The 115,343-nt window shown below is 54.2% G+C and carries 99 protein-coding genes, 6 tRNA genes and 1 pseudogene (1 of these 106 cut by a window edge); 56 read left to right on the top strand and 50 right to left on the bottom strand.

The window, feature by feature from the left end; translation table 11 throughout:
• Window positions 1-222: 222 nt before the first annotated feature.
• Both JGF26_RS08580 and JGF26_RS08575 read right to left on the bottom strand, forming a co-directional pair.
• Window positions 223-2,037, bottom strand: a complete 1,815-nt coding sequence (locus JGF26_RS08580; protein WP_134707670.1) for a hypothetical protein — start codon at window positions 2,035-2,037, stop codon at window positions 223-225.
• A 611-nt stretch (window positions 2,038-2,648) separates the two neighbouring features.
• A complete protein-coding gene (locus JGF26_RS08575) occupies window positions 2,649-2,990 on the bottom strand; it encodes a hypothetical protein (RefSeq protein ID WP_134707671.1) in 342 nt (113 codons plus the stop codon).
• A gap of 374 nt (window positions 2,991-3,364) precedes the next feature.
• Here JGF26_RS08575 and JGF26_RS08570 point away from each other — a divergent pair, with 374 nt between their 5' ends.
• The 3 genes from JGF26_RS08570 (at window position 3,365) to JGF26_RS08560 (ending at window position 5,519) form a co-directional block, all read left to right on the top strand.
• On the top strand, window positions 3,365-3,727 hold the full coding sequence (locus tag JGF26_RS08570) for a YcgJ family protein (RefSeq protein WP_323673943.1): 363 nt from the start codon (window positions 3,365-3,367) through the stop codon (window positions 3,725-3,727).
• A 218-nt stretch (window positions 3,728-3,945) separates the two neighbouring features.
• Window positions 3,946-5,142, top strand: a complete 1,197-nt coding sequence (locus JGF26_RS08565; protein ID WP_134707672.1) for an FAD/NAD(P)-binding oxidoreductase — start codon at window positions 3,946-3,948, stop codon at window positions 5,140-5,142.
• The gene (locus JGF26_RS08560) at window positions 5,142-5,519 is read left to right on the top strand and encodes a DUF1641 domain-containing protein (RefSeq protein ID WP_028016106.1); all 378 of its coding nucleotides are present in this window, start codon (window positions 5,142-5,144) and stop codon (window positions 5,517-5,519) included. Before JGF26_RS08565 ends, JGF26_RS08560 begins: the two co-directional genes overlap by 1 nt.
• 55 nt (window positions 5,520-5,574) lie before the next feature.
• Here the strand turns inward: JGF26_RS08560 and JGF26_RS08555 are convergent, their stop codons facing one another.
• Window positions 5,575-6,408 carry a MurR/RpiR family transcriptional regulator gene (locus JGF26_RS08555; protein ID WP_028016107.1) on the bottom strand — a complete coding sequence of 278 codons (834 nt, stop codon included), beginning with the start codon at window positions 6,406-6,408 and terminating at the stop codon, window positions 5,575-5,577.
• Between the two features lie 292 nt (window positions 6,409-6,700).
• Between JGF26_RS08555 and JGF26_RS08550 the strand changes: the two genes are divergently transcribed.
• The 10 genes from JGF26_RS08550 to iolB all read left to right on the top strand — a co-directional run bounded on the left by JGF26_RS08550 (window position 6,701) and on the right by iolB (window position 19,813).
• On the top strand, window positions 6,701-8,206 hold the full coding sequence (locus tag JGF26_RS08550) for a CoA-acylating methylmalonate-semialdehyde dehydrogenase (protein WP_028016108.1): 1,506 nt from the start codon (window positions 6,701-6,703) through the stop codon (window positions 8,204-8,206).
• An 11-nt stretch (window positions 8,207-8,217) separates the two neighbouring features.
• Window positions 8,218-10,143: a 3D-(3,5/4)-trihydroxycyclohexane-1,2-dione acylhydrolase (decyclizing) gene (iolD, locus tag JGF26_RS08545; RefSeq protein WP_134707673.1), complete on the top strand. Its 1,926-nt coding sequence runs from the start codon at window positions 8,218-8,220 to the stop codon at window positions 10,141-10,143.
• Window positions 10,144-10,431: 288 nt separating this feature from the next.
• Entirely contained in the window at window positions 10,432-11,418 is a 987-nt protein-coding gene (gene iolG, locus JGF26_RS08540; RefSeq protein ID WP_134707674.1) for an inositol 2-dehydrogenase, read from the top strand.
• Between the two features lie 31 nt (window positions 11,419-11,449).
• A complete protein-coding gene (locus JGF26_RS08535; RefSeq protein ID WP_134707675.1) occupies window positions 11,450-12,379 on the top strand; it encodes a sugar ABC transporter substrate-binding protein in 930 nt (309 codons plus the stop codon).
• Window positions 12,380-12,430: 51 nt separating this feature from the next.
• On the top strand, window positions 12,431-13,978 hold the full coding sequence (locus JGF26_RS08530) for a sugar ABC transporter ATP-binding protein (RefSeq protein ID WP_134707676.1): 1,548 nt from the start codon (window positions 12,431-12,433) through the stop codon (window positions 13,976-13,978).
• 11 nt (window positions 13,979-13,989) lie between these two features.
• Window positions 13,990-15,018 carry an ABC transporter permease gene (locus JGF26_RS08525; RefSeq protein ID WP_049005552.1) on the top strand — a complete coding sequence of 343 codons (1,029 nt, stop codon included), beginning with the start codon at window positions 13,990-13,992 and terminating at the stop codon, window positions 15,016-15,018.
• 8 nt (window positions 15,019-15,026) lie between these two features.
• Window positions 15,027-16,160: a Gfo/Idh/MocA family oxidoreductase gene (locus JGF26_RS08520; protein ID WP_134707677.1), complete on the top strand. Its 1,134-nt coding sequence runs from the start codon at window positions 15,027-15,029 to the stop codon at window positions 16,158-16,160.
• Window positions 16,161-16,172: 12 nt separating this feature from the next.
• Window positions 16,173-18,077, top strand: coding sequence for a 5-dehydro-2-deoxygluconokinase (gene iolC / locus JGF26_RS08515; RefSeq protein ID WP_134707678.1), 1,905 nt, complete (start codon window positions 16,173-16,175; stop codon window positions 18,075-18,077).
• A gap of 11 nt (window positions 18,078-18,088) precedes the next feature.
• Complete coding sequence (gene iolE / locus JGF26_RS08510; RefSeq protein ID WP_128348030.1) at window positions 18,089-18,979, top strand: myo-inosose-2 dehydratase; 891 nt, start codon at window positions 18,089-18,091, stop codon at window positions 18,977-18,979.
• Between the two features lie 9 nt (window positions 18,980-18,988).
• Window positions 18,989-19,813 (top strand): 5-deoxy-glucuronate isomerase, encoded by an 825-nt coding sequence (gene iolB, locus JGF26_RS08505; RefSeq protein ID WP_134707679.1) that lies wholly within the window; start codon window positions 18,989-18,991, stop codon window positions 19,811-19,813.
• A gap of 94 nt (window positions 19,814-19,907) precedes the next feature.
• On the opposite strand, the gene JGF26_RS08500 is transcribed toward iolB, so the two are convergent.
• The 3 genes from JGF26_RS08500 to JGF26_RS08490 form a co-directional block, all read right to left on the bottom strand.
• Window positions 19,908-20,651, bottom strand: coding sequence for an alpha/beta hydrolase (locus tag JGF26_RS08500; RefSeq protein ID WP_134707680.1), 744 nt, complete (start codon window positions 20,649-20,651; stop codon window positions 19,908-19,910).
• An 11-nt stretch (window positions 20,652-20,662) separates the two neighbouring features.
• A complete protein-coding gene (locus JGF26_RS08495) occupies window positions 20,663-20,914 on the bottom strand; it encodes a DUF6130 family protein (RefSeq protein ID WP_108090882.1) in 252 nt (83 codons plus the stop codon).
• A gap of 208 nt (window positions 20,915-21,122) precedes the next feature.
• A complete protein-coding gene (locus JGF26_RS08490) occupies window positions 21,123-21,311 on the bottom strand; it encodes a YfgG family protein (protein ID WP_028016118.1) in 189 nt (62 codons plus the stop codon).
• A gap of 352 nt (window positions 21,312-21,663) precedes the next feature.
• Between JGF26_RS08490 and JGF26_RS08485 the strand changes: the two genes are divergently transcribed.
• Window positions 21,664-23,904, top strand: a complete 2,241-nt coding sequence (locus JGF26_RS08485) for an EAL domain-containing protein (RefSeq protein ID WP_134707681.1) — start codon at window positions 21,664-21,666, stop codon at window positions 23,902-23,904.
• A gap of 4 nt (window positions 23,905-23,908) precedes the next feature.
• Here JGF26_RS08485 and ppx read toward each other — a convergent pair whose 3' ends face one another.
• The 4 genes from ppx to purM form a co-directional block, all read right to left on the bottom strand.
• The gene (gene ppx, locus JGF26_RS08480) at window positions 23,909-25,447 is read right to left on the bottom strand and encodes an exopolyphosphatase (RefSeq protein WP_128348026.1); all 1,539 of its coding nucleotides are present in this window, start codon (window positions 25,445-25,447) and stop codon (window positions 23,909-23,911) included.
• 3 nt (window positions 25,448-25,450) lie between these two features.
• Window positions 25,451-27,511 (bottom strand): polyphosphate kinase 1, encoded by a 2,061-nt coding sequence (gene ppk1, locus JGF26_RS08475; protein ID WP_028016121.1) that lies wholly within the window; start codon window positions 27,509-27,511, stop codon window positions 25,451-25,453.
• A 204-nt stretch (window positions 27,512-27,715) separates the two neighbouring features.
• Complete coding sequence (purN, locus tag JGF26_RS08470) at window positions 27,716-28,357, bottom strand: phosphoribosylglycinamide formyltransferase (RefSeq protein WP_114977540.1); 642 nt, start codon at window positions 28,355-28,357, stop codon at window positions 27,716-27,718.
• On the bottom strand, window positions 28,354-29,391 hold the full coding sequence (purM, locus tag JGF26_RS08465; RefSeq protein ID WP_028016123.1) for a phosphoribosylformylglycinamidine cyclo-ligase: 1,038 nt from the start codon (window positions 29,389-29,391) through the stop codon (window positions 28,354-28,356). The genes purN and purM overlap by 4 nt, the downstream gene beginning before the upstream one ends.
• Before the next feature lie 266 nt (window positions 29,392-29,657).
• Between purM and JGF26_RS08460 the strand changes: the two genes are divergently transcribed.
• The 4 genes from JGF26_RS08460 to JGF26_RS08445 all read left to right on the top strand — a co-directional run bounded on the left by JGF26_RS08460 (window position 29,658) and on the right by JGF26_RS08445 (window position 34,102).
• Entirely contained in the window at window positions 29,658-31,088 is a 1,431-nt protein-coding gene (locus tag JGF26_RS08460; protein ID WP_028016124.1) for a 6-phospho-beta-glucosidase, read from the top strand.
• A 217-nt stretch (window positions 31,089-31,305) separates the two neighbouring features.
• Window positions 31,306-31,932, top strand: a complete 627-nt coding sequence (gene upp / locus JGF26_RS08455; protein WP_008501641.1) for a uracil phosphoribosyltransferase — start codon at window positions 31,306-31,308, stop codon at window positions 31,930-31,932.
• 83 nt (window positions 31,933-32,015) lie between these two features.
• Window positions 32,016-33,305 (top strand): uracil permease, encoded by a 1,290-nt coding sequence (gene uraA, locus JGF26_RS08450; RefSeq protein WP_049007806.1) that lies wholly within the window; start codon window positions 32,016-32,018, stop codon window positions 33,303-33,305.
• A 95-nt stretch (window positions 33,306-33,400) separates the two neighbouring features.
• Window positions 33,401-34,102: a DnaA inactivator Hda gene (locus JGF26_RS08445; RefSeq protein WP_218064865.1), complete on the top strand. Its 702-nt coding sequence runs from the start codon at window positions 33,401-33,403 to the stop codon at window positions 34,100-34,102.
• A gap of 42 nt (window positions 34,103-34,144) precedes the next feature.
• On the opposite strand, the gene JGF26_RS08440 is transcribed toward JGF26_RS08445, so the two are convergent.
• From JGF26_RS08440 to celB, 3 genes are read right to left on the bottom strand one after another with little or no spacing between them, the layout of a single operon-like run.
• Window positions 34,145-35,569, bottom strand: a complete 1,425-nt coding sequence (locus JGF26_RS08440; protein WP_134707819.1) for a leucyl aminopeptidase family protein — start codon at window positions 35,567-35,569, stop codon at window positions 34,145-34,147.
• On the bottom strand, window positions 35,569-36,525 hold the full coding sequence (locus JGF26_RS08435; RefSeq protein ID WP_134707682.1) for a N(4)-(beta-N-acetylglucosaminyl)-L-asparaginase: 957 nt from the start codon (window positions 36,523-36,525) through the stop codon (window positions 35,569-35,571). The genes JGF26_RS08440 and JGF26_RS08435 overlap by 1 nt, the downstream gene beginning before the upstream one ends.
• Before the next feature lie 3 nt (window positions 36,526-36,528).
• Window positions 36,529-37,848 (bottom strand): PTS cellobiose transporter subunit IIC, encoded by a 1,320-nt coding sequence (gene celB, locus JGF26_RS08430; protein WP_028016129.1) that lies wholly within the window; start codon window positions 37,846-37,848, stop codon window positions 36,529-36,531.
• Window positions 37,849-37,995: 147 nt separating this feature from the next.
• Between celB and JGF26_RS08425 the strand changes: the two genes are divergently transcribed.
• The gene (locus JGF26_RS08425) at window positions 37,996-38,820 is read left to right on the top strand and encodes an XRE family transcriptional regulator (RefSeq protein ID WP_134707683.1); all 825 of its coding nucleotides are present in this window, start codon (window positions 37,996-37,998) and stop codon (window positions 38,818-38,820) included.
• On the opposite strand, the gene arsC is transcribed toward JGF26_RS08425, so the two are convergent.
• Window positions 38,817-39,173, bottom strand: coding sequence for an arsenate reductase (glutaredoxin) (arsC, locus tag JGF26_RS08420; protein WP_108090874.1), 357 nt, complete (start codon window positions 39,171-39,173; stop codon window positions 38,817-38,819). The genes JGF26_RS08425 and arsC overlap by 4 nt on opposite strands.
• 18 nt (window positions 39,174-39,191) lie before the next feature.
• On the bottom strand, window positions 39,192-40,655 hold the full coding sequence (gene bepA, locus JGF26_RS08415; protein WP_028016132.1) for a beta-barrel assembly-enhancing protease: 1,464 nt from the start codon (window positions 40,653-40,655) through the stop codon (window positions 39,192-39,194).
• A 221-nt stretch (window positions 40,656-40,876) separates the two neighbouring features.
• Here bepA and JGF26_RS08410 point away from each other — a divergent pair, with 221 nt between their 5' ends.
• Window positions 40,877-41,941, top strand: a complete 1,065-nt coding sequence (locus JGF26_RS08410; RefSeq protein ID WP_028016133.1) for an AI-2E family transporter — start codon at window positions 40,877-40,879, stop codon at window positions 41,939-41,941.
• Window positions 41,942-42,036: 95 nt separating this feature from the next.
• On the opposite strand, the gene bcp is transcribed toward JGF26_RS08410, so the two are convergent.
• The gene (gene bcp / locus JGF26_RS08405) at window positions 42,037-42,507 is read right to left on the bottom strand and encodes a thioredoxin-dependent thiol peroxidase (RefSeq protein WP_134707684.1); all 471 of its coding nucleotides are present in this window, start codon (window positions 42,505-42,507) and stop codon (window positions 42,037-42,039) included.
• A complete protein-coding gene (locus tag JGF26_RS08400) occupies window positions 42,507-43,076 on the bottom strand; it encodes a glycine cleavage system transcriptional repressor (protein WP_028016134.1) in 570 nt (189 codons plus the stop codon). Before JGF26_RS08400 ends, bcp begins: the two co-directional genes overlap by 1 nt.
• 145 nt (window positions 43,077-43,221) lie before the next feature.
• On the opposite strand from JGF26_RS08400, the gene dapA reads away from it, so the two are divergent.
• From dapA to ypfH, 6 genes are all read left to right on the top strand, one after another.
• Window positions 43,222-44,100, top strand: coding sequence for a 4-hydroxy-tetrahydrodipicolinate synthase (dapA, locus tag JGF26_RS08395; protein WP_049007810.1), 879 nt, complete (start codon window positions 43,222-43,224; stop codon window positions 44,098-44,100).
• 16 nt (window positions 44,101-44,116) lie between these two features.
• Window positions 44,117-45,151, top strand: a complete 1,035-nt coding sequence (bamC, locus tag JGF26_RS08390; RefSeq protein ID WP_028016136.1) for an outer membrane protein assembly factor BamC — start codon at window positions 44,117-44,119, stop codon at window positions 45,149-45,151.
• 109 nt (window positions 45,152-45,260) lie between these two features.
• On the top strand, window positions 45,261-45,974 hold the full coding sequence (gene purC / locus JGF26_RS08385; RefSeq protein ID WP_014071282.1) for a phosphoribosylaminoimidazolesuccinocarboxamide synthase: 714 nt from the start codon (window positions 45,261-45,263) through the stop codon (window positions 45,972-45,974).
• A gap of 120 nt (window positions 45,975-46,094) precedes the next feature.
• Window positions 46,095-46,964 carry a neutral zinc metallopeptidase gene (locus tag JGF26_RS08380; RefSeq protein ID WP_049007811.1) on the top strand — a complete coding sequence of 290 codons (870 nt, stop codon included), beginning with the start codon at window positions 46,095-46,097 and terminating at the stop codon, window positions 46,962-46,964.
• Window positions 46,964-48,910: a GNAT family N-acetyltransferase gene (locus JGF26_RS08375; protein ID WP_134707685.1), complete on the top strand. Its 1,947-nt coding sequence runs from the start codon at window positions 46,964-46,966 to the stop codon at window positions 48,908-48,910. The genes JGF26_RS08380 and JGF26_RS08375 overlap by 1 nt, the downstream gene beginning before the upstream one ends.
• Window positions 48,911-48,983: 73 nt before the next feature.
• Window positions 48,984-49,679 (top strand): esterase, encoded by a 696-nt coding sequence (gene ypfH / locus JGF26_RS08370; RefSeq protein ID WP_028016139.1) that lies wholly within the window; start codon window positions 48,984-48,986, stop codon window positions 49,677-49,679.
• A 38-nt stretch (window positions 49,680-49,717) separates the two neighbouring features.
• Here ypfH and JGF26_RS08365 read toward each other — a convergent pair whose 3' ends face one another.
• From JGF26_RS08365 to JGF26_RS08355, 3 genes are read right to left on the bottom strand one after another with little or no spacing between them, the layout of a single operon-like run.
• The gene (locus JGF26_RS08365; RefSeq protein ID WP_014171111.1) at window positions 49,718-49,915 is read right to left on the bottom strand and encodes a YpfN family protein; all 198 of its coding nucleotides are present in this window, start codon (window positions 49,913-49,915) and stop codon (window positions 49,718-49,720) included.
• A gap of 24 nt (window positions 49,916-49,939) precedes the next feature.
• Entirely contained in the window at window positions 49,940-51,067 is a 1,128-nt protein-coding gene (gene dapE / locus JGF26_RS08360; RefSeq protein WP_028016140.1) for a succinyl-diaminopimelate desuccinylase, read from the bottom strand.
• A gap of 10 nt (window positions 51,068-51,077) precedes the next feature.
• The gene (locus JGF26_RS08355) at window positions 51,078-51,428 is read right to left on the bottom strand and encodes an ArsC family reductase (protein ID WP_049007813.1); all 351 of its coding nucleotides are present in this window, start codon (window positions 51,426-51,428) and stop codon (window positions 51,078-51,080) included.
• Between the two features lie 387 nt (window positions 51,429-51,815).
• Here JGF26_RS08355 and ypfM point away from each other — a divergent pair, with 387 nt between their 5' ends.
• Window positions 51,816-51,875 (top strand): protein YpfM, encoded by a 60-nt coding sequence (gene ypfM / locus JGF26_RS08350; protein ID WP_015572204.1) that lies wholly within the window; start codon window positions 51,816-51,818, stop codon window positions 51,873-51,875.
• Window positions 51,876-51,984: 109 nt separating this feature from the next.
• Here the strand turns inward: ypfM and acrD are convergent, their stop codons facing one another.
• Both acrD and narQ read right to left on the bottom strand, forming a co-directional pair.
• Entirely contained in the window at window positions 51,985-55,098 is a 3,114-nt protein-coding gene (gene acrD / locus JGF26_RS08345; protein ID WP_049007814.1) for a multidrug efflux RND transporter permease AcrD, read from the bottom strand.
• A gap of 142 nt (window positions 55,099-55,240) precedes the next feature.
• Entirely contained in the window at window positions 55,241-56,935 is a 1,695-nt protein-coding gene (gene narQ / locus JGF26_RS08340; RefSeq protein WP_134707686.1) for a nitrate/nitrite two-component system sensor histidine kinase NarQ, read from the bottom strand.
• 152 nt (window positions 56,936-57,087) lie between these two features.
• On the opposite strand from narQ, the gene aegA reads away from it, so the two are divergent.
• From aegA to JGF26_RS08325, 3 genes are all read left to right on the top strand, one after another.
• Window positions 57,088-59,064, top strand: a complete 1,977-nt coding sequence (gene aegA / locus JGF26_RS08335) for a formate-dependent uric acid utilization protein AegA (RefSeq protein WP_134707687.1) — start codon at window positions 57,088-57,090, stop codon at window positions 59,062-59,064.
• A 65-nt stretch (window positions 59,065-59,129) separates the two neighbouring features.
• Window positions 59,130-59,723 carry a GDP-mannose pyrophosphatase NudK gene (gene nudK, locus JGF26_RS08330; RefSeq protein ID WP_028016145.1) on the top strand — a complete coding sequence of 198 codons (594 nt, stop codon included), beginning with the start codon at window positions 59,130-59,132 and terminating at the stop codon, window positions 59,721-59,723.
• Window positions 59,724-59,824: 101 nt separating this feature from the next.
• Entirely contained in the window at window positions 59,825-60,868 is a 1,044-nt protein-coding gene (locus JGF26_RS08325; RefSeq protein WP_028016146.1) for a DUF1176 domain-containing protein, read from the top strand.
• On the opposite strand, the pseudogene ygjK reads toward JGF26_RS08325, so the two are convergent.
• The 6 genes and pseudogenes from ygjK to ebgR form a co-directional block, all read right to left on the bottom strand.
• Window positions 60,865-63,210 (bottom strand): annotated as a pseudogene (gene ygjK / locus JGF26_RS08320) (alpha-glucosidase). The gene JGF26_RS08325 and the pseudogene ygjK overlap by 4 nt on opposite strands.
• Before the next feature lie 13 nt (window positions 63,211-63,223).
• A complete protein-coding gene (gene ygjJ, locus JGF26_RS08315) occupies window positions 63,224-64,282 on the bottom strand; it encodes a protein YgjJ (RefSeq protein ID WP_028016148.1) in 1,059 nt (352 codons plus the stop codon).
• 38 nt (window positions 64,283-64,320) lie between these two features.
• Window positions 64,321-65,757: an amino acid permease gene (locus tag JGF26_RS08310; protein ID WP_028016149.1), complete on the bottom strand. Its 1,437-nt coding sequence runs from the start codon at window positions 65,755-65,757 to the stop codon at window positions 64,321-64,323.
• 56 nt (window positions 65,758-65,813) lie between these two features.
• Window positions 65,814-66,263 carry a beta-galactosidase subunit beta gene (locus JGF26_RS08305; RefSeq protein ID WP_028016150.1) on the bottom strand — a complete coding sequence of 150 codons (450 nt, stop codon included), beginning with the start codon at window positions 66,261-66,263 and terminating at the stop codon, window positions 65,814-65,816.
• Window positions 66,260-69,343 carry a beta-galactosidase subunit alpha gene (gene ebgA / locus JGF26_RS08300; protein WP_134707688.1) on the bottom strand — a complete coding sequence of 1,028 codons (3,084 nt, stop codon included), beginning with the start codon at window positions 69,341-69,343 and terminating at the stop codon, window positions 66,260-66,262. The genes JGF26_RS08305 and ebgA overlap by 4 nt, the downstream gene beginning before the upstream one ends.
• A 146-nt stretch (window positions 69,344-69,489) precedes the next feature.
• Entirely contained in the window at window positions 69,490-70,473 is a 984-nt protein-coding gene (ebgR, locus tag JGF26_RS08295) for a transcriptional regulator EbgR (protein WP_049007821.1), read from the bottom strand.
• A gap of 137 nt (window positions 70,474-70,610) precedes the next feature.
• On the opposite strand from ebgR, the gene JGF26_RS08290 reads away from it, so the two are divergent.
• Window positions 70,611-70,943 carry a tRNA-binding protein gene (locus JGF26_RS08290; protein WP_028016153.1) on the top strand — a complete coding sequence of 111 codons (333 nt, stop codon included), beginning with the start codon at window positions 70,611-70,613 and terminating at the stop codon, window positions 70,941-70,943.
• A 90-nt stretch (window positions 70,944-71,033) separates the two neighbouring features.
• On the opposite strand, the gene tkt is transcribed toward JGF26_RS08290, so the two are convergent.
• Both tkt and tal read right to left on the bottom strand, forming a co-directional pair.
• Window positions 71,034-73,022 (bottom strand): transketolase, encoded by a 1,989-nt coding sequence (gene tkt / locus JGF26_RS08285; RefSeq protein WP_108090860.1) that lies wholly within the window; start codon window positions 73,020-73,022, stop codon window positions 71,034-71,036.
• Between the two features lie 19 nt (window positions 73,023-73,041).
• Complete coding sequence (tal, locus tag JGF26_RS08280) at window positions 73,042-73,992, bottom strand: transaldolase (RefSeq protein WP_028016155.1); 951 nt, start codon at window positions 73,990-73,992, stop codon at window positions 73,042-73,044.
• 289 nt (window positions 73,993-74,281) lie between these two features.
• On the opposite strand from tal, the gene maeB reads away from it, so the two are divergent.
• Window positions 74,282-76,561: an NADP-dependent oxaloacetate-decarboxylating malate dehydrogenase gene (gene maeB / locus JGF26_RS08275; protein ID WP_129324033.1), complete on the top strand. Its 2,280-nt coding sequence runs from the start codon at window positions 74,282-74,284 to the stop codon at window positions 76,559-76,561.
• A 47-nt stretch (window positions 76,562-76,608) separates the two neighbouring features.
• Here maeB and hemF read toward each other — a convergent pair whose 3' ends face one another.
• Together hemF and amiA are read right to left on the bottom strand one after the other, a co-directional pair.
• Entirely contained in the window at window positions 76,609-77,508 is a 900-nt protein-coding gene (gene hemF, locus JGF26_RS08270; RefSeq protein ID WP_134707689.1) for an oxygen-dependent coproporphyrinogen oxidase, read from the bottom strand.
• A complete protein-coding gene (gene amiA, locus JGF26_RS08265) occupies window positions 77,508-78,383 on the bottom strand; it encodes an N-acetylmuramoyl-L-alanine amidase AmiA (RefSeq protein WP_023308739.1) in 876 nt (291 codons plus the stop codon). The genes hemF and amiA overlap by 1 nt, the downstream gene beginning before the upstream one ends.
• Window positions 78,384-78,595: 212 nt before the next feature.
• Between amiA and JGF26_RS08260 the strand changes: the two genes are divergently transcribed.
• The 10 genes from JGF26_RS08260 to pdxK all read left to right on the top strand — a co-directional run bounded on the left by JGF26_RS08260 (window position 78,596) and on the right by pdxK (window position 86,941).
• Window positions 78,596-79,021 (top strand): GNAT family acetyltransferase, encoded by a 426-nt coding sequence (locus tag JGF26_RS08260; RefSeq protein ID WP_023308738.1) that lies wholly within the window; start codon window positions 78,596-78,598, stop codon window positions 79,019-79,021.
• A complete protein-coding gene (locus tag JGF26_RS08255) occupies window positions 79,008-79,457 on the top strand; it encodes a DUF2919 domain-containing protein (RefSeq protein WP_028016158.1) in 450 nt (149 codons plus the stop codon). Before JGF26_RS08260 ends, JGF26_RS08255 begins: the two co-directional genes overlap by 14 nt.
• Before the next feature lie 63 nt (window positions 79,458-79,520).
• On the top strand, window positions 79,521-80,096 hold the full coding sequence (locus JGF26_RS08250) for an RpoE-regulated lipoprotein (RefSeq protein ID WP_108090857.1): 576 nt from the start codon (window positions 79,521-79,523) through the stop codon (window positions 80,094-80,096).
• 92 nt (window positions 80,097-80,188) lie between these two features.
• Window positions 80,189-81,088 (top strand): Dyp-type peroxidase, encoded by a 900-nt coding sequence (locus tag JGF26_RS08245; RefSeq protein ID WP_028016160.1) that lies wholly within the window; start codon window positions 80,189-80,191, stop codon window positions 81,086-81,088.
• A 176-nt stretch (window positions 81,089-81,264) separates the two neighbouring features.
• The gene (locus JGF26_RS08240; RefSeq protein WP_134707690.1) at window positions 81,265-82,278 is read left to right on the top strand and encodes a sulfate ABC transporter substrate-binding protein; all 1,014 of its coding nucleotides are present in this window, start codon (window positions 81,265-81,267) and stop codon (window positions 82,276-82,278) included.
• On the top strand, window positions 82,278-83,111 hold the full coding sequence (gene cysT, locus JGF26_RS08235) for a sulfate/thiosulfate ABC transporter permease CysT (protein ID WP_028016162.1): 834 nt from the start codon (window positions 82,278-82,280) through the stop codon (window positions 83,109-83,111). The genes JGF26_RS08240 and cysT overlap by 1 nt, the downstream gene beginning before the upstream one ends.
• Complete coding sequence (gene cysW, locus JGF26_RS08230; RefSeq protein ID WP_028016163.1) at window positions 83,111-83,986, top strand: sulfate/thiosulfate ABC transporter permease CysW; 876 nt, start codon at window positions 83,111-83,113, stop codon at window positions 83,984-83,986. Before cysT ends, cysW begins: the two co-directional genes overlap by 1 nt.
• On the top strand, window positions 83,976-85,070 hold the full coding sequence (gene cysA / locus JGF26_RS08225) for a sulfate/thiosulfate ABC transporter ATP-binding protein CysA (protein WP_028016164.1): 1,095 nt from the start codon (window positions 83,976-83,978) through the stop codon (window positions 85,068-85,070). The genes cysW and cysA overlap by 11 nt, the downstream gene beginning before the upstream one ends.
• Window positions 85,071-85,187: 117 nt before the next feature.
• Window positions 85,188-86,099 carry a cysteine synthase CysM gene (gene cysM / locus JGF26_RS08220; protein ID WP_134707691.1) on the top strand — a complete coding sequence of 304 codons (912 nt, stop codon included), beginning with the start codon at window positions 85,188-85,190 and terminating at the stop codon, window positions 86,097-86,099.
• Between the two features lie 5 nt (window positions 86,100-86,104).
• Entirely contained in the window at window positions 86,105-86,941 is an 837-nt protein-coding gene (gene pdxK, locus JGF26_RS08215) for a pyridoxine/pyridoxal/pyridoxamine kinase (RefSeq protein WP_134707692.1), read from the top strand.
• Between the two features lie 44 nt (window positions 86,942-86,985).
• Here pdxK and crr read toward each other — a convergent pair whose 3' ends face one another.
• From crr to cysZ, 5 genes are all read right to left on the bottom strand, one after another.
• Window positions 86,986-87,495 carry a PTS glucose transporter subunit IIA gene (crr, locus tag JGF26_RS08210; protein ID WP_003861316.1) on the bottom strand — a complete coding sequence of 170 codons (510 nt, stop codon included), beginning with the start codon at window positions 87,493-87,495 and terminating at the stop codon, window positions 86,986-86,988.
• 40 nt (window positions 87,496-87,535) lie between these two features.
• Window positions 87,536-89,263, bottom strand: coding sequence for a phosphoenolpyruvate-protein phosphotransferase PtsI (gene ptsI, locus JGF26_RS08205; protein WP_028016167.1), 1,728 nt, complete (start codon window positions 89,261-89,263; stop codon window positions 87,536-87,538).
• 44 nt (window positions 89,264-89,307) lie between these two features.
• Window positions 89,308-89,565, bottom strand: a complete 258-nt coding sequence (gene ptsH / locus JGF26_RS08200; protein ID WP_000487600.1) for a phosphocarrier protein Hpr — start codon at window positions 89,563-89,565, stop codon at window positions 89,308-89,310.
• Between the two features lie 317 nt (window positions 89,566-89,882).
• Window positions 89,883-90,854 (bottom strand): cysteine synthase A, encoded by a 972-nt coding sequence (gene cysK, locus JGF26_RS08195; protein ID WP_014884739.1) that lies wholly within the window; start codon window positions 90,852-90,854, stop codon window positions 89,883-89,885.
• Window positions 90,855-91,017: 163 nt separating this feature from the next.
• Window positions 91,018-91,779, bottom strand: coding sequence for a sulfate transporter CysZ (cysZ, locus tag JGF26_RS08190; protein WP_134707693.1), 762 nt, complete (start codon window positions 91,777-91,779; stop codon window positions 91,018-91,020).
• A 230-nt stretch (window positions 91,780-92,009) separates the two neighbouring features.
• On the opposite strand from cysZ, the gene zipA reads away from it, so the two are divergent.
• From zipA to JGF26_RS08175, 3 genes are all read left to right on the top strand, one after another.
• Complete coding sequence (gene zipA / locus JGF26_RS08185; protein WP_028016169.1) at window positions 92,010-92,978, top strand: cell division protein ZipA; 969 nt, start codon at window positions 92,010-92,012, stop codon at window positions 92,976-92,978.
• Between the two features lie 69 nt (window positions 92,979-93,047).
• A complete protein-coding gene (gene ligA, locus JGF26_RS08180) occupies window positions 93,048-95,063 on the top strand; it encodes an NAD-dependent DNA ligase LigA (protein ID WP_108090853.1) in 2,016 nt (671 codons plus the stop codon).
• A 1-nt stretch (window position 95,064) separates the two neighbouring features.
• Window positions 95,065-95,280: a DUF3820 family protein gene (locus JGF26_RS08175; protein WP_003861328.1), complete on the top strand. Its 216-nt coding sequence runs from the start codon at window positions 95,065-95,067 to the stop codon at window positions 95,278-95,280.
• On the opposite strand, the gene JGF26_RS08170 is transcribed toward JGF26_RS08175, so the two are convergent.
• Complete coding sequence (locus tag JGF26_RS08170) at window positions 95,277-96,272, bottom strand: bile acid:sodium symporter family protein (protein ID WP_028016171.1); 996 nt, start codon at window positions 96,270-96,272, stop codon at window positions 95,277-95,279. The genes JGF26_RS08175 and JGF26_RS08170 overlap by 4 nt on opposite strands.
• 89 nt (window positions 96,273-96,361) lie before the next feature.
• On the opposite strand from JGF26_RS08170, the gene JGF26_RS08165 reads away from it, so the two are divergent.
• Complete coding sequence (locus JGF26_RS08165) at window positions 96,362-97,297, top strand: LysR family transcriptional regulator (protein ID WP_128348007.1); 936 nt, start codon at window positions 96,362-96,364, stop codon at window positions 97,295-97,297.
• Here JGF26_RS08165 and JGF26_RS08160 read toward each other — a convergent pair.
• Window positions 97,294-97,635, bottom strand: a complete 342-nt coding sequence (locus JGF26_RS08160) for a FlxA-like family protein (protein WP_134707694.1) — start codon at window positions 97,633-97,635, stop codon at window positions 97,294-97,296. The two genes, JGF26_RS08165 and JGF26_RS08160, sit on opposite strands and share 4 nt — an antisense overlap.
• A gap of 207 nt (window positions 97,636-97,842) precedes the next feature.
• On the opposite strand from JGF26_RS08160, the gene xapA reads away from it, so the two are divergent.
• The 3 genes from xapA to JGF26_RS08145 all read left to right on the top strand — a co-directional run bounded on the left by xapA (window position 97,843) and on the right by JGF26_RS08145 (window position 100,930).
• Window positions 97,843-98,667, top strand: coding sequence for a xanthosine phosphorylase (xapA, locus tag JGF26_RS08155; protein ID WP_134707695.1), 825 nt, complete (start codon window positions 97,843-97,845; stop codon window positions 98,665-98,667).
• Window positions 98,668-98,718: 51 nt separating this feature from the next.
• Window positions 98,719-99,975 carry a nucleoside permease gene (locus tag JGF26_RS08150; RefSeq protein ID WP_134707696.1) on the top strand — a complete coding sequence of 419 codons (1,257 nt, stop codon included), beginning with the start codon at window positions 98,719-98,721 and terminating at the stop codon, window positions 99,973-99,975.
• Between the two features lie 67 nt (window positions 99,976-100,042).
• Window positions 100,043-100,930, top strand: a complete 888-nt coding sequence (locus JGF26_RS08145; protein ID WP_028016176.1) for a LysR family transcriptional regulator — start codon at window positions 100,043-100,045, stop codon at window positions 100,928-100,930.
• Between the two features lie 43 nt (window positions 100,931-100,973).
• Here JGF26_RS08145 and JGF26_RS08140 read toward each other — a convergent pair.
• The 4 genes from JGF26_RS08140 to JGF26_RS08125 all read right to left on the bottom strand — a co-directional run bounded on the left by JGF26_RS08140 (window position 100,974) and on the right by JGF26_RS08125 (window position 101,352).
• Window positions 100,974-101,049: transfer RNA gene (locus tag JGF26_RS08140), tRNA-Lys, on the bottom strand.
• A gap of 4 nt (window positions 101,050-101,053) precedes the next feature.
• Window positions 101,054-101,129, bottom strand: a tRNA-Val gene (locus JGF26_RS08135).
• A gap of 29 nt (window positions 101,130-101,158) precedes the next feature.
• Window positions 101,159-101,234, bottom strand: a tRNA-Val gene (locus JGF26_RS08130).
• Window positions 101,235-101,276: 42 nt separating this feature from the next.
• Window positions 101,277-101,352, bottom strand: a tRNA-Val gene (locus JGF26_RS08125).
• Window positions 101,353-101,610: 258 nt separating this feature from the next.
• On the opposite strand from JGF26_RS08125, the gene gltX reads away from it, so the two are divergent.
• Entirely contained in the window at window positions 101,611-103,026 is a 1,416-nt protein-coding gene (gltX, locus tag JGF26_RS08120; protein WP_028016177.1) for a glutamate--tRNA ligase, read from the top strand.
• 44 nt (window positions 103,027-103,070) lie between these two features.
• Here gltX and JGF26_RS08115 read toward each other — a convergent pair whose 3' ends face one another.
• A complete protein-coding gene (locus tag JGF26_RS08115) occupies window positions 103,071-103,463 on the bottom strand; it encodes a YfeC-like transcriptional regulator (protein WP_128348003.1) in 393 nt (130 codons plus the stop codon).
• A 1-nt stretch (window position 103,464) separates the two neighbouring features.
• Window positions 103,465-103,827, bottom strand: a complete 363-nt coding sequence (locus JGF26_RS08110; RefSeq protein WP_028016179.1) for a YfeC-like transcriptional regulator — start codon at window positions 103,825-103,827, stop codon at window positions 103,465-103,467.
• Window positions 103,828-104,044: 217 nt separating this feature from the next.
• Between JGF26_RS08110 and JGF26_RS08105 the strand changes: the two genes are divergently transcribed.
• The 3 genes from JGF26_RS08105 (at window position 104,045) to JGF26_RS08095 (ending at window position 106,642) form a co-directional block, all read left to right on the top strand.
• A tRNA-Ala gene (locus tag JGF26_RS08105) sits at window positions 104,045-104,120 on the top strand.
• A 41-nt stretch (window positions 104,121-104,161) separates the two neighbouring features.
• A tRNA-Ala gene (locus tag JGF26_RS08100) sits at window positions 104,162-104,237 on the top strand.
• Window positions 104,238-104,452: 215 nt separating this feature from the next.
• Window positions 104,453-106,642: an EAL domain-containing protein gene (locus JGF26_RS08095; RefSeq protein WP_128348001.1), complete on the top strand. Its 2,190-nt coding sequence runs from the start codon at window positions 104,453-104,455 to the stop codon at window positions 106,640-106,642.
• A 45-nt stretch (window positions 106,643-106,687) separates the two neighbouring features.
• Here the strand turns inward: JGF26_RS08095 and nupC are convergent, their stop codons facing one another.
• A complete protein-coding gene (gene nupC / locus JGF26_RS08090; protein WP_028016181.1) occupies window positions 106,688-107,875 on the bottom strand; it encodes a nucleoside permease NupC in 1,188 nt (395 codons plus the stop codon).
• Between the two features lie 351 nt (window positions 107,876-108,226).
• Between nupC and JGF26_RS08085 the strand changes: the two genes are divergently transcribed.
• Window positions 108,227-109,465, top strand: a complete 1,239-nt coding sequence (locus JGF26_RS08085) for an Nramp family divalent metal transporter (RefSeq protein WP_128348000.1) — start codon at window positions 108,227-108,229, stop codon at window positions 109,463-109,465.
• Window positions 109,466-109,506: 41 nt separating this feature from the next.
• Here JGF26_RS08085 and JGF26_RS08080 read toward each other — a convergent pair whose 3' ends face one another.
• On the bottom strand, window positions 109,507-109,845 hold the full coding sequence (locus tag JGF26_RS08080) for a DUF2502 domain-containing protein (protein WP_028016183.1): 339 nt from the start codon (window positions 109,843-109,845) through the stop codon (window positions 109,507-109,509).
• A 127-nt stretch (window positions 109,846-109,972) separates the two neighbouring features.
• The gene (gene mgrA, locus JGF26_RS08075; protein WP_049007108.1) at window positions 109,973-110,971 is read right to left on the bottom strand and encodes an L-glyceraldehyde 3-phosphate reductase; all 999 of its coding nucleotides are present in this window, start codon (window positions 110,969-110,971) and stop codon (window positions 109,973-109,975) included.
• Window positions 110,972-111,155: 184 nt separating this feature from the next.
• Here mgrA and ipdC point away from each other — a divergent pair, with 184 nt between their 5' ends.
• Complete coding sequence (ipdC, locus tag JGF26_RS08070; RefSeq protein WP_134707697.1) at window positions 111,156-112,814, top strand: indolepyruvate decarboxylase; 1,659 nt, start codon at window positions 111,156-111,158, stop codon at window positions 112,812-112,814.
• Here the strand turns inward: ipdC and JGF26_RS08065 are convergent, their stop codons facing one another.
• Window positions 112,815-114,050, bottom strand: coding sequence for an ion channel protein (locus JGF26_RS08065; RefSeq protein WP_028016186.1), 1,236 nt, complete (start codon window positions 114,048-114,050; stop codon window positions 112,815-112,817).
• A 205-nt stretch (window positions 114,051-114,255) separates the two neighbouring features.
• Between JGF26_RS08065 and glk the strand changes: the two genes are divergently transcribed.
• Window positions 114,256-115,221, top strand: a complete 966-nt coding sequence (glk, locus tag JGF26_RS08060; RefSeq protein ID WP_028016187.1) for a glucokinase — start codon at window positions 114,256-114,258, stop codon at window positions 115,219-115,221.
• Window positions 115,222-115,253: 32 nt separating this feature from the next.
• Here glk and JGF26_RS08055 read toward each other — a convergent pair whose 3' ends face one another.
• Window positions 115,254-115,343, bottom strand: the final stretch of a protein-coding gene (locus tag JGF26_RS08055; RefSeq protein WP_134707698.1) for a LytTR family DNA-binding domain-containing protein. It continues 642 nt past the right edge of the window; the window shows 90 of its 732 coding nt (coding positions 643-732); its start codon lies off the right edge, out of view — the gene reads right to left on this strand; it ends in the stop codon at window positions 115,254-115,256.

The raw sequence follows: 115,343 nt of genomic DNA, 5'->3' as shown, positions 1-115,343 counted from the left end.
ACTTTGCGTTCAGTTTCATACCATTTTTATCAATGACTTGCTATTTATTGCGCGGGAAATTTCTAGTATAAATTAAGGAATTGTGAGGCGGAATAATGGATTTAGTAATTTGGCTAAAGTTAGACATGTTATAAGTGGGTGTGGTTTCACTTTAACTTAAATTCCTAAGTATTAAAGAAAGCAAGCTGGCTTATATAAACAGCCAGCCTTGGATAATTCAGTTCACTTCTTACATAAAATACTGGGTTTTACTCCGTACTCAATACATGCACTCAAAAATGTATTTATAAGCCAGATTAGCTGAACAGTATAAGGTTTGGCTGACTGATTTTCCTTGATGATTTCCAACTCATCGATTAATGTTTGTTTCCTTAAAAAAGGAGCGGCTAATATTAACTCCCTATTAGTTTTCGGACTTTCATTAATTTTGTCAAGAGCTAACTCAATGTCTTTCCTGGATGTGTCAATTGGTCTAACTCTACTAATCTGCGTTTGTAAATATTTTAAAGACCACTCATTATCATACTTATCAAGGTAGAGTTCTTTTGGTGAATGCAACCTACCAATATTTTTCAAAGCTTGACTTATAACTTCATGAAACTTACTGGCGCCATAACTCTCTTTTTTAATATATTTAGAATGAATAAACTTTATGGATGGATTTCCTGTTGTGATATCCAGCACAATGTGGTCGGCCCACTCATCATTCATATCGTCACAAATCACAATAACACCTTTATTTGAATAGATGTTTTCCACTCGTCTAAATAGCGATCTCACTGGAAATCTTTTAATATTTGCTGGATAAGATTGTTTATCATCTTTCTCTTTTTCCGATCTGATTGTTGAAAAATCAAAGCTATCATCAAAAACGGACAGGAAAATATTCAAATTATTTAACATTGTCTTATCTTCAAAACACGAACGACCATGATAGCAATATTGGGGGGAATCGAAGGTTATAGTGAATGGCTTAAAGTTGTTAATATATTTACTAAGCGACATTAACTGAGAACCATTTTCATTAATCATTATGCCATCGAGATATTTGGATACTATAGTAACAACTTTAGTATTGAATCTTAGACGACATTTGAATTTGATTCTTAAATTGGTTAGCGTTTCACCATCTAATAAATATGATGATTTAAATCCATTGAAAAATTTATCAAGTTCAACGGAACTTAACGTCACCGCTCCATGAGGCAGGTCTTTTGTTAGTGTCAAATTATGGGACGTACCACGTACCATATCATCCAATTCGCTAAGATCTATAAAAATAGCTTTTGGCTTGACTTTTTTTGCTAATAATTCACTCAAAGTAATTGGGGAAGAGAAACCTGCCATTAACTTACTTGACAATGAGGCTGTGTTGGATAATTCATTTACTGTGGCTATTGCCCATGAGCAGAAATTAAAAAAATCCACTTTTTTATCTTTGTATCCTATTCGTGAAGTATTTGGCGTCAAAGTAAATATATCATTTCCCGTCTTGACTCTAAATACCCTTGGAATTGAACGTCCAGTCGTGTTAGGAGAAAGAATGCCACTTAGATTTTTTGCTTCCACTGTTCTATTTCTTATCACTGCATCTGAAAGTGACATATTCCTCATGCTAATTTTTTCATACTCTGGATTCAGTCTTCCATTAAAGTTTGAAAATTTATCAAACTCAAAGTATTCTATGAACTTTTCTAACTCGCTTTCAATTGCATCAACATTTTTCTTCGATATTATTAAAAAATCCTGAACTTCCAAGATCATTAGATATGCATACTTGCTTTCTGAAATGCTAGTGCCTTGTAGAAATGAAGGCTCTTCCATAATTTTAAAGGATACCAAAGAGTAAGTTAAATTTTCATCGCCTACAACAGCTTCAGATTTAATTTTCTTTATAAGAAAGGCACCATCTTTTATCGAGGAGATGCTTCTAAAAAGATTTATTATTTTATTTCTTGATAAAGATTTCTTTAACTTAAAAAATTGTGCGTTTTTTGATAAAATTAAATCATTGATACTGAAAATATATTTAGTCACTTTGATGTCCTTATAATTAACATTTGAATGTTCAAGAAGAACTAGACAGCATCTCAGAGAAAACTAAAGGGGAAATAAAATAGTTTAGATTCAGAAAATCACATTAGCACATAAGACATTAAAAGTAATTATCTAAAATAATGTCAATTATTGACTCGCGCAGTATTTAACTGCAAAAATTTGATTTAGGTTGTTTTTTTTTTGCAAAGGCCAAGCCACTAGGCCCTAAATGCCGCTTCTGTTGCTTCTGTTGCTTCTGTTGCTTCTGTTGCTTCTGTTGCTTCTGTTGCTTCTGTTGCTTCTGTTGCTTCTGTTGCTTCTGTTGCTTCTGTTGCCTCTGTCGGTTCGGCGGAGCTTGCCGGCGTGCCGGTTAGCGCAATTGGCCTGACGACCCGGGACATTGGGGAGCAGAAATTTTAAGAAATCCGGAAAATTGACCGTTTTTTGAAATAAAAACGCCATTGTAACTTTCGTGTTTAGACATAGAAAAAATTTTTTAACAAAACATAGCAATGCGCCTTGTGCGGTGATCAAAATTGCGAACTTCCGCTTCTCGCTCAAAGCAGACCTGAGGACCAGCCAGCCTAACCTCTGCGAGCCAACAGTAGACATTATGCATTAGTTGACGGATCATACTCCCACTGCGATTCGTCACTGTAAATCGTACCATCATCATCCATTACTTGGGCATTAAGGTGTCTTGCAATCCGCAACATCTTTCTGTACAGGTATGTATCGGGCCATGTGGTATAAATATTACCTGCGCTCCAGTCAAGCCATGGTTCTTCGTACAAAGAGTGACCTGACCACAAGGCGTTGTAATCGCCGTTTATAATATATCTGCTTAATTCATTATCGTTATTAATGTAGCTAAGCCATTCATCAGCGGTTATCTGCGCATCCTCATTATCTGCCCAAAATTCAGCTCTCGTTATGTGCAATTCAACACCCATAGCATCTCCTTAACGCTGGTATAGACTTCACAAACTAACATAGTGGTTTATTAAAAACGAGGTGAGTAACACTGCAGAATCTATAGACTTGAACGATATGTCTGCTCTTCGCTCACACCGGACTCGCCCCGCCCCACAAGCCCACTCCGTGTAGAGCATAGTAGTTCAGCTCTTTAAAATCGCATGACTCACCTGAATAGGGCCCTTACAATTACCCCCAACCTGAACTTTCGACGACCGTTTAGGTCAACAAAAAACTAAACAGGGCATTTCCTGTTGAAACTCAGAACCTTCCAGTTTTTTTTCGCCCCTCATGATGGTTCCATCGTGCCCGGTACAAATCCGACACTCATTAACCAACGGAGGTTATCATCTTGAACAAGACAATACTCTCATGCTTTGTGGCCGCGCTGCTGGCTGTGTCCGCCATGTCCGCTCAGGCCAGGACCCCGGCCAAACTCCATTCGCCAGTGTCAGGCGTGCTCTGCGACCGATATGTATGCGCCAATGACAAGGGAATTTCCCGTGAGCTGACCGAGAAGTATCTCGGCAAGAAGGCTGCTGCAAACGAGGTGTTCACGTCGAGCGATGTCGATCTGACCGAATTCACCTTTGCTAACGGCATTTTCTGCGATGTGAAGGAACGGCTGTGTCGTGAAGATCGTTATTATGGCACCAACGGTCAGCGCTCCGGGGCGGTCTCTAAAAAGTACACAAAGCTGCTCTTTGGTGAATAACAATGATGCAAAAGAGACCACAGACAGAGGCTACGTTATAGGGATATAAATTATATTTTGCAGCGTATATTTTAGATGATGATATGCTTGCCGAAATTAAATATTTCATTAAGGATTGCATTGCGGAATATTGCTCTGTTACTACGCTTTAGCTGAGCGTAACAGTGAAGCGGTCTGGTTACGTGAATTCCCATTCACTACCATGAGCGAATAACGGAATGAAAAACCGCATAATGATTGTCGGTGGCGGCACGGGAGGGACGATTGTCGCCAACCTGCTGGCCAGGAAATTACGACGCGAAATTGCCGCCGGTCAGGTAGAACTGATGCTGATATCCGAATCACCGGTGCACTACTACAAACCCGCGTTTATGTACGTCGCGTTTAACCTCTTTCATCACCATGAGCTGGCCCGGCCGGAGCGGCAATTACTGAGTCCGGAAATTCAATTTATTACCGATAAAATAGAATCTTTCGATTTTAAACAACGTCGTTTATACAGCGCCAGTAAGAAATACTACGACTGGGACCTGCTGGTTATTGCTACTGGCTGTACACCTTTCCCACAAAAAATCCCTGGCCTTGCTGAAGTGGGCGATCATTTTTACCAATACGCGGCGGCCAGACAATTAGCCCATAAACTTGCCACCATTAAAAAGGGACGAATCTTTATCACCGTCTCTTTCCCGGAAACGCCGAATGTTCCCCACCAGTGCGGCATTGCCCCCATTGAAACCACGCTGATGGTTGACGACTATCTGCGCCAGCGTGGGGTGCGTAATCAGGTTGAGATTGTTTATACCTATCCGACCGTAGCGCAATTACTGCGAAACTGTCTGTTCCTGCAACGTCCGGTTGGGGAGGCGCTGGGGGATATTTTTGCTGCCAAAGGTATAAAGCACCAGCGCGGTTTTACCTTAAGTCATGTCGATCCTGACAGCAAAATCGCGTATTCCGCCGAGGGCGATTCGCAGAACTTCGACATCCTGATGGCCACGCCTCCTATCAGGGCGGTAGAAGCGGTGCGTAATACGGGGCTCAGTGAGATTCAGAATGGAGAAGGCTGGTTGCCGACGGATCACCAAACGCTGGGCGTCTACGGGTTAGAAGGCGTTTATGTGATCGGCGATACCGTCGATCTCCCTATCAGTAAAGCTGGCGGGTCGTGCCATAACCAGGCCCCGATCATTGTCGACAATATTGTGGCGGAACTGTATGGCAGACCACCCGGAAGCGGTAATCATTACGATGGCCGGGTTCAGGCCGTCGCGCAGATGGGGCTCTGGGCGGGGATGCCGCTGGTATATGACTATCGCAATGATGTGACGCCGGTGCCTGCGACAAAACTCGGTGGCATGCTGCGAAACGGTTTTAACCGTGGACTGTATTGGGGTGTCGTGAGGGGGATGTTCTGATGAGCGAACAGGAACAATTGCTGAAAAATCTTGCTCCGCTTATGGCCGGCAATCGCCTGAATAATCTTGTTGATTTGCTCGCCCTGGTGGCGGACCTGCTTGAAATGACCGATAACGCGATGGTCGAAAAACTGGCCGGCGTTTTTGAAGATGTTGTGACTGTCGGCTGGGAAGGCGGAACTGCGCTACGCATGGCATGGGGAGAGCAAATTAACCGGGAAGGGGATGTTTCGCTTCGGCAGGTGTTCTCGATGCTGAACGATCCAGATACCCGTCGCGGCATTATGCTTCTACTGCGCGTTCTGCAGATTACGGGGCAACGCCTGAGTGCTCTCTCATCCGTAGACTACCCGGAGTGTACTGAAATAAAGAACTGACCAAAATGCCGGGGGGCGGCTGTGCCGTTCCCGGCCGGCAAAAGGGCAATGCAGACTATTTGTCCCCACTTCCCAACCTGTACGCCAGCGCCACCACCAGCGACTGCACCAGGCACAGCGTTGCTGACTGGGAGCGGAACGCATCCACCTGTGCCTCTTTCACCACAAAACAGAGATCGCTGAACGTCGCCAGCGGGCTGATCTGGCTATCCGTAATCACAATCTGACGTGCGCCGACGCTGGCGGCGGTTTCGCTGACCATCACCGTCTCTTCCGCGTACGGCGAGAAGCTGATCGACACCACGATGTCTCGCGCCTTAATGCGGCTGATTTGCTCGCGCAGCATGCCACCCATCCCGTCGAGCAGAATCGGGCGGCACTCCAGGTGGCTCAGGGCATAGGTCAGATAGGCCGCGACGCTGAAGGAACGGCGTAAACCGGCGATGTAGATGGTGTCGGCATCGGCCAACAACTGCACGGCGCGCTCCAGCATTTCCGGTTCGGCGCGGGCGGCCAGTTGCTGTAACGCCTGCGCATTCGATCGAGCGAATTCCTGCAAAATATCAAGCGGCGTTTCCGGCACGGCCTCGCTCTCCATTTCGCGAAACAGCCGGGCGCGGTCGCTATAGCTGGCTGTCTCCTCCACCAGGTTCATGCGAAACAGCTGTTTCATCTCGTTGAAACCGGTGAAGTCAAAGGCATTGGCGAAGCGGATGAGCGTCGACGGCGGTACGTCGGCGCGCTCGGCAATGACAGCAACTGTATCAAAGGCCACGCTGTTGGTGTTATCAAGCACATAGCGGGAAACCTGCTGCAGCCTCTTGCTCAGGCTATCGTAGCGATCGCGGATTTGCTGCTGCAGTTCGTTCAGGCTGGTTGCTGTCGTCATGTTATCCCCCAAATACAGTCATATGATTCTAAACGCAAAACCGCGTCTTTTAAATGTCGGCCATCCATCTGGCAGCAAAAATGAAACAGAAGCTTCAGTCATTTCCTCGCCCGAAATTCCTTAATAGCTCAGGCTGAGTCAGTGATGTTGGCTGTTAACATAAAAATCCATCCTTGATCACAATAATCATCATTTATTTTATTTCAACTTAAAATGGAATATTTGTTTCATATATAGTGTTCAGTACACAACGTTCAGGTAACAGTCACGTATCAACAGCGAGAGGTTAAGGATGGAGACGGTAGCGAATTTTATTCACGGCGAATGTGTCACCGGTTCAGGCCAGCGCGTTCAGGCGATCTTCAACCCGGCCACTGGTGAACAAATCCGCCAGGTGGTGATGAGCACGGCACAGGAAACCGAACAGGCGATTGCCGCAGCACAGCAAGCGTTTCCCGCGTGGGCGCGTTTTGCTCCACTTAAGCGCGCACGTGTGATGTTCCGCTTCAAAGCGTTGCTTGAAGAGAATATGGAGCGTCTGGCCCGTATCATCAGTGAAGAACACGGTAAGGTCTTCTCAGACGCAGTTGGCGAACTGACCCGTGGCCTGGAAGTGGTGGAATTCGCCTGCGGCATCCCGCATCTGCAAAAAGGTGAACACTCTGCGAACGTCGGCACGGGCGTCGACAGCCACTCGCTGATGCAGCCGCTCGGGGTCTGCGCCGGGATCACGCCGTTTAACTTCCCGGCGATGGTACCCATGTGGATGTTCCCGATTGCGCTGGCGACAGGCAACACCTTCGTGCTGAAACCATCGGAAAAAGACCCTTCACTCGCGCTCGCGCTGGCGCAGCTGCTGAAAGAGGCCGGCCTGCCGGACGGCGTCTTCAACGTGGTGCAGGGCGATAAAGAGTCCGTTGATGTGCTCCTGACCGACCCACGCGTGCAGGCGGTGAGCTTTGTTGGCTCAACGCCGATTGCCGAATACATTTACCAGACCGCGTCCGCCCACGGTAAGCGTTGTCAGGCGCTCGGCGGCGCGAAAAACCACTGCATTTTAATGCCGGATGCCGACATGGATATGGCGACGAACGCCATCATGGGCGCGGCTTTTGGGGCGGCAGGGGAGCGCTGTATGGCGCTTTCCGTGGTGCTGGCCGTGGGCGATAAAACCGCCGATGATCTCTGCGCCCGGCTGGAAAAACAGATCGCCGCGCTGCGCGTCGGGCCGGGGCTGGACCAGAAGCCAGAAAACGAGATGGGGCCGCTGATCTCCGCCGCGCACCGCAGCAAGGTGCTGGGCTACATTGACAGTGGCGAAGCGCAGGGGGCGAACCTGCGCGTGGATGGGCGTGGCTTCAGCGTGAAGGGTCACGAGCAGGGCTATTTCGTTGGGCCGACGCTGTTCGATAACGTCACTCCGGAGATGACCATCTATAAGGAAGAAATTTTCGGTCCGGTGCTTTCTGTGGTGCGCGTAGCAGATTACGCCAGCGCGGTGGATCTGATTAACCGCCACGAATATGGTAATGGCTCGGCTATTTTCACCCGTGACGGTGGCTGCGCGCGCCGCTTCTGTGAAGAGGTGCAGGCGGGCATGGTGGGGGTCAACGTGCCGATCCCGGTACCAATGGCATTCCACAGCTTCGGCGGCTGGAAGCGTTCCATCTTTGGTGCGCTCAATGTTCACGGGAACGATGGCGTGCGTTTCTACACCCGAATGAAAACCATCACCGCGCGCTGGCCGGAAATGCAGCAGGAGACAGGCGCTGCGTTCTCCATGCCGACGCTGGGCTGACAGGGGGTTTTATGCAAACCGAACGTATGACCATGGCCCAGGCGCTGGTCAGATTCCTTAATCAACAATACGTTAGCGTTGATGGTAACGAAACGCCCTTTGTGGAGGGCGTGGCAACGATCTTTGGGCACGGTAACGTGCTCGGTATCGGCCAGGCGCTGGAGCAGGACCCCGGCCATCTGCAGGTGATGCAGGGCTGTAACGAGCAGGGGATTGCCCATATGGCGACGGGATTCGCCAAACAGCATCGCCGCCAGCGTATTTTTGCCGTCACCTCATCCGTTGGGCCTGGTGCTGCCAATATGGTGACGGCGGCCGCGACGGCCACGGCGAACCGTATTCCGCTCCTGCTGTTGCCGGGCGATATCTACGCCAGCCGTCAGCCGGACCCGGTGTTGCAGCAGATCGAGCAGTATCACGATCTCAGCATCAGTACCAACGACTGTTTCCGCCCGGTCTCCCGCTACTGGGACCGCATCAACCGTCCTGAACAGCTCATGAGCGCGATGTTAAGCGCGATGCGAACGCTTACTGACCCCGCAAATACAGGGGCAGTGACCATTTGCTTACCTCAGGATGTGCAGGGGGAAGCCTGGGATTACCCCCTGAGTTTCTTTGCGCGTCGTGTGCATCATATTGAACGCCGTCCACCTGACCCGCAGCGGCTGGCGCAGGCTCAGGCATTGATTGCCCGCAAGCGCCGTCCGCTGGTGGTATGCGGCGGCGGCGTACGTTATTCCGGCGCGCATGAGGCGTTTCGTGAATTTGTCGAGACGTTACAACTGCCGTTTGCCGAAACCCAGGCCGGAAAGGGGGCGCTGGTAAGTGACCACCCGCTTAATCTGGGGGGCGTCGGTGTGACGGGCGGAATGGCCGCCAACCAGCTTGCGCCGCAGGCTGACCTGGTGATTGGTATCGGCACGCGCCTGACCGATTTTACCACCGGCTCCAAGGCGCTCTTTTCCCATCCGGACGTCGAGTTCCTGCTGCTGAACGTGGCCGAGTTTGACGCCCTGAAGCTGGATGCCACCGCGCTGATTGCCGATGCCCAAACCGGGTTGACGGCCTTGACCCACGCGCTGAAAGATTATCGCAGCGGCTGGGGAGAGGCGATCGCTGAGGCGAAATCCGCCTGGCGCGACGAGTGCCGTCGCCTGTGGGATCGCCAGTGGCGTCCGGACGACGCGCCTGAAGTGGCAGGGCACCTTGATGCGCAGCTCATGGAATACGGTGAAATGCTCAACACCCGCCTGACCCAGACTCGGGTGCTTGGGCTGATCAACCAGCATGTTGAAGATAACGCCATCGTGGTGGGCGCGGCCGGTTCGCTGCCGGGGGATTTACAGCGCCTCTGGCAGGTCAAAACGCCGGACAGCTATCACCTGGAGTACGGCTACTCCTGCATGGGTTACGAGATTGCGGCAGCCATCGGCGCGAAGCTGGCAAAACCTCAGCAGCCGGTGTACGCCATGGTGGGTGATGGTTCGTACATGATGCTGCATTCAGAGCTGCAAACCGCCGTGCAGGAGGGCATAAAGGTCACCATTCTGCTGTTTGATAACGCGAGCTTCGGCTGCATTAACAACCTGCAGATGGGGCACGGAATGGGCAGCTTTGGCACGGAAAACCGCTACCGCAACCCGAAAACGGGTCGGCTTGACGGGCCACTGGTGAAGGTCGATTTTGCGCAAAACGCGGAAAGCTACGGCTGTCGTGCATGGCGGGTTCATGACGAGCAAAGCCTGCTGACGGCGCTGGAAGCCTCGCGCGCCCATCCGGGGCCGACGCTCCTCGACATCAAAGTGCTGCCGAAAACGATGACCCATGATTACGCGTCATGGTGGCGAACCGGCGACGCGCAGGTGGCTGAGTCGCCAGCGGTGCGCCAGGCCGCCGAGCAAACACAGGCTCAGGTGAAAAAAGCCCGTCAGTATTGAGTTTTCCTGCCGTAACGAAATTTTCATTTCATTTTTCTTTTCCCCTCACCCTGACCCTCTCCCAACGGGAGAGGGGACGGTACGGTGTGGTTTTCACTCCCTCGCTCCTTTGTAATGGAGGGGCATACCTTCCTTCATGTTGTGAGATTGATAACAAAATTTATCTCATACATCTCAAAAGTGTTAACCCGCACTCAAAAACATAATTTTCACTATTTATAAAAATGAAATAAATGTTTTATTTATAGTGTCGTTAGTTCACAGCATTCACCAACACCGGGAGCCGTTATGTTTAACATTGCTTTACTGGGCGCTGGCCGAATTGGCCAGGTACATGCAGCTAACATCGCCAGCCACAGTGCGACCACGCTCTGGTCCGTGGTTGACCCGAATCAGGAATTTGCCACCCGCCTCGCGACGCAGTATCAGGCCCGCCAGCAGAGCCTTGACGAAGCGATGACCGACCCTAACGTTCATGCCGTGCTGATCGCTTCCGCGACCGACACCCACGCGGATCTGATTGAAATGGCCGCCCGCCACGGCAAGGCCATCTTCTGTGAAAAGCCGGTACACCTTGACCTCTCTCGCGTGCGTGACTGCCTGAAAGTGGTCAAAGAGTACGACGTGCCGCTGTTCATCGGCTTTAACCGTCGCTTTGACCCGCAGTTCCGCCGTGTGAAAACCGACGTTCAGGCCGGGCGCATCGGCAAACCGGAATCACTGCTGATCATCTCCCGCGATCCCTCTCCGCCGCCTGCGGAGTACGTGCGCGTCTCCGGCGGCATGTTCCGCGATATGACCATTCACGACTTTGACATGGCGCGCTTCATCATGGGTGAAGAGCCGGTGTCGGTGTATGCCCAGGGCAGCAACCTGGTGGATCCGGCAATTGGCGAAGCGGGGGATATCGATACTGCATTTATCGTTCTGAAATATGCCTCCGGCGCGATGGCGACCATCGTCAACAGTCGCCGCTCTTCATACGGCTACGACCAGCGCCTTGAACTGCACGGTTCCGAAGGGCTGCTGTGCGCGGGCAACATTCTTGAAAACCAGGTGCAGCACTACGGCCAACAGGGCTGCACCAGCGCGCTGCCGGAACACTTCTTCCTGCAACGCTACAAATCCGCTTACGCCGCGGAATGGGAACACTTTGTTGCGGTACTGCGCGGCGAAGCGGTGCCTGATTGCAGCGGCGATGATGGTGAACGTGCGCTGTACCTTGCGGATAAAGCGCTGGAATCGCTGCGTAGCCAGCGCGAGATCGTCCTCTAAACACAACAACCCTACACAGAGAGACATAATAATGAAAAAACTGATCTTAGCCGCCCTCATCGCCATGACATCCGGGGCTGCCATCGCCGAAAACGAGCAAATTGTTTTCAGTACGCCAAACCTGGCCATGCCGTTTGAAGTTCACATGCAGCGCACCGCGGTGAAAGCCGCAAAAGAGATGGGCGTGAAGCTCCAGGTGCTGGACGGGCAGGGCAGCTCACCGAAGCAGGTGGCTGACCTGGAAAACGCCATCACCCGTGGTGCGCAGGGCTTTATCGTCTCCCCGAACGACGTGAACGCGGTCTCCAGTGCGGTGGATGAAATTCAGGATGCGAAGCTGCCGGTTGTGACGCTTGACCGCTCCGTCGACAGCCAGAAAAAAGTGCCGCACTTTGGCGCCAATAACTACAAGGGCGGCCAGGCGGTTGGCGACTTCGTCAAAACCAAATTCCCCAACGGCGCGGACATTATTCTGCTCACCGGTCAGCCAGGCTCTTCCTCCAACATTGAACGCACCAAAGGGATCCGCGACAGCCTGAAGGCGGGCGGGGATAAATACAAGATCGTCGCCGATCAGACCGGCAACTGGATGCGTTCGGAAGGGATGCGCATTGTCGAAAGCGTTCTGCCGTCGCTGCCGAAACGTCCGCAGGTGATCCTCTCCGCCAACGATGATATGGCGCTGGGGGCGATTGAAGCGCTGCAGAGCCAGGGGGTGAAGCCGGGCGAAATTCTGGTGACCGGCTTTGATGCGGTACCGGAAGCGCTGGCCCGCGTGCGCGACGGCTGGCTGGCGGTCACGGCGGATCAGCGCCCGGGCTTTGCGGTGACTACGGCGATGAGCCAGCTGGTGGCTAACGTACGTGAGAAAAAAGCCATCACCGGAGCGGACTATCCGCCGACGCTGATCACCAAAGAGAACCTGCAGCAGGCTGAGCGTATTGCTGAGGCCGGTAACTGATTTGTCCGGAGCCGCCGTACGGGCGGCTCCCCATAAATAAGGAGCAGGCTGATGTCGCAACCCTTACTGAAAGTAACCGACCTGGCAAAAAGCTTTTCCGGCGTATGGGCGCTGAGCAGCGCCCAGCTCACCGTCGGCACGGGTGAAATCCACGCTTTGCTGGGTGAGAACGGCGCCGGGAAATCCACGCTGTTGAAGGCACTCGCGGGCGCACAGCCGCAAACGCGCGGGGAGATCTGGTTCAACGGTGAAGTGCTGCCGGTGGACGACTCCCCGGTAGAACGGCAGAACAAGGGCATTATTACCATCTATCAGGAATTCAACCTGCTGCCCAACATGACCGTCGCGGAAAACATGTTTCTCGGACGCGAACCGCGCAAACGTAACCTGATCGTCGACGAAAAAGCGGTCAATCAGGAAGCGCAGGTGATTCTCGATTATCTGCAACTGAACGTCGCACCGACCACGCCCGTCGCCCGTCTGAGCGTGGCCCAGCAGCAGATGGTGGAGATCGCCCGGGCGCTGACCCTCAATGCCAGGCTGATCATCATGGATGAACCCTCCGCCGCGCTGAGTGACAGCGAGGTGGAAAGCCTGCACCGCGTGGTGCGGGAGCTTAAAAACCGTGGCGTGAGCATTATTTATGTCACTCACCGCCTGCATGAAGTTTTCCAGCTTTGCGATCGTTTCACCGTTTTCCAGGATGGCCGTTTCACCGGCACCGGCGCGGTAGCGGAGACCAACGTAGAGCAGTTGATCCGCCTGATGGTAGGGCGTGACGTGGCCTTTAACCGCCGCCCTGCCAGCGAAACCCATCATCAAGACAAACCTGTCCGTTTGTCGGTGAAGGGGTTAAGCCGGGAAAAACCGCCGCTGGATCCACACGGTATCGCTCTGCATGACATCAGTTTCCACGTCCACGCCGGGGAAGTCTTAGGGATTGCCGGGCTGGTGGGGGCAGGCCGTACCGAGGTGGCGCGCTGCCTGTTTGGCGCTGACGCCTTTACTTCGGGCAGCTTTGAGCTGGACGGCGTGCCGTACCAGCCGCGCGACCCGCTTTATGCCCTCGATCAGGGGGTGGCGCTGGTACCGGAAGACCGTAAGAAAGAGGGGGCGGTGCTGGGGCTGTCGATTCGCGACAACCTGTCGCTCTCCTGCCTCTCCTCGTTGCTGCAGTGGCGCTGGTTCGTGAATACCCGCAAAGAGGACGACCTGATTGAGTCCTACCGCCAGGCGCTGCAGATCAAAATGGTCAACAGCGCGCAGGAGGTGCGCAAGCTCTCTGGCGGCAACCAGCAGAAAGTGATCCTCGCGCGCTGCATGGCGCTCAACCCGCGGGTGCTGATTGTCGATGAGCCGACGCGTGGCATCGACGTCGGGACCAAATCGGAAGTGCACCAGGTGCTGTTTGATATGGCGAAAAAGGGCGTGGCGGTGATTGTGATCTCCTCCGATCTGCCTGAAGTGATGGCGGTGTCTGACCGGATCATCACGCTCAGTGAAGGCCGAGTGACTGGCGAGATCCACGGTGACGACGCTAACGAAGAACGGCTGATGACGATGATGGCCATCAACCACAACGCCCTGAACGCGGCATAACGGAGTTTCTCATGACGCAGATGATTTCTAAAACGCAGGCCCCGGTCAAACGCGCCGGACGCATCGATCCCATTGCCTTCTTCGAGCGCTTCGGGGTGCTGATTTTCATGATCCTGCTGCTGATCTTCTTCCAGTCGCAGAACAGCAACTTTTTCTCTGAACGCAATATTTTCAACATCCTGACCGAAGTCTCCATCTACGGAATCATGGCCGTGGGGATGACCTTTGTCATCCTGACTGCCGGGATTGACCTCTCCGTGGGCTCCATTCTGGCGGTGTGCGCCATGACCGCGGCCTACGTAATCAAGGGCGATAACTTCACCACCGTTGACCCGAACGCCTGGGGCGGCATGAGCTGGCTGATTGGGCTGGGGATCTGTCTGGCCATGGGCACGGCGATTGGTTTCCTGCACGGTCTGGGCGTCACCCGCCTGCGCCTGCCGCCGTTTATCGTTACCCTCGGCGGGATGACCATCTGGCGCGGTCTGACGCTGGTGATTAACGATGGCGCGCCGATCGCCGGTTTCGATCAGGGCTATCGCTGGTGGGGGCGCGGGGAGCTGCTCGGCATCTCCATTCCGATCTGGATCTTTGCCATCGTCGCCATCGGCGGTTATCTGGCGCTGCATAAAACCCGCTGGGGGCGCTTTGTCTACGCCATTGGTGGCAACCCGGAGGCGGCACGTCTGGCTGGGGTGAACGTGAAGCGCGTGCTGGTCAGCGTCTATGTGCTGATTGGCTGTCTGGCTGGGCTGGCGGGCTTCATCCTGAGCGCCCGTCTGGGGAGCGCTGAGGCGGTGGCCGGGATCTCCTTTGAGCTGCGCGTTATTGCTTCAGTAGTCATTGGCGGCACGTCGTTGATGGGCGGCTACGGACGCATCGGTGGCACGATTATCGGCTCCATCATCATGGGCATTCTGATTAACGGCCTGGTACTGATGAACGTCTCGGCCTACTACCAGCAAATTATCACCGGATTAATTATCGTTCTGGCGGTGGCATTCGACACCTATGCCAAGAGCCGTCGCGGCGCACTGTGAGGATCACGATGAAAGAGGTTCGTATTGGATTGATTGGCACCGGATATATCGGCAAGGCGCATGCCATTGCCTATGCCCAGGCCCCGACGGTGTTCAACCTGCGCGGCAAACTGGTGCGTGAGATGGTGGCGGAGGTGAACCCGACGCTGGCGGCAGAGCGCGCGCAGGCGTTTGGCTTCAATCGCTCAACCGGTGACTGGCGTGCGCTGGTGGCCGACCCGGCCATTGATGTGGTGGATATTTGCTCCCCCAACCATCTGCATAAAGAGATGGCGCTGGAGGCGATCCGTCACGGCAAGCATGTTTACTCGGAGAAGCCGCTGGCGCTGAATGCCCACGACGCGCGCGAGATGGTCGACGCCGCGAAGCGGGCAGGGGTGAAAACGCTGGTGGGGTTCAACTACATGAAAAACCCGACGGCTCAGCTGGCGAAAGAGATTATTGCGCGCGGCGAAATTGGAGAGGTGATCCACTTCTACGGCACCCACAACGAGGACTATATGGCCGACCCGCTTTCCCCCATTCACTGGCACTGTTTTAAAGAAACCGCCGGACTGGGCGCGCTGGGTGACCTGGCGGCGCATATCGTCAATATGGCCCAGTACCTGGTGGGGGAGATTGAGCAGGTCTGTGGTGATCTGAAAATCGTAGTGCCGGCGCGTCCGGCGAAGGCCGGATCGTCGGAAATGGTCGCCGTGGAAAATGAAGATCAGGCCCACGCGATGGTGCGCTTCGCGGGCGGGGCACAGGGCGTCATTGAAACTTCCCGCGTCGCCTGCGGCCGCAAGATGGGGCTTTCGTATGTGATCACCGGGACGAAAGGTGCCATCAGCTTCACCCAGGAGCGGATGGCGGAGCTGAAGCTTTATCTGCATGACGATCCGGTGAATCGTCAGGGGTTCCGCACGCTGCTGGTCGGCCCGGCACACCCGGACTACGGCGCGTTTTGCATGGGCGCAGGTCATGGTATCGGCTTTAACGATCAAAAAACGGTGGAAGTGCGTGACCTGGTAGACGGCATCGCCGCCGACGCGCCGATGTGGCCGGACTTCGAAGAGGGCTGGAAGGTCTCGCGCGTGCTGGACACCATCGCACTCTCACACCAGCAAGGCCGCTGGCTGAACGTGAATGACATTGTCTGAAGAGGGTTCAACGTGGAAAAGCAGTTTGATGTGATATGCATGGGCCGCGTGGCGGTAGACCTCTACAGCCAGCAGATTGGTGCCCGTCTGGAGGATGTGTCGAGCTTCGCCAAATATCTCGGCGGCTCGTCCGGCAACGTGGCGTACGGCACCGCGCGTCAGGGCCTACGCTCGTCAATGCTGGCGCGCGTCGGCGATGAGCATATGGGACGCTTCCTGCGGGAAGAGTTAAACCAGGTGGGCTGTGATACCAGCCATCTGATCACCGATAAAGACCGCCTCACGGCGCTGGTGCTGCTCGGCATTAAAGACCGGGACACCTTTCCTCTGATTTTTTATCGCGATAACTGCGCGGATATGGCGATTACCGCCAGCGATGTGGACGAAAGCTACATTGCCTCCGCACGGTGTCTTGCCATCACCGGGACTCACCTTTCTCACCCGCAGACCCGCGAGGCGGTGCTGACGGCGCTGAATTACGCCCGCCGTCACGGCGTGCGCACGGTGCTGGACATCGACTACCGTCCGGTGCTGTGGGGGCTAACCTCCTTAGGCGACGGCGAAACGCGTTTTATCGCCGCCGATCAGGTCACCCGCGAGCTGCAGGAAGTGCTGCACCTCTTCGACGTCATTGTCGGCACCGAAGAGGAGTTTCATATTGCCGGGGGCAGCACCGATACGTTGCAGGCGCTGGCGCAGGTGCGCCACGTCAGCAAGGCGACACTGGTGTGCAAGCGCGGCGCGCTGGGATGCTCGGTGTATACCGATGCCATTCCCCCTCGGCTGGACGACGGCCTGACGGTGACCGGCGTGCGCGTGGAGGTGCTGAACGTCCTCGGCGCGGGGGATGCGTTTATGTCCGGCCTGCTGCGCGGTTATCTGAACGACGAGGGCTGGGAGCAGGCGTGCCGCTACGCCAACGCCTGTGGGGCGCTGGTGGTCTCGCGGCACGGCTGTGCGCCGGCGATGCCGAGCAAAATCGAGCTGGATGATTATCTCTCGCGCGCCGCAATGGTGCCGCGCCCGGATCTCGATCCGCGTCTTAACCATCTCCACCGGGTCACTACCCGCCGTCGCGAATGGCCGGAGCTGTGCGTGATGGCGTTCGATCACCGCAGCCAGCTTGAGGATATGGCGCTGCAGTGCGGCGCGTCGCTCAAACGCATTCCGGCCCTGAAGCAGCTGATCCTGCAGGCCAGCCGCGAGGCGGCAAGCTCTGCCGGGCTGGAGGGGAAAGCCGGTCTGCTGTGCGATGGCACGTTTGGTCAGGATGCGCTGAACGCCATTACCGGCGAGGGGTGGTGGATTGGTCGTCCTATTGAGCTGCCGGGCTCGCGTCCGCTGGAGATGGAACACGGAAATATTGGTACCCAGCTTATCAGCTGGCCGCAGGAGCACGTAGTGAAGTGCCTGGTCTTTTTCCATCCGGAAGATGCCCACGGCCTACGTCTGGAGCAGGAGCAGAAAATCGCTGAGGTGTACCACGCCTGCTGTCAGTCCGGACATGAACTGCTGCTGGAGGTGATATTGCCCGCCAGCATGCCGCGCAGCGACGAGCTCTACCTGCGCGCCATTTCCCGTTTCTACAACCTGGGCATCTACCCCGACTGGTGGAAACTGCCGCCGCTCTCTGCCGGGGGCTGGACGGCGCTGAGCGAGATTATCGCGCGCCGGGACCCGCACTGTCGCGGCGTGGTAATCCTGGGTCTGGATGCTCCGGCAGAACAGCTGCGTGCCGACTTCAAAGCCGCATCGGGACAGGCGCTGGTAAAAGGCTTCGCCGTGGGACGCACGCTGTTTGGCGATGCCTCCCGCGCATGGCTGAAACACGATATTGACGATGCGCAGCTGGTGGCGCGCATTCGGGACAACTACCTGCAGCTTATCGCCTGGTGGCGCGAGCGCGGACACGCATAATGGAGACGACAATGAGTGTACAACTGGGCATCAACCCGCTGACGTGGACGAACGACGATCTGCCTTCACTGGGCGCAGAGACATCTCTGGAGACCTGCCTGAGCGAAGGGAAAGAGGCCGGATTCGCGGGGTTCGAACTGGGCAATAAATTCCCACGTGAAGCGCGCCTGCTCGGCCCCATCCTGCAGCGTCACGACCTGCAGCTGATCTCCGGCTGGTATTCCGGCCGCCTGCTGGAACGCAGCGTTGAAGACGAGATTGCTGCCGTGCAGTCCCACCTGACGCTGCTGCGCGAGCTGGGGGCGAAGGTGCTGGTTTTTGCGGAAGTGAGCGGCTGCATTCACGGCGAGCAGCAGACGCCGGTTCACCTGCGCCCGCGTTTCCCGCAGGAACGCTGGAAAGAGTATGGCGAGAAGCTCACCGAATTTGCCCGCTATACGCAGCAGCAGGGAGTACAGATTGCCTACCATCATCATATGGGCACGGTGATTGAGTCCGCTGAAGACGTGGACAACCTGATGATCCACACTGGCGATGCGGTGGGGTTACTGCTGGATACCGGCCACCTGACCTTTGCCGGAGCCGATCCGCTGGCTGTGGCGCAGCGCTGGGCGTCGCGCATCAACCACGTTCACTGCAAAGACGTGCGTGCCGACGTGCTGGCGGACGTCAAAAACCGCAAAACCAGCTTCCTCGATGCGGTGCTGAGCGGCGTGTTTACCGTGCCGGGCGACGGCTGCGTGAACTACCCGCCGATCATGCAACTGCTGAAAGCGCAGGACTATCACGGCTGGCTGGTGGTGGAGGCCGAGCAGGACCCGGCGATTGCCCATCCGCTGACCTACGCCCGTCTGGGGTATAACAACCTGAGCTGCCTGGCGCGCGACGCCGGGCTTATCTGAGGAGGTGCCATGTCACGTCTGTTATCACGCTGGCAACAGCCGAACGTTGAGGGACGGACTCAGTCCGTCACGCCGGAAAGCGCCGGTTGGGGGTATGTCGGCTTTGAGGCGTATGAGCTGCAGGAGGGGCAGACGCTGACGCTGCCCGCCGTCAGCGAAGAGCGCTGCCTGGTATTGGTGGCCGGGCGCGCTTCCATCAGCACGCCTTCAGCACTGTTTACTGACATCGGCGAGCGGATGAGCCCGTTCGAGCGCATCAAACCCTGGGCGGTGTACGTCACCTCACAGGAGACGGTGCAGGTGAAAGCGCTAACGAAAGTCGAGCTGGCGGTCTGCGCCGCGCCCGGCAAAGGGACGTACCCGACGCGGCTGATAGCCCCGCAGGATATTGACGGCGAAGCGCGTGGTAAGGGCCACAACCAGCGCTACGTGCATAACATCCTGCCGGAAAACAAACCCGCCGACAGCCTGCTGGTGGTGGAGGTCTGGACCAACGAAGGCTGTACCAGCTCGTACCCGAGCCATAAGCACGACACGGACAACCCGCCAGACGAAACCTATCTGGAGGAGACGTACTATCATCGTCTCAACCCGGAGCAGGGGTTTTGTATGCAGCGTGTCTATACTGACGACCGGTCGCTGGATGAGTGTATGGCGGTCTATAACCGTGATGTGGTCATGGTGCCGAAGGGCTATCACCCGGTGGCGACAATGGCCGGGTATGACAGCTACTACCTCAACGTGATGGCCGGGCCGGTGCGCAAATGGATGTTCACCTGGGAAGAGGACCACGCGTGGATTAATCGCGATTATCCCGCAGAGAGGGGGGACTGAGACGGCCTTTCTTGTCGGGTCGGGTGGCGCTGCGCTTACCCGACCTACGAAATCGTAGGCCCGTGCAAGCGTAGCGCCGCCGGGCGAATTTTTCTCAGTGCATCCGCCTTGCCTGCTCAATCGTCCGGGCGATAGCCTCCGGCTGGCTCACCATCGACACGTGGCTTGCCGTCACCTCGACGGTTTTCGCATGGATCGTCTTCGCCATCGCGCGCTCAAGAGCGGGGTTGATCATTCGGTCATTCTTGCTGACCACAAACCAGCTCGGTTTGTCATGCCACGCCGCGTGGGCAACCTTTTCACCAAACGCCTCGGCCTTAATTGGCCCCTGCGTGGCTGCAATCGTATCTTGAATGGCTGGCTTCACGTCAGGCGCGAAGTCCCTCCTGACGGCTTCTGTCGGCAGGTATAAATAGCCGTCCGCCGTTTTAGCAATGCCCGCGCTGCCCGGCGGGGCAGGATAGCTTCCTGCCAGATCCGCCGTCGACTGGCCGGAATCCGGCGCGAACGCCGCCACATACACCAGCGATTTAACCCGCGCATCGTTGCCTGCTTCGCTAATCACGGTGCCTCCCCAGGAGTGGCCCACCAGCACCACATTCCCGTGTGCACGGGCGATGGCTCGCTGCGTGGCCGCTACGTCATCTTTTAGCGATGTGAGCGGCAACTGGACGGCTATAACCTCGGTATGTTGTTTTTGCAAAAGAGTAATCACCTTATTCCAGCTGCTGCCGTCGGCAAACGCGCCGTGCACCAGCACCACGCTGGTTTTACTCTCCGCCAAAGCACTGGCCGAAATCGCCAGCAAACCCGCTGTCAGTAACGATAATGCTTTCATCTTCAGGCTCCTCAGAAATGGTGGACCGGCGCATGCGCTGGCACGGTGAATTCAAGAGTTTTATGGTCAAGAGGCTTATGCGTTGGGTCGGCCAGAATAATGGTCACCTTGTGTTTTCCAGCGGGCGGTTGTGGGTGTTCCAGCGGCGCAACGGCGGCGGGACCGTTAACGTCAGTGGCGCTGAGGTTGTCCAGAGGGGCGGCCTGGACATATGCGACGGATGCCAGGGCGAGTAGGGGGAAAAGTGTGTATCGACGAATCATCGGTGTCTCTCCTCATCGGTTCTGAATGACGACAGGGAAAGAAAACCATTTTTATGTATCAGAGATATTTGCCGGAGGCGGCGTTTTGTACCCGTTTGTCAGCGTGGCGCTGTGGATACAGTGCGATACAGTTTGCCGGGCTGCAGGATAAGATCCTCAGCAAAGGGATTGCAGGCATTATTCAAAGAGTGCAAAACCCTCCGGCGGCCTAGCGGTCAGCGGTGTCGACGGTCAGGCTGGATTGCTGTGACTGGGTTTTATCCTGATGGTGATACCAGGCGCCAATCGAAGAGTAAACGAAGCGGCCAAAGAAAAACAGGAAGCTGATTAACAGTATGATGCGGGTCATTCGGGTGTTAAATCGATGTCGTTTGCGCATACGCGTGGCCTGACTCACTGTGTTTTTCCTGGACATGCCCTTCTGGGCGATAAGGATATTAAGGCACAGCGGGAAGAGGGGGTCAATTCTGCAATGTGTAAATAACCGTCAGCAGTTACATTAATTAATGTTATTGAAAATAATTAATGCATTTACCATATTGATAATATGAAGGAAATTTTTGCAAAAAAGTCGGTGAAAAAGATTATTTGCATAAAGTAGTTTGATTTAAGTCAACGGATTCCCTGTCCTGATATTTAAATCCTCCCTCCACACTGTTCGCCCTAAACATTGCCGGGCGGTGCGCACGTCAGGTCGGATGCCTGTCTTTATTTTCCCTCTGGAGAGAAAGGGGTTTAACCGGGCATCTATGAACATTATTGCTTTCCTGAAAAACAATGAAGACCGCTGGTGGGCATTGCCGCTTATTTTACCTGTGGTTTTACTTCCCCTGCTGAGCGTCGCGAATACGTTCACGCAACTGGGCGAAGGTATTGTCGCGCTCTATTATTTACCCCTCTCATTTTTGCTCTCGCTGATGATGTTCTTTGGCCTGGAAGCGCTTCCCGGGATCGCGTTGTCGCTGTTTATCCGCTATTACCCGTCGGGTGGGATGTTTGAAACCGTCGCCACTATGCTCCATTTTATCGTCCCGATAGTGCTCAGTTGGGGGGGGTACCGGGTGTTTGCTCCCGGACGCAATATGACGGCGTACGGGGACACACGGCTGATGGCGCAGCGCATTTTCTGGCAGGTTTTCTGCCCCGCGACGCTATTTCTGGTGCTGTTTCAGTTTGCGGTTTATCTGGGTGTGTACGAGAGTCGCCAGAGCCTTGCGGGATTATCCCCTCTGAATATTCGTACGCTCATTAATTATCAGACACTGCTGGTCAGCGGGCTGACGGGGGTACCTCTGAGCTATCTGCTGATCCGCCTGATTCGCCATCCACGTTACATCAAAAGCCTCATCTCACAGATCCGTATGCAGATAGAGAAAAAGGTGACGGTCACTGAGTTTTTGATTTGGGTGTTTGCCCTCGGCGGACTGCTTTCGCTGCTGTTGCTCCCCATGAATGAAAACAGCTCAATTTTTTCTACCAACTACACCCTGTCGTTATTGATGCCGGTGATGCTCTGGGCCGCGATGCGCTTTGGCTATAAGCTGGTGTCGCTGATCTGGACGCCAGTCTTGCTGGTGTCCATTCACTATTTTTACCGCTATATCCCGTTGCATCAGGGTTATGACATTCAACTGGCGATCACCTCTTCCAGCTATCTGGTCTTCTCGTTCGTGGTGATTTACATGTCGATGCTGGCGACTCACCAGCGAACCGTGAATCAACGCTCCCGCAGACTGGCGCTACTCGACCCTGTCGTACATATGCCTAATCTGCGCTCGTTATTACACGATCTGGCTAAAAACCCGTGGTCGGCGCTTTGTTTACTGCGTATTCCTGAGCTTGAAATTTTGGGGCGAAATTACGGCGTGTTGCTGCGCATTTTGTACAAACAGCGGCTGGCGCAATGGATTAATGACACACTCCAGCCTAATGAGAAGGTCTACCACCTGACCGGGTGCGATCTGGCGATTCGACTCAACGCGGAATCCCACCAGCAGCGGATTGAAACCCTGGATGAGCATATCAAACAGTTCCGCTTTGTCTGGGATGGCATGCCGCTGCAGCCTCAGGTGGGTGTGAGCTACTGTTATGTGCGGTCACCAGTGAACCATCTCTATCTGGTCCTGGGTGAGCTGGGTATGGTTGCGGACTTGTCGCTCTCCTCCAACCATCCTGAAAATCTTCAGCAGCGTGGTGCTGTCCATTTGCAGCGTAGCCTGAAGGATAAAGTCGCAATGATGAGCCGTCTGCAAAGGGCTCTCGATAACAACGCATTTACGCTGTTCGTTCAGCCTGTTTGCGGCCAGCGTGGCGATCGCTACCACGAAGTCTTGCTGCGGATGCAGGATGCAAATGGGGTATTAATCTCCCCCGACCAATTCCTGCCTGTTGCACAGGAGTTTGGGCTGTCGTCGCGGGTGGATTTATGGGTACTGGACCATACGTTACGCTTTCTGGCAACACATCGCGAAAGGCTGCCCGGCCAGCGGTTTGCCATTAATCTGGCCCCTTCAACCGTTTGCAGAGTGCAGTTCCCGCTTGAGGTAAGTCGTTTGCTGACGAAATACGCCATCGAACCGTGGCAACTGATCTTTGAGGTGACGGAGTGCAGCACGTTCGGCAGTGCTGAGCAGGCACAACAGATCCTCGGTCAGTTGCAGAAGATGGGGGTACGCATTGCCATTGATGATTTTGGTACCGGCTATGCGAGCTATGCCCGGCTGAAAAGCGTGGACGCTGATATTCTCAAAATCGACGGCAGTTTTGTGCAGAACATCGTTAACAACAGTCTGGATTATCAGATAGTGGCGTCAATCTGCCATCTGGCGCGAATGAAGAAAATGCTGGTGGTGGCAGAATATGTCGAAACTGAAGAGATACGTAGCGCGGTTCACGCGCTAGGTATTGATTATGTGCAGGGATACCTGATTGGCAGACCGGTTGCACTGGTATCACTGCTGGAGGCAGAGGCGTCCTGTGCGGACGCCTGAGCCGTTACGCGGCGACGTCGGCACTCTCTTCTTCGATTTTGAGTAGCCAGCCGGTGACCGCTTCCCAGTACTGCTGCTCTTTTTCCAGGTCCAGCAGGACCAGCGCGTTCTGGCTAAACCAGTCGTGCGGGAAGCTCAGCGTCCAGTGGTGGTCGTCGGTTTTCAGCTTCAGCGTGGGCGGCGTGGTGGTGGCCTGACGCTGATTATTGAGCAGCACGCCAAGGCGCAGCAACTGGATGAGCGGCAGGAACTGCTTTTTCTTGAACAGCGTGAAGCGGGGCAGATCGTCGAGCTTGATGGCTTTGCGGTGATAACGCACCAGCGTGGCCATCATGGTCTGCTGCTCCTGGTTGAAGCCTGGTAAATCGCTGTTTTGCAGAATGTACGCTGAGTGGCGATGCATCCCGCTGTGGTTAATGTTCAGTCCCACTTCATGCAGCATTGCTGCCCATTTCAGCAGGGCGGCAAGCTGCGGATGCGCCAGCTTAGGATTTTGCTCCTGCCATTGGTCGTACATCTGAACGGTCGTATCCAGCACGCGCTTTGCCTGCTCACGATCGATGTTGTACTGGTTTGCCAGGCTTTGTGCAGTGCGGCTGCGAATATCCTGATGGCGGAAACGGCCTTCCATCTCATACAGCACACCTTCACGCAGGGCGCCGTCAGAAAGACGCAGCTCCTTGATGGCCAGCGCATCAAACACACCGCAGAGGATAGCCAGACCCGGCACAAACACCGCTTTACGCTCGTCGGAAAGACCCGGCAGGCTCAAGGCGTCAAAACTTTTATGCTTTAGCACTTCTTCAGTCAGCAATATCAGGCGTTCAGGCGTGATAAACCCGTCTTTCTCGCCCATCGCCAGCAGCACTTCATGGGCCGCTTTGATGGTACCCGATGCGCCCAGCGCCACATTCCAGCCCTGAATACGGTACTGCCAGGCGAGGTTTTCCAGTTTCTGGATGGCGGCCATACGCGCCCGCTGGAAGTTTTCACGGGTGATGGTGCCACCCGGGAAATACATCTGCGCGAAGCTGACGCAGCCCATACGACGACTTTCCACCAGACGCGGCTCAAAGTCTTCGCCGATCACCAGCTCAGTTGAACCGCCGCCAATGTCGATCACCAGCTTGCGCCCTTTTTCCGGCTGGGTGTGCTCAACCCCCATGAAAATCAGACGCGCTTCCTCGTTACCGGAGATGATCTCAATCGGGTAGGGGATCACTTTTTCGGCCCGCTTGAGAAATTCAGGCGCGTTCAGCGCCTGGCGCAGGGTGTGGGTGCCCACGATGCAGACGCTGGAAGGCGAGAAGCCCTGCAGACGTTCGGCAAACAGCGACAGGCAGTTCAGGCCGCGCTCCATTGCCTCTTCGCTAAGCATGCTGCGTTCATCAAGACCGTCCGCCAGGTGTACACGCTGCTTCAGACGACCGATGATCTGCAGCGCGCCATCCACCTCACGGGCGATGACCATGTGGAAACTGTTAGAGCCAAGATCGACCGCGGCGAATTCCTGCGGGCGTGGGGTCTTATCATTTATCGGCATAGGTTAATCGGGTTGCTCGAGTGATTTGATATAGTCGTAAATCGCCAGTTGCGACCGCACTTTACGGCGGTTGCCGCGCGGTACATAGCGGTTACTGAGTTCTTTGTCGATATAGCGTGCTTTCACCGTATCGCTGAACAGAATCTCGATGATGTCGAGGATCTGCTGCTTCAGTCGCGGATCCAGCAGCGGTGCTGCGACTTCAATTCGATAGTCAATATTGCGTGTCATCCAGTCGGCAGAAGAGAGGTAAACCTGTTTGTCACCCGCATTATCGAAAATATAGACGCGATCGTGTTCCAGGTAACGGTCAACAATGCTGATGACGCGAATATTGTCGCTGATGCCTTCCAGTTCAGGGATCAGCGAGCACATGCCGCGGATCAGCAGGTTAACCGGCACGCCGGAACTGGACGCCGCGTACAGGCGGTCAACCAGCCCTTTGTCGACCAGATTGTTGAGCTTCAGCGTGATGCCGGATGACAACCCTTTCTGCGCATTAGCGATCTCTTTATCGATCATATCGTACAGCAGACGGCGCGAGTTCTGCGGTGACACCAGCAGATAATCGAAATTCACCGGGCGGTACGGGTTTTCAATAAAGTTAAATACCCGGCGTACCTCGTTAGTGATGCGGGCATCAGCGGTCAACAGCGAGTAGTCCGTATAAATTCGTGCGGTTTTCTCGTTGAAGTTCCCGGTACCGATGTGGGCATAACGCACCACCTCGTCGCCCTCTTTACGGGAGATCAGGAACAGCTTGGCGTGAATTTTCAGCCCCGGCGCGGAGAAGATGACGTGCACACCGGCTTCCGTCAGACGGCGCGCCCAGTGAATGTTCGCCTCTTCGTCGAAGCGCGCCTGCAGCTCAACCACCACCGTGACTTTCTTGGCGTTATGCGCCGCATGGATCATCGCGTCGATGATGCGGGAATCTTTTGCCACGCGGTAGATGTTGATTTTGATTGCCAGCACGCTCGGGTCGAAGGAGGCCTGACGCAGCAGTTCCAGCACGTGTTCAAACGTGTGATACGGATAGTAGAGCAGGACGTCACGTTCGCGAATCGCGTCGAATCCGTTGCGGAATTTGTCGAACCACAGATGGCGCAGGCGCGGCAGCGGCTTGTTCACCAGATTGGCTTTGCCGACGTTCGGGAAACCAATAAAGTCTTTAAAGTTGTGGTAGCGACCGCCCGGCACGATGGAGTCATAGCGCGAGATGGTCAGCTTCTCGCGCAGCATCTCCACCATGGCGTCCGGCATGTCGCGCTGATAAACAAAGCGCACCGGCTCGGCCGTCAGGCGCTGTTTCAGGCTGGACGACATCAGCTCCATCAGGCTGGCTTCCATCTCGTGCACCAGGTCATATTCGGCGTCACGGGTCATCTTCATGGAATAGGCGTTTAACGCATCGTAATCGAAGAAGCCTTTGAAGATGTCGTCCAGACAGTAGCGCAGGATGTTATCCAGCAGGATCATCGGTTTGCGTCTGCGCGGGGTTTCCGGCGGCAGGTTCACAAAGCGCGGCACCTTGTCGGACGGGATCTCAAGCAGCGCGTAGCGGATCGAATCACCGCGGATAATTTCCACCGCCAGGTAGGTGTAGTCATCTTTCAGGAACTGCACCAGGTCGGTTTCGCGGTTGATCAGAATCGGGGTGATGTGCTGACGCAGATACTGTTTGAAGTAATGGCGCAGCCAGTTTTGTTGGTTAACGGAAAGCTGTCGTTCGTTAATCAGGAAGATTTGATTGCGTGCCATTTCCAGCAGCAGTTCGTTATACAGGCCGTCAAATTCCTGATCGGCTTTCAACACGCGGGACTGGATTTTGCCCAACAGATGCCGCGAGTGAGAGTTTAAGCCCTGTTCTTCGCTGATGATGATTCGCCGTTTTAGCTCGGCAAAACGAACCTTGTAGAACTCATCCAGGTTGTTGGAATAAATGCCCAAAAAACGCATGCGCTCGATCAGCGGGTTACTTTTGTCAGCCGCTTCCTGGAGTACACGTTCGTTGAATGCTAACCAGCTTAGCTCTTTCTCGATATATAACTTTTCCTGACCCATTACAGCTCACACTCCAGTTCAATCACAGGACGTGGTAAATCCGTCTCGTCCTTATTATGGCGAGCATTTCCACGATATGTCCAACAGTGCCAGAAAAGTATGACAGTTATTTTTTTTGTTGGGGATTTTAGAGGGTTGGAGAAGGGAATATCGGGTAATGCAATTTGTAGGTCGGGTAAGCGTAGTGCCACCCGACATAACACACTACTCTTCGGCCGCATAACCCTGCGGGGGTAACTTCACGCCGTCGAGCCAGGCAGCGCCGTCACGCATCTCCAGACGCCCGTCGACAAACCAGCTTACCACCAGCGGATAAATGGCGTGTTCCTGGACCTGTACGCGTTCGGTCACGTCTTCTTCGTTATCGCCTTCAAAGACCGGCACTTTCGCCTGCAGGATCACCGGGCCACCATCCAGTTCGTCGGTAACGAAATGCACGGAGGTACCATGCTCTTCATCGCCGTTTTCCAGAACCTGACGATGGGTGTGCAAGCCAGGATACTTCGGCAGCAAAGATGGGTGGATATTCAGCAGGCGTCCGGCATAATGCTCAACAAAAGCCGGGCTCAGGATACGCATATAGCCCGCCAGCACCACGACATCAGGCGCGTAGGCATCAATTTCCTGAACCAGCTCGCGGTCAAAGGCTTCACGCCCGGCAAACTGGCTGGCTTCCAGCGCGTGCGCGGGAATACTCGCTTCCCGGGCACGCTCAAGGCCGAACGCGTCGGCCTTGTTGCTGAATACTGCCCGAATGGTGCCATTGATCTTCTTCTGTTTGCAGGCGTCAATTATTGCCTGCAAATTGCTTCCGTTGCCGGAAATGAGCACCACGATGTTTTTCATTCAATGACCACACGTTGTTCGGAATCGGAAGCTTTAATAGTACCGATTTTCCACGCGTTTTCACCTTTCTCTGTCAGCAGTTTAACCGCTTTATCCGCTTCGCTCGCGGGCAGGGCTATCACCATACCTACGCCGCAGTTAAAGGTGCGGTACATTTCGTGAGAACTGACGTTGCCTGCGGTTTGCAGCCAGTTAAACACGGACGGCCACTGCCAGGAGGATTCGTCGATCACGGCCTGGGTGTTGTCCGGCAGAACGCGCGGGATATTTTCCCAGAAGCCGCCGCCGGTCAGGTGGGCAATGGCGTGAACGTCGACGTTCTCGATCAGTTCCAGCACGTTTTTCACGTAAATGCGGGTTGGAGCCAGCAGGTGATCGGCAAGCGGTTTGCCATCCAGTTCAGTGGTCTGTGGGTCGCAACCGCTGACTTCGATGATTTTACGTACCAGAGAGTAGCCGTTAGAGTGCGGGCCGCTGGATGCCAGTGCGATCAGGACATCACCATCAGCCACTTTGCTGCCGTCGATAATTTCTGATTTTTCTACCACGCCGACGCAGAAACCAGCGACGTCATAATCTTCGCCGTGATACATGCCTGGCATTTCTGCGGTTTCACCGCCGACCAGCGCGCAGCCTGACTGCAGACACCCTTCGGCAATACCGTTAATCACGCTGGCTGCGGTATCCACGTCCAGTTTACCGGTCGCGTAATAATCGAGGAAGAACAGCGGTTCAGCACCCTGAACGACCAGGTCATTCACACACATCGCGACCAGATCGATACCGATCGTGTCATGACGTTTTAAATCCATCGCCAGGCGCAGTTTTGTACCTACACCATCAGTACCCGAGACCAGAACAGGTTCACGATATTTTTGCGGCAGCGCGCACAGTGCGCCGAATCCACCCAGACCACCCATCACTTCCGGGCGGCGGGTTTTTTTCACCACACCTTTGATTCGGTCAACCAGCGCATTACCTGCGTCAATATCAACACCGGCATCTTTGTAGCTGAGAGAAGTTTTGTTGGTCACGGCTCAAGTCCCCACGCGATTGCATAGCTAGTAAGAAAAATCGGCGCAATTCTAACAGTCCAGGCAAACGTTTGCGAGCCTATTCTCGGTGAGACGATTTTTTTTTCTGTGCGGCCTGCCAATGTGTCCAAACTTGAGTCTGTTCACGAAAATGAAACCGGTTTCGGTTTTCTCCTTGCAACAGAAATCACCTTTGCACATCATTCAGATGAAACCGGTTTCTGTAATTGTTTTTGCAGAAAATAACGCAGAATGAGGGAAAGAGAATGTCAGGATTTAAAGAAGGTTTTCTGTGGGGTGGTGCGGTTGCGGCGCATCAGCTGGAAGGGGGCTGGAAAGAGGGTGGAAAAGGCGTTAGCGTTGCCGATGTCATGACCGCGGGCGCGCATGGCGTGCCGCGTGAAATCACCAACGGCGTGTTGCAGGGGAAAAATTACCCTAACCATGAAGCCATCGACTTCTACCATCGTTATAAAGAAGACATCAAACTCTTTGCCGAGATGGGGTTCAAATGCTTCCGCACTTCGATAGCCTGGACGCGGATCTTCCCGAAAGGGGATGAGCTGGAACCTAACGAGGCTGGCCTGAAATTCTATGACGATCTGTTCGACGAGTGCCTGAAGCACGGCATCGAGCCGGTCATCACGCTCTCTCACTTCGAGATGCCTTTCCATCTGGTCACCGAATATGGCGGCTGGCGTAACCGTAAACTGATCGATTTCTTTGTTCGTTTCTCAAAAGTGGTTTTCCAGCGTTATCAGCACAAAGTGAAGTACTGGATGACCTTTAACGAGATCAACAACCAGGCGAACTTCCACGAAGACTTTGCGCCGTTTACCAACTCCGGGTTGAAGTATGAGCCGGGCGAAGACCGTGAGCCGGTGATGTTCCAGGCCGCGCACTATGAGCTTGTAGCCAGTGCACTGGCGGTAAAAGCGGGGCGTGAGATTAACCCGTCGCTGCAAATCGGCTGCATGATTGCCATGTGCCCGATTTATCCTCTGACCTGTGCCCCGGACGATATGATGATGGCGATGAACGCCATGCACCGTCGCTACTGGTTTACCGACGTTCACGTACGCGGCAAGTATCCGCAGCACCTGCTCAACTACTTTGAGCGTCGTGGCTTTGCGCTGGATATTACCGAAGAAGATAAAGCCGCACTTAAGCAGGGCTGTGTGGATTACATCGGATTCAGCTATTACATGTCCTTCGCCACCAAAGCGACGGCTGACAACCCGCAGCTGGATTACGACGAGAGCAAGAGCCTGGTCTCCAACCCATATGTGCAGAAATCCGACTGGGGCTGGCAGATTGACCCGGTTGGGCTGCGTTACTCCCTGAACTGGTTCTGGGATCACTACCAGTTGCCGCTGTTCATCGTTGAGAACGGTTTTGGTGCTATTGACGTGCAGGAGAGCGACGGTACGGTGAACGACCAGTACCGCATTGACTACCTTGCCGCACACATCCGTGAAATGAAAAAAGCGGTGGTTGAAGATGGCGTTGACCTGATGGGGTATACCCCGTGGGGCTGTATTGACCTGGTGTCTGCAGGCACCGGCGAAATGAAAAAACGCTACGGCTTTATCTTTGTCGACAAAGATAACGAAGGCAACGGCACGCTGAACCGCAGCAAGAAGAAGTCGTTCGACTGGTATAAGCAGGTGATTGCGAGCAACGGCGATAACCTGTAATTGTCGGGTGGCGCTAACGCTTACCCGACCTACACTTTCCGTAGGCCCGCGTGAGCGTAGCGCCACCGGGCAGAACCTCGCACTCAAGCCGGAGATATACCTCCGGTTTTTTTATCTTTGCTTGATCGCTGTCAAGCAAGATGGGTATGGCCTAATCCGAAAAAAGCGGTATAATCCCGCGATTTTTTTGCGGATGCCACCTCAGAGGAGAAAGAGAATGAAGATTGTGGAAGTGAAACACCCACTCGTTAAACACAAGTTGGGCCTGATGCGTGAGCATGACATCAGCACGAAGCGTTTTCGCGAACTGGCTTCTGAAGTGGGCAGCCTGCTGACCTACGAAGCAACCTCCGATCTGGAAACAGAAAAAGTCACCATCGAAGGCTGGAACGGCCCGGTGCAGGTTGAACAGATCAAAGGTAAGAAAATTACCGTTGTGCCTATTCTGCGTGCCGGTCTTGGCATGATGGAAGGTGTGCTGGAGCACGTGCCAAGCGCGCGTATCAGCGTCGTCGGTATCTACCGTAATGAAGAGACGCTGGAGCCGGTTCCTTACTTCCAGAAGCTGGTGTCTAACATCGACGAGCGTATGGCGCTGGTGGTTGACCCAATGCTGGCAACCGGCGGTTCTATGATTGCCACCATTGACTTGCTGAAAAAAGCGGGCTGCAGCAGCATTAAAGTGCTGGTGCTGGTTGCGGCACCGGAAGGTATCGCGGCGCTGGAAAAAGCGCACCCGGACGTTGAGCTGTATACCGCATCTATCGACCAGGGGCTGAATGAGCACGGGTACATCATCCCGGGGCTTGGCGATGCCGGCGATAAGATTTTTGGTACTAAGTAATCGAATAACGATAAATAAGCCGACTTTGATAGTCGGCTTTTTTTTGAATAAAACACCAACAATACTACTCAGAGGAAAACACTATGACGCGCCGTGCTATCGGGGTGAGTGAAAGACCGCCGCTTTTACAGACTATCCCGCTTAGTTTGCAGCACCTGTTCGCTATGTTTGGCGCAACCGTGCTGGTGCCAATCCTGTTTCACATTAACCCGGCTACCGTACTGCTGTTCAACGGTATCGGGACGCTGTTGTACCTCTTTATCTGTAAAGGCAAAATCCCGGCGTATCTGGGGTCGAGCTTCGCCTTTATTTCTCCGGTCCTGTTGCTGCTACCGCTTGGCTACGAAGTGGCGCTGGGCGGCTTTATCATGTGTGGCGTGCTGTTCTGCGTAGTGTCCTTCATTGTGAAGAAAGCCGGTACTGGCTGGCTGGACGTGATGTTCCCGCCTGCGGCGATGGGCGCAATCGTTGCCGTTATCGGTCTGGAACTGGCCGGTGTGGCGGCGAATATGGCTGGTTTACTGCCTGCTGACGGTCAGTCACCGGATTCCAAAACCATTATCATTTCTCTGGTGACGCTGGGCGTAACGGTGTTTGGCTCCGTGCTGTTCCGTGGTTTCATGGCGATTATCCCGATCCTGATCGGGGTGCTGGCGGGTTATGCGCTCTCCTTTATGATGGGTGTTGTCGATACCACGCCAATTGCCCAGGCGCACTGGTTTGCCCTGCCAACTTTCTATACACCACGCTTTGAATGGTTTGCTATCTTCACCATTCTGCCTGCGGCGTTGGTGGTGATTGCTGAGCACGTGGGTCACCTGGTGGTGACGGCAAATATCGTGAAACGCGATCTGATCCGCGACCCGGGTCTGCACCGTTCTATGTTTGCTAACGGCTTCTCTACCATTATCTCCGGTTTCTTCGGCTCTACGCCAAACACCACTTACGGCGAGAACATCGGGGTGATGGCCATTACCCGTGTCTACAGTACCTGGGTTATCGGCGGTGCGGCCATCATTGCTATCTTGCTGTCTTGTGTGGGCAAACTGGCGGCGGCGATCCAGATCATCCCGGTACCGGTGATGGGCGGTGTTTCTCTACTGCTTTATGGGGTAATCGGAGCGTCTGGTATTCGTGTGCTGATTGAATCCAAAGTGGATTACAGCAAAGCGCAGAACCTGATCCTTACCTCCGTGATCCTGATCATCGGCGTGAGCGGTGCCAAGGTACACATCGGTGCGGCCGAGCTGAAAGGCATGGCGCTGGCGACCATCGTTGGCGTGGGCCTGAGCTTGATTTTCAAGCTGATTTCCGTGATCCGCCCGGAAGAGGTGGTGCTGGACGCCGACGAAAGCGAAAAAGCGTCACATTGATCGTAAAACCGGGCGGGCGATCCGCCCGGTTCTCTCCTTGCAGGTTCCGTGTTAAACTCCGTTCCGATTTTATGTAAGATCTGGTTGAGGTACTTCTGAACGGACCGGCACAGCTCTCTCTGCCACTTTATCTCCCTGACGACGAAACTTTCGCGAGTTTCTGGCCGGGTGATAACCCCTCTTTACTGGCTGCACTGCAAAACGTGCTGCGTCAGGAACACAGCGGATACATCTATATCTGGTCACGCGAAGGCGCGGGGCGCAGCCACCTGCTGCATGCCGCCTGTGCGGAACTTTCTGCGCGTGGTGATGCGGTAGGTTATGTGCCGCTGGATAAACGTACCTGGTTTGTACCTGAAGTTATGGAGGGAATGGAACATCTCTCACTGGTCTGCATTGATAATATCGAATGCGTGGCAGGGGATGAGCCGTGGGAAATGGCGATTTTTAACCTCTACAACCGCATTCTGGAGTCGGGTAAAACCCGGCTGCTGATCACCGGCGATCGTCCGCCACGCCAGCTCAATCTGGGGCTGCCGGATCTGGCTTCCCGTCTTGACTGGGGGCAAATCTATAAGCTCCAGCCGCTGTCGGATGAAGACAAGCTCCAGGCGTTACAGCTGCGCGCAAAGCAGCGTGGGTTTGAGCTGCCGGAAGACGTGGGCCGTTTTCTGCTCAAGCGTCTGGATCGTGAAATGCGTACCCTCTTTGATACGCTCGATCAGCTCGATCGCGCCTCCATTACCGCCCAGCGCAAGCTGACGATTCCGTTTGTGAAAGATATTCTCAAGCTTTGAGTTTTTTGCCCGGTGGCGGCAGCGCCTAACCGGGCAAAACAATCAGACACAATCCCTCAACAAATGCTCCACCAGCAGCGGAACTGGTCTCCCCGACGCCACGCTTCGCCCGTTCTCACGCCACAGCGCCGTGCCGCTGATATCCAGATGCGCCCACGGAATGGTCGGCGGGCAAAAGTGATGCAGCAGCCACGCCGCCGAGGCACTGATTGCCGCGTTATTGCCTGGTGTATTGCAGAGATCGGCGATGGCGCTGTCGGTCTGCTTTTTCAGCCGTGCATCCAGCGGTAGCGACCAGACTTCATCGCCGCTCTGTTTACCCGCGCGGGTCAGTGCCTGACGCAGGGGCTCATCCTGCGTCATCAATCCGCTCAGTTCATACCCCAGCGCTTTGACCACCGCGCCAGTGAGTGTGGCCATATCAATAATATAGCGCGCCTGCGGATGCCTCTTACTGGCCCAGGCAATCGCATCTGCCAGTACCAGCCGACCTTCGGCATCGGTGTTGTTGATTTCAACCGTAGTGCCGTTGCAGGCACGTGCGACTGTACCGGGCCGCATGGCATCGGGACCGATGGCATTTTCAGCCAGCGCCAGCACGCCCATGATGCGTACGGGCAGCGCCAGTTCTGCGACGGTCAGCATCAGCCCCAGCACGTTTGCCGCCCCGCACATGTCATACTTCATGGTATACATGCCCGCGCCTTCTTTCAGCCACAAGCCACCGGTATCAAACGTAATGCCTTTACCCACGTAGCAGCGCACCGGGCCATCAGTGACTCCGTCATAGTGGATAGCCAGCAGACGTGGCGGACAGGATGCCCCTTTGCCCACGGCGTGCAACAGCCCCAGACCTTGTTCAATGATTTGTGTTTCATCAAGTACTTCACATCGCAGGGCGGGGAAGTCGGCACACCGTTTTTGGGCCTCTTCCACTACATACTCAGGCGTGCAGCGATCGGATGGCATATCCGCCAGACGCCGTGCCGCCACCATGCCATGGGCAATGGCCTGCTGCTGGTGGAAGATAGCCTCGAGTCTGTCCTGCTGCTCCGGCAAACAAAGAGCGGTTATATGCTGTAGACGTACCGCTGATTCGTTGGTTTTCTTTAGCTTTAAGTCGCTGAGCCTGTGTGCCTGATTAAAGAGAAAACGCAGTACTTGCGCCAGCACAACGTCGTTGATATTCGTGACGTCCAGTACCACATCAGGACTGGCGGGTGAGGCCAGGAGTGGGCGCAGCGCCGTGAGTAATTCTTCGGTCAGGCTATCGTGCCAGAGCGCATCCGGCAGCAAGGTGATTCGGGAAAAAGGCGCACAGCCAAAGCGGGTGTCCGTGATGCAATCCGGGTCACGCATCTCGGCGATAAGCGCTGTCTTCGGCAGCAGGTTACAGGTGGTACGGGCGATTAAATGGCTCTGCGGCTTCGCATCAGAAAGCGCGGTAATAAGCTGATATGTAATCATCATTGTTCCTCAATCGGCGCGCGGATCCGCGCGGTGTAAGCCTGCATCCATTCCTCATCCACGGCCTGATAATGCGTCTTCTCATGCAGACGCTCGGTACGAAACACAGTAAGAGGCTGGCGAGCGGTAGCAACCACGAACGAGAACGTTTTGATGTTGGTCGCAGCGCCAAATTCGCCCTTGTTGTTCATGCAAACGACGGAAAGATCGCCCACACGACCGAAGCGCGACATAAGTCTGTCCTCCAGCTCAAAGACGACCGAGTCGGCAGCCTGCTGCGGCGACATTCCCTGCGCCATACGACGAACGATTTCATAGCTGGTACAGCCTTTCATCAGATCTTCACCGACGCCCGTGGCGGTGGCTGCACCGGTTTCACTGTCGCAGTAAAACCCGGAGCCAATTATTGGTGAATCACCAATCCGCCCCCGCTTTTTCATAAACAGCCCGCTGGTGGAGGTCGCGACGCTCATCGAACCCTGTTTATCGAGGCCGATAATGCCGACGGTATCGTGGCCATCATAGGGACTCAGGCCCTTGTCCAGCGTCTCCCGGCAGCGTTTGCGGTAATGCTGCATTGCCCGGTCGGTGAGCATGGTTTTGTTGGCAAAACCCTGGCTTAGCGCCCATTCCCGAGCACCCTGGCCAACCAGCAGGCTGTTATAGCGCTGGCGACTCAGCGCGTGGGCCACGCGTACCGGGTTAGCGATATCCACCAGGTTACCGACTGCGCCAAAGGCCAGCGTGTCGCCATCCATATAAGCAGCATCCAGCTCAACTTCACCGTTCTCCGTTGGCAGCCCGCCGTAACCGACAGATTTATAAAGCGGAAAGTCTTCGACGGTCGCTACGGCATCCACCACCGCCGCAGCGACCGGTTTCCCCGCAGCCAGCGCCGACGCAGACTCTGTTACTCCTTCAAGCGCCATTCGCCAGGTTGCGATAATTCCCCACATGCTTTACTCCTGTTTTGCAAGGGTGGTGTCGGATTGCGTAACGGTGGCAATTTCCGCCGCGCGGTACTGTTTGTCCACGATACGCATGAAAGGTAGATACAGCATGGCGCCAATCAGTAGGTTGATAAGCTGCATGACGCTACCGCTGAGGTGTCCGGTGACGATAAAACCGCTGATGACGGGAGGCAGCGTCCAGGGGATAAACACCCCGGTAGTGACGGCAACCGCGCCAATTTTCATTGCTGCATACTGCACGGTGACCAGCACCAGTGGGACAAGATTGAAGGGAATGAGCATTATGGGATTCATGATCACCGGCAGGCCAAACAATATTGGCTCGTTGATGTTGAACACCGATGCTCCCGCGCCCAGTCGTGCGACTTCGCGCATATTTTTACTGCGGGCAAAAATGAGCATCGCAATCACCAGCGACAGCGTTGCCCCTGCGCCGCCCATCCAGATCATGTCAAAAAATTGCTCAGTGATGATGTGCGGCGGGGTTGTGCCGGCCTGGATAGCAGCGATGTTGTCGGTCTGGTTCTCCATCCACAGCGGGCGAATAATGCCGTTGATCATCGAGCCTGAGTTAATGCCCACTGACCACAGAATAGTGATGCTGAAGACGGTCATCAGCGCGCCAAAGTAAGAGGTGCCGTAGTGACGCACCGGTGTAGCAACGACTTCATAAATGAACTGGTGAATGGTGTTGTAGTGGGTATTTTCAAAGACGATGCGAATAATCAGCACCAGAATCATCACCAGCAGCGCCGGGATCAGCGCGGCGAACGACTCCTGCACCGCTGGCGGTACGCCATCTGGCATTTTGATGACCAGATTTTTGCGCTTCAGCCAGCAGAACAGCTCCGTCCACAGCAGCGAACCAATCATCGCCACAAACAGCCCTTTACTGCCAATCCACTCAACGGGTATCACGGTGATGCCGCCGTTTTCAGCCACTTTGATAAAGGGGGTCAGGATCAGGAAGGCGACCAGCGACAGAATACCGCAGGAGATGCGATCTTCACCGTAGTGCTCGGCCAGGCGAAACGCCACCAGGAAGCTGATGAACAGCGACATGGTCGAGAACACCGCATTAAACGGGATCTCGATAATGGCACTCCAGCTTTCACCAAAGGCCTGAGACATAAACTGCTGGTAGGTTTGATTCGGGAACGACGAGATCACCAGCAGAATAGAGCCGACGATGATAAATGGCATGAATGAAACGTAGGCACCGCGAATCGCACCCAGATGACGCTGCTGAGCCGTTTTGGCCGCCAGCGGCATCAGTTTTGCTTCAAGAAATCCCAGAACATTGTTCATTGTGAACTCCGTACAAGATTGAGTGGTGTTGTTTATGTTATGTGTGTGGATTATCAGTGAAGCGTGGCGAACGAAAGGTGAAATCGGTCACAAAGCATTCGTTGATGTTATATAAGTCTTATGAGATTAGTTTCATGGAGCTTTGCGATGGAAATTAAACTGCACGCCAATGCCACGACGACGCCACGTATTCGTCGCTACCTCCAGCAGTCTGATAAAAGCGACAGAGAGCTTGCAGTTGAGCTCGGGATCTCGGTGACCACCGTCAGGCGCTGGCGCAATCGCGAACAGGTTTCAGATAACCATACGACGCCAAAAGTGATACACAAAGCGATGAGACAAGAGCAGGTGGCTCTGGTCAATACGCTGCGTGACATACTGGGCGCACCGCTGGATGAGTTGTTGTTACTGGTGAATGATGTTCTGGGGATCCCCGTTTCGAGAGCGACCCTGAACCGTTATCTGAAGCCCGCCTCGGCAGCACAGAAGGGGGCACCGTTGCAGGGTAAAAAGGCGCTGAAAGCTGGCATCGTGCCGCATCAGCTGGAGTTACATCATCTGCCTTTGTCGCTGCATATGGACGATGGTGGGGAGCAACACCTGCTGTGGGCACGTGAGCCGGTGAGCGGCTGGTGTTTTGCCCGGCTTTACGCGGGCGTATCACCTCAGCTCCTGACCCGCTGGGTTCAGGCGTTACTTGAAGCGTGTCCGGCACTTATACAATCTATTGAGACTTTTGGTTTTGACATAACGCTGCCGGGGCAAGATATCGCCGTAAAAGTGCATGCGCAAAAACACAGCGCCGTACAGGTTGCAGCACCTTTACAGGACATTATCCCGCGCGTGAAAAGTGAACCTGCCGGAGAGTTGCTTATTCAGCTGTGCGAATTTTATAACCAGGGTAAAGCGCAGAAAAAGCTGGGAGACAGCACGCCGCAGGCGTTTTTGAACGCGCTGCGGCGGGGGAATTAGAGTATATCGAGTACGTCTTCCGGCGGGCGTCCAATGCGTGCGTGGCCGTTTGCCACGACTATCGGGCGCTCGATCAGCTTAGGATTTTCAACCATGGCCTGCACAAGCTCGGCCTCAGTGAGACGGGTGTCATCCAGATTGAGCGACTTATAGAGGTCTTCTTTCTGGCGCATCAGCTCTCTTGCACTTCCCATGCCCAGCATGTGCAACAGCTGGCGGATCGTCTGTGCGTCCGGTGGTGTCTCGAGATAGAGCACCACTTCCGGGTCAATACCGTTAGACTTCAGCAGGCTCAGGGTATCGCGGCTCTTGGAGCAGCGCGGATTGTGGTAAATTTTTACGGCGTCTGTCATGACGTGAATTCTCCTTTATTACATCTTCTCGTACGGCTTGAAGCGCTGTTGCAGGCCGCGAAGCTGATCGATACGCGCGTCGTAACGGGCCTGCTGGAGGCTGCCGAGTTTGACCTGCGCGCTGGCGCTGCTGAGCGCGGAAATAGCCTGGTCGAGGCGCCCCACCAGGGCAAAGCCTTCGGCACGCGCCGCCAGCTCCTGATCGCGGTTGCCCAGTTGGGCTTCCGCCTGAGCGAGCAGATCCCAGCCGTTTTGGTCGTCTTTATTATTAAAGGTATAGCGGTTCAGAATGGTCGCCGCTTCAGCAGGTTGACCACCCTGTAAGTAAGCGTTCGCCAGGTTAAGCTGCAGCACCGGGTTGGTACGTACGTCCTTCGCCCCTTTCAGGCGATTAATGGCATCGGTGGTTTTCTTCTGCCCCAGATCAATATCCGTCGAGAGATCGAGATACCACGGATTATTCGGGTCGGCGGCCAGAAGGGGTTGCAGCGCTTTACGCGCCTCGTCGTATTTGCTGGCTTCCATCGCTTGTAACGCCTGACCATACTGCGCGGCATTCTTTTCTCGCACGTTGCCTTTCGCCAGGGAGTCCAGCAGATCGCTGGTGAGCTGGTTGCGCCCGGAATTGTACATCCCCAGCGTTCTCACTTTCGCCATGTAGAAATCTTGCGACGACTGGACCACGACCGGGCGCATCTGGTTGGCACGGTTACGCGCATCCGACAGGCGACTTTCCGGTAAGGGGTGGGTGAGCAGAATTTCTGGTGGACGGGAAGAGTAACGTGCCTGATCGAGCAGTTTTTCCAGGAAGCTCGGCATGGCCTGAGGGTCAAAGCCAGAACGTTGCAGCACCTGAATCCCGATGCGGTCCGCTTCCTGTTCGTTTTGTTGTGTAAAGCTAATCATCCCCTGCCGCGTTCCCGCCAGAGTACCGGTTAATGCCGCCATCCCGGCCTGCGGGCTGGCCATTGCCAGCAAAATAGAACCCAGCGCTCCAACCCAGGTCAGCGGGGCGTTACGTTTCTGGTCTTCCATCGCTCGCGCCAGGTGGCGCTGGGTGACGTGCGAAATTTCGTGCGCCATAACGGAAGCCAGCTGACTTTCGTTATCGGAGTAACGGAATAATGCCGAATGCAGCACCACGTTGCCGCCAAAGAAGGCGAAGGCGTTGATTTCGTCATTATTGATTAAATAGAAGTGAAAGGGCGTTTTTACCGAGTCGGCATGCGCAACCAGACGCATCCCCAGACCGTTGATGTACTGAACAAGTAACGGGTCATTGATGAGCGGGGCGCTACCGCGCAACTGGCGAACGTAGTAATCGCCCATTTGCATCTCTTGCCCAATGGAGAGCGTGCTTCCTGCTGTGGTGCCCATGTCCGGCAATGAATCGGACGAGTCGGCAAAAGCGGGCAACACCTGACCGACCGTCAGTGCGGCAATCAGTGTCGCAACCAGTGTTTTTTTCAACTGCCTGAACATAACCACGGTCCTGTATGTTGGTTGTGCTAATTTGACCGATGAACCGGCATATCGTTCATCTCTGTTGCCTTGCGAGTGTAGCCGTGTTGCAGCATGAAGAAAATCCCATTCATCAGGCTTTTGCGATTCGTGACAGAGAGACAAAAAGCGAAAGTCTTTTTTGTGACAGTTAGATACAATTCACATTCTCACTCCCGCCATTCGATTCAGGGAAGGGTTGTATGCTCGAAATGTTAATGCAGTGGTATCGGCGTCGGTTCAGCGACCCGGAAGCCATTGCTTTGTTGGTTATTCTGGTCGCCGGATTTGGCATTCTGTTCTTCTTCAGCGGTCTTCTCGCCCCCCTGCTGGTGGCGATTGTGCTGGCGTATCTGTTGGAATGGCCAACGGCACGGCTGGAACATATCGGCTGTTCCCGTCGCTGGGCGACCAGTATCGTACTGGTGTTGTTTGTCGGCATTCTGCTGCTGATGGCGTTTGTTGTCATGCCGGTTGCCTGGCAGCAGGGAATTAACCTGATCCGCGATATGCCGGGCATGTTGAATAAACTTTCTGATTTTGCCGCCACGCTACCGCGTCGCTATCCAGCCCTGATGGATGCCGGGATTATCGACGCGATGGCCGAAAATATGCGCGCCCGCATCATGACCATGGGCGATTCGGTGGTGAAATACTCGCTGGCCTCCCTGGTCGGGCTGCTGACGCTGGCGGTTTACCTCGTGCTCGTCCCGCTAATGGTGTTCTTCCTGGTCAAAGATAAAGAGCAGATGCTGAACGCCGTCAGGCGCATTTTGCCGCGTAATCGCGGGCTGGCAGGGCAGGTCTGGGAAGAGATGAACCAGCAGATCACCAACTACATTCGCGGCAAAGTGCTGGAGATGATTGTGGTCGGGGTCGCGACGTGGATTGGTTTCCTGATCTTCGGCCTGAACTACTCGCTGCTGCTGGCGGTGCTGGTGGGCCTCTCAGTCCTTATTCCGTATATCGGTGCGTTTGTGGTGACCATTCCGGTTGTGGGCGTCGCGCTGTTCCAGTTTGGCCTCGGAACTGAGTTCTGGAGCTGCTTCGCGGTGTATCTGATTATTCAGGGGCTGGACGGTAATCTGCTGGTGCCGGTACTGTTCTCAGAGGCGGTGAACCTGCATCCGCTGGTGATTATCTTATCCGTGGTGATTTTTGGTGGGTTGTGGGGATTCTGGGGCGTGTTCTTTGCCATTCCGCTGGCAACACTGATTAAGGCCGTGGTTCACGCCTGGCCGGATGTGCCGGCGGTAGAAGACAAGTAGTTTTTGTGCGGCCTGATGGCCTCACCCCGACCCTCTCCCACGGGAGAGGGCGTAAACACTAAAAACGGCAACCTGGGTTGCCGTTTTGCTGTTTATCAGGCACTTTGTTTCAGCCAGTTCAATACCACATCGTGGTGATTGCTGGTTTTGAAGTCATCAAACACATGTTCAACTTTACCGTCAGCGTCAATCAGGAAGCTGATGCGGTGAATGCCGTCGTAGGTTTTACCCATAAATGTCTTCTCGCCCCAGACGCCGAACTGCTCGCACACCTGATGGTCTTCGTCAGAAAGCAGCGTGAAGTTCAGCAGCTCTTTCTCGGCAAATCGTGACAGTTTTTCTGGTTTATCGGTGCTGATGCCCAGCACTTCCACGCCGACTTTTTTCAACTCGCCCATGTTGTCGCGTAAGCCGCAGGCCTGTACGGTGCAGCCGGGGGTCATGGCTTTCGGGTAGAAATAGACCAGAACACGCTGTCCCTGGAAGTCGGTCAAATTTACTTGCTCGCCGTCTTGATCCGGTAAGCTAAATTTCGGTGCGATATCACCGGCTTTCAGTGGATTCATTACTCAACTCCATCCTGTTCGTGCTGCGAATAATTGACGACGCTTATACTGCCCTGCGCGTTTAATTCTGTACAGAGGGCTTTGAACGCTTGCTCGATATTTGACGCATCCTGTGAGGCAGGGCTGTGTGCGGTAATTTGAATAAAGAGCGTGGGAACGGCGCTTTCGTCGCCCGGTTGTGTACGGGAAACGAGCTCAGCGATGTTCATCTGATGGCTGTCAAACAGCGCGGTAAAGCGCTCAATCAGATGGGGGGAATCAGGGACTTCAACCTGCACCCATACGGTCGCCGGCATGGCCGGACGCGGGCGCGCGGTGGTACGTTTCATCACGATCAGCAAATCCAGCTCCGCACCTTTCAGTGGCAGGGTAGATTCGATAAGCGTAATCGCATTCCATGTTCCGGACAGCAGCATAATAAACGTGAACTCTTCGCCCAGCATCGCCAGGCGGCTGTCTTCGATATTACAGCCGCAACTGCTCACGTGACGGGTGATGGTGTTCACGATACCCGGCCTGTCGGCACCCAGCGCAGTGATAACCAGGTAATGTTGTGATGAGGTTGTCAAACCTGTTCTTCCTTTGCATGGTTAAGTCTTCCTAAGGAAAGCATAAAAAAAACATGCATACAACCGCCTGAGGGCCTCAGGTCGCTTGCTTTTATTACAGTTCCAAACGTACCATTGAGACTCTTGTTCGCACAGAGGATGGCTCATGTTCACGGGAAGTATTGTCGCGCTTGTAACACCGATGGATGAAAAAGGTAATGTCTGCCGGTCAAGCATGAAGAAGCTGATTGATTACCATGTCGCCAATGGAACCTCGGCGATCGTTTCGGTAGGGACTACCGGTGAATCTGCAACGCTGAGCCACGAAGAGCACGGCGATGTGGTCATGCTGACCCTGGAGCTGGCTGACGGACGTATTCCTGTCATCGCGGGGACAGGAGCTAATGCAACCGCAGAAGCTATCAGTCTGACCAAACGTTTTAATGACAGCGGCATTGTGGGCTGTCTGACGGTAACCCCTTACTACAACCGTCCTACTCAGGAAGGTTTGTTCCAGCACTTCAAAGCCATCGCTGAACATACTGACTTGCCACAAATTCTGTATAATGTGCCGTCCCGTACTGGCTGCGATATGCTGCCGGAAACCGTCGGTCGTCTCGCGGAAGTAAAAAATATTATCGGTATTAAAGAGGCGACAGGGAACTTAAGCCGCGTTCATCAGATCAAAGAGCTGGTTTCAGACGACTTTATCCTGTTGAGTGGTGATGATGCGACCGCGCTGGACTTTATGCAGCTCGGTGGTCATGGCGTGATCTCCGTAACGGCAAACGTTGCGGCGCGCGATATGGCTGAAATGTGCAAACTGGCAGCAGCGGGTCACTTTGATGAAGCGCGTGTCATTAATCAGCGTCTGATGCCGTTGCACAATAAATTATTTGTCGAACCCAATCCGATCCCTGTGAAATGGGCATGTAAGGAGTTGGGACTTGTAGCAACCGATACGCTGCGTCTGCCAATGACACCGATTACCGACCATGGTCGTGAAATCGTTAAGGCAGCGCTGAAGCATGCCGGTTTGCTGTAAAGTTTAGGGAGATTTGATGGCTTATTCAGTACAGAAGTCGCGCCTGGCGAAGGTTGCGAGTGTTTCGCTTGTTATGCTGCTCGCTGCCTGTAGTTCAGACTCGCGCTACAAGCGCCAGGTGAGCGGTGATGAATCCTATCTGGATGCGACCCCGCTTGCTGAACTTCACGCACCGGCTGGTATGATCCTGCCGATTCAGAACGGCGATTATAATATCCCCGTGACCAACGGCAGCGGCCTGGTCGGTAAAGCGCTTGATATTCGTCCACCAGCACAGCCTCTGGCGCTGGTAAACGGGGCGCGTACTCAGTTCACGGGTGATACGGCGTCTCTGATGGTTGAGAGCGCGCGCGGTAGCACCCTGTGGCCGCAGGTGGTGAGCGTCATTCAGTCGAAGAACTACACCATTGATAAACGTGATGACGCCAGCCAGACGTTAACCACCGACTGGATCGAATGGAACCGTCTGGATGAAGATCAGCAGTACCGTGGTCGTTATCAAGTCTCCGTTAAACCACAAGGTTATCAGCAGGCGGTTAACGTTAAGCTGTTGAACCTGGAACAGGCGGGCAAACCGGTTGCAGATGCATCCTCCCTGCAGCGTTACAGCACCGAAATGCTGAACGTGATTGCTGCGGGTCTGGATAAGACCGCGACTGATGCTGCCAACGCAGCGCAGAGCCGCAACGGCGTGACGTTCGACGTTCAGAGCGGTGCGGATGATACCGGTCTGCCAATGCTGGTTGTTCGTGCACCGTTTAACCAGACCTGGCAGCGCCTGCCTGCGACGCTGGAAAAAGTGGGCATGAAAGTGACCGACAGCACGCGTTCAACCGGCAGCATCACGGCAACGTATAAGCCGCTGTCTGACAGCGCGTGGCAGGAACTGGGCGCTAAAGATCCTCAGCTTGCCTCCGGTGACTACAAGATTCAGGTAGGCGACCTTGATAACCGCAGTAGTCTGCAGTTTATCGATCCGAAAGGTCACACGCTGACCCAGTCGCAGAACGATGCGCTGGTCGCTGTCTTCCAGGCGGCATTCAGCAAATAAATATGAGGGCTGGTTAATCCAGCCCTTTTTATTTTAGTGCTACGCAAACGTGTGCGTGGCATAATATCCCCAGTTTTGAACACAAATCATCACACCAGGAGTAATGAAGATGCAGAAGCAAGCTGAGTTGTATCGTGGCAAAGCGAAGACCGTATACAGCACGGAAAACCCGGATCTGTTGGTGCTCGAGTTCCGCAATGATACGTCAGCAGGGGATGGCGCACGCATTGAGCAGTTCGATCGTAAAGGCATGGTGAACAACAAGTTCAACCACTTCATTATGACTAAGCTGGCCGAAGCGGGTATCCCGACTCAGATGGAAGCGTTGCTGTCCGATACGGAATGTCTGGTGAAAAAGCTGGATATGGTTCCGGTTGAGTGCGTCGTTCGTAACCGTGCCGCGGGCTCCCTGGTGAAGCGTCTGGGCATTGAAGAAGGTATCGAGCTGAATCCACCGCTGTTCGACCTGTTCCTGAAAAACGATGCCATGCACGATCCGATGGTCAATGATTCCTACTGCGAAACCTTCGGCTGGGTGAATAAAGAGAACCTGGCGCGTATGAAAGAGCTGACCTATAAAGCCAATGACGTGCTGAAAAAACTGTTTGATGACGCGGGCCTGATCCTCGTCGACTTCAAGCTGGAGTTTGGCCTGTTCAAAGGTGAAGTGGTGCTGGGAGACGAATTCTCACCAGACGGCAGCCGCCTGTGGGATAAAGAAACCCTGGATAAAATGGACAAAGACCGTTTCCGTCAGAGCCTGGGTGGCCTGATTGAAGCGTACGAAGCCGTTGCTCACCGTTTAGGCGTTAAGCTCGACTAACTCCCTCAGTTGCCAAAGGATGTTCGCATCCTTTGGCGTCTTACCTTTGTTTCCTATGGTAATCTTGCCGTTAACCGCCTACGATCATAGCTATTATTAATGGAATAGTTCGAGGTGGTTATGCGCTGGCAAGGGCGTCGTGAAAGTGACAATGTAGAAGACAGACGCAGTGATGGCGGTGGCGGCCCTTCCATGGGCGGGCCCGGCTTCCGGTTACCCAGCGGGAAGGGTGGGATCATTCTGCTGATTGTGGTGCTGGTCGCGGGGTATTACGGGGTCGATCTCACCGGTTTGATGACCGGTCAGCCGTTGCAACAGCAGCAACATTCTCAGCGCTCCATCAGCCCAAATGAAGATGAAGCGGCCAAATTTACCTCTGTTATCCTCGCCACAACAGAAGACACCTGGGGTCAGTTGTTCGAGAAGATGGGGCGTTCCTACCAGCAACCGAAGCTGGTGATGTACCGCGGTGCAACCCGCACCGGATGCGGTACCGGTCAATCTGTGATGGGGCCGTTCTACTGCCCGGCAGATGGCACAGTTTATATCGATCTCTCTTTTTACGATGACATGAAGCGCAAGCTTGGCGCTGACGGTGATTTTGCCCAGGGCTACGTGATTGCGCATGAAGTCGGCCATCACGTGCAAAAGCTGCTGGGGATTGAGCCAAAAGTGCGTCAGCTTCAGCAAAATGCTTCGCAGGCTGAAGTTAACCGCCTTTCGGTAAAAATGGAGCTTCAGGCGGACTGCTTTGCCGGCGTCTGGGGCCATAGCATGCAGCAGCAGGGTGTTCTGGAGTCCGGCGATCTTGAAGAGGCGCTGAACGCCGCGCAGGCTATCGGCGATGACCGTCTTCAGCAACAGAGCCAGGGGCGCGTGGTGCCGGACAGTTTCACTCACGGTACATCGCAACAACGTTACAGCTGGTTTAAACGCGGTTTCGACAGCGGCGATCCGGCGCAGTGTAATACCTTCGGCAAAGCGATGTAATGGCGTCGTTTGAACAGCTGATCGGCGAGCTTGAGCGCACTGGTCAACGTCGGCTGGTGGTGCTGAGCGGTGATGAGCAATGGACATTATCGCAGGCTGCGGCTCTGCGAGAGACGTTACCTGGAGACTGGGTGTGGCTGGACGAACAGCCATCAAAAGCCATCAGTAGCCTGCTGGGACGCGAGTTCCGGCATGCTGTCTTTGACGCCAGCGCCGGGTTTGATGTCGCCGCGTTTGCCGCCCTGAGCGGAACGCTGAGCGCCGGAAGTCTTCTGGTGCTGCGTGTTCCGCCGCTCGCGCACTGGGCTGAACATCCCGATCAGGATTCCCTGCGCTGGAGCGATAGCGCCGAAGCGATAGCCACTCCGCATTTTGTCCGCCATTTTTGCCGGACCGTTGCCGCCGATCCCGATGCGATTGTGTGGCTTCAGGGGCATCCTTTATCGCTTCCTTCTTTTCCCGATGCCCCCGACTGGCTGCCTGCCAGCGGGGGACCGCAACGCGAGCAGGCTGAGATCCTCAATGTGCTTGAGGGGATGTCGCCTGGCATCGTGGCCGTCACCGCCGCGCGCGGGCGCGGAAAGTCAGCCCTGGCGGGAATGTTGCTGAATCGCATTGCGGGCAGCGCAGTGGTCACCGCCCCAGCGAAGGGGGCGACGGATGTTATCGCCCGTTTTGCAGGAGAGCATTTCAATTTTATGGCCCCGGATGCGCTGCTGGCCTCTTCGTTGCAGGCTGACTGGCTAATTGTCGATGAAGCCGCCGCGATCCCCGGCCCGCTACTTGAAAAGTTGGTTCTGCGTTTTCCTCGCGTGTTGTTGACCACGACGGTTCAGGGTTATGAGGGGACGGGGAGAGGGTTCTTATTAAAATTCTGTGCCCGGTTTACCGGATTGCAGCGTTTCAGCTTATCGGTACCGATTCGCTGGGCCGCGGGCTGCCCGCTTGAGCGGGTCGTCGCCAGCGCACTGCTTTTTGACGATACGCTTCTCGATCGCCACCCGGAAGGCGAGGTGCGTTTGACCTCTCTGGAACCGGAGGCGTGGGAACGCCAACCGGCACTTGCGACACGCGTTTACGAGCTACTCTGTGCGGCTCACTATCGCACCTCACCGCTTGATTTACGCCGCATGATGGACGCACCCGGGCAGCATTTTGCCGTCGCCCAGACAGACTCAGATATCGCCGGGGCGCTCTGGCTGGTGGATGAGGGCGGGTTATCACCCGAGCTTAGCCGCGCCGTCTGGGCGGGGTATCGGCGTCCTCGTGGAAACCTGGTGGCACAGTCTCTGGCAGCCCACGGCGGATCGCCACGGGCGGCCACGCTCAAAGGCAGACGGGTGACTCGTATTGCTGTACACCCTTATCGTCAGCGGGAGGGCATCGGTCAGGCGCTGATTCGCAACGCCAGCGGTGAGGATTATCTGTCGGTGAGTTTTGGCTATACCGATGAGCTTTGGCATTTCTGGCAGCAATGCGGGTTTGTACTGGTGAGGATGGGCAGCCATCGTGAAGCCAGCAGTGGCTGTTTTACCGCAATGGCGTTGCTGCCGCTGAGCAAGGCGGGGCATCAGTTGTGTGAGCAGGCGCAACTGCGTCTGCAGCGCGATACGCGGGTGTTATCGGCCTGGAACGGTGAAAAGATCCCGGTGGACGATGGCTGGGAAGCTACCCTTAATAATGACGACTGGCTTGAGCTGGCAGGGTTTGCCTTTGCGCACCGGGCATTTTCAACCTCCGTCGCTGCGCTAACGCGTCTGCTGCTGAGTGTGGACACGCCTCTCCCGGCACTGCGCGATAAGATGGCAGGGAAAGCGGATGACCTCGGGCGAAAAGCGTTGCTGGCAAAGCTCCGCAGCGAAACAGCGCAAGCGCTTGAAAGTCTGGATAAAGCGCGCTGTCAGCAGCTGAAAAACGCTATTTTGCAATGGCAATTTTTTCAATGACTTCTTCAGTAAAGTGGCATGGTCATTCCCGCCGGGAGGCGTAGAATCCAGGTCATCTATTAAGGAGATCACCATGAAACACGACCATTTTGTTGTTCAAAGCCCTGACAAACCGGCTAAACAGTTACTGCTGCTGTTTCATGGTGTTGGTGATAATGCCGTCAACATGGGCCAGATTGGCAGCTGGTTTGCGCCTGTTTTTCCGGATGCCTTGATTATCAGCATCGGTGGCATAGAGCCATGTGGCCCGAACGGTCGGCAGTGGTTCTCTGTGCAGGGCGTAACGGAAGAGAATCGTCAGGCTCGTATTGACGCCGTCATGCCAGCGTTTATTGATATCGTGCGCTACTGGCAGCAGCAGAGCGGCGTGGGGGCCGACGCCACCGCGTTGATTGGCTTCTCACAGGGATCAATCATGTCGCTGGAAAGCGTAAAAGCACAACCGGGTCTGGTGTCACGCGTCATTGCATTTAACGGTCGTTTTGCGACGTTACCGACGATCGCCACCACGCAGACGACGATCCACCTGATCCACGGTGGTGAAGACCGCGTGATTGAGCTCTCGCATGCAGTTGCCGCCCAGGAAGCGTTGATTCGCGAAGGTGGGGATGTGACGCTGGATATCGTTGACGATTTGGGGCATGCCATTGACGATCGCAGTATACAGTTTGCGCTCGACCATCTGCGCTATACCGTACCGAAGCACTATTTTGATGAAGCGCTCAGCGGCGGTAAGCCGGATGACAATGATATTGTAGAGTTTATGTGAGGTTATCCCCTCTCCTCAGGAGAGGGGAGCCAGACTGATTACTTCTTCTGGTCCTTCTTCGGCCAGTCGTCGTCATCGTCCCACTTGTCGTTAAAATCACGGTGTGGTGGCAGATCCGGCTTGTTAGCGAGAAATTTTTTATGGTCAACGCGCTTAAGATCTTTAATCACGTTAAGCAACACGCCAACCAGAAAAACTAACACCAAAATCCACCAGTATTTTGAAAGCCAATCCATTCGCTATTCCTCTCAGAGCGTTCGTCAGGCGACGAGTTGCTCCATAATGCGTTGATACATACGGGCCAGCAGTTGCAAATCTGCGGCATTCACACACTCATTGATTTTATGAATGGTCGCGTTCACTGGCCCCAGTTCGACAACCTGGGCGCCCATGCGGGCGATAAAGCGTCCGTCAGAGGTGCCACCCGTCGTCAGCAGCTGTGGCTTAATTTCATTATAGTGCTCGATGGCGTTCACTACCGCATCCACCAGTTTGCCACGCTGCGTCAGGAACGGCTGACCGGAAAGCCACCAGTCCACGGTGTAGCGCAGGTTATATTTCTCAAGCAGGGCGACAACACGCGCTTTGATCATCTCATCGGTCAGTTCAGTGCTGAAGCGGAAGTTAAACTGGACGAAGAAATCACCCGGGATCACGTTGTTGCTGCCGGTCCCGGCTTTGACATTTGCAATCTGCATACTGGTCGGTGGGAAGAACTCATTGCCTTTGTCCCACTCAATCGCCACCAGTTCGTTCAGCATCGGCGCTGCACGATGGACCGGGTTATCGGCCAGATGCGGATATGCAACATGCCCCTGAACCCCGTGAATGGTCAGGTTACAGGTCAGCGAGCCACGGCGACCATTTTTGACGACATCACCCACCACTTCAGTACTGGACGGCTCTCCGACCAGACAGTAGTCGAGACGCTCGTTTCGCGCCATCAGTGCTTCAACAACCTTCACGGTACCGTTATGGGCACTGGCCTCTTCATCTGAGGTGATTAAAAATGCGAGACGGTTTTTATGGTTCGGATGCTGGGCAACAAAACGCTCTGCTGCCACGACCATCGCCGCCAGAGAGCCTTTCATGTCTGCCGCACCGCGACCAAACAGCATGCCATCGCGGATGGTCGGTTCAAACGGCGGGTTAATCCAGCGATCCGCATCACCTGCGGGAACGACATCAGTATGCCCGGCAAAGGCCAGCGTTTCGCCCTGACCACGCCACGCCCAGAAGTTCTGGGTATCGCCAAAATCCATGCGTTCGACGGTAAAACCGATGGCACGCAGGCGCTCAATCATTAATGCCTGACAACCTGCGTCGTCCGGGCTAAGGGAAGGACGGCGAATAAGCTGCTGAGTCAGCTCAATGACCGGGCATGACATAAACTACACCTCAACGAAAAAAGTCGGAATAAAGGGTTTCACTGAAACCCAGCAGCATAGGCTGCCCGGGCGCGCAGAGCAATGGGCGTTTGATAATTGCCGGCATCTCGAGCATCAGTTTTGCCGCGCTGTCGGCGTTATTGATGCTGGCGCGCAGAGATTCATCCAGTTTACGCCAGGTGGTGCCGCGTGTATTCAGCAGGGCTTCCCATCCCAGTTCTTTGATGGCGTTATGCAGAAATTCTGCATCAAGCCCATCGGCGCGGTAATCATGGAAGCGGTACTCCACGTTGTTCGCGTCCAGCCAGCGGCGGGCTTTTTTGATGGTGTCACAGTTTTTAATGCCGTACATCACAACCATGGTGAATCCTTTTGTTCCTGTGGTGATAAAACGTTCAATAAATTCGAAGATATATCCTTAAGCAGAATATAACACATTCAAGAATTGTCTTAATTTACTCATCATCTTAATTCAACTCACACTTGTACGCTGAATATTCTTTAAACATTTAAGCATAGATGTCCATAAGGTTTAAATTGCCAATAAACTCAGTAAGTAAAATAAAACTCACCTGCTCGTATGGTTATTTCTAAATATTGCTTGCCGTCACAAAAAATTTAAGGTTCTCCGTTCATATTTATCATAATTCTCTGACAGTGGCGGGGTATAATCACAGCAATTGGTTAAATAGTCTTCACAATGATGATACGTTTTCGTAGAATGCGCATAATAATAAGAGAGGTTGTTATGATTGAACGTGAACTGGGGAACTGGAAAGATTTTATCGAAGGCATGCTTCGTAAATGAAATTCAGTGAGAATTGCAAGAGCACTTAAATAAGTAAAATAATCATAGTGTGAATTAATCACACAATAAAAAGGCGGCCGATAAAGCCGCCTTTTTTTATTTCAATCACTTACTCCGGGCGTTCCTTTAGCGGGAAGCGGCGACGCACCAGCACAAAGAACAGCGGAACGAAATAAATGGCCAGGATAGTGGCTGAAATCATGCCGCCCATAACTCCGGTTCCTACCGCATGCTGGCTGCTGGAGCCTGCGCCGGTGCTGGTTGCCATCGGCAGTACGCCGAAAACAAATGCCAGTGACGTCATCAGGATCGGGCGTAAGCGTTGGCGACAGGCGTGCAGCGTGGCAGCCATCAGTTCGTGGCCTTTAGCATTCATCTCGTTAGCGAACTCAACGATCAGAATGGCGTTTTTCGCCGACAAACCGATAACGGTGAGTAGCCCCACCTGGAAGTAAACATCGTTCTCCAGGCCGCGCATCCAGGTTGCCAGCAGCGCGCCGATGACCCCAAGGGGAACCACCAGCATGACGGAGAACGGAACTGACCAGCTTTCATACAGTGCGGCAAGACAGAGGAAAACCACTAGCAGCGAAAGCGCATAAAGCGCGGGAGCCTGCGCCCCGGAGAGTCGCTCCTGGTATGACATGGCCGTCCACTCCAGACCAAAACCTGCAGGTAGCTGTTGCACCAGTTTTTCCATGGTATCCATGGCGGTACCGGTACTGACGCCCGGCGCGGCTTCCCCGACGATTTCAACCGCAGAATAGCCGTTATAGCGTTCCAGACGTGGTGAACCACTCTCCCAGTGCGAGGTGGCAAAGGCGGAGAACGGCACCATGCCGCCAGTATTATTTCGCACAAACCAGCGATTAATGTCATCCGGCAACATGCGGAACGGCGCGGCGGACTGGACATACACTTTTTTCACGCGGCCGCGATCCATAAAGTCATTTACATAGCTCGACCCCCACGCCGTTTGCAGGGTGTCGTTGATGTCGTTGATTGAGACGCCCAGCGCCTGCGCCTTACGCTGGTCGATATCCACCTGGAGCTGCGGGCTGTCATCAAGACCGTTGTGACGAACGCGTGTCAGACCGGCATCCTTCCCCGCCAGCTCTAAGAGCTTATCGCGTGCCGCCATCAGCGCTGTGTGACCCGCTCCGGCGTGATCCTGCAACTCCATATCAAACCCGGCGGAGCTGCCCAGACCGCTAATCGCCGGTGGACTGCTGGCAAAGACGCGCGCTTCTTTGATATGTGCAAAGGCTTTCGTCGCGCGCTCAATAATGGCAAAGGAGGTTCCCGTTTTCGTGTCGCGCTCGTCCCAGTCTTTCAGGCGAACAAACATACGGGCGACGTTCTGCCCGTTTCCGCCAGGGCCGGAACCGACGGTGGAGAAGACCGATACAACGTTATCCTTCTCTTTCGTGAAGAAATACTGCTCCACTTTCTGAACCACTTTTAGCGTCTGCTGCTGCGTTGCGCCACTCGGGAGTTGCACCGAGGTGGTGAACATACCCCGGTCTTCCATCGGCAGGAATGAGGTCGGCAGATGGAGGAACAGCCAGACCATGCCGCCCAGCAACACCACATAAATCATCATCCAGCGCAGGCTGCGGTGAAGCACTCGCCCGACGGCAGATTCATATCGCGCGGCATTGCGGTTGAACATCCGGTTAAACCAGCCGAAGAACCCTTTTTGGCCGTGATGCTCCCCTTTGTGCAGCGGCTTCAGGATTGTGGCGCAGAGCGCGGGGGTGAGGATCAATGCGACCAGCACGGAGAGCACCATTGCCGAGACGATGGTTATCGAGAACTGGCGGTAGATCGCCCCGGTGGTGCCACCAAAGAAGGCCATCGGGATAAAGACCGCCGACAGCACCATCGCAATACCGACTAACGCCCCCTGAATTTGACCCATGGATTTGCGCGTGGCCTGGCGCGGGGAAAGGCCTTCCTCGCTCATAATTCGCTCGACGTTTTCGACCACCACAATGGCATCATCCACCAGAAGGCCAATCGCCAGCACCATTGCAAACATCGTCAGGGTGTTAATGCTGTACCCAAACGCGTAAAGCACCGCAAAGGTTCCCAGCAGGACAACAGGGACGGCGATGGTTGGGATCAGCGTTGCGCGGAAGTTTTGCAGGAACAGGTACATGACCAGGAACACCAGCGCGATCGCTTCCAGCAGGGTCTTCACCACATCTTCAATTGAGGCTTTGACGAAGGAGGTGGTTTCATAGGCGACTTTATATTCCAGCCCGTGCGGGAAATACTGTGAAAGCTCATCCAGCCGATCTAAAACCAGTTTCGCTGTGGCCATTTCATTGGCACCGGAGGCCAGTTTAATCCCAAGGCCAGAGGCCTGATTGCCGTTAAAGCGGCTCAGGTAGTCATACTTCTCTGCACCCATTTCCACCGTGGCGACATCACCCAGACGCACCTCCGAACCATCCTGATTCACGCGCAGGGTAATGTCGCGGAACTGCTCCGGGGTCTGAAGCAGTGACTGCGAATTGATGGTGGCATTCAGGGCTTGTTTATCGACGGATGGCGTCCCCCCTAGCTGCCCCACGGCAATCTGCGCGTTCTGGGCTTTGATGGCATTCGTTACGTCGGTTGCGGTCATCTGGTAGCTGTTGAGCTTGTTGGGATCGAGCCAGATGCGCATTGAGTATTGTGAGCCGTAAGCGTCGATATCGCCTACGCCGTTAATTCGGCTGATGGGGTCCTGGATATTACTGGCGACGTAGTCCGCAATATCCTGCTTATCCATGGAACCATCAGTGGAGACAAACGCGATGGTCAAAATGTTGGTATCACCGGTTTTACGCACGGTCACACCCTGGTTCTGCACCGCCTGAGGCAGCTTACGCATGGCCGACTGCAGCTGGTTTTGCACCTGCTGCACGGCTTCATCAGGATTGGTGCCGGCAGTGAAGCTAAGCGTGACCGTCGCCTGACCTGTTGCGCTGCTTTGCGAGGACATGTACATCAGGTTATCCAGACCCGTCATGTTCTGTTCGATAACCTGTGTCACGGTATTTTCCAGCGTCTGTGCGGATGCTCCTGGATAGTTGGCGGTGACGCGTACGTTAGGTGGTGCCAGATCGGGATATTGCTCAACAGGGAGTGACGTAATCGCCAGGACACCTGTCAGACATAACAGAATGGCCAGTACCCAGGCAAAAATGGGGCGATCGATGAAAAAATTCGCCATGAAAAAGTGACCTCGTTTTGCTGCACGTCATTATTGTTTATTGCCTGCATCACTTTAGCGGCAAGACGAAGACCAAACGTGGAGAAATAAAGGAGATAATGTAAATTATCATGCGCTTTTTCCTGCGCTTCCCCCTTTACCGTTATTTACCGGTTAACGGCGTGGGGACCGGGAACGTCACGCTGACCAGCGTGCCGCCGTTTTGCGGCTGCGAAAAGTGCAGCATTCCTCCGAGCCGTTGCGCGCGTTCACGCATAATATTCAACCCGTAGTGTCCCGCTGGTTCGCTGGCTTCGCCAATCCCGATGCCGTTGTCACGAATGCTGACGCTGTGCGTGCCATCCACGGAGGTCACGCAGCTCACGGTAATTTCACTGGCTTGTGCATGTTTAATCGCATTCAGCACCGCCTCACGCACGATCTGTAACAGATGCACCTGCTTTTGCGCATCAAGCGCCAGCGAGGAGAGACGACAGTCAAGATGTAGCTTTGCCTGCGTCTGGCTCTGCAGAACGTCGAGAGACTCCTGGAGTGCCGCAGGTAAATTTGCGTGGTTGAGCGTCAGGCGGAAGGTGGTGAGCAGCTCGCGCAACTGATGCCAGGCGTTGTTCAGCTCGCGGGAGAAGTCGGTGATGATGGTCTGTGCCGGGGCATTGTCCTGCGGCACCGCATGTTTAAGCAGCGTAAGCTGGATCCGCAGATACGACAGCACCTGCGCCAGCGAATCATGGAGTTCACGGGCGATGGTTGCGCGCTCTTCCATCAGCAGCAGCTGCTGGTAATGTTTTTGCGCCTCGTTAAAGTACAGCCCGCGTCCGAGCATCGTCGCCACACTTCTCATCAGCGGGAGAGGAACGCTGTCCGTCTCACTTTGCCAGCGCAGCTCACCATACAGCGTATCCTGCATCAGCACCGGCAGGTTTTGCAGTGGAATACCGCTCGTTTCTGTTCCTTCACACAGCCGCCAGTCATCGCTGGTGCGTAATTCCAGATAATTCATCTGCGTATAGTCATGGACGATCTGCAGGATATGCCGGAAACACAGGCTGTCAATTTGGCCGGTGTTCAGCGCCTGAGAGCATTTGAACAGCATTTCGAGCTGCTGATGGGCTTCATGCAAATGTCGCGTCTTTTCCGCCACCGAGGCTTCAAGCGAACGATAGAGAGTATGTAACTCGGCTGACATATGGTTGAAGGCGCGGGAGAGTTGGCCCAGTTCATTCGGCAGTGCGGTATCCGGGGCAGGGGTCTCAAATTCCCCTCGCTCAATCCGCTCGCTTGCCGCGACAAGATTGTTAAGCGGCAGCACTACCTGGCGACGGATGCGTCGCAGGGTAAACAGCGTCAGGAGCAGGATCCCAAGCGCGCCAGCCAGAGAGAGCAGGGTCACCGTCTGGATTTTATGTTCGGTGTAGTGCTGGAGGGCGAGCACAAAGGCATCAATACGGCCGACAAAATCTTCAATGTGGCTTTGATACCACGCGATGTCGCCGTGCGCGATGCGCGTATCCATCTCCAGCCAGGCGACGTGCAGCTGCTGATAGCGCTGTTTGACGTTGTCCGGTACGTACCAGCGGTTCAACTTTTCTAATGCCGGGGCGCTTAATGTCTTCTGCCAGTTCTCGCGGTGCGCCGCCAGAGACGGGCTGTTTCCCTGCATCTCATAGCCCAGGCGGTAGCTCTGCATGCGCAGCGAACCTGCGATGTTGATGGCTTCGGCATCTCGCTGGCTACTGGCCAGCGTCAGCAGCGCAGCGCTGCTTGTCAGAATGGATAACGCAATAATCGAAACGAAAGCCCAGGCAAGGCTGCCGGAAACAGGTCGTTTAACGGTCACAGAACGGCCCTCTGAATAAAATTGATCTGCCACAGGTTCACTTGAAATAGTTTGGCGTCCTGGGCATTTGAACATTGCCCGATCGCGCCGTAATGCGTAAATACCCTATTCATACAAAGAATAAGGTTATTGAACCAAAAACAGGTGTGGTTATGAATCGTTTTATTATGGCTAACGGCCAGCAATGCATTGGGTGTCGGGCCTGCGAAGTGGCCTGCGTGATGGCGCACAACGGCGAGCAGCATGTCCTGAGCGAGCGCCATTTTCATCCTCGTATCACGGTCCTGAAATTTGGCGAGACGAGAAGCCCCGTGACCTGCCATCACTGTGAAGCTGCACCTTGCGCGCAAAGTTGCCCGAACGGTGCCATCAGCAAATGCGATGACAGCGTACAGGTGAATCAACAAAAATGCATCGGTTGTAAAGCCTGCGTGGTGGCTTGCCCGTTTGGCACGATGGAGATTATCGTCACCCCGCTTGAAAACGGCAGCGTGAAGGCATCGGCGAATAAATGCGATCTCTGCCTGACGCGCCCACAAGGCCCGGCCTGTATTGAAAATTGCCCGGCAGATGTCCTTTCGCTGGCGACGTCTACCGTGCTGGATAATCTGGCCAAATCGCGCCGACAGCGCACTGCCAGTCTGGAGGCGCAGCCCTGGCATGCGGAGGCTGTCAGAGAGGTTATTTCGCAAACCAAACTGCAGCGGATGCAAACGACCCCGCCACGCGGTGAACCTGACAAGCTTACTGCCGCAGAACGCGTTAACCATTTTAACGAAATTTACCTGCCGTTCCGGGCTGCACAGGCCAGTCGTGAGGCATCTCGATGCCTGAAGTGCGGAGAGCACAGCATCTGCGAGTGGACCTGTCCGCTGCACAACCATATCCCGCAGTGGATTGAGCGCGTCAATGCGGGGGATATTGCGGGTGCCGTTGAGCTTTCTCATCAGACCAACTGTTTACCCGAAATTACCGGTCGCGTCTGTCCGCAGGACCGATTATGTGAAGGGGCCTGCACGCTGCACGATAGCGCGGGTTCAGTCACCATAGGGAATATTGAGCGCTATATTTCTGACCAGGCGCTGGCGATGGGCTGGAGACCGGATATGAGCGGCGTTACTCCGGTGGACAAGCGGGTTGCGATTATCGGGGCAGGGCCTGCCGGGCTGGCCTGCGCCGATGTGCTGGTGCGTAATGGTGTCAGCGTGACGGTTTATGACAGGCATCCGGAAATTGGCGGTTTGCTGACCTTTGGTATCCCGGCATTCAAGCTCGACAAATCACTGCTCGCGCGACGCAGAGAGATATTTACCGCGATGGGGATCCGCTTCGAGCTGAACTGCGAGGTGGGTCAGGACGTGTCGATGTCTCAGTTGCAGGACGACTTTGATGCGCTGTTTATTGGCGTGGGAACCTATCGCTCGATGAAAGCGGGGATACCGCATGAAGACGCGCCAGGCGTCTATGACGCATTGCCTTTCCTTGTGGGCAACACGCGCCATGTTATGGGGCTGGAGGCGACGGCCAGTGAACCGTTTATTGATACTCACGGGTTAAACGTCGTGGTGCTTGGGGGAGGAGACACGGCGATGGACTGCGTCCGTACTGCGTTACGCCACGGCGCGGCGAAAGTCACCTGCGCCTATCGTCGGGATGAGGTCAATATGCCCGGCTCGAAGAAAGAGGTGAAGAATGCCAAAGAAGAGGGCGCGGCGTTTGAATTTAACGTCCAGCCGGTTGAGTTGACGCGTGATCCAGACGGCAAGGTCAATGGCATCCGGATGCTGCGTACCGAACTCGGCGAACCGGATGCGCAGGGACGGCGTCGACCTGTTCCGGTGGCGGGCAGTGAGTTTGTGATGCCTGCTGATGCAGCGATCATGGCGTTTGGTTTTAACCCACACGCTATGCCGTGGCTGCAGGCGCAGGGTGTCGAAACGGATGACTGGGGGCGAATTGTGGCCTCGGTAGAGAGTCATTATCGTTACCAGACGACCAACCCGAAAATCTTCGCGGGTGGCGATGCGGTGCGTGGGGCGGATCTGGTGGTGACCGCGATGGCGGAAGGGCGTCATGCGGCACAAGGAATACTCGACTGGCTTGGGGTTGGGGCGTCGAAACATCGTTAACCGGCGGGCGACAAAGCGGGAGCCACGGCGTAGTATAGGACGACTCATTGTGCCGTGGAGCCCGTATGACCCTGAAAATTGACGTTATCAAAGACAAAATTCTCTCTGAAAACTACTTTGTCCTGCGTAACATCACCTATGATCTTACACGTAACAACGGTGAAGTGATCCGCCACAAACGCGAGGTCTATGACCGCGGTAATGGGGCAACTATTTTGCTCTATAACCGCGAAAAGCAGAGTGTGGTGCTGATCCGTCAGTTCCGGGTTGCAACATGGGTTAATGGCAACCCTGATGGTCGTTTGATTGAAACCTGTGCCGGCCTGCTTGATGATGACGAGCCGGAAGTGTGTATCCGCAAAGAGGCCGTAGAAGAGACCGGCTTCGAAGTGGGTGAGGTCAAAAAGGTCTTCGAGCTGTTTATGTCCCCAGGCGGCGTAACGGAAATTGTGCATTTCTTCATTGCGGAATACAGCGATGCGCAGCGGACTCACCGGGGCGGTGGTGTCGAAGATGAAGATATCGAAGTGCTGGAGCTCCCCTTTTCTCGTGCGCTGGAGATGATGCGTTCAGGCGAAATCAGGGATGGCAAGGCTGTGATATTACTGCAGTATTTACAAACAACCGGGCTGATGGACACTGCTTTCGAACGGATGTAGATGATTTTTCGGGTATATCTGATAAATCCGATTGAGCAACCCCGGTGGTAACCCGAAGATACTGCCCAGTTAAGCGTTTTCGTTCCGGGATTGTGTCATTCATGCGCTACAGTGTTTTTTTATTCTCCCTCTTCTGCGTGCTCTTCGCTCCGCTGGTGCGTGCTGCGCCTGCTCAGCAGGCATTTTCTGACTGGCAGGTGACCTGCAATAACCAGAATTTCTGTCTGGCACGCAATACGGGTGAACACCGTGGTCTGGTTATGACGCTCACCCGAAGCGCCGGGGCGAAAACGGATGCAACGCTGCGCATCGATCTCGGCGGTCTTGACGCCCCCTCTGTTAAAGAGCCGGATATTGCTCCCCGATTACTGCTGGATAACGTTCCCCTTAAGCTGGACAAACAGCACTGGCAGCTCACGCCATGGCATTTGAAAACGGACGATGCCGCCACCGTTACCGCCTTTTTGAAAAACATCCAGGAAGGGAAATCCCTGACCATGCGCGACGGCAAGCAGGTGATTTCCCTGAGCGGTCTGAAAGCGGCGTTGCTGTTCATTGATGCGCAGCAAAAGCGCGTCGGGAGCGAAACCGCGTGGATCAAGAAAGGTGACGACCCGCCGTTAAGCGTTCCACCCGCTCCAGCTTTAAAAAAGGTGTCGGTCGTCAACCCGACACCGACGCCGCTCTCCCACGCCGAACTGAACGACCTGCTGGACTATGGTACCGGACGGATGAACAGCAACCAGTGCTCTCTGGATCCTAACCGCCGGGAAGTGCGCGTCACCGCGTTAACCGATGACAAAGCGCTGCTGATCGTCAGCTGCGAGGCGGGGGCTTATAATACCGTCGATCTGGCGTGGCTGGTCTCACGTAAAAAACCGTTCACCGCCCGCAGCGTCAGGCTGCGTCTGCCCTTTACGCCATCAAGTGACGACAGCGAAATGGAATTGATGAATGCCAGCTTCGATGAGAAGACGCGCGAGCTGACAACGCTCGCGCTGGGTCGTGGTTTGGGAGATTGTGGTGTCCAGACGCGCTGGCGTTTTGACGGCCAGCGTTTTCGCCTGGTGCGCTATGCCGAGGAGCCGAGTTGCGATAACTGGAATCGACCCGACGCCTGGCCCACGTTGTGGATCACCCGTTAGTTTCTCCGGAAAAAGTCGTTATACAGCATGTACAGATGTGCCGCGCTCCACGAGAAGTTGGGTGCGCCTTGCTGTGCCCCGGTCAGCGGGTTGTAGTTTTCCTGAATTGGACCATCAGACGTTAACCCCTTCGCGTGTTTAAAGAAGTTATCTGCCAGCGTTCGTGCCTGTTCCCGATAGCCGTAGCGTTCCATCCCTTTGAGTCCAAACCAGAACTGGTCGACCCAGACGCGACCACGCCAGTAAATATCCGGACCAAATGCCGGGTTGGTTAGTGCGGCAGTCCCGAGCGGCACATACGTGTTGAACTCTTTCGGATCCAGCATCACCTTCACCACGGCATCAGCATGTTCCTGGGTTGCTGCACCGTTAAACAGAGGAGACCAGCCTTCCGGCCCTTTACCGCGCTCGGTGATAGGTTTGCCCGCACAGCCATTCTCAAGCGGTTTATCCTCAATGCGAATGTCATAGTAAAAACCGCTGTTCGCATCGAACATACAGGTATTGATGTAGGTCGCGAGTTTATCCGCCAATTGGCGATAGTGGCTGGCATCCTGCTCTTTACCCAGCAGGCTCGCCATTTGTGCCAGATAGTGATTATCGCTGTACATATAACTCGCCTGGTCGACGGACTCCTGGAGTAACGAGTAACCCAGCAGATCGCCTTCTTTACTTCGGTTTTCGGCAAACTTTACTATCCAGTCGCTGCGTTTTCCGCCTTTTGCGACATAGTTATCCAGCTGCGTTTTATCTATAAATCCGAACACGGCGGCGTCATCACGTCCGGACTCCCACGAGGCGGCAACCTGCGCCGGGATCTCCAGACTGTCGTAATGCCCTTTTTCGATTACCCGGGCGTAGTTATTCAGTCCGGAAAGCGGCTCCTCCTTATCGCCTTTTTTCACCGTAAACAGCATGTCACCACTGGCGGTGTTATGGGCTTTGTCACGCGTCGCACCGTACTCCGGCACACCGTTACCATTATGGTCACGGTTACGCAGCCACCAGTCATGGTAGGCCACCAGTTTAGGGTACATCTCTGCCAGCCAGGCCTTGTCATGTGTGGTGTTGTATACCTCCATCACCGACCATGCCGCCAGGCTCGGTTTGGTGTTTCGTTCGTTCCAGTTGCCACCGTCACCGCCGCGTTCCGGGCTCAGGTTCCAGGCGATAAGATCCGGCACAAATCCGGCATCCTGAGGGCGCACCGGATCGTCGGGTTTAATCTGTCAGGAGAACACCGCGCGAATGTTCTCTTTGGCGATATCCGGGTTGAAATGCGACATGGCAAAGGCCTGTTTCCAGGTGTCCCACGGCCAGGTCTGGTTACCGGAGAACCAGCGTCCGGTCACGGAGGGCGTCACCGTGTTAAAACGTACCGCACCACCCGGTGAACGCCAGTTACCGTTCAGCGTCTCGATGGCCTTCACCGCGACACGAGTTTGCTCTGGTGTCGCATTCGGGTTGGTAAGCCCCTTTTGTAAATATCCCTCCCAGCGTGTTCGCGAGGCGCTCATGAACCAGGCGGGCCGCGCCAGAATGTCGCGAATTTTCGGCTGCTCGTGCGCAACGTCGTCAGCATTCAACAGATGGGAGTAGGTGGTGTACAGCGTGGTGCTGCCGGAAACGTGTGCCCGACTGATAAAGCGATGATCGTTGACGGTGGTATCTACCGGGATTGATTTATGCACCTGATATTCGGAACTGCCGGAGGTAAGGAGATCCCAAGTGGATCGCACTTTACCAAACGTCACCTTCAGGCCGTCACGGGTGGGAACCATTTTGCGCTGATAATCGGGATACGCGCCGTCTATGGTCTTATCCGAAAGCGGTTTGCCCTCTTTGGCCTCAAGTTTTTCCAGCAGCTCGCCATCCCATACCAGGTCCAGTGGCGTCTTGCTCGTAATCTGCGTTTCTAGCAATGAGGTGCGCGCGGTTGCGAAACGTAGCGTCATTTCGATTTGCACATCTTTCGCGCTCAGCTTTTGCACCAACGCGCCGGGAAGACTGAAAGCCTCAAGGGTGAAATCCACTTTTTTACCGTTTTGGTACACGCTCAGGCGATCAAAATTCGTCGCCATAAAGTTGATGTACTCTTCGGTGAGCAGCGCTACGCCAGGAAATCCTCCCTGGGTTTGCGGTCCGTCAGGCAGCAGATGCCCATGCCAGGCACCCAAATCGAAAAAGGGGTTAAAACGCTGGTGGTCGTCAGCGTCGAAATCGTGCATATACTGCGGCGCACCGGTGCGGTTAATCACGTTTTTAAAGTCATTTGCCGTGGTGGCGTGGGCTGAAAAACTCAATACCAGCGCGCAGGCCAGCGGCGTAAGACAGAATTTCATGGGGAAGATCCTTTTACCAGTAGAAGTATTGCATCAGGAAGACCCGATCGCTTGGGTCGCCTGAGGCATTTTTCATATAGAAGCGGCTGTCGGCTGCGGTGGCAAAGCGTCCTCCACCGTACTCGTACCAGATACCGAACTGCATAAAGGACGTCGTTTCGTCCCCGCCATTGTCCGGACGGTGTTTGGCATAGCTGTAGGCGGTAGAAAGGTAGACGCCTTTTAGCGCTTCCACCATGGCGCTGACCATATAGCCCGTTTCTGTCCCTGGTACATCTTTACCCCTGGCGCGTCCCGTGTGGTGCCAGGCGCGTGCGGCCAGGTTCGGCGACAACATCCCGGTTAAAAAGAGTTGTCCGGTACCGTCGGTGATTTCCAGACCGTTCATCCAGGTGACATCTTTCGCGATGTCATACTGGAGATAGCCGTTCACCATCGCCGGATAGGTATACTTGTCGTCGTAGCGATCGTATTTGCCGAAATGCAGCCAGGCCTTGCTCTCATCATGATGCCCGGCAGGCGTTGCGGTGATGCTATAGCGCAGATCGCCGGAGAGATTCTGCACCTTGAGGGCATACATTATGTCGCGGGTGTTAGGGATCACGTAGCCCAGATCCGGGGTGAAATCTCCCCACCACTGCAGGTCATCCAGAGAAGAGTCCTGACGCAGGCTCAGCATAATTTCGGTGCTGTTAGCGGTTTTGTAGCCGCCGTAAACACGGTTAAGCCCCCCTTCGAAACCACCCCAACTGTGGTCTGGTACCCAGGCGTTACCCTGACTATCGGCCTGAACGGTCCAGCCTTCGCCATAAATCAGGCCGAACCAGTTCCCGTGCTTCATCTCCAGACCGCCCTCAATATAGGTGCCGTCACTGTATTTATGTTTATTCTTACCCTCCAGATCCATATATCCGCCGATACCCAGTTCACCATAAAAGCGAAATGAAGAGGTGGTGAGTTCCGGTGTTTTGGTATCGTCGTGTTCAGCGGGTCGGGCTTCTTCTGCGGCAAATGCGGGGCAGCAGAAAGAGAGGGCAGCGAGTGCCCCAATTGTTTTCTCTTTAATTTTCATGCACTCATCCCAAAGAAAGAATATCCGTGCCTTCGGTGTTAATGAATATTTGAGGCTGGTGAGGCTTCAATTTGTTGTTGTTCTTTTGATAATCCTTTGACGTATTTGCTGTATTTCCACCAGGCAAATCCGAGGAATAAAACGATCCCTCCGACGTTATAGAAAATAATCGTCAGAATATTGCCACCGGTGGGGAAGGTTGAGGCCACAAAGCCGATAGCAAAAATCACAATCAGCATCGACACCACCACCATACCCATGGTGCGTGAGCCCATTTTGAAATCGCGCGGCAGGTGATCGAGCTTACGACGCAGGTTCAGGTAGGCCAGCATAATGAACAGCGGCGGCAGCATGGAGGCGGCGGCGGTCATATTGATGACGGTGTTCATCAGCTCCTGAGCGGTATTTGAACCCATTGTGGGAATAATCATCAACGGGATCACAATGAGATACTGGATCCACGCCGCGCGGGCCGGTACGCCATTTTCGTTCAGCGCCACGGTTTTTGGGCCAAAAATTCCGGTTGGGATCTCAGAGAAGAAGATTTTTACCGGCGTTGCGGTCCACATCAGCAGAGAACCGAACATCGCAGTAAAGGAGACCAGGCCGACAAAGCGGTTCATCAGGACTTCCGGCAGCCCAAACCACACCGCCAGACCGTGGAACACCTGAACCGAACCGCCGGTAAATTTCAGTTCTTTACTGCTGATAAAGACGTTAATCAACACCGAGGAGATGGAGTACAGCACGCCGATGAAAATCCCCGCCAGAATAATCACCTTCACGAAGGATTTAGAGCCACCTTTAACGTCGTTGACATAGACCGCAACGGATTCCGCGCCACCGGCAGCCATAAATATCCAGGTGGTGATGCCGAGGAAGGCCCAGTTGAAGTTCGGGATCATTGCGTCAACGGTTATCGGGTCGGCGGGCTGCACGCCACCCACCAGCGCGGCGCCGGCCAGCAGGATATAGGAGAGAGTGAGCAGCAGCATCAGTGTGGAGGTCACTGAGGTGATCGGCCCCAGCATTTTCGCCCCGTTGGTGGAGACCCAGGTTGAGAACGCGAACAGCACCATACTCAGTACCGTGGTAGCAAACGGCGTAAGAATGTACTCATAGCCTAAAAAAGCATATGAAGCGTAGGCGATGACGCGCGGTAATAACGAGGTGAAGAAGAACAGATTCACGAACCAGTAGGTGTAGGCGGTAATAAAGGCCCAGCGTCCGCCCAGCGAACTTTTCACCCAGGCGTAAACCCCGGCTTCGGAGTTTTTATTCAGTGAGACAAATTCAGCGATAATTAAGCAGAACGGAATGAAATAGAACAGGGTGGCTAAAAAGAACATGGGCGCGGAGGCGAGCCCCAGCTCAATATTGTTATTGATAACGTTGTTAAAACTAAACACGGCGGCAAATGTCAGCGACAGCAGGCCGAATTTGCCGATGGTATTGCGTTTGATGGTTTCAGACATAACGTTTCTCCGGGTACAGGGAGGATAGCGGTGCTTCATTGGCACCGCTCACATTTTTATTTGTTATGGAAATAACCGTCTTCGATGGTCACATAGAGGACGACTTTTTTTGTCGGCATGTCGCTGATGAAGCGATACGCCTCGTGATTCTCACAAATCACAACTTGCCCCTCGTGGACCTGAGCGGTGTGACCCACACCTTTCAGGTATTCGCGGTCGGTTTCATCGCGATAGCACTCCACAACCTGCAGGGATGCTTTCGCGGCGTATTCAATTTTCTGCGTGCCCTGCAGGTAGTAATGCACTTCGAAATAGCGCCGATGACCGACAAATAGCGCGTCGGTACTGGCATCGCAGGAGACGCGGTAGGCCAGCGAATCACCGATCGAGTGGGCTACACCGGGTTGGATGTTGTCGATATTGTTAATCGCTTCAGAACAGCGCTGCCATTTACGCCCCGCACGGTAAAGTTTCTGGAACTGTTCCAGACTGTCGATAACGATCATTGGTCTGCCTCGCTGTGTGAATTCATGGAGAAGAAACCGGTGCCAAACTGATGGTTCGCCAGCGCCTGCGCGGCAGTTTGCCCACCTTCAAGCGGGAGCAGCGTGAAGCCGTAGCGGAACGGTCTGAACCAGACGCGCCAGGAGTCCAGCACTTCGCTTCCCCAGGAGTTAGAGCCTAAACCCAGTACCTGATGGTCAAGGTTGAGGGTGATGTCATCGCAGCGACGCAGTTCGTTGCAGTGTTGTACTGCGTGGATGTTTTCTGCCGTGTAGTGCCATGCGCTGAAATGGATGGGTTGCTCAGGCACCACCAGCAGGCCGCTGCCGTGACGGTTGGCAAGCGTGGCCCAGCGTACCTGCTGGCGGTTGCCGTTGTTCTGCGGGAACGGATAGTTTTCAAACATCTCATCTACCGTGGTGTGCCACAGATCGATGGTGCTGGCCTGTTGGCTGTCCGGATAGTTTTCCCCCGGTCCGCGTCCGTAATAGCTCACCTGGTCAAATTCGCCGTTGATGCCGAGCGTAAAGCCGATGCACGGAATGATGTGTGGATACTCGCCGTAGCGCTCACCGCTCAGTTCAACGTTGATTTGCCCATCGGCGGCGATGCGCCAGCGGTAGGTGCAGCGCATGCCAAAATCAAACACCGGCGGGGCAATCAGCGTACGGGTTGTGATAATGATCGCGTCGTCCCGTTGCTCAACCTCGAAACCGCGCAGGTGCTCCTGCATGATCTGCAGGTGGTTGGGTTGCCACAGCCCTTCATACTCTTGCTTGTGGTTATCAATCATCGGCTTGAAGAAGTTAATCTTCGGCTCACGAGTGATGTTCTCTTCGCCGTTTACCTGCCAGGCGCTGAGTTTTCCCGTCACTTTAGAGAAGCTCGCGCGGAAGTTGTGTCCGGTCACGGTGCAGCTCAGGCGATCCTCTTCCAGATGAAGTGGCGTGGCGTTGGTATTGATAAGCGGTGTGGCGTGGTTTGTGCGTGCTTTTAACGGGAACTGGTACACCGCGATACTGTGCCCGGCTTCGCTGTAGCGCGTACGGCTATTTTTGCTGATGCGCACGGTCAGGAACGCTTCCCGCTCATCCAGTTCAGGTAAATTCAGGCTTATGCTGCTTTCGCTGTTGGGGGCTACTCCTGTCATCGTCAGTAGCTGGCTGTGCAGGGTTTCACCTTCCGCCCGTACCTCGACGTGCAGGGTGTAATCATCCAGGTTTGTGAACCAGAAGCGGTTTTCTACGCAGAGTTTGTCGTCTTGCCAGCGTAGTTTCACCGGAGCAATTACCTGCTTGTACTCACGCAACCCCGGGCCTGGGGTTTGATCGGAGTAAATCAGCCCGTCGAGGCAGAAGTTGTAGTTATTCGGGTAGTCACCAAAATCACCACCATAGGCGTAATACGTATTGCCTCTGGCATCAACCGCCTGAATACCGTGGTCGCACCATTCCCAGACGTAGTGGCCCTGAATGCAGTCGTGACGATCGAACACGTTCTGGTACTCGGTTAACCCGCCGGGACCGTTGCCCATCGCATGAGCGTATTCACAGATAATGCGTGGTTTGGCGTGCGGGTACTCACCGAACAAATTCATCAGCGGTACGCGGGTATACATGGTGGAGATGATATCCACTACCTCGGCATCGCGATCTTCTTCATAGTGCAGCAGTCGCGTGTCATCCAGCGCTTTTGCCGCACGTGCCATGGCGCGGATGTTGCAGCCATAGCCGGATTCGTTTCCGAGCGACCAGATGATGATGGACGGGTGGTTTTTTTGCGCGTGAATGTGGCGCTCAATGCGCTCAACATAGACGTGCTCCCATGCCGGATCGTCGGTAATTCGACTCAGGTCGCCAACGTTGGCAAAACCGTGGGATTCCACATCCGTTTCCGCCATTACGAACAGGCCGTAGATATCGCACAACTCATAGAAGCGCGGATCGTTGGGGTAGTGGGCGGTGCGAACCGAGTTGATATTGTGTTGCTTCATCAGGATCAGATCGCGCTCAACGCGATCCATGCCTACCGCACGGCCTTTCAGATGATCGTTGTCGTGACGGTTTACACCGTGGAGTTTCAGGTAGTGGTTGTTAACGTAGAACAGACCGTCGCGCACTTTGATATCGCGGAAACCAACGCGCTGTGGGATAACCTCCAGCGTTTGCCCGTTCTCATCTTTTAGCGTCAACACCAGATGATAGAGACAGGGCGATTCTGATGACCACTGCTGAGGCTGTTTGACCTCAATGCTAAAGGCGGTTTCAGTGCTGCGGGACACGGTCAGGCTGTCGGTCGTGCCCTGATGAAGTTCGACCTCGCCATCATACAGGGCGTACTCCAGCGACACGGTAGAGGCGTGAGGGGACAGGTTTTCCAGTTCCAGCTGACAGAAAAGGGTCGCATCCTTGTATGACTCGTCAAACGTGGTTTTGATCGTGACGTCGCGGACGTGTGTCGGCGTTTTACCGACCAGATAAACGTCGCGGAAAATCCCTGCGGTCCACCACATGTCCTGATCTTCAATGTAGGTGGAGTCTGCCCACTGCATCACACGCACGCACAGCAGGTTTTGTCCGCTATGTACCGCGTCGCTGATATCAAATTCGGCAGTCAGTCGACTTCCCTTACTGAAACCGATGTAGCGGCCATTCACGTAGACTTCGAAGTAGGTTTCGACGCCGTCAAACTTGATGATTGTCTGTTTGCCCTGCCAGTTGTCTGACAGAGTGAACCAGCGCTGATATGCCCCGGTGGGGTTATCGGTGGGCACCCACGGCACGTCTACCGGGAAGGGGAAACCCTCATCGGTGTATTGCAGTTGACCGTGACCTTCCATCTGCCACATGCCCGGTACGGTAATCTGGCCCCAGTCAGCCATGTACTGTGTGGTGAAGTTTTCCGGTACCAGCAGCGGGTTCGGGAAAAAATGAAAGTTCCACTGGCCGCTTAGCGACAGAAAATGGCTGCTGGCCTCGCGGGCAAAGGTGAGAGCCTGGGCGACAGTGTCATAAGAGAAGAAGTACGCACGCGGCGGAAGCCGGTTTTCATGCGTGAGTTGAATATTTTCCCAGCGATTCATGTGATCTCCCTGTAGGGGTAAAACATCATTGCTGAAGATTTTAGTAAAAATTTTACTAAATAAAATCAGTAAAACTGATTTGCTTTAACTCGATCACGAAATAAAAAAAGCCGGGCATGCCCGGCTGTGTGTTTGAAGAGGGGAAATCAGCGTGTCGTGCCGCGCAGTTTCAGGACGCTTGGCACGAAAACCTGCAGGGGGAGTGCCCGGCCATCACGGGATTTTTCCAGCAGCAGGTTAACGCCCTGACTGCCCATCATTTCGGAATGAATGCGTACGGTGGAAAGCGGCGGGAAGGTGAAGCGGGCGGTTGGGATATCGTTCACGCTAATGAGCGAGATATCCTCCGGGATCGCCAGCCCCTTTTCGTGGATAGCGCGTAATACTCCGATGGCGATGGAGTCTGACGCCACAAACAGCGCGCCTGGCCAGCTCTTCTCAGCCAGCATTTTTTTCGCCAGTTCATACCCGGATGAGCTGGAAAAGCCACCGCGCCAGATATCCTGCTCTGACACAACGCCTTTCAGGCGCCCATATTCCACAAATGCCGCTTCACGGATATCGGCTTTACCGGGTTCATCTTCTCCGCCGATAAAACCGATGCGTTTAACATCCTGATGAATAAAGAAGTCTATGATCTGTTTGCTGATGCGGGAGAGGTCGATATCGACGGAGTCGAATTCACTGCCGGGCTCATGGAAATCAATAAAACAGACGTTGTCGGTCAACGCCATCGCAGTGCGGCGAATGGCTGTGGAAGGTTTGCCGACAATCAGTACCCCGGTGAGTTTTTTAATGTCAGGCAGGGTTGTATTGGCGTAACAGTTACTCAGTTCGACACCCAGTTTTTCACACTGTGTCTCAATGCCGTGGCGAATCGCAAGGTAGTAAGGGTCGTTAATCTCCAGCTCTTGCTGATAGCTGTAGAGTGCCAGAATATGTTGCTGACCCACTGCGACAGACTGCATTTTACGGGACGTGGTGCTCTTATATTCCAGCTTTTCAGCAATCTCCAGAATGCGGTGTTTGGTCTCTTCTTTTACGTTCAACGTTGGGTCATCGTTTAAAACCCGGGATACCGTCGCCAGCGAGACGCCAGCCTCCGTCGCGATGTCTTTGAGCGTTGCCATAATTGTCCTTATTCCCCACGTGATAACCCATTGTAAAGGATGCGTTCGGACATGCATCAGTTTTTACTAAATATCCTGCGTGTTGCCTCCCACAAATATCGTGCTAATATTTAGTAAAATTTTACTAAGGAGGGAGCATGGACACGATAACTTACGATGACTTTGCAAAGCTGGAGATCCGCGTGGGGACGATCGTGGACGTTAAACGCCACGCTAACGCAGACAAACTCTATATCGCGCAGATTCATGTGGGCGACAGAACGCTGCAAACCGTCACCAGTCTGGTGCCCTATTACCGGGAACAGGAGTTGATGGGGAAAGTGGTGGTGGTGCTGTGTAATCTGGCAAAAGCCAAAATGCGCGGCGAGACGTCTGAATGCATGTTGCTCTGTGCGGAGACTGACGATGCCAGCGAAAGCGTGCTGCTAACACCGGAGCGGGCGATGGCGGCAGGGGTAAGAGTGGTGTGAAAAAGCCGGGTGGCGGCTATGTTTTACCCGGCCTATGTTTCGGACCATGTAGGCCCGGTAAGCGTAGCGCCACCGGGCACGCAGGCCGCACTAGATCACACTCAACGCCTTCTCAACCACGTTCTCAACGGTAAAGCCGAAATACGGGAACAGCTTATCGGCAGGCGCCGATTCACCGTATCCGTGCATCCCGACAATTGCTCCTTTCAGCCCTACGTACTTGTACCAGTAGTCGGCAATACCCGCCTCTACCGCTACGCGAGCCGCAACGTTTGATGGCAGAACCGATTCCCGGTACGCTTCATCCTGGGCGTCAAAGATATCCGTTGATGGCAATGAAACCACGCGCACCGCATGACCTTCGGCGGTCAGCTTCTCGGCGGCTTTCACCGTGATTTCCACCTCTGAACCGGTCGCAATCAAGATCACGTCCGGTTTACCGCCGCTGTCTTTCAGGATGTAGCCGCCGCGGGCGATGTTTTTCACCTGCTCCGGAGTACGCTCAATTTGCGCCAGGTTCTGGCGTGAAAGGATTAGCGCTGTCGGGCCAGTATGACGTTCCACTGCCAGCTTCCAGCCGACCGCCGCTTCCACCTGATCGCACGGACGCCAGGTGCTGAAGTTTGGCGTTAAGCGCAGGCTCGCTAGCTGTTCCACCGCCTGGTGCGTTGGTCCGTCTTCTCCCAGACCAATTGAGTCATGGGTATAGACCATAATCTGTCGCGCCTTCATGAGGGCCGCCATGCGCGCCGCGTTACGGGCATACTCGACAAACATCAGGAAGGTGGCGGTGTAGGGCACGAAGCCGCCGTGATGGGCGATGCCGTTGGCAATGGCGGTCATCCCGAATTCGCGCACGCCGTAGTGAATGTAGTTCCCGGCGATGTCCTCTTTCAGTGATTTCGAGCCAGACCAGATCGTCAGGTTACTGGGTGCCAGGTCCGCTGAACCACCGAGCAGTTCGGGCAGGATAGGCCCAATGGCATTGAGCGTATTTTGAGACGCCTTACGGGTGGCGATTTTCGCCGGGTTAGCCTGCAGGTTTTCAATCAGCGCCTGGGTTTTATCGTCCCAGTCTTCCGGCAGACCGCCGCTCATGCGGCGGGAAAACTCGGCGGCCAGATCCGGGTGCGCTTTTTTGTAAGCGGAGAACTTCTCGTTCCAGGACTGCTGTGCCTTTTCACCGGTTTCTCGGGCATCCCATGCTTTGTAGATCTCTTTTGGGATTTCAAACGGCGGGTATTTCCAGCCCAGTTTTTGTCGGGTTAACGCCACTTCCTCTTCACCCAGCGCCGCGCCGTGCGCCTCCTCTTTACCTGCTTTGTTTGGCGAGCCGAAGCCGATAACCGTGCGGCAGATAATCAGCGACGGTTTGTCCTTCACGCTCTGCGCTTCCTGAATCGCTTTTTTCACTGCCTCAGGATCGTGCCCGTCGATCTCATGTACCACGTGCCAGTGGTAGGCTTCGAAGCGTTTCGCCGTGTCGTCGGTGAACCAGCCTTTGGTTTCCCCGTCGATGGAGATGCCGTTGTGATCGTAGAAGCCAATCAGCTTGCCGAGCCCCAGCGTGCCCGCCAGGGAGCAGACCTCGTGGGAAATCCCCTCCATCAGGCAGCCGTCACCCATAAACACGTAGGTATAATGGTCAACGATGTCATGCCCCGGCTGATTAAACTGCGCGGCCAGCGTACGCTCGGCAATCGCCAGCCCGACTGCATTCGCCAGCCCCTGACCGAGCGGTCCGGTGGTGGTCTCCACCCCTGGCGTATAGCCAATCTCCGGGTGACCCGGTGTTTTGGAGTGCAACTGGCGGAAGTTTTTCAGCTCGGAAATCGGCAGGTCGTAACCGGAAAGATGCAGCAGGCTGTAGAGCAGCATTGAGGCGTGGCCGTTAGAGAGAATAAAGCGGTCACGATCGTACCAGGTGGGGTCGTTGGGGTTGTGCTTCAGGAAGTCGTTCCACAATACTTCGGCAATATCAGCCATGCCCATAGGCGCGCCAGGGTGGCCGGAATTGGCTTTCTGCACGGCATCCATGCTGAGGGCGCGAATGGCATTGGCTAGCTCTTTACGGGACATAGTTCACTCCGTGGCAAGGTTAAAGTTTGGCGGCGAGAAGGTCTTCAAGTTTGCGCTGATCGACGGCGAACAGGCGGATACCTTCCGCCAGTTTTTCTACGGCCATGGCGTCCTGATTATGTTCCCAGCGGAACTCGGCTTCGGTCATGGCTTTCGGTTTTGGCAGGACGGTAGAGGTGGGCACCAGCTTGCGGATAACCGTCTCATCTTTGTCCTGCAGCTCTTTGAGCAGATTAGGGGAAATGGTCAGGCGGTCGCAGCCTGCCAGGGCGAGGATCTGCTCGGTACGGCGGAAGCTGGCACCCATCACGATAGTGTCGTAGCGGTGCTGTTTAAAGTAATCATAGATATTACGAACCGATTTCACGCCCGGATCCTCATCGACCACGTACGGATCCATCGGCTGTTTTGCCTGATACCAGTCGTAGATGCGTCCGACAAATGGCGAGACGAGGAACACCCCCGCTTCGGCACAGGCGCGTGCCTGAGCAAACGAGAACAGCAGCGTCAGGTTGCAGTGGATACCCTCTTTTTCCAGCACTTCCGCCGCACGAATGCCTTCCCACGTCGACGCCAGTTTGATCAGGATGCGAGATTTATCGATCCCCTGTTCCTGGTAGAGTTCAACCAGACGGCGAGCCTTGTGAATACTCTTTTCTTTATCGAAAGAGAGGCGGGCGTCGACTTCGGTCGAGACGCGTCCGGGGATGCTTTTCAGAATTTCTGCACCAAAATTAACGGCCAGCTTGTCGCTGGCTTCGGTGACCTGCTGCTCCTGGGTTTTCCCGCGCTGTTTACCGTAGGCAATGGCGTCATCAATCAGATGACTAAAATGCGCAAGCCCGGCGGCTTTAAGCAGTAGCGACGGGTTAGTGGTCGCATCCTCCGGCTGATAGTGGCGAATCGACTCGATATCGCCGCTGTCTGCAACCACGGTGGTGAATTGTTTGATGCCGTCTAACTGATTCATAAATAATTACTCCTTGAAAATAAAAGAGTTAGATGAGTGCGTTAGTTCACACTTTTGGAAAAATCATGATGGACTTAACAAAAAAGCATAGCAGACGGGGGAGGCATTGCTTTTGAGACGGGTAACATGGCTGTTATAAATTGATAACAATTTTTAATGTGTGATGGTGAGAGTTTGGCAGCCTTCAAAGTTTATGTGGCGGCCTGCGGCGATACTAGGCGGCACACCAGGGTGTGCAACAGGATCGCTTACGTCACCCTTTTGACCGATACGTGAAAGGAAAAAGAAGATGGATGAGCAGTTAAAACAGAGTGCCCTCGATTTTCACGAGTTCCCTGTCCCGGGTAAAATCCAGGTTTCCCCCACGAAGCCACTGGCAACGCAGCGCGATCTGGCGCTGGCCTATTCGCCAGGCGTTGCTGCACCGTGTCTGGAAATCGAAAAAGATCCGCTGGCTGCCTACAAATATACCGCGCGTGGCAACCTTGTTGCCGTTATCTCTAACGGCACGGCGGTATTAGGTCTTGGCAACATTGGTGCGCTGGCGGGTAAACCCGTGATGGAAGGGAAGGGTGTTCTTTTCAAGAAATTCGCCGGTATCGACGTATTTGATATCGAGGTGGATGAACTCGATCCCGATAAATTCATCAACGTGGTGGCTGCGCTGGAGCCGACCTTCGGCGGTATCAACCTGGAAGACATCAAAGCGCCGGAATGTTTCTATATCGAGCAGAAACTGCGCGAGCGTATGAACATTCCCGTGTTCCATGATGACCAGCACGGTACTGCGATTATCAGTACCGCTGCGATTCTGAACGGCCTGCGCGTGGTTGAGAAAAATCTCTCTGACGTGCGTATGGTCGTTTCCGGTGCGGGAGCTGCGGCCATCGCCTGTATGAACCTGCTGGTGGCGCTGGGTATGCAGAAGCACAACATTGTGGTCTGTGATTCCAAAGGCGTTATCTACAAAGGCCGCGAGCCAAACATGGCGGAAACCAAAGCGGCGTATGCGGTTGAGGACGATGGTAAACGCACGCTGGAGGATGTCATTGATGGCGCGGATATCTTCCTCGGCTGTTCAGGCCCGAAAGTGCTGACCCAGGAGATGGTGAAGAAGATGGCGCGCGCGCCAATGATCCTCGCGCTGGCTAACCCGGAACCGGAAATTTTGCCGCCTCTGGCAAAAGCGGTGCGTGAAGACGCCATCATCTGTACCGGCCGTTCCGACTACCCTAATCAGGTCAACAACGTGCTCTGCTTCCCGTTCATCTTCCGTGGGGCGCTGGATGTCGGCGCGACGGCGATCAACGAAGAGATGAAGCTTGCCGCGGTTCACGCTATCGCGGAGCTGGCGCACGCCGAGCAAAGTGAAGTGGTTGCCTCCGCCTATGGCGACCAGGATCTGAGCTTTGGCCCGGATTACATCATTCCAAAACCGTTCGACCCGCGTCTGATTGTTAAAATTGCCCCAGCGGTAGCTAAAGCGGCGATGGATTCTGGCGTGGCGACGCGCCCGATTCAGGATTTCGATGCCTACGTCGATAAACTCACCGAGTTTGTCTACAAAACCAACCTGTTCATGAAGCCGATCTTCTCTCAGGCGCGCGCCGACGCGAAGCGCGTGGTGCTGGCGGAAGGGGAAGAGGCTCGCGTGCTGCACGCCACCCAGGAGTTGATCACCTTAGGCCTGGCGAAGCCGATCCTGATTGGTCGTCCGAGCGTGATTGAGATGCGCATTCAAAAGCTGGGCCTGCAGATTAAGCCGGGCGTCGACTTCGAGATCGTTAACAACGAATCCGATCCGCGCTTCAAAGAGTACTGGAGCGAATACTACGCGATCATGAAACGTCGCGGGATCACCCAGGAACAGGCGCAGAAAGCGGTGATCAGCAACACGACGGTGATCGGCGCGATCATGGTCCATCGTGGTGAAGCCGATGCGTTGATCTGCGGTACCATTGGTGACTACCACGAACACTTCAGCGTGGTGCAGGAGATCTTCGGCTATCGCGATGGCGTTCATACCGCCGGGGCGATGAATGCGCTGCTGCTGCCAAGCGGCAACACCTTTATTGCCGATACTTACGTTAACGATGACCCAACCCCGGATGAACTGGCGGAAATCACCGTGATGGCGGCGGAAACCGTGCGTCGCTTTGGTATTGAGCCGAAGGTGGCACTGCTGTCGCACTCTAACTTTGGTTCGTCCAAATCTGCGGCGGCCTGCAAAATGCGTCAGACGCTGGAGCTGGTGCGCGAGCGTGCACCGGAGCTGATGATTGACGGCGAAATGCACGGCGATGCCGCGCTGGTGGAGAGCATCCGTAACGAACGTATGCCGGACAGTCCGCTGAAAGGATCGGCGAACATATTGATTATGCCGAACGTTGAGGCGGCGCGTATCAGCTACAACCTGCTACGCGTCTCCAGCTCTGAAGGGGTGACCGTAGGGCCAGTACTGATGGGGGTGGCGAAACCGGTGCATGTGTTAACACCGATTGCCTCCGTGCGTCGTATCGTGAATATGGTGGCGCTGGCGGTGGTTGAGGCGCAGACGCAGCCGCTGTAATTTTTACCCTCACCCTAACCCTCTCCCAAAGGGAGAGGGGATAAGGGCTACACCCAGTCCCGAACCTGAATAAACTCACGCAAGGCAGCCTCCGGGCTGCCTTCTTTTGGTTCGTAGCAGTACTCCCAGCGCACCAGCGGCGGCATCGACATCAGAATCGACTCCGTGCGCCCGCCGGTCTGCAGGCCGAACAGCGTCCCGCGATCCCACACCAGGTTGAATTCCACGTAGCGCCCGCGACGATAGAGCTGGAACTCGCGTTCGCGCACGCCATAGTCGGTATTTTTACGGCGCTCGACAATCGGCAGATAGGCGTCGGTATAGCCTTCGCCCACGGCGCGCATAAAGCTGAACGCGGTATCAAAATCAGGTGTGTTTAAATCGTCAAAGAACAGCCCGCCAATGCCGCGCTGCTCGTCGCGGTGCTTCAGATAAAAGTACTCATCGCACCACTTTTTAAATTTCGGGTAGACGTCTTCGCCAAACGGCAGACAAAGGTATCGCGCGGTGGTGTGCCAGTGCACGGCGTCCTCTTCGAAGCCGTAGTAGGGCGTGAGGTCGAAACCGCCGCCAAACCACCAGACCGGATCGGCCCCTGGTTTTTCCGCAATGAAAAAGCGCACATTGGCGTGGCTGGTGGGCACAAACGGGTTGTGTGGATGCACCACCAGCGAGACGCCCATCGCTTCAAAACTGCGGCCTGCCAGTTCAGGACGGTGCGCGGTCGCAGATGCGGGCATCGCGTCGCCGTGAACGTGGGAGAAATTGACGCCCGCCTGTTCAAAGATGCCGCCGTTACGCAGCACCCGACTGCGCCCGCCGCCACCGGCCTCGCGCTGCCAGTTATCTTCCTGAAATTCACCGCCGTCTGCGGCGGCCAGTTTCTGGCAAATCTCATCCTGCAGCTGTAGCAGGAAGGTTTTGACCAGTTGAGCATCGGGTTTCATCAACGTTTCCTGGAGTGCGCTTTTTGGTTATCAAACCAGTTGAAGTAGCTAATAATGCCGGAGGCGATGGCGTTGGCGATCTTCTGACGAAACGCCGTGGTACCGAGGAGTCGCTCTTCTTCCGGGTTGGTAATGAAGGAGGTTTCCACCAGCACGGACGGGATGGACGGTGATTTCAGCACCACGAACGCCGCCTGCTCGGTGCCTTTACTGTGCAGACGATGCACCGGCTTAATCTTCTTCAGAATATGCGAGCCGAGCGTCAGGCTGTTTTTGATCGTATCGGTCTGCACCAGGTCGAACAGCACCTGCTGTAGCAGGTGGTCTTTATCGGTGGCTTTCTTTCCGGCGACTTCATCTGCCCGGTTTTCGCGATCGGAGAGATATTTCGCCATGGCGCTACTGGCACCACGGTTGGAAAGCGCAAACACCGAGGCACCTGCCGCAGAAGGGTTGGTAAAGCCGTCGGCGTGAATCGACATAAACAGATCCGCACCGTGCTGATGGGCGATCTCCACGCGGTCATACAGAGGAATGAAGGTGTCACCGGAACGCGTCAGGCGTGCGTCAATGCCGTTACTGCGTAAAATCGCGCGCACATTTTTTGCAATCGCGAGCACGACGTGTTTTTCTTTCGAACCGTTTTTGCCGATGGCGCCGGTATCAATCCCGCCATGGCCCGGATCAAGCATCACCAGACGCTTCGCGCCCGGCTTTTTGGTTTTCGGTTTACTGTGTCCGTTACTGGTTTTGAGCGTGCTCTCGTCTTTTGCCTGAGCCTGCTTTGCGATGCCCGTTAACGTTAAGGCCGCCAGCCCCGCTTTGAGAACCTGACGACGCGATGTGAGTGCTTTTAATGGTTTGAATGTGCTCATGCGGCCTGAATTGTAAAAATTGGAGTCCTGGTGTTATATCGTATCGTGATTAGCGTTACGACAGTCCTTATTGGCAATTGTTTTACTTTTCATTTCAATACGTGACAAAGTGACATTATGCCAAATTTTGGTGAGATTTTCCCCGGTTATTGGCTAAACGAGAGGTTCACGCCATAATCACTGTTTTTAAACCCGAAAAGGCGGTTAATACCATGGAGATACGCGTTTTTCGCCAGGAAGATTTCGAAGAGGTGATCACCCTTTGGGAGCGCTGCGATCTGCTGCGTCCGTGGAACGATCCGGAAATGGATATCGAGCGGAAGGTGAATCACGATGTCAGTCTGTTTCTGGTCGCGGAAGTGAACGGCGAGGTGGTGGGGACGGTAATGGGCGGTTACGACGGTCATCGCGGGTCGGCCTATTATCTGGGCGTGCACCCTGAGTACCGTGGTCGTGGCATCGCCAATGCATTGCTTAATCGTCTTGAGAAAAAGCTCATTGCCCGCGGTTGCCCGAAAATTCAGATCATGGTGCGGGAAGATAATGACGTCGTACTGGGCATGTATGAGCGTCTGGGCTATGAGCATTCTGACGTATTGAGTTTAGGAAAACGTCTGATCGAAGATGAAGAGTACTGAGATTCATCCGGCAGATTATGACGCGCAGGGTCGCGTCAGGCTGCCCTTTTTATTCTGGTGCGTTCTGCTGCTCCAGGCCCGCACCTGGGTGCTGTTTGTGATGGCCGGCGCGTCGCGCGGGCAGGGCGACACGCTGCTAAACCTTTTTTACCCCGATCACGATGCGTTCTGGCTTGGCTTACTGCCGGGCGTACCAGCGGTAGTGGCTTTTTTGTGCAGCGGACGACGGCATACGCTCCCTCGTTTGTGGCGCGCGCTTCGCTGGCTATTGATCTTTGCCCAGATCGTGCTGCTCTGCTGGCAACCGGTACTCTGGTGGTACGGTGAACCGCTTACGGGTATCGGCGTTGCGCTGGTAGTTGCCGATATTGTGGCGCTGCTGTGGCTGCTGACCAACCCGCGTCTTCGCGCCTGTTTTACGCATCAGGATGATTAATACGGCACTTTTTGCCGATGTCGCACTCCAACAAGCGTTGATTTAACAAGTAAGGACGTTTCAATGAAATCGCTGCGTTTACTTTTATGCGCTCTCCCGCTGGCGTTAACCGGGTGTTCAACGCTCTCATCCATTAACTGGTCCGCTGCGTATCCGTGGAACTGGTTTGGCTCATCAACGGAAGTGACCGAGCAGGGCGTAGGAAAAATTACCGCCGCAACGGCGCTGGACCAGAATGCTATTCAGGATGCGCTCAGCAGCGATTACCGCCTGCGCAGCGGCATGAAAACGGAGAATGGCAATATTGTTCGCTATTACGAAGCGCTGAAGGGCGACAAGCTGGCGCTGGTGATTAACGGTGATAAAGGCACGGTGAACCGCATTGCGGTGCTGGATGACGCTATTCCCACGGCAAGTGGGGTGAAGGTCGGTACACCGTTTAGCGATCTCTATAAACAGGCCTTCGGCAACTGTGCAAACGCCTCTTCTGACGATGGCGTGGCTGTGGAATGTAAAGCTGAGGGTAGCCAGCACATCAGTTACGTCTTCACTGGTACCTGGAGCGGTCCGGAAGGATTGATGCCGTCTGACGACACGCTGAAGAGCTGGAAAGTGAGCAAAATACTCTGGAAGCAGTAATTTGCGCCGGAACAAACAGCCTCGCTGAAATCAGGGTATAATAGCCGCCATCAATGCCACGCTGACGTGGCATCTTTATTTCAGGAGGAGCGATGTCTCAGGTTCAGAGTGGCATTTTGCCAGAACACTGCCGCGCGGCGATTTGGATTGAAGCCAATGTTAAAGGGGACGTGGATGCCCTGCGTGCGGCCAGTAAAGTATTCGTCGATAAACTGACTACCTTCCAGGCCAAATTCCCGGATGCCCACCTCGGTGCCGTTGTCGCCTTTGGCAACAACGTATGGCGTCAGTTGAGCGGTGGCGAAGGGGCTGAGGAGCTGAAGGACTTTATCCCTTACGGCAAAGGTCTTGCGCCAGCGACACAATACGACGTGCTGATCCACATTCTCTCTTTACGTCATGATGTGAATTTCTCGGTTGCCCAGGCGGCGGTCGCGGCGTTTGGCGACAGCATTGAGGTTCAGGAAGAAGTTCATGGCTTCCGTTGGGTGGAAGAGCGCGATCTGAGCGGTTTTGTCGACGGTACTGAAAACCCGGCAGGTGAAGAGACGCGTCGTGACGTCGCGGTGATCAAAGACGGTGTGGATGCGGGCGGCAGCTATGTGTTCGTCCAGCGCTGGGAGCACAACCTCAAGCAGCTTAACCGCATGAGCGTGCACGACCAGGAGATGATGATCGGCCGTACCAAAGAAGCCAACGAAGAGATTGACGGCGACGAGCGTCCTGCTACCTCTCACCTGACCCGCGTTGACCTCAAAGAAGATGGCAAAGGCCTGAAAATTGTTCGCCAGAGCCTGCCGTATGGCACGGCAAGCGGCACACACGGCCTTTACTTCTGCGCGTACTGCGCGCGCCTGCATAATATTGAGCAGCAGCTGCTGAGCATGTTCGGCGATACCGACGGCAAGCGTGACGCCATGCTGCGTTTCACCAAACCGGTGACCGGCGGCTACTACTTCGCGCCGTCCGTTGAGCGTCTGCTGGCGCTGTAAAACCGCTCTCCACGCGTAGGCCGGGTAAGCGTTAGCGCCACCCGGCAATTTCTCCCGCACCCTTATTCCCTTTTCTGCTTCTAAATCACCAAACGGTATATAAAACCGTTACTCCTTTCGTCCTCGTTATAAATATTATGACTATAAGATAGTCATCACATTTATAAGGGTGCGCAATGGTCGTTACTGTAATGAAAAAAGGAACTCTGGCGCTGGCAGGTTTACTGCTGGTGGCACAGGCGCAGTCGACTGAGTTGCTTAACAGCTCATACGATGTCTCACGCGAGCTGTTTGCCGCCCTTAATCCACCGTTTGAACAGCAGTGGGCGAAAGAAAACAATGGCGATAAGCTGACCATCAAGCAGTCTCACGCCGGTTCGTCCAAGCAGGCGCTGGCGATCCTCCAGGGGCTGAAAGCGGATGTGGTGACCTACAACCAGGTGACTGACGTGCAGATCCTGCACGACAAGGGCAAGCTGATCCCGGCGGACTGGCAGAGCCGTTTGCCGAACAACAGCTCGCCGTTCTACTCCACCATGGGCTTCCTGGTGCGCAAGGGCAACCCGAAAAATATTCACGACTGGAGCGACCTGGTGCGTTCTGACGTGAAGCTGATCTTCCCGAACCCGAAAACCTCCGGTAACGCTCGCTATACCTATTTAGCCGCGTGGGGCGCGGCAGACAAGGCTGACGGTAACGATAAAGCGAAAACCGAGCAGTTCATGACCCAGTTCCTGAAAAACGTCGAAGTGTTTGATACCGGCGGACGCGGAGCGACCACGACCTTCGCAGAACGCGGTCTCGGCGATGTGCTGATCAGCTTTGAATCGGAAGTGAATAACATCCGTAAACAGTATGAAGCGCAGGGCTTCGAGGTCGTTATCCCGAAAACCAACATCCTGGCCGAGTTCCCGGTGGCGTGGGTGGATAAAAACGTGCAGGCGAACGGTACCGAGAAAGCGGCAAAAGCCTATCTCAACTACCTGTACAGCCCTCAGGCGCAGACCGTTATCACTGATTATTACTACCGCGTGAATAACCCGGATGTGATGAACAAACTGAAAGATAAATTCCCGCAGACCGAACTGTTCCGCGTGGAAGACCATTTTGGCTCCTGGCCTGATGTGATGAAAACGCATTTTGCCAGCGGCGGTGAGTTAGATAAATTGCTGGCGGCGGAGCGTAAGTAATGTTTGCAGTTTCCTCCAGACGTGTGCTGCCTGGCTTTACCTTAAGCCTCGGGACCAGCCTGCTGTTCGTCTGTCTGATTTTGCTGTTACCGCTCAGCGCGCTGGTAATGCAGCTTGCTCAGATGAGCTGGGCGCAGTACTGGGACGTGGTCACCAACCCGCAAGTGGTAGCGGCCTATAAAGTGACGTTGCTGTCGGCATTTGTCGCCTCCATTTTTAACGGCGTGTTTGGCCTGCTGATGGCGTGGATCTTAACCCGCTACCGTTTTCCGGGCCGTACGTTGCTCGACGCGTTAATGGATTTACCGTTTGCGCTGCCGACAGCGGTGGCGGGCTTAACCCTCGCGTCGCTCTTCTCCGTGAACGGGCTGTACGGCGAGTGGCTGGCGAAATTTGACATCAAAGTGACCTACACCTGGCTCGGTATCGCAGTGGCGATGGCCTTTACCAGCATCCCGTTTGTGGTGCGTACCGTGCAGCCGGTACTGGAAGAGTTAGGTCCGGAATACGAAGAAGCGGCGGAAACGCTGGGCGCCACGCGCTGGCAGAGCTTCCGCAAGGTGGTTCTGCCGGAGCTGTCTCCGGCGCTGATGGCGGGTGTCGCGCTGTCGTTTACCCGCAGCCTCGGTGAGTTCGGCGCGGTGATTTTTATCGCCGGGAACATTGCCTGGAAAACAGAAGTCACCTCGCTGATGATTTTCATCCGTTTGCAGGAGTTTGATTATCCGGCGGCGAGCGCTATTGCCTCGGTTATCCTGGCGGCCTCGCTGCTGCTGCTGTACTCGATTAACACTCTGCAAAGTCGCTTTGGTCGACGTGTGGTAGGTCACTGATGGCGGAAGTTACGCAATTGAAGCGATACGATGCACCCCGCATCAACTGGGGTAAATGGTTTCTGATTGGGGCGGGGGTGCTGGTTTCCGCCCTCATTCTCGTCGTGCCGACGATTTATATTTTCGTTCAGGCGTTCAGTAAGGGCCTGATGCCCGCACTGGAAAACCTGGCGAACCCGGATATGCTGCACGCCATCTGGCTGACCGTGCTGATTGCCCTGATCACCGTGCCGGTGAACCTCGTGTTCGGTACCCTGCTGGCGTGGCTGGTGACGCGCTTTAACTTCCCGGGACGTCAGCTGCTGTTGACCCTGCTGGACATTCCTTTCGCCGTGTCGCCGGTGGTGGCGGGTCTGGTGTACCTGCTCTTTTACGGCTCCAACGGCCCGTTGGGCGGCTGGCTGGATGAGCATAACCTGCAGATCATGTTCGCCTGGCCGGGCATGGTGCTGGTCACCATCTTCGTGACCTGTCCGTTTGTGGTGCGTGAACTGGTGCCGGTGATGTTGAGCCAGGGGAGCAACGAAGACGAAGCGGCGGTGCTGCTGGGCGCGTCAGGCTGGCAGATGTTCCGTCGCGTGACGCTACCGAATATCCGCTGGGCGCTGCTTTACGGCGTGGTGCTGACCAACGCCCGCGCGATTGGTGAGTTCGGCGCCGTTTCCGTCGTCTCCGGTTCTATTCGCGGTGAAACGCTGTCGCTGCCGCTACAGATTGAGCTGCTGCAGCAGGACTACAACACCATCGGTTCGTTTACTGCCGCAGCGTTGCTGACGCTGATGGCTATTTTGACCCTGTTTTTGAAGAGTGTGGTGCAGTGGCGTTTAGAAAATCAGGAAAAACGTCAGCATCAGGAGGGAAATCATGAGCATTGAGATTGCCAATATTAAGAAGTCTTTTGGTCGCACCCAGGTGCTGAATGATATCTCGCTGGATATCCCTTCCGGACAAATGGTGGCGCTGCTGGGGCCGTCTGGTTCGGGTAAAACCACGCTGCTGCGTATTATCGCCGGGCTTGAGCATCAGACCAGCGGGCATATCCGCTTCCACGGTACCGACGTGAGCCGCCTGCACGCCCGCGACCGTAAGGTAGGTTTTGTGTTCCAGCACTACGCGTTGTTCCGCCACATGACCGTATTCGATAACATCGCATTTGGCCTGACCGTGCTGCCGCGTCGCGAGCGCCCGGATGCGGCAACCATTAAAGCGAAAGTGACCAAACTGCTGGAGATGGTGCAGTTGGCCCATCTTGCGGACCGTTTCCCGGCCCAGCTGTCCGGTGGTCAGAAGCAGCGCGTTGCACTGGCACGTGCGCTGGCCGTTGAGCCGCAAATTCTTCTGTTGGATGAGCCGTTCGGTGCGCTGGATGCGCAGGTGCGAAAAGAGCTGCGTCGCTGGCTGCGTCAGCTTCATGAAGAGCTTAAATTTACCAGCGTCTTCGTGACCCACGATCAGGAAGAGGCGATGGAAGTCGCGGACCGTGTGGTGGTCATGAGCCAGGGTAATATTGAGCAGGTTGACGAGCCGGAGCAGCTCTGGCGTGAACCGGCGACCCGCTTCGTGCTGGAGTTTATGGGCGAGGTAAACCGTCTTCAGGGTACCATTCGCGGCGGTCAGTTCCACGTGGGCGCGCACCGCTGGCCGCTGGGATATACCTCTGCGCATCAGGGGCCGGTCGACCTGTTCCTGCGTCCGTGGGAAGTGGATGTGAGCCGTCGCACCAGCCTTGACTCACCGCTGCCGGTGCAGGTGCTGGAAGCGAGCCCTAAAGGGCACTACACCCAACTGGTGGTACAACCGCTGGGCTGGTATACCGAGCCGCTGACCGTGGTCATGCGCGATGAGGAGCCACCGCACCGGGGAGAACGCCTGTTTGTCGGTCTGCAGCATGCGCGTATTTATCACGGGAAGGAACGTATTGAGACGCGCGAGGATATTGCTCTGGCGGAGTCAGCCTGATAGGTTAGTAGGATGTTTATCGCCCGGTGGCGCTGTGCTGACCGGGCCTACAGTTATCACTGTGTCTTGTAGGCCGGGATCGCTGCGCGCCCCCGGCTTTTTTATTGAGTAAAAATCGTGAATACACTCGAACACACCATCGGCAACACCCCTCTGGTCAAGCTTCAGCGTATGGGGTGTGCCAACGGCAGCGAAATCTGGGTCAAACTCGAAGGCAATAACCCGGCGGGATCGGTGAAAGACCGCGCGGCGCTGTCGATGATTGTCCAGGCCGAAAAACGCGGAGAAATTAAGCCCGGTGACGTGCTGATTGAGGCGACCAGCGGCAACACCGGTATCGCGCTGGCAATGATTGCGGCGCTGAAAGGCTACCGCATGAAGCTGCTGATGCCGGACAATATGAGTCAGGAGCGCCGCGCCGCCATGCGAGCTTACGGTGCGGAACTGATTCTGGTGACCAAAGAGCAGGGGATGGAAGGGGCGCGTGACTTAGCGCTGGAGATGGCTGAACGCGGTGAAGGCAAGTTGCTCGATCAGTTCAACAACCCGGATAACCCGTACGCGCACTACACCACCACCGGCCCGGAAATCTGGCAGCAAACTGAAGGACGGATCACCCATTTTGTCTCCAGCATGGGCACCACGGGCACCATTACCGGCGTATCGCGTTTTCTGCGCGAGCAGGAAAAAGCCGTCACTATCGTTGGTCTGCAGCCGGAAGAGGGGAGCAGCATTCCGGGCATTCGCCGCTGGCCTGCGGAATACATGCCCGGGATCTTTAATGCGCAGCTTGTGGACCAGGTGCTGGATATTCATCAGCGCGAGGCGGAAAATACCATGCGCGAGCTGGCCGTCCGTGAAGGTATCTTCTGTGGCGTCAGTTCGGGCGGCGCGGTAGCGGGTGCGATTCGGGTTGCAAAGGAAAACCCGGGTGCAGTGGTCGTGGCAATAATCTGCGATCGCGGCGATCGTTATCTGTCTACCGGCGTCTTTGGTGAAGAGAGTTATTCGCAGGGGGCAGGGATTTAAGCATCATGGAGATGATTCTTTTCCGGGATAACACCCGGGCGCAACAAACCGATATTGTCGCGGTGCAGTCGCAGGTGGTATATGGCAGCGTGGGGAACAGCATTGCGGTACCGAATATTCGTACCCATCAGCTGAGCGTCACCGCCGTACCGACGGTGTTGTTTAGCAACACGCCGCACTATGACACCTTCTACGGCGGCGTGATCCCGGATGAGTGGTTCAGCGGTTATCTGAAAGCGCTGGAAGAGCGCGACATCCTTCGTGAGCTGAAGGCGGTGACTACTGGCTATATGGGTAGCGCCAGCCAGATTAAATTGCTCGGACAATGGCTCAGGGTCATCAAAGTACGGCACCCGGACCTGCTGGTGCTGGTCGACCCGGTCATCGGCGATATCGACAGCGGGATGTACGTGAAGCCCGAGATCCCGCAAGCGTATCGGGAGCACCTGCTGCCGCTGGCGCAGGGGATCACACCAAACGTCTATGAGCTGGAAGTGTTAAGCGGCAAGCCGTGCCGTACGCCAGAAAGCGCCATCGCGGCGGCACAGGGATTGCTCTCCGACAGCCTGAAATGGGTGGCGATCACCAGTGCGCCGGTCGCTGACGACCCGCAAAACATTCACGTGGTGCTGGTGACGAATGAAGGCGTGACCGTCAGCGCACACCCGCGTGTTGAAACGGACCTGAAAGGGACGGGCGATCTGTTTTGTTCAGAGCTGGTAAGCGGGATTGTTGAGGGTAAAACCGTTGCCGATGCCATTCGCATGGCCGGCGATCGGGTGACAGATGTGATGATGTACACGCAGTCGAAAGGTTACGACGAGCTTATTCTGCCCGCATAAACAAAAATGGCGCCCGAAGGCGCCATTTTTCTGTGCGGCAAAAATTACTTCTTGATGCGGATAACCGGGGTTTCACCCACGGTGACGCTGCCAGACAGTTTGATCAGTTCTTTGATTTCGTCCATGTTGGAGATAACAACCGGAGTCAGGGTAGACTTGGCTTTTTCTTCCAGCAGTGGCAGATCGAATTCAATCACTGGGTCGCCAACTTTAACACGCTGGCCTTCTTCCGCGATACGTTTGAAGCCTTCGCCTTTCAGTTCAACGGTGTCGATACCGAAGTGAACGAACAGTTCGATACCGCTATCAGATTCGATAGAGAACGCATGGTTGGTTTCAAAAATTTTACCGATGGTGCCGTCAACTGGAGCAACCATTTTGTTGCCAGTTGGTTTGATAGCAATGCCATCACCAACGATTTTCTCAGCAAACACTACATCCGGCACGTCTTCGATGTTGACGATCTCGCCGGAGAGCGGAGCAACAATCTCAATAGTTCCGGAGTCTTTCTTATCATCAGAAACCAGAGATTTCAGTTTATCGAACAAACCCATGATCTTCTCCTAAGCAGTAAATTGGGCCGCATCTCGTGGATTAGCAGATTGTTTTTTCTTCAATGAACTTGTTAACCAGCGTCATTAACTCGTCCGTTGTCGGTTGAGCAAGAGCCTGCTCTGCTAACACCTTCGCATCTTCGAAGTTCGTGTTACGGATAATCTTCTTAATGCGCGGGATGGAAATGGCGCTCATAGAGAATTCGTCCAGACCCATACCCAGCAACAGAAGTGTAGCACGTTCGTCGCCTGCAAGCTCACCACACATGCCAGTCCATTTACCTTCTGCATGAGAAGCATCAATAACTTGCTTAATAAGCGTCAGTACGGACGGTGACATTGGCTGGTAGAGATGTGAAATCATATCATTACCACGGTCAACTGCCAGGGTGTACTGCGTTAAATCATTGGTACCGATACTAAAGAAATCAACTTCTTTGGCTAAATGACGCGCAATTGTCGCCGCAGCCGGTGTTTCCACCATCACGCCGATCTCGATTGACTCGTCAAATGCTTTACCTTCGTCACGCAGTTCCTGTTTGTAGATTTCGATCTCTTTCTTCAGTGCACGCACTTCTTCAACAGAGATGATCATCGGGAACATGATGCGCAGTTTACCGAAAGCAGACGCACGCAGGATGGCACGAACCTGATCGCGCAGGATCTCTTTACGATCCATCGCGATACGTACTGCACGCCAGCCCAGGAACGGGTTCTCTTCTTTCGGGAAGTTCATGTACGGCAGCTCTTTGTCGCCACCGATGTCCATGGTACGGACGATAACCGCCTGAGAGCCACAGGCTTCAGCCACTGCTTTGTATGCAGCAAACTGCTCTTCTTCAGTAGGCAGCGCGTCACGGTCCATGAACAGGAATTCTGTACGATAGAGACCGACACCTTCCGCACCGTTGCGCTCAGCGCCATCAACGTCACGTACGGTACCGATGTTTGCGCACACTTCTACCTGATGACCGTCCAGGGTGATTGCTGGCAGGTCTTTCAGCTTAGCGAGTTCCGCTTTTTCAGTCGCAACTTGCTCCTGAACCGCGCGCAGTTTTTCGATCTCTTCATTCGTTGGGTTGACGTAAACCAGATTGTTTACGGCATCCAGAATCAGATAGTCGCCGTTTTTCACCTGAGAGGTGACGCTACCGGTGCCCACGATGGCTGGCAGTTCCAGAGAACGCGCCATGATTGAGGTGTGGGAAGTACGGCCGCCTGCGTCGGTGATGAAACCGAGAACCTTTTTCAGGTTCAACTGAGCGGTTTCTGACGGGGTCAGGTCGGCAGCAACCAGAATAACTTCATCCTGAATTGCGCTCAGATCGATGATGGCCAGACCCAGGATGTTGCGCAGCAGGCGCTTACCGATGTCACGTACGTCAGCCGCACGCTCTTTCAGGTATTCGTCATCCAGTTCTTCCAGGGCAGTCGCCTGACCTTCGATAACTTCATGTGCAGCCGCGTCGGCTGTCATGCCTTTATCTTTAATCAGGGCTATGATTTCCTGCTCCAGCTCCTCATCTTCGAGCAGCATGATGTGCCCTTCGAAGATGGCTTCTTTTTCTTCACCGAAAGTTTCGCCAGCTTTAGTTTTGATTGCTTCCAGTTGCGCAGATGCCTTGGCACGACCGCTCAGAAAACGTTCAACTTCCTGATCAACCTTGTCGGCAGAAATTTTTTTCCGGTCAATGACGATCTCGTCTTCTTTCAGCAGCAGTGCTTTGCCGAAAGCGATACCCGGGGATGCTAAAATGCCTGAAATCATAACCCTACCTTACTTGTGACTGATATTTAAAAGAACCCGGAAACTTACTCGAGCTCAGCCATCAGTTTTACCAGATGCTCAACTGCTTTCTGCTCGTCTTCACCTTCTGCAGAGATGGTGACAACAGTGCCCTGAGTCAGGCCCAGAGTCTGCAGTTTGAACAGGCTTTTTGCGCTAGCGCTTTTGCCGTTGGAAGTCACAGTGATTTCAGAAGTGAAGCCTTTCGCTTCTTTAACAAACTGAGCAGCAGGGCGGGTGTGCAGACCGTTCGGAGCGGTAATGGTAACTTCTTGCTGGAACATTGTATTTCCCCAACTTATAGGTTTAGTGTTGTGGAACTAAAGTCTAGCCTGGCGACTGAACTTTAGCCTGTATTGTTAGCGCTGACGTTTCGATCGTCATTAAACATTATGCAGCGAAAGCAAGACTTGAACCAAATCATAAAATCGATTCAGCAAGGCTATTTCATTCACTGATTAATTTCACGCATCAAAATAATTGCTGGTTTAAATACCAGACCCAACGGGGTGAATCAATGCCAGGAGGGGTAAAACTTTGAAGCAGGCCACAAAAAAGCACCCGAAAAGGTGCTTTTTTACGCGTTTTTAACATGCTGGCATCACTGTTGCAGTTCTTTCTCAGTGAAGAGATCGGCAAACAGTGCAGTGCTTAAGTAACGCTCACCCGAGGATGGAAGGATAACCACAATATTCTTGTTGGTAAAGGCTTCGTCTTCCTGAAGTTTGAGCGCTGCCGCAACAGCCGCACCGGAAGAGATACCCGCCAGAATGCCTTCTTCATCCATCAAACGACGCGCGGTAGAGATGGCTTCTTCGTTAGTGATAGTGACCACTTTATCGATAAGCTTCAGGTCCAGGTTACCCGGAATGAAGCCGGCACCAATGCCCTGAATTTTGTGTGGACCTGGCTTGAGCTCTTCACCCGCCAGTGCCTGAGTGATAACCGGTGAGTCGGTCGGTTCAACGGCAACAGTAATCAGATCTTTTTTACCTTTCGTGCCTTTAATATAGCGTGACACACCAGTCAGCGTACCGCCGGTACCCACGCCGGAGATAAACACGTCAACCTGACCGTCGGTATCTTCCCAGATTTCCGGGCCGGTGGTTTTTTCGTGAATTTCAGGGTTGGCCGGGTTGCTAAACTGCTGAAGCAGAAGATATTTCGCCGGATCGCTGGCAACAATCTCTTCGGCTTTCTGAATGGCACCTTTCATGCCTTTCGCGCCTTCGGTCAGTACCAGGTTTGCCCCCAGCGCTTTGAGCAGCTTGCGACGTTCGATACTCATGGTTTCTGGCATGGTCAGCGTCAGTTTGTAGCCACGCGCTGCAGCAACATAGGCCAGGGCAATACCGGTGTTGCCGCTGGTTGGTTCCACCAGCTCAACGCCTGGTTTCAGTACGCCACGTTTTTCAGCATCCCAAATCATGTTTGCACCAATACGGCATTTTACGCTGAAGCTCGGGTTACGTGATTCGACCTTCGCCAGAATGCGTCCATTACCGATACGGTTCAGTCGAACCAGGGGCGTATGACCGATAGTCAGCGAGTTGTCTTCATAAATCTTACTCATGGCCTGTCCTTAACTGTATGAAATTGGGATACCGTCCCAGCATACCTGTTGAGCAGGTAGGGGGAAGTAAGGAATTCGCATATCTATATACTGCAAGGAAATAATGGGGATCAGTATGGAATAAGGGGCGGCATAAGCCACCCCTTGTTTACACATTTTTGCATTACTTCCATAACGCGTGCTTAGCACGGTAGCAGTCAACCCACATTGCCGTCGCGCCACACACCGCAACGGGCATGATGAAAAGATTGAGGAACGGAATCATCGTGAACAGGCTGGTCAGTGCGCCAAATTGCATATTGGCAACCTTCTGGGTACGCAGGGCTGTGCGCATCGCTTTAAACGGTACTTTGTGGTTATCGAACGGATAGTCGCAGTACTGGATCGCCAGCATCCATGCGCTAAACAGGAACCACAGCACCGGAGCCACCGTTTGACCGATACCGGGCACGAAATAGAGGATAAGCAGTACAACCGCACGGGGCAGGTACCAGGCAAATTTCTGACACTCGCGCTTCATGATGCGTGGAATGTCTTTCATGATCCCCAGCACGCCCGTGTCCGGTGGCGTTGCGCCGGTAAGCCGTGCCTCCAGCTGTTCCGCCAGCAGGCCGTTAAAGGGCGCGGCTATCCAGTTCGCGATCGTTGAAAAGAAGTAACCGAATACCAGCAGCACCGAGATGACCACAACCGGCCAGAGCAGGTAGTTCAGCCACTGCAGCCACTCAGGAACATGGCTCATCAGCGAGGGGATCCAGCTTTCCAGCTTTGTGAACAGCCACCAGAACGCACCGCCCATCAGAATAATGTTGATCAACAGAGGCAGGATGACGAAGCGTCGAATACCCGGCAATGAGACCAGTTTCCAGCCCTGAGAAAAATACCAGACGCCGCTGCGAGGGGGGGAAGAAGATGTTGAAACCATAACCAGGCTGTACTCCTTTTTTCACAACCAGTGGAATTGCCCGCCTATATTATCCACTTACGGACCAATGACCAGTTAGGAAATGTTCGAAAAACCAGCAAAAAGCACGATTTCCTTCATCTTTATGCTGTGAATGCTCTGCACACACTTGCACTTGACGTAAACGGCAAATACTCTTAGTGAGTAAATGTTTGCCGTGGTGGCAAGGTGTTAGAACAACAGAGAATATAATGATGCAGGATTTGCGTCTGATATTAATCATTGTTGGCGCGATCGCCATAATCGCTTTACTGGTACATGGTTTCTGGACCAGCCGTAAAGAGCGTTCCTCGATGTTTCGCGATCGCCCACTGAAGCGCATGAAGTCCAGTCGTGACGACGATGACAGTGAAGATGACATCGATGGAAGCGACGACGACGGCGTGGGTGAAGTTCGTGTTCATCGGGTCAATACTGCCCCCGGCGCGGCTCATGGGGAGCATGAAGCGACCCGTACTGCGCAGCACCAGTATCAACCGCCGTATGCTTCCGCACAGCCGCGCCAGCCAGCGCCGCAGCCTGTGGAAGAGCCGGTGCGCCAGCCGCCGCAACAGCCTGTCCATCAGCAGCCTGCTGCACCTCAGCCGGTTCAACAGCAACCTGTGCAACAGCCAGTGCAACCGGTACAACAACCGCAGCAGCCTGTGCATGTGCAGCCTGCGCCGCAGCCCGCTCCGGCCCCGCATGTTGAGCCAGAGCCCGTCGTCGAGCCAGAACCGGTTGTTGAAAAACCGCAGCGCAAAGAAGCGGTGATCATCATGAACGTTGCCGCACATCACGGCAGCCATCTCAACGGTGACGTGCTGCTTAACAGTATTCAGCAGGCAGGCTTCAAGTTTGGCGACATGAATATTTTCCATCGCCACCTGAGCCCAGACGGTAGCGGCCCGGCGCTGTTCAGCCTGGCCAATATGGTCAATCCTGGCACCTTTGACCCGGAAATGACCGGTGATTTCGTGACGCCGGGTGTCACAATCTTTATGCAGGTGCCGTCCTATGGTGACGAACTGCAGAACTTTAAGCTGATGCTGCAATCCGCTCAGCACATCGCTGATGAAGTGGGTGGTGTGGTGCTCGACGATCAGCGTCGAATGATGACCCCGCAGAAGCTGCGCGAGTATCAGGACCGCATCCGCGAAGTTAAGGAAGCCAACGCGTAATCGTCGCGTTTACTTCGACTCCTCCTCAACCCCCGCATGTCGGGGGTTTTTTCTCATTGATGGTGCGATATGGACTCAATCGAACAACAACTCACTGAACTGCGAACCACGCTTCGCCATCATGAATATCTCTATCATGTTATGGACGCGCCGGAATTACCGGATGCGGAGTATGACCGTCTGATGCGCGAGCTCCGCGAATTAGAGGCGCAGCATCCGGAACTCATCACACCCGATTCACCCACCCAACGCGTCGGCGCTGAGCCGCTGGGGGCTTTCAGCCAGGTGCGTCATGAAGTGCCGATGCTGTCGCTGGACAACGTCTTCGATGAAGAGAGTTTTCTCGCGTTTAATAAGCGTGTGCAGGATCGTCTTAAAAGTAGCGATACCCTTACCTGGTGCTGTGAGCTGAAGCTGGACGGCCTTGCGGTCAGCCTTCTTTACGAAAACGGCGTGCTGGTGCGTGCGGCAACTCGTGGTGATGGTACCACCGGGGAAGACATCACCACCAACGTGCGCACTATCCGCGCGATCCCGCTGAAACTGCAGGGTGAGAACATTCCCGCGCGTCTGGAAGTGCGCGGTGAAGTGTTCCTGCCCCAGGCGGGCTTCGAGAAAATCAACGACGAAGCGCGCCGCACTGGTGGGAAAGTGTTTGCTAACCCGCGTAATGCGGCGGCAGGCTCTCTGCGCCAGCTTGATCCACGCATCACCGCGAAGCGACCGCTTACTTTCTTCTGCTACGGCGTAGGGATTCTGGAGGGGGGCGAGCTACCGGATACGCACCTCGGACGTCTGCTGCAGTTTAAAGCGTGGGGCCTGCCGGTGAGCAACCGTGTTCAGCTTTGCGACTCCCCGGAAGCAGTACTGGCCTTCTACCACAAGGTGGAAGAGGACCGTCCAACGCTCGGCTTTGATATTGATGGCGTTGTCATTAAGGTTAACTCATTAGCGCTTCAGGAGCAGTTGGGCTTTGTTGCGCGTGCTCCGCGCTGGGCGGTGGCGTTTAAGTTTCCTGCTCAGGAGCAGATGACCTTTGTCCGCGACGTGGAGTTCCAGGTGGGACGTACGGGAGCCATTACCCCGGTCGCCCGTCTGGAGCCGGTGCAGGTGGCGGGCGTGCTGGTGAGTAACGCCACGCTGCATAACGCCGATGAAATTGAGCGTCTTGGTCTGCGTATTGGCGACAAAGTGGTCATTCGCCGCGCGGGCGATGTTATTCCACAGGTGGTTAACGTTGTTGAGTCAGAACGTCCTGATGATACGCGCGAGATTATTTTCCCGACCCATTGCCCGGTATGCGGCTCGGACGTTGAACGTGTTGAAGGTGAAGCGGTGGCGCGCTGTACGGGTGGCTTAATCTGTGGTGCGCAGCGTAAAGAATCTCTGAAACACTTTGTGTCCCGTAGGGCGATGGACGTTGACGGCATGGGCGACAAGATTATCGATCAGCTGGTTGAGAAAGAGTACGTCCATACGCCAGCAGATCTTTTCAAACTGACTGCGGGTAAACTGACGGGGCTTGATCGCATGGGGCCTAAGTCAGCGCAGAATGTTGTCAATGCGCTGGAAGCCGCTAAAGAGACGACCTTTGCACGCTTCCTCTACGCGCTGGGTATTCGCGAAGTCGGAGAAGCGACTGCAGCGGGGCTAGCGGCGTACTTTGGTACGCTGGATGCGCTGGAAAAAGCGAGCATCGACGAGTTGCAGAAAGTCCCGGATGTCGGGATTGTTGTCGCCACTCACGTCTTTAACTTCTTTGCTGAAGAGAGCAACCGTGAAGTCATCGGTAAGCTGCTGGAAGAGGGTATCAAATGGCCCGCACCGGTGGTGGTTAATGCCGAAGAGATCGACAGTCCGTTCGCCGGTAAAACGGTGGTGCTGACCGGCAGCCTGAGCCAGCTTTCACGTGACGATGCGAAAGCGCGTCTGGTGGCGCTGGGGGCCAAAGTGGCGGGCAGCGTGTCGAAGAAAACCGATTTGGTGATTGCCGGAGAGGCGGCGGGTTCGAAGCTGGCGAAAGCCCAGGAGCTCGGCATTGCGGTGATCGACGAAGCGGAAATGATGCGTCTGCTAGGAGAATAACGTGGAGAAAGAGCAACTCGTTGAGATCGCCAACACCGAGATGCCGTTCGGTAAATATAAAGGCCGCAGGCTGATCGATTTGCCGGAAGAGTATCTGCTGTGGTTTGCCCGTAAGGATGAATTCCCGGCAGGGCGGCTGGGTGAGTTGATGGCTATCACGTTACTGATCAAAACTGAGGGGCTGACCCAGCTGGTTCAGCCCCTGAAACGCCCTTAAGCTTTAGCGGCGCGGGTCTCTTCCTGCGCCAGTTTTTCAGTCTGGCGCTTGTAACGACGCGCCAGCACCGCGCAGACCATAAGCTGGATCTGATGGAAAATCATCAGCGGCAGCACCATCATCCCAATCACCGAGGTCGGGAACAGAATGTTGGCCATCGGGATACCGTTCGCCAGGCTCTTTTTCGAACCGCAGAACACAATCGTAATTTCATCCGCTTTGTTGAAGCCGCACTTGCGTGCCACAAAGACGTTAACCGCAATTACAATCGCCAGCAGGACGAGGCTGACCACCACGATAAACAGCAGTGAGCCTGCGCCGACCTTATGCCAAATTCCATTTACCACCGCTTCACTGAAAGCGGAATAGACCACCAGCAGAATTGACGACTGATCGGTTTTTGAGATCCATTTTTTGTGCTTTGCCACAAACGCGCCCGTCCACGGACGCGAGAGATGCCCCAGGACAAACGGCAGCAGCAGCTGCAGACAGATTTTACCCACCTGCTCAAGGTTACCTTCCGCGCCGTGCATGTTCATCAGCAAACCCACCAGCAATGGGGAGACGAAAATCCCTAACAGGCTGGATGCCGACGCCGAACAGACTGCGGCCGCGACGTTACCGCCTGCCAGCGAGGTGAAGGCAATGGCGGACTGCACGGTGGCTGGCAGAATGCACAGATACAGGAAACCGGTGTAAAGCGCCGGGTCGACGTTAACCGGAGCCCACCACGCAAACAGCACGCCGAGTATTGGGAACAGAATGAACGTGCTGCACATCACCCAGAGGTGTAGTCGCCAGTGGCTACCACCAGCGATAATGGCCTCGCGGGAGAGTTTTGCGCCGTGCATAAAGAACAGCAGTGCGATGGCGGCCGTCGTTAGCCCCTCAAAAAACGGAACAAATCCCCCGCGAGCGGGGAAGAAAGAGGCCAGTAAAACGGTAGCAACCAGGGTAAGCGTAAACGGATCAACAATACGAAATAGTTTCATAATGACTCCTGAAAACAGATGTCGCTATTGTGCTTTTTTCCATTTGAGAAATAAAATTGATTTATTGCATCCATTTATGAATTAAACAGATGAATTATTCCTTACGTCAGCTTCGCATTTTCGTCACCGTGGCAAACGCCCGCAGCTTCAGCCGGGCAGGGGAGATGATTGGCCTGAGCCAGTCGGCGGTGAGTCACAGTGTGAAAGAGCTGGAGAGTCAAACGGGTGTGCGGTTACTTGACCGCACCACGCGCGAAGTTGTGTTGACTGAAGCCGGGCAGCAGCTGGCCTTGCGCCTCGAGCGGTTACTTGATGAATTGAACAGTACGCTCAGGGATGTTGGGCGGTTGGGACAGCAACTTTCGGGTACGGTGCGGGTTGCTGCCAGCCAGACGATCTCTGCCCACCTTATCCCGCAGTGTATTGCCGAGGGAAACCACCGCTACCCGGATATTGATTTTGTTTTACATGACAGACCGCAACAGTGGGTGCTGGAAAGCATCCGACAGGGGGATGTGGATTTTGGGATTGTGATCGATCCCGGTCAGGTGAGCGATCTGGCGTGCGAAAGTGTACTTTCTGAGCCCTTTTTGCTGCTCTGCCGGGACGACGATCCGCTGGCAACTTTACCGGTAGTCAGCTGGCAGTCCCTTCAGGAAGCGAACCTGGTATTGCAGGATTATGCCTCGGGCAGCCGTCCGCTGATTGATTCTGCGCTGGTGACTCAGGGAGTAAAGGCAACGATCGTGCAGGAGATTGGTCACCCGGCGACGCTGTTTCCTATGGTGGAAGCTGGCATTGGTATCAGCGTGTTGCCCGCCCTGGCACTTCCCCTGCCACAGGGAAGTCGGCTGTCCGTAAAGCGATTGGTGCCTGTTGTCGAGCGAAAGCTGATGCTGGTGCGGCGAAAAAATCGTTCACTCTCGGGGGCGGCACAGGCCATCTGGGAAGTGGTGCGTATCCAGGCGCAACGATTAACCGAGGCCCGCATACGCGACCCACTGTTTAACGCATCAGAAGATTAGATGTAGATGTCAATCTGATGATTATCTGACGGGCTATTCACACCTTCCACTTTACCCAGCTTTTGATCCTGTTTCTTCTGGGCTTCTTCGGCCTGCTGGCGCTGCAGCGCGGCAAGCTGGGCCTGCAGCACTTTAAGCTGCGCCTGAATGAGTTCCTGTTGTTTTTTCTTTTCTTCCGTACTGCCAGTACTCTCTGGTAGCTCTTTTAGCTGCTGAGTAAGCTTGGTGATCTGCTCTTTAATGCGGTTTATTTGCGCAGCAATATCATTGCTACCTGAATGATTACTTCCACTATTGTTGGTTTGTACTGAGGGTGTAGTCACCTGAATCGTCGACATAGTATTTCATCTCGCTATAAAACAGAGGTATCGGCACCGACGGGATTAGCTTGAGCAAAACTGCCATATCTGGCAGGGAGGTACATTGATACACAATCAGTATTGATGGTGCTGTGAAAGTGTATTGGAGGTAAACCGCAGGCTCCAGATATAAGACTAAGGTCATGCGATCCGTGATATCGCGATCTTAATTCTCAAGGAGCCTTTATGACCCTCTCAAATAACCCATGGTACTGCGCGGACATCATCCGCACCGCTAAACCGAATTTCACGCCGCGCGTTGCGTTCATTCTCGGTTCTGGCCTTGGCGCACTAGCCGACCAGATTGAAGACGCCGTTTCTCTGAGCTACGAAAAGCTGCCGGGTTTCCCTGTGAGTACGGTTCACGGTCATGCCGGTGAGCTGGTCCTGGGACATCTTGCCGGTGTACCTGTTGCCTGTATGAAAGGGCGGGGTCACTTCTATGAAGGCCGCGGGATGACCGTCATGACCGATGCGATCCGCACGTTCAAACTGCTGGGTTGCGAGCTGCTGTTTAGCACCAATGCTGCGGGCTCATTGCGTAAAGACGTTAAGCCCGGAAGCCTGGTTGCGTTGAGTGACCATATCAACACCATGCCGGGAACGCCGATGGTGGGGCTAAACGATGAACGTTTTGGTGATCGCTTCTTCTCGCTGGCTAATGCTTACGACGCAGATTATCGTGCCGTTTTGCAAACCGTGGCCGCGAAGGAGGGCTTCCCTCTGCATGAAGGCGTGTTTGTCTCTTATCCTGGCCCCAACTTCGAGACTGCGGCGGAGATCCGCATGATGCAAATTATCGGTGGCGACGTGGTGGGCATGTCCGTGGTGCCGGAAGTGATCTCAGCGCGTCACTGCAACCTGAAAGTGGTGGCCGTTTCTGCAATTACGAATCTTGCTGAAGGTCTGGGCGAGGTAAAACTCTCACACGAACAAACACTGGCTGCTGCTGAGCTTTCCCGCCACAACTTCATCAACCTTATCTGCGGTTTTCTTCGCCATATTGCCTGATTAAAACAATAAAGTGGCCCGTGAGGGCCACACTGCTATAAGGAATGGAATATGAACATCACGACTCGCTTAAAGATGATGTCCTTTATGCAATATTTTATCTGGGGGAGTTGGCTGGTTACCCTCGGCGCTTACATGATTAATACTCTACATTTTACCGGCTCCGACGTGGGGATGGTTTACAGTTCCAAGGGGCTGGCCGCAATTGTTATGCCATCTCTGGTGGGGATTATTGCCGACAAATGGCTGCGAGCAGACCGTGCATACGTGATTTGCCACCTCGTCTGTGCCGTTGCCCTCTGTTATGCCGCGCAGGTCAATGAACCCGGGTTAATGTTCTGGGTCATGCTGGTGAATGCGATGGCCTTTATGCCCACGATTGCGTTGTCGAACACGATTTCTTACTCCTGCCTTGAACAGTCAGGGCTGGATACGGTAAGCCATTTTCCGCAAGTGAGGGTGTATGGCACCGTGGGATTTATTGCCGCGATGTGGGCCATCAGCCTGATGGGGGCGGAGCTCAGCAACGTGCAGCTCTATATAGCAGCTGCTGCATCCCTGCTGCTGGCAATCTACTCTCTGACGCTACCGGCCACTCCGGTTGCGACGACAAAAACGTCTCCGTCTCTGGCAAGTAAACTGGGCCTCAATGCATTTATCCTGTTTAAACAACCCCACATGGCGGTGTTCTTTTTATTCGCAATGCTGCTGGGCGCCGTGCTGCAGATAACCAACACGTTTGGCAGCCCTTTTCTGCATGATTTTGCACGTAATCCGGCGTATGCGGAGAGCTTTATCGTCAAATACCCGTCCATTTTGCTCTCCGTCTCGCAGATGTCAGAAGTATTCTTCATTCTGACTATTCCATACTTCCTCAGACGATTTGGTATTAAAACCGTCATGCTGATGAGCATGGTGGCCTGGATGTTGCGGTTTGGGCTGTTTGCCTTTGGCGATCCGTCCGCAACAGGCTTTGCGTTGCTCATGCTGTCAATGATTGTCTACGGCTGCGCGTTCGACTTCTTCAATATTTCCGGCTCGGTGTTTGTTGAGCAGGAGGTGAGCTCTGATATCCGTGCCAGCGCGCAAGGGCTGTTTATGACCACCGTTAACGGTATTGGTGCTTATTTCGGGTCCGTGTTAAGCGGTATGGCAGTCGATTACTTCTCGGTGGATGGGGTTAAGGACTGGCAGACCATCTGGCTGGTGTTTGCGGCCTATGCGCTGGTGCTTGCGGTGGTGTTTTATTTCAGCTTTCACTATCACCACATCAGTAAAAACAGCGAGATGCGCACAGTTGCGCACTAAATTTTTCCTGTGGACGATGAAAGGCTTTAAGGTAGACGCTTAAATGTTATCGCCAGGATATGTTTTGATGGAACGCGTCTATCGGACCGATCTCAAGCTGCTGCGTTATTTTCTTGCCGTGGCGGAAGAATTGCATTTTGGGCGGGCTGCGGCCCGTCTTAATATGTCCCAGCCGCCGTTAAGCCTGCATATTAAAGAGCTGGAAAGCCAACTGGGGACGTTACTGTTTATTCGCCACTCGCGGAGTGTCGCGTTGACGCATGCCGGTAAAGTGCTGATGGAAGAGTCCCGTCGGCTGCTCGCCAGTGCAAACCAGGCGCTGGCTCGCGTCGAGCAAATTGGCCGGGGTGAGGCGGGGCGCATTGAGCTGGGGATTGTCGGTACCGCCATGTGGAGCGAGGTGCGCACGGTCATGCGCGCTTTCCTGAAAGAGCATCCGAATGTTGATGTTGTTTTTCGCGAAAAATCGCCGGTCATGCAGATGGCTTTGCTTGAACGTCGTGAGCTGGATGTCGGGATCTGGCGAATGGCAACTGAACCCACCGCCGGGTTTACCAGCGTGCGATTGCGTGATGCCGCTTTTCTTGTTGCAATGCCGGAAGATCACCGACTGGTCAGCGAATCATCTATTACGCTCTCAGAGTTACAGGATGAGTATTTTGTCACCATGCCTTCAGCACATTCTGACTGGGCATTTTTACATCGCGTATGCCAGCAGGCCGGGTTCTCGCCGATGATTGTACGCGAAGCTGTTGAACCACAGACGGTACTGGCGATGATTAGTATGGGGATGGGGATTACGCTTGCCGCTGACAGTTACGCGCAAATGCAGTGGCCAGGCGTGGTCTTCCGCCCTTTGCGCGAGCGCATACCGGCTGATCTGTATGTGGTATATGACGCGAAGCAGGCAACACCCGCAATAGAAAGGTTGATTGCAACTTTAACGATGATGTAAATCGCAGATAGCAAAAAAGCGCCTTTAGGGCGCTTTTTTACATTGGTGGGTCGTGCAGGATTCGAACCTGCGACCAATTGATTAAAAGTCAACTGCTCTACCAACTGAGCTAACGACCCGAAATGGTGGGCGATGACGGGCTCGAACCGCCGACCCCCTCCGTGTAAAGGAGATGCTCTACCAACTGAGCTAATCGCCCATTTCGGAACTGCTTTGATAAGGTGAGAATGGTGGGCGATGACGGGCTCGAACCGCCGACCCCCTCCGTGTAAAGGAGATGCTCTACCAACTGAGCTAATCGCCCAATCTCAATTCTTATCTACACTGCGAGTCTACGTGAAGTAGATGGTGGGTGATGACGGGCTCGAACCGCCGACCCCCTCCGTGTAAAGGAGATGCTCTACCAACTGAGCTAATCACCCCCGCTGTGTGGAGTCGCATTATAGGGAGAGTTGAAAATGAGTCAACGCATTTTCTAAAGTTTTTATTCGTTCGTCGTAAAATTAAACAAAACGATCGCGAAATGGGCGGTGGAGCATGATTTCTAAACAAAAATAGCAAACTCGGTCACGATAAAGGGATCAACATTGAGGAATCCCCCCACAGTGATAGAATATTGCCCATCGTTTTTTCCCCAGGATTTGCCGAATACCGGCATCTTTATAACGTAAGGCCATTTCATGAAAATCAAAACTCGCTTCGCGCCGAGCCCGACAGGCTATCTGCACGTCGGTGGTGCTCGTACTGCTCTCTATTCCTGGCTTTTTGCTCGTCACAACAAAGGTGAGTTCGTCCTGCGTATTGAAGATACCGATCTTGAGCGCTCTACGCCGGAAGCAATTGAAGCCATCATGGATGGTATGAACTGGTTGAATCTGGAATGGGATGAAGGCCCGTATTTCCAGACCAAACGTTTCGACCGCTATAACGCTGTGATTGATGAGATGCTGGTTGCGGGCACGGCGTATAAGTGCTATTGCTCCAAAGAACGTCTGGACGCGCTGCGTGAAGAGCAGATGGCGAACGGTGAGAAGCCACGATATGACGGTCGTTGCCGCCATGACCATAGCGAACATGCTGCTGATGAGCCATGCGTGGTGCGTTTTGCTAACCCGCAAGAGGGTTCAGTGATCTTCGACGACCAGATCCGTGGTCCGATCGAATTCAGCAATCAGGAGCTGGACGACCTGATCATCCGCCGTACCGACGGTTCTCCAACCTATAACTTCTGCGTCGTGGTTGATGACTGGGATATGGAAATTACGCACGTTGTTCGTGGTGAAGACCATATCAACAACACCCCGCGTCAGATCAACATTCTGAAGGCGCTGAACGCACCAGTGCCTGTTTATGCGCACGTCTCCATGATCAATGGCGACGACGGTAAAAAGCTGTCTAAACGCCATGGCGCGGTCAGTGTCATGCAGTACCGTGACGATGGTTATCTGCCGGAAGCGCTGTTGAACTACCTGGTGCGACTGGGCTGGGCTCACGGTGACCAGGAGATCTTCAGTCGCGAAGAGATGATCAATCTGTTCTCTCTGAGCTCTGTGAGCAAATCGGCGAGTGCATTTAATACCGACAAGCTGCTGTGGCTGAACCACCATTACATCAATACCATGCCGCCTGAATATGTCGCGACATATCTGCAGTGGCACATTGAGCAGGCAAATATTGATACCCGCACTGGCCCAGAGCTGGCGGACCTGGTGAAACTGCTCGGCGAGCGTTGCAAAACGCTGAAAGAGATCGCTGAAAGCTGCCGTTACTTCTATGAAGAGTTTGATGAGTTCGATGCGGACGCCGCGAAGAAACATCTGCGCCCGGTTGCGCGTCAGCCGCTGGAAGTGGTGCGTGACAAGCTGGCGGCTCTTACCGAATGGACTGCGGAAAATGTGCATCACGCTATTCAGGCAACTGCTGATGAGCTGGAAGTCGGCATGGGGAAAGTAGGTATGCCATTGCGCGTTGCGGTGACCGGTGCGGGCCAGTCCCCAGCGCTGGATGTGACTGTCCATGCCATCGGCAAGTCGCGCAGTGTAGCGCGTATTAACAAGGCGCTGGACTTTATCTCTGAACGCGAAAATCAGCAGTAATTAAGTTTTCAGGACGAGAAACGGCAGGGTAACCTGCCGTTTTTTTATGTATTTGATTCAGCAATACCCAGGCGTGTAAGAAAGCCGCGAATACCTTCACGTTTCAATAATGTGTCCAGACGCTTCTGCTCTAGCTGGGTCATACTCTCCAGCGTTTCGATAATGCCCGAACGCAGGTTTGAAGAGGGGGCACTGTATGATGAGGGGACTTCTGCCAGATGGTAAACCGCCTGACGAGTACGGATTGCCGGGAGGCTCATAATATGTTCCTTCACGCGCGCATCAATATGGATTAGCCGCGCCCGACCGCCTTTTACGCCATTGAGCCCTTCGGTTTTCCAACCCTGTTGACGTATCCAACGATTAATGGTCTGTCGGGCAACACCCAAACTCTCCGCCAGCTCTTCCGTGGTCATTTTACTACGTAATCTTTTCATATTAGTTCTGGTCGCGAATCCCTAAACGTTGCAACAATCCGGTTATCCCTTCCCGCAGTAACAGCGATGTCATTTGCTTCTGCTCTTCCGGTGTCATTTCATTGGCCAGCGTCAGGAGTAGGTTGTGAAGCGAACCATCCTGGTTGGCACCTTCTGGTATATCAGACGTTTCAGTTGCCCGGCGTGCGCTGCGGATAAAGTCACGTACTTTTTCGTTCACATGTACCAGACGCGCTTTCCCACCCTGGACTCCCGGTTTTGGTGATGTAATCCAACCCTCTTTACGTACCCATTTATTGATGGTCTGGCGGCTATAGCCAGTGAGCAAGGCTAACTCTTCTGGCGTCATTCGTTCCTTGATCATGCAATTTCCTGAATATTTGTAGGGACAATTAACGGTTCATTTTATAGCACCGTTTTACGTGAAAACGTGACAGGCTTAACTCATGACTGCGAGCAAGCTCGCAAAGTGATTCATTTGCATGATTTTTCGGCGATTGAGCGGCGGTCATTGATTTTGCCGTTGACACTCCGCAGCGGAATTCATATTATGCCGCCCGTCAACATGACAGCTTTACGATGGGGCTATAGCTCAGCTGGGAGAGCGCTTGCATGGCATGCAAGAGGTCAGCGGTTCGATCCCGCTTAGCTCCACCAAACTCTGAATCCAACAGAGTGCGGTCAGTAAAGTAACATGTGGGGCTATAGCTCAGCTGGGAGAGCGCTTGCATGGCATGCAAGAGGTCAGCGGTTCGATCCCGCTTAGCTCCACCAAAATATTAAGCCCTCGTCAAAAGACGAGGGCTTTTTTTATGCGCTTGTAACACTCACTACTACATTTTGTTATAAAAATAGATATATTCCTGTACCTCACCTCAATCGAAAGCAATAAACCCGTCCATAATTAGACTTGAACTTGCTTCGCGCAATTAATAAACATATTATCCATCCGGTCAATGATACGAACGGATAATATACTCATCAGCTTAATGAATAGAAAAACTTACAATAACGTAAAGATATTTATGATTGCCCTGGCGCTTTGCCTGATTGCGGTACCTTTCTCCCGTTTCCTCTCTCCGCGCGCAATTGTTAATGGTCATGACGTTTATTTAGCATGGTTACCGCTAAGCGTTATGCTGGCGGTAATTCTGTTATTTGGACGCAGGGCAATTCTTCCTGTTTTGTTAGGTTTTACTGTCACTAATTTATTTTATGTTAATTTAGCGCCACTACAATATTCAGTTTTACTGTTTTGTCAGACCTTCGCGTTGTTCGCAGCGTGCGGTCTGCTACGCCTCATGCTGGGCAAGCGTTGGCGTTACAGTATCCCTAACAAGCACATCGGTTTACGTATATTCTGGCTCGGTTTTATCGTGCCAATAGGTATTAAGCTGTCGATGTATATGGCAGGCTATTTGTTTGATTTCCCGGTGACAATTTCAACCTTCTTCGGCGAAGGAACGGTAATTTACAATGTGGTGGATATTCAAAGTCTGATCTGCGCGGCGTTGATTTTTACCATGATGTTCTATTACCCATTAAGAATGATAATTAATCCTCGCTATGCCATCACGTTCTGGCGGCGAAGCGTGAAGCCTGTGTTTCTTCACAAAAATTCATTATATATTTTTGTCTGGCTGATGTTTTTAAGTTTCATTCTCGTCATTTTATGTGGACCTTTTGAATCTCCCGTCATTGCGGGCTATTTGATGCCGCTGATTTTTATTCTTTTTACGTTAGCGATAAGTCGCCTGACCTATGCGCTTATCTCTTTGCTCTGGGCCGTATCTGCACTCCTGCTGTTGACCTACAACTATAACTTCCTTAATGGGGTTGAATCGGGCCATTCGCTCTCCTTTATCCTCTCCGTGCTTATCTCTTTCGCCATCTGTTTGCTTTACATGTCGCGCATTTATCAGCGCAGCGAGTGGTTAAAACGGGGCTGGCAGGGCCGGGCGCTGACCGATCCGCTGACGGGTTTGCCCAATATTCGTGCGCTGGAGGATTATCTTGAGAATCATCCTGATGCAAAAGTTAGCATTCTGCGTATGGATAACCTGGAATTTTTGAGCCGCCACTACGGGATGCTCATGCGGGTCCATTGCAAACGAACGATCGCCACGTCGCTTCAGCCACTTCTGCAGAAAGATGAGTCCCTCTTCCAGTTACCTGGCAGCGAGCTGGTACTGGTATTGCTGGGCCCGGGAACCGCTGAGCGCCTTCAGCATATGGTTGATCGGCTGAACAGTCGTAAGATTTACTGGAACAACACCGGGCTGGATATTGAATTTGGCGCGTCCTGGGGGATGGTCGAAAACGGCGAAAAGTTACACCACACGCTGGGGCAACTGAGCTGGCTGGCAGAGCAATCCTGCGGCGCGCATAACGTTCTTGCGCTCACGAATAGTCTTGAAGCGGTATCCGGACAAACGACAGAACGTGTTCTGATGTTAGCGCGCATTAAACACGCCCTGGACGCGGGCCAGTTTCATTTATACGCGCAGCCTATCCAGAAGGCTGACGGGAGTGGGTACTACGAAATTCTGGCGCGGATGGAAAGCGAAGGGGAGATCATTACTCCCGATCGCTTTATTCCGTTGATTGCCCAATTCAACCTCAGTCATCGGTTTGATATGTGTGTAATGGAAAAGTTACTGGTGTGGCTGCGCGATCACCCTGCGACGCATGCCGGTGCCCGTTTTTCTGTCAATCTGATGCCGTTGACGCTGATGCAAAAAGAGGTGGCCAGTGAGATTTGCGCCCTCTTCGAACGGTATGGTATAGCCCCTCAGGCCGTCATTATCGAAATCACTGAGGAGCAGGCCTTTTCGAATTCAGGAAGCAGTATCAACAATATCCAACAGTTGCGGGATTACGGTTTCCGGATTGCCATTGATGACTTTGGTACGGGTTACGCGAACTATGAGCGTCTCAGACGTCTGCAGGCAGACATCATTAAGATTGATGGCTGCTTTGTAAAAGATATTTGTACTGACGACATGGATGCGATGATCGTCCAGTCGATGTGTAATCTGGCGAAGACAAAATCTCTGTGTGTGGTGGCTGAATATGTGGAAACACCAGCTCAGCGCGAGATGCTGCTAAGCTTCGGCGTGGATTACCTGCAGGGCTACCTGATAGGCAAACCTACACCGCTGGAAGAATTGCGGGAATAAAAAAACCGGGAGCCATGCTCCCGGTTTGTGTTTTAACAGTAAACCTTACAGTACCAGTGCTGCGATAGAAGCAGACAGGACGCTTACCAGCGTAGAGCCGTAAACCAGTTTCAGGCCAAAGCGAGAAACCACGTTACCCTGTTCTTCGTTCAAACCTTTAATCGCACCGGCTATAATACCGATGGATGAGAAGTTAGCGAAGGAAACCAGGAACACGGACAGAATGCCTTCCGCGCGTGGAGAAAGGGTGCTGGCAATCTTCTGCAGATCCATCATCGCAACGAATTCGTTAGACACCAGTTTAGTCGCCATAATACTGCCCACCTGCAGTGCTTCGTGAGCCGGAACACCCATCACCCATGCAATAGGGTAGAAGATGTAGCCCAGAATACCCTGGAAGGAGATGCCCAGAACCGCAGCGAACAGGGCGTTCAGGCCAGAAATCAGGGCAATGAAGCCGATCAGCATGGCGGCAACGATAATCGCCACTTTGAAACCTGCCAGAATGTACTCACCCAGCATTTCGAAGAAGCTCTGACCTTCGTGCAGGTTTGACATCTGGATGTTCTCTTCGCTGGCATCAACGCGGTACGGGTTGATCAGTGACAGAACGATAAAGGTGCTGAACATGTTCAGAACCAGTGCAGCAACCACGTATTTTGGCTCCAGCATGGTCATATACGCGCCCACGATAGACATGGAAACGGTAGACATTGCGGTTGCCGCCATGGTGTACATGCGGTTGCGGGACATCTTACCGAGAATATCTTTATACGCGATGAAGTTCTCAGACTGACCGAGGATCAGGGAACTGACGGCGTTGAATGATTCCAGCTTACCCATGCCGTTTACTTTGGATAACAGGAAACCAATTCCACGAATAATAAACGGCAGAACACGGATGTGCTGCAGAATACCGATCAGCGCAGAGATGAAGACGATTGGGCACAGCACCTTCAGGAAGAAGAACGCCAGACCTTCGTCGTTCATTTTACCGAAGACGAAGTTCGTCCCTTCGTTGGCAAACCCGAGCAGTTTTTCGAACATTTCGGAGAAGCCTTTTACGAAGCCAAGCCCCACGTTGGAGTTCAGGAAGAACCAGGCGAGTAAAACTTCAATGACCAGCAGTTGGACAACATAACGAATACGAATTTTTTTGCGGTCTGTGCTGACCAGCAATGCAAGTGCAGTAACGACAACAAGTGCCAGGACAAAATGAAGGACGCGGTCCATATTTGCTCCAAATTTGAGGCAGGTTTAATTTTCTTGCACATTCTATGTAACGAAGGAAAAGAAAACGAGATCAAGGGCACACTATAGTTACATCCTGTGACGAGTCTCAAAATTAGTGATCCACAATACATTTTTGTTATGTTAGGTAAATGAGTGAAAAGTTAAGTTTGTGTGCTAGTCTTCACAAAAGAGCGCGCGATTTCAGTTTTTGTCAGGTCGCCCTCAGCTTACCCGCCTGTCTATCGTCCAAAGCTATCAGAGAAATCACTGTAAACTTCACAAATGATCTTGATAATCATTCTCATTTTGATAGCATTAAACATAGCAAAGGCTATATTTTCAGAGGCAGAAATGACAAACAGTCGCGTAGAGGGTAGCAGTGGCAGAGCAGCGCGCAAGTTGCGGTTCGCATTAATGGGACCTGCGTTCATTGCTGCCATTGGCTATATCGATCCGGGCAATTTTGCGACCAATATTCAGGCCGGGGCGAGCTTTGGCTATAAACTGCTGTGGGTGGTCGTCTGGGCTAACCTGATGGCGATGCTGATTCAGATGCTCTCCGCAAAGCTTGGGATTGCCACGGGTAAAAACCTGGCTGAGCAAATTCGTGACCATTACCCGCGCCCGGCGGTCTGGCTCTACTGGGTTCAGGCCGAAATTATCGCCATGGCGACCGATCTCGCTGAATTTATCGGTGCGGCGATCGGCTTTAAATTGATTCTGGGTGTGTCGCTGTTGCAGGGGGCGGTACTGACCGGGATTGCCACCTTCCTGATTTTGATGTTACAGCGTCGGGGGCAAAAACCGCTGGAGAAAGTTATTGGCGGTCTGCTGTTGTTTGTCGCTGCGGCCTATATTGTCGAGCTGATTTTCTCACAACCCAATCTGGCTCAGCTCGGTAAAGGGATGGTGATCCCAAGTCTGCCAACCTCTGAAGCCGTATTTCTGGCCGCCGGTGTGCTGGGGGCGACCATCATGCCGCATGTCATTTATCTGCACTCTTCGCTGACTCAGCACCTCCACGGCGGCACGCGTAAAGAACGTTACTCCGCGACCAAATGGGATGTGGCTATCGCCATGACAATTGCTGGTTTTGTGAATCTGGCGATGATGGCGACTGCCGCGGCCGCTTTCCACTTTAACGGCCACACCGGTATTGCCGATCTCGATCAGGCTTATCTCACACTGGAGCCGTTACTGAGCCATGCTGCTGCCACGATATTTGGTCTGAGTCTGGTGGCCGCTGGTCTCTCATCTACGGTTGTGGGGACGCTGGCAGGGCAGGTGGTCATGCAGGGGTTTGTTCGTTTCCATATTCCACTGTGGGTGCGCCGCTCTGTCACGATGCTGCCGTCATTTATCGTGATTCTGATGGGGCTCGATCCAACGAGGATCCTGGTCATGAGCCAGGTTTTGTTGAGTTTTGGTATCGCGCTGGCGCTGGTGCCGCTACTGATCTTTACCAGCAATAAAACCCTGATGGGCGACCTGGTCAACACAACGCTGGTGAAAAGAACCGGCTGGGCCATAGTCGTGGTGGTGGTGGCGCTGAACCTGTGGTTGTTGATTGGAACAGTGTTAGGTCTGTAAGGTTTAATAAAGAAAAAGGAGCCGTGAGGCTCCTTTTTGCATTAATGGTGGCCATGGCCGTGACCTTTACCGCGACCCCAGCCGCCACGGTGGTCGTCACGATCGTTCCAGCCTTCACGGTAACCGCGCTCATAGGCATTATCTTTATACCAGCCACGGTGTCTGCCGTTATCATGTTTCCACCAGCGATCTCCACGCCACTCATAATGACGATGCCAGTAGTCACGGTCGCGCCAATAGCCACCGTCCCAGTATCTGCCGTAATCGTCACGATCGCCAATTTGTAATTTTACGGATGGCAACAGGGTGATTTCGCCCGCAGTGGCGATCAGCGGGGCCGAAGCCAGTAATACCGCTGCAAGAATCAGTGACCTGAACATACTCTTTCTCCTTCACGATCGGGGCCTTCGTTGGGCCTGTTAACTCAATATTACGAGTTGGTAAAGGCTCGTTTCATCGCCTGAACTCCGAATTCATGAATGAGAGCACTTTTTGCTAAAAGCGCTTTTAATTTGAACTGCCAAGGATCCCTTCAATTATGTTCAGTTCTTCATCTGAAAAATGGCGGTTTTCCAGCATGCCCACGGCGTCATCAATCTGGGCGGCCTTGCTTGCCCCAATAAGTACAGATGTCACCGATTCATGGCGTAAGATCCATGCCAGCGCCATCTGGGACAGCTTCTGGCTGCGGCTTTCCGCAAGGGCGTTCAGTTTTCTGACCTTAACCAGCTTCTCTTCAGTGATCTGGTCAGGGTTAAGGAACTGACTGCCACTCGCCGCACGTGAGTCTGCAGGTATACCGTTCAGATAGCGGTTGGTCAGTTGACCTCCTGCCAGTGGCGAGAAGGGAATACACCCGACCCCTTTTTCCAGCAGTACATCCAGCAAACCCTCTTCCGGCGCGCGTTCAAACATAGAGTATTTCGGCTGGTGGATCAGGCAGGGTGTACCAAGGTCTTCAAGGATATCTATCGCTTTACGAGCCAGTTCAGCGGGATAGTTGGATAACCCGACATACAGCGCTTTTCCCTGACGCACGACATGGTCAAGCGCTTTCATTGTTTCCTGCAGCGGCGTGTGTGGGTCAGGACGATGATGGTAGAAGATATCAACATACTCCAGTCCCATGCGTTTCAGGCTTTGATCCAGGCTTGCCAGCAGATATTTGCGTGACCCCCAGTCACCGTAAGGGCCTTCCCACATGGTATAGCCCGCTTTGGTTGAGATGATCAATTCGTCGCGCCATGGCAGGAATTCCTCCTGCAAAATACGTCCGAAATTACGTTCAGCCGATCCCGGGGGGGGGCCATAGTTATTAGCAAGGTCGAAATGTGTGATGCCCAGATCGAAGGCGCGCTGTAAAAGTTGACGGCTGTTTTCGATAAGCGTGGCGTCACCGAAGTTATGCCAAAGCCCAAGGGAGATGGCTGGCAATTTCAGGCCGCTCTGTCCACAGCGACGGTACTGCATTGTCTGATAACGATTTTTGTCCGGCTGATAACCCATTCTCATGACCTCTGGCGCTGAAAAGAAAAATCAGTGTATGCGTTTACACTACCGTGAAGAAAAGGAGAATAACGCAGCCATTTTTGTAAAGCATTCTTTCCATGCTCTTCTTGCTGCTAATTCTGGACAGCCATCACGCTTCTTTAATACTCAAAGTGAGGTCAACATAAGAAGGATACCTGTCATGCGTACCCCATACTGCGTCGCCGATTACCTGCTGGACCGTCTTACAGATTGTGGAGCCGATCATCTGTTTGGCGTGCCGGGCGACTATAACCTGCAGTTTCTCGACCATGTGATAGACAGCCCGGATATCTGTTGGGTGGGCTGTGCCAACGAGTTAAATGCATCTTATGCCGCTGACGGATACGCCCGATGTAAGGGTTTTGCCGCGCTGCTGACGACATTCGGCGTTGGAGAATTAAGTGCCATGAACGGTATCGCTGGCAGCTATGCTGAGCACGTGCCGGTATTACATATTGTGGGGGCGCCGGGTACGGCGTCACAGCAAAGAGGGGAGTTGCTGCATCATACATTGGGTGATGGCGAGTTTCGTCATTTTTACCATATGAGCGAACCGATCACTGTCGCACAGGCGATCCTGACCGAACAAAATGCCTGTTATGAGATAGACCGGGTGCTGACCACGATGCTCCGTGAACGCCGTCCCGGCTACCTGATGTTGCCTGCCGATGTGGCAAAAAAAGCGGCTACATCTCCTGTAAACGCTCTCACCCTGAAGCATGCTCATGCCGATAGTGCGTGCCTGAAGGCGTTTCGCGATGCTGCAGAGAGCAAGCTGGCCAGAAGCAAGCGTACTGCACTCCTGGCGGATTTCCTGGTCCTGCGTCATGGCCTTAAACATGCATTACAAAAATGGGTGAAGGACGTACCGATGGCGCATGCCACCATGCTGATGGGCAAAGGCATATTCGATGAACGTCACACTGGTTTTTACGGCACGTACAGTGGTTCAGCCAGCGCCGGCGCGGTAAAAGAGGCGATTGAAGGGGCGGACACGGTGTTGTGCATCGGCACGCGTTTTACCGATACCCTGACGGCGGGGTTCACCCATCAGTTAACCCCGGCGCAAACGATAGAAGTCCAGCCTCATGCCGCTCGCGTCGGCGATATCTGGTTTACCGGTATTCCGATGCTTCAGGCGATTGAGACGCTGGTGGAGCTGTGCAAACAACACGTGCACGATAAGCCTGTACCGTCTTCTCATGGCGCAATGGCCTACCCGCAGCCAGATGGCTCACTTACCCAGGACAATTTCTGGCGAACGTTGCAAACGTTCATTCGCCCGGGAGATATCATTCTTGCGGATCAGGGCACCTCGGCCTTCGGCGCGATTGACCTTCGTCTACCGGCAGACGTGAATTTTATCGTCCAGCCGCTGTGGGGGTCGATTGGTTATACGCTGGCGGCAGCATTCGGTGCGCAAACGGCATGTCCGAATCGGCGCGTAATTGTCCTGACAGGGGATGGTGCGGCTCAGCTGACTATTCAGGAGCTTGGATCGATGTTGCGTGATAAACAGCACCCCATCATCCTTGTGCTTAACAACGAAGGGTACACGGTTGAACGAGCGATCCACGGGCCGGAACAGCGGTACAACGACATTGCGTTGTGGAACTGGACGCAAATACCACAGGCACTGAGCCTTGATCCTCAGGCTCAGTGCTGGCGGGTCAGTGAAGCGGAACAGCTGGTGGACGTGCTTGAAAAAGTGGCCCACCATGAGCGGCTCTCGCTGATTGAGGTGATGCTGCCGAAAGCAGACATCCCGCCGCTGCTGGGGGCCATTACTAAAGCGCTGGAAGCGCGTAATAGCGCCTGATTACTTATCGTTACGCCATGCCATCATCATGGGTTTGCCCGCCAGCAGGAGCCAGGCGGGCAACATCACGATGCAGAGCAGAGGGAAAAGCGTCGAATCCGGCACGACGACTGCCGCCATAAACAAACTTAACCACGCATCGCGCGTGACCACCAGAACCAGCCCCAGAATCGAACAGGATACGGTAATGGCCGCCGGGACGGCATCCACATGCCCGTGCAGCATCAGCCCCAGCGCCACACCGACAAACACCGCCGGGAAAATACGCCCACCGCGAAAACCACAGGCTGAAGCCACTACCAGCGCCGCCAGTTTGATCACCGCAAACAGCAGATAATCTGAAACGCTAAACACCTGACTGAAGGCCAGTTGCTGCATCTCATCCAGACCTTTGAACAACGTCACCGCCCCGCCGATGGCCCCTAAAATACCAAGGATGAAACCACCCACTCCCAGAATGAATACCGGGTGCTTAAGCTTATGCATCAGTCGGTGAAGACGTGGAAGACACCATACCGCCACCATTCCCAGCGCAATGGCGATGGCGGCGACGATGGCACCGCTGAAGATATCGGCTATCTGCATCTGGCCATAGTGGGGAAGGGTGAGTGAAAAATGGGGATGGAAAAACAGGCTGGTCGTCAATGCGCCGGCAGCAGCGGCCATCAGCGGCGCAAAGAGTTTATCCCACAGCGGGACATCGTTGTTGCTGCTGAGCGTCTGCGAAAAGATCAGTGCTGCGGCAACGGGCGTGCCAAAAAGCGCTCCGATGGTGCCTGCGGAGGCAAGGATAGTCCAGTCCAGTGCGCCAACACGGGGCAAAATGCGTGCACCGAGGAAAACTGCCAGTCCGATGTTAACCGCCATGATCGGATGTTCCGGCCCAAGACTGACACCGCCCGCCAGACCCAGAATCAACGCGATGATCAACCCCGGCAGCGCCGAAGGGGGAACCGGAGCACCGATCAAGGGTTCCTGCGCCGGGTCGGGCCCGGCATGTCCGGGACTGAAACGGATCACCAGCCCCACCGCAATACCGGTTAACGTCAGCATCAAAATAACCCATGCAGGAGAATCAACGTTGACCCCCAGCTTTGCAGGAAGCGCTGCCCATAACATCGTTTGCAGCACCGACGCGACTTTCATCACGACAATGAGCACCAGACTTGAGGCAACGCCAATAATTAACGCCGGAATTGCCAGCAGGAGCATGGTTCTGGCTCGCGGGTGGAGCATGATGATTTCCTTGTACAAAACGGTATTACGTTACTTTGCACAATCAGCTTTATGGCAATAGTGCAAAAGGTGCTGAAACGGTAAAGTTATTCTGTGACGAAGATCGATAATCCTGGGGTGGCTGCCTTCAGGTCGTTGTTGTTATCCAGCCTTGAATTTACAGTGTCCCAAAGATTTATTCTGACTTTAGCGGAGCAGTAGAAGAATGACAAAGTATGCTTTAGTAGGTGATGTGGGTGGGACTAACGCACGTCTTGCTCTCTGCGATGTAAACACGGGGGAGATTTCTCAAGCGAAAACCTACTCAGGGCTGGATTACCCAAGCCTTGAGGCCGTTGTCCGCGTCTATCTGGAAGAGCATCAGGTGAGCGTCGAAGATGGCTGCATTGCCATTGCCTGCCCGATTACGGGTGACTGGGTTGCGATGACAAACCATACCTGGGCATTTTCCATCGCGGAGATGAAAAAAAATCTCCGTTTTGCGCATCTTGAAATCATCAATGATTTCACTGCGGTTTCGATGGCGATCCCGATGCTGAAGCCTGAGCATCTGATTCAGTTTGGCGGTGCGGAGCCAGTCGAAGGCAAACCGATAGCCGTCTATGGCGCAGGAACCGGTCTGGGGGTATCGCATCTGGTGCACGTTGCTCAGCGCTGGGTAAGCCTGCCGGGCGAGGGGGGGCATGTTGACTTTGCGCCAAACAGCGAAGAAGAGGGCATTATCCTTGAAGAGTTGCGCGCAGAGATTGGACACGTCTCCGCTGAGCGCGTCCTTTCCGGCCCCGGGCTGGTCAACCTGTACCGTGCGATTGTGAAATCGGACGGTCGTCTGCCGGAAAACCTGCAGCCGAAAGACGTGACCGAACGTGCGCTGGCGGACAGCTGCATTGACTGCCGCCGTGCATTGTCGCTGTTCTGCGTGATCATGGGTCGTTTCGGCGGCAACCTGGCACTGACGTTGGGCACATTCGGTGGTGTTTATATTGCGGGCGGGATCGTGCCGCGTTTCCTCGATTTCTTTAAAGCCTCTGGTTTCCGCGGTGGGTTTGAAGATAAAGGGCGTTTCAGAAGCTACGTGCAGGACATCCCTGTCTACCTCATCGTGCACGATAACCCTGGTCTTCTTGGCTCGGGAGCCCATCTGCGTCAGGTTCTCGGTCAAATCCTTTGACGACATTGCCCTCTCCTGCGTGAGGGGGCGCTTTACAGATGCATCAACTGACGAAACTCTTTCACCTTGCTGCGGCTCACCGGCACCTGAAAATCCAGATCCTTCAGACGCAAAATGTAGGT

Source organism: Enterobacter sp. E1, assembly GCF_016809815.1.
Taxonomy (GTDB): domain Bacteria; phylum Pseudomonadota; class Gammaproteobacteria; order Enterobacterales; family Enterobacteriaceae; genus Enterobacter; species Enterobacter adelaidei.
This window is presented reverse-complemented; position numbering and strand designations above follow the sequence as displayed.

What these genes read in the sequence shown, in the direction of transcription:
- cysZ (WP_134707693.1), bottom strand. Translation starts at nt 91,779, where the DNA reads ATGGTTTCAACATCTTCTTCCCCCCCTCGCAGCGGCGTCTGGTATTTT.
- dapE (WP_028016140.1), bottom strand. Translation starts at nt 51,067, where the DNA reads ATGTCATGCCCGGTCATTGAGCTGACTCAGCAGCTTATTCGCCGTCCT.
- iolG (WP_134707674.1), top strand. Translation starts at nt 10,432, where the DNA reads ATGTTTAACATTGCTTTACTGGGCGCTGGCCGAATTGGCCAGGTACAT.
- JGF26_RS08290 (WP_028016153.1), top strand. Translation starts at nt 70,611, where the DNA reads ATGGACACGATAACTTACGATGACTTTGCAAAGCTGGAGATCCGCGTG.
- JGF26_RS08525 (WP_049005552.1), top strand. Translation starts at nt 13,990, where the DNA reads ATGACGCAGATGATTTCTAAAACGCAGGCCCCGGTCAAACGCGCCGGA.
- glk (WP_028016187.1), top strand. Translation starts at nt 114,256, where the DNA reads ATGACAAAGTATGCTTTAGTAGGTGATGTGGGTGGGACTAACGCACGT.
- cysA (WP_028016164.1), top strand. Translation starts at nt 83,976, where the DNA reads ATGAGCATTGAGATTGCCAATATTAAGAAGTCTTTTGGTCGCACCCAG.
- nupC (WP_028016181.1), bottom strand. Translation starts at nt 107,875, where the DNA reads ATGGACCGCGTCCTTCATTTTGTCCTGGCACTTGTTGTCGTTACTGCA.
- ebgA (WP_134707688.1), bottom strand. Translation starts at nt 69,343, where the DNA reads ATGAATCGCTGGGAAAATATTCAACTCACGCATGAAAACCGGCTTCCG.
- JGF26_RS08150 (WP_134707696.1), top strand. Translation starts at nt 98,719, where the DNA reads ATGAACATCACGACTCGCTTAAAGATGATGTCCTTTATGCAATATTTT.
- JGF26_RS08240 (WP_134707690.1), top strand. Translation starts at nt 81,265, where the DNA reads ATGGTCGTTACTGTAATGAAAAAAGGAACTCTGGCGCTGGCAGGTTTA.
- arsC (WP_108090874.1), bottom strand. Translation starts at nt 39,173, where the DNA reads ATGACAGACGCCGTAAAAATTTACCACAATCCGCGCTGCTCCAAGAGC.
- nudK (WP_028016145.1), top strand. Translation starts at nt 59,130, where the DNA reads ATGACCCTGAAAATTGACGTTATCAAAGACAAAATTCTCTCTGAAAAC.
- tkt (WP_108090860.1), bottom strand. Translation starts at nt 73,022, where the DNA reads ATGTCCCGTAAAGAGCTAGCCAATGCCATTCGCGCCCTCAGCATGGAT.
- acrD (WP_049007814.1), bottom strand. Translation starts at nt 55,098, where the DNA reads ATGGCGAATTTTTTCATCGATCGCCCCATTTTTGCCTGGGTACTGGCC.
- JGF26_RS08145 (WP_028016176.1), top strand. Translation starts at nt 100,043, where the DNA reads ATGGAACGCGTCTATCGGACCGATCTCAAGCTGCTGCGTTATTTTCTT.
- ygjJ (WP_028016148.1), bottom strand. Translation starts at nt 64,282, where the DNA reads ATGAAAATTAAAGAGAAAACAATTGGGGCACTCGCTGCCCTCTCTTTC.
- ptsI (WP_028016167.1), bottom strand. Translation starts at nt 89,263, where the DNA reads ATGATTTCAGGCATTTTAGCATCCCCGGGTATCGCTTTCGGCAAAGCA.
- JGF26_RS08110 (WP_028016179.1), bottom strand. Translation starts at nt 103,827, where the DNA reads ATGATCAAGGAACGAATGACGCCAGAAGAGTTAGCCTTGCTCACTGGC.
- amiA (WP_023308739.1), bottom strand. Translation starts at nt 78,383, where the DNA reads ATGAGCACATTCAAACCATTAAAAGCACTCACATCGCGTCGTCAGGTT.
- ptsH (WP_000487600.1), bottom strand. Translation starts at nt 89,565, where the DNA reads ATGTTCCAGCAAGAAGTTACCATTACCGCTCCGAACGGTCTGCACACC.
- JGF26_RS08575 (WP_134707671.1), bottom strand. Translation starts at nt 2,990, where the DNA reads ATGGGTGTTGAATTGCACATAACGAGAGCTGAATTTTGGGCAGATAAT.
- JGF26_RS08095 (WP_128348001.1), top strand. Translation starts at nt 104,453, where the DNA reads ATGAATAGAAAAACTTACAATAACGTAAAGATATTTATGATTGCCCTG.
- aegA (WP_134707687.1), top strand. Translation starts at nt 57,088, where the DNA reads ATGAATCGTTTTATTATGGCTAACGGCCAGCAATGCATTGGGTGTCGG.
- JGF26_RS08165 (WP_128348007.1), top strand. Translation starts at nt 96,362, where the DNA reads ATGAATTATTCCTTACGTCAGCTTCGCATTTTCGTCACCGTGGCAAAC.
- JGF26_RS08065 (WP_028016186.1), bottom strand. Translation starts at nt 114,050, where the DNA reads ATGCTCCACCCGCGAGCCAGAACCATGCTCCTGCTGGCAATTCCGGCG.
- JGF26_RS08435 (WP_134707682.1), bottom strand. Translation starts at nt 36,525, where the DNA reads ATGTGGGGAATTATCGCAACCTGGCGAATGGCGCTTGAAGGAGTAACA.
- JGF26_RS08500 (WP_134707680.1), bottom strand. Translation starts at nt 20,651, where the DNA reads ATGAAAGCATTATCGTTACTGACAGCGGGTTTGCTGGCGATTTCGGCC.
- pdxK (WP_134707692.1), top strand. Translation starts at nt 86,105, where the DNA reads ATGGAGATGATTCTTTTCCGGGATAACACCCGGGCGCAACAAACCGAT.
- JGF26_RS08410 (WP_028016133.1), top strand. Translation starts at nt 40,877, where the DNA reads ATGCTCGAAATGTTAATGCAGTGGTATCGGCGTCGGTTCAGCGACCCG.
- iolB (WP_134707679.1), top strand. Translation starts at nt 18,989, where the DNA reads ATGTCACGTCTGTTATCACGCTGGCAACAGCCGAACGTTGAGGGACGG.
- bepA (WP_028016132.1), bottom strand. Translation starts at nt 40,655, where the DNA reads ATGTTCAGGCAGTTGAAAAAAACACTGGTTGCGACACTGATTGCCGCA.
- celB (WP_028016129.1), bottom strand. Translation starts at nt 37,848, where the DNA reads ATGAACAATGTTCTGGGATTTCTTGAAGCAAAACTGATGCCGCTGGCG.
- JGF26_RS08375 (WP_134707685.1), top strand. Translation starts at nt 46,964, where the DNA reads ATGGCGTCGTTTGAACAGCTGATCGGCGAGCTTGAGCGCACTGGTCAA.
- crr (WP_003861316.1), bottom strand. Translation starts at nt 87,495, where the DNA reads ATGGGTTTGTTCGATAAACTGAAATCTCTGGTTTCTGATGATAAGAAA.
- dapA (WP_049007810.1), top strand. Translation starts at nt 43,222, where the DNA reads ATGTTCACGGGAAGTATTGTCGCGCTTGTAACACCGATGGATGAAAAA.
- ppx (WP_128348026.1), bottom strand. Translation starts at nt 25,447, where the DNA reads ATGCCGATAAATGATAAGACCCCACGCCCGCAGGAATTCGCCGCGGTC.
- ppk1 (WP_028016121.1), bottom strand. Translation starts at nt 27,511, where the DNA reads ATGGGTCAGGAAAAGTTATATATCGAGAAAGAGCTAAGCTGGTTAGCA.
- JGF26_RS08310 (WP_028016149.1), bottom strand. Translation starts at nt 65,757, where the DNA reads ATGTCTGAAACCATCAAACGCAATACCATCGGCAAATTCGGCCTGCTG.
- tal (WP_028016155.1), bottom strand. Translation starts at nt 73,992, where the DNA reads ATGAATCAGTTAGACGGCATCAAACAATTCACCACCGTGGTTGCAGAC.
- cysT (WP_028016162.1), top strand. Translation starts at nt 82,278, where the DNA reads ATGTTTGCAGTTTCCTCCAGACGTGTGCTGCCTGGCTTTACCTTAAGC.
- JGF26_RS08440 (WP_134707819.1), bottom strand. Translation starts at nt 35,569, where the DNA reads ATGATTACATATCAGCTTATTACCGCGCTTTCTGATGCGAAGCCGCAG.
- JGF26_RS08160 (WP_134707694.1), bottom strand. Translation starts at nt 97,635, where the DNA reads ATGTCGACGATTCAGGTGACTACACCCTCAGTACAAACCAACAATAGT.
- ypfH (WP_028016139.1), top strand. Translation starts at nt 48,984, where the DNA reads ATGAAACACGACCATTTTGTTGTTCAAAGCCCTGACAAACCGGCTAAA.
- xapA (WP_134707695.1), top strand. Translation starts at nt 97,843, where the DNA reads ATGACCCTCTCAAATAACCCATGGTACTGCGCGGACATCATCCGCACC.
- JGF26_RS08325 (WP_028016146.1), top strand. Translation starts at nt 59,825, where the DNA reads ATGCGCTACAGTGTTTTTTTATTCTCCCTCTTCTGCGTGCTCTTCGCT.
- JGF26_RS08260 (WP_023308738.1), top strand. Translation starts at nt 78,596, where the DNA reads ATGGAGATACGCGTTTTTCGCCAGGAAGATTTCGAAGAGGTGATCACC.
- bcp (WP_134707684.1), bottom strand. Translation starts at nt 42,507, where the DNA reads ATGAATCCACTGAAAGCCGGTGATATCGCACCGAAATTTAGCTTACCG.
- JGF26_RS08495 (WP_108090882.1), bottom strand. Translation starts at nt 20,914, where the DNA reads ATGATTCGTCGATACACACTTTTCCCCCTACTCGCCCTGGCATCCGTC.
- JGF26_RS08170 (WP_028016171.1), bottom strand. Translation starts at nt 96,272, where the DNA reads ATGAAACTATTTCGTATTGTTGATCCGTTTACGCTTACCCTGGTTGCT.
- JGF26_RS08085 (WP_128348000.1), top strand. Translation starts at nt 108,227, where the DNA reads ATGACAAACAGTCGCGTAGAGGGTAGCAGTGGCAGAGCAGCGCGCAAG.
- JGF26_RS08245 (WP_028016160.1), top strand. Translation starts at nt 80,189, where the DNA reads ATGTCTCAGGTTCAGAGTGGCATTTTGCCAGAACACTGCCGCGCGGCG.
- cysW (WP_028016163.1), top strand. Translation starts at nt 83,111, where the DNA reads ATGGCGGAAGTTACGCAATTGAAGCGATACGATGCACCCCGCATCAAC.
- mgrA (WP_049007108.1), bottom strand. Translation starts at nt 110,971, where the DNA reads ATGGGTTATCAGCCGGACAAAAATCGTTATCAGACAATGCAGTACCGT.
- ebgR (WP_049007821.1), bottom strand. Translation starts at nt 70,473, where the DNA reads ATGGCAACGCTCAAAGACATCGCGACGGAGGCTGGCGTCTCGCTGGCG.
- uraA (WP_049007806.1), top strand. Translation starts at nt 32,016, where the DNA reads ATGACGCGCCGTGCTATCGGGGTGAGTGAAAGACCGCCGCTTTTACAG.
- purC (WP_014071282.1), top strand. Translation starts at nt 45,261, where the DNA reads ATGCAGAAGCAAGCTGAGTTGTATCGTGGCAAAGCGAAGACCGTATAC.
- JGF26_RS08080 (WP_028016183.1), bottom strand. Translation starts at nt 109,845, where the DNA reads ATGTTCAGGTCACTGATTCTTGCAGCGGTATTACTGGCTTCGGCCCCG.
- JGF26_RS08485 (WP_134707681.1), top strand. Translation starts at nt 21,664, where the DNA reads ATGAACATTATTGCTTTCCTGAAAAACAATGAAGACCGCTGGTGGGCA.
- gltX (WP_028016177.1), top strand. Translation starts at nt 101,611, where the DNA reads ATGAAAATCAAAACTCGCTTCGCGCCGAGCCCGACAGGCTATCTGCAC.
- iolE (WP_128348030.1), top strand. Translation starts at nt 18,089, where the DNA reads ATGAGTGTACAACTGGGCATCAACCCGCTGACGTGGACGAACGACGAT.
- JGF26_RS08250 (WP_108090857.1), top strand. Translation starts at nt 79,521, where the DNA reads ATGAAATCGCTGCGTTTACTTTTATGCGCTCTCCCGCTGGCGTTAACC.
- ipdC (WP_134707697.1), top strand. Translation starts at nt 111,156, where the DNA reads ATGCGTACCCCATACTGCGTCGCCGATTACCTGCTGGACCGTCTTACA.
- JGF26_RS08565 (WP_134707672.1), top strand. Translation starts at nt 3,946, where the DNA reads ATGAAAAACCGCATAATGATTGTCGGTGGCGGCACGGGAGGGACGATT.
- JGF26_RS08380 (WP_049007811.1), top strand. Translation starts at nt 46,095, where the DNA reads ATGCGCTGGCAAGGGCGTCGTGAAAGTGACAATGTAGAAGACAGACGC.
- zipA (WP_028016169.1), top strand. Translation starts at nt 92,010, where the DNA reads ATGATGCAGGATTTGCGTCTGATATTAATCATTGTTGGCGCGATCGCC.
- JGF26_RS08365 (WP_014171111.1), bottom strand. Translation starts at nt 49,915, where the DNA reads ATGGATTGGCTTTCAAAATACTGGTGGATTTTGGTGTTAGTTTTTCTG.
- bamC (WP_028016136.1), top strand. Translation starts at nt 44,117, where the DNA reads ATGGCTTATTCAGTACAGAAGTCGCGCCTGGCGAAGGTTGCGAGTGTT.
- JGF26_RS08530 (WP_134707676.1), top strand. Translation starts at nt 12,431, where the DNA reads ATGTCGCAACCCTTACTGAAAGTAACCGACCTGGCAAAAAGCTTTTCC.
- JGF26_RS08535 (WP_134707675.1), top strand. Translation starts at nt 11,450, where the DNA reads ATGAAAAAACTGATCTTAGCCGCCCTCATCGCCATGACATCCGGGGCT.
- upp (WP_008501641.1), top strand. Translation starts at nt 31,306, where the DNA reads ATGAAGATTGTGGAAGTGAAACACCCACTCGTTAAACACAAGTTGGGC.
- JGF26_RS08550 (WP_028016108.1), top strand. Translation starts at nt 6,701, where the DNA reads ATGGAGACGGTAGCGAATTTTATTCACGGCGAATGTGTCACCGGTTCA.
- iolD (WP_134707673.1), top strand. Translation starts at nt 8,218, where the DNA reads ATGCAAACCGAACGTATGACCATGGCCCAGGCGCTGGTCAGATTCCTT.
- ligA (WP_108090853.1), top strand. Translation starts at nt 93,048, where the DNA reads ATGGACTCAATCGAACAACAACTCACTGAACTGCGAACCACGCTTCGC.
- JGF26_RS08460 (WP_028016124.1), top strand. Translation starts at nt 29,658, where the DNA reads ATGTCAGGATTTAAAGAAGGTTTTCTGTGGGGTGGTGCGGTTGCGGCG.
- maeB (WP_129324033.1), top strand. Translation starts at nt 74,282, where the DNA reads ATGGATGAGCAGTTAAAACAGAGTGCCCTCGATTTTCACGAGTTCCCT.
- JGF26_RS08560 (WP_028016106.1), top strand. Translation starts at nt 5,142, where the DNA reads ATGAGCGAACAGGAACAATTGCTGAAAAATCTTGCTCCGCTTATGGCC.
- hemF (WP_134707689.1), bottom strand. Translation starts at nt 77,508, where the DNA reads ATGAAACCCGATGCTCAACTGGTCAAAACCTTCCTGCTACAGCTGCAG.
- JGF26_RS08520 (WP_134707677.1), top strand. Translation starts at nt 15,027, where the DNA reads ATGAAAGAGGTTCGTATTGGATTGATTGGCACCGGATATATCGGCAAG.
- JGF26_RS08255 (WP_028016158.1), top strand. Translation starts at nt 79,008, where the DNA reads ATGAAGAGTACTGAGATTCATCCGGCAGATTATGACGCGCAGGGTCGC.
- JGF26_RS08305 (WP_028016150.1), bottom strand. Translation starts at nt 66,263, where the DNA reads ATGATCGTTATCGACAGTCTGGAACAGTTCCAGAAACTTTACCGTGCG.
- JGF26_RS08355 (WP_049007813.1), bottom strand. Translation starts at nt 51,428, where the DNA reads ATGGTTGTGATGTACGGCATTAAAAACTGTGACACCATCAAAAAAGCC.
- JGF26_RS08555 (WP_028016107.1), bottom strand. Translation starts at nt 6,408, where the DNA reads ATGACGACAGCAACCAGCCTGAACGAACTGCAGCAGCAAATCCGCGAT.
- JGF26_RS08115 (WP_128348003.1), bottom strand. Translation starts at nt 103,463, where the DNA reads ATGAAAAGATTACGTAGTAAAATGACCACGGAAGAGCTGGCGGAGAGT.
- purN (WP_114977540.1), bottom strand. Translation starts at nt 28,357, where the DNA reads ATGAAAAACATCGTGGTGCTCATTTCCGGCAACGGAAGCAATTTGCAG.
- cysK (WP_014884739.1), bottom strand. Translation starts at nt 90,854, where the DNA reads ATGAGTAAGATTTATGAAGACAACTCGCTGACTATCGGTCATACGCCC.
- JGF26_RS08425 (WP_134707683.1), top strand. Translation starts at nt 37,996, where the DNA reads ATGGAAATTAAACTGCACGCCAATGCCACGACGACGCCACGTATTCGT.